The sequence below is a fragment of the Allobosea lathyri genome (assembly GCF_900108245.1).
In the GTDB taxonomy this organism is placed as follows: Bacteria; Pseudomonadota; Alphaproteobacteria; order Rhizobiales; family Beijerinckiaceae; genus Allobosea; species Allobosea lathyri.
Map to the genome: position 1 here is coordinate 1 of NZ_FNUY01000014.1, position 100,764 is coordinate 100,764.

Here is a 100,764-nt window from a genome sequence, read left to right on the forward strand (position 1 = left end):
ATCGGCCAGAACCAGGGCATCCAGTTCCCGATCGCCAGGGCCTACGCCAATATGCGCGCAGCGGAGTTGATGGTGCGCGAGGCGGTGAGACTCTACGAGAAGGCCGAGAACTGCGGCGCGGAGGCCAACATGGCCAAGATGCTGGCGGCGGATGCCTCGTTCGAGGCGGCCAATGCCTGCATCCAGACCCATGGCGGCTTCGGCTTCGCCGAGGAATACGACATAGAGCGCAAGTTCAGGGAGACGCGGCTCTACCAGGTCGCGCCGATCTCGACCAACCTGATCCTGTCCTATCTCGCCGAGCATGTCCTGGGCATGCCGAGGTCGTACTGATGTCTGGCGAGGATTCAGCCATCGACATCGAACATCTTCGCGGCTGGGTCGGCCGCGAGGATATCGGCACCGACGTTCTGAGCGAGGATCACGCAAAGGAGGACGGTCACGGCTTGAGGCTGTGGACCGCGAAGCAGAACGGCTCTGTCTGCATGGCTGCGATCGACGACGACGCCAACCAGTCCGGCCAGGTGCTGGCGGCGCTGCTGGGCTGGTCGCAGGGCACCTGCGGCCATGGGCGCCTCGCGCGCCGCGGTCGATGCCGGCTATGCGCCCAATGACTGGCAGGTCGGCCAGACCGGCAAGGTCGTGGCACCCGATCTCTACATCGCGGTCGGCATCTCCGGCGCGATCCAGCATCTCGCCGGGATGAAGGATTCGAAGGTCATCGTCGCCATCAACAAGGACGAGGAGGCGCCGATCTTCCAGGTCGCCGATTACGGCCTCGTCGGCGATCTCTTCACCATCCTCCCTGAGCTCGACGCCGAACTCGCAAAAAGGGGGCGGTAATCGAAGAGACCCGATCTTTCCGCTCTCGAATTTGGGATGCCAAGCACATGAAAGCGCGTCGAAGCCATGTCGAAATGGAAAAGCTCGATTTCCAGTCCGGATGGGAGCCCCTTGCAGGGTTTCCCGGGGGGCTGGACGTCAAGATGTTGGCCGACGACCTGAACGAGGCCGAGAAGACCGGGGGCCGAACCCGGCTGGTGCGATTCGCTCCGGGAACCGCCACCACAACGCCCCTGACGCATGATTACTGGGAGGAAGTGTTCCTGATCGAGGGGCGTCTCGGCACGGTCGCAAGTGACAACGCCCATGCTGCACCGGCCTATTCCTGTCGACCGCCAGGCACTCCCCACGGGCCGTTTGTGTCGGATACCGGCTGCATTCTTCTCGAACTGCAATACTATTCGGCGGCTGGGGCGACGGTCACATAATCTGACGGCGGGCGGGCGGCCCTGACGCGGATCTCGTCAATTGCGATCGGAAGCTTCCACGCACCGGCCTGCGGCTTGACGCCGCCTTGGGCCCCTCTATGGTCGGGCGCGATCAAGGTTCTTCGGGCTCCGGCCCGAGGCTAAGAGGGAATTCGGTGAGGTGCTTTGCGCCAAATCCGAGGCTGCCCCCGCAACTGTGAGCGGCGAGCTCTTCACCCATCGTCCACTGGCGCTTCGGCGCCGGGAAGGCCGGGCGAAGTCAGCGTTGACCCGCGAGCCAGGAGACCTGCCCTGATCGCAGAAGCGTCTTTCGGGCGGGGTGTCCGGGGGGATTTGCGTCGGCGGCAGGTCGCAGACCACCCCCGAACCTATCCGCTCAAGCTCCCGGCTCATCATCTCGGGGAGCGATGAATTCCATGTTCACGATGACAGACCGCGGCGGCGCAGCCGCGAATGGACTCTTGACGGCGCTATCGCGCGCGTCCTATTCAAAATGTAACATAGTTACATTTAAGGCTGGGCTTCGCGAGGTCTCCGGACCTGGCAACGGCCGCCGCCACCCGTCAGAGATCCCGATGCGCAACCCAACACGCCTCCTCTACCATTCTCTGGCCGTTGCCGTCGGCATGTCGCTATGCGGGGCAGCCTCGGCGGCGCCGACGCAATATCCGCTGACGCTGGAGAATTGCCGGGAGACCGTCACCTTCGCCGGGCCGCCCAAACGCGTCGTCGCGATCGGCCAGACGCAGACGGAAATCCTTTACGCGCTCGGTCTCGGCGATCGGGTGGTGGGCACCGCCGTCTGGTTCAGCCCGGTGGCCAAGCGCTACGAAGCGGTCAATGCCGGTGTGAAGCGGCTCGCCGACAACGATCCGAGCTTCGAGGCCGTCGTTGCCCGCGAGCCTGATCTCGTCACAGCGATGTTCGAGTGGCACGTCGGGCCCAACGGCATCGTCGGGAAGCGCGACCAGTTCGCCAGATTGAAGGTGCCGACCTATGTCTCGCCGGCCGATTGCGTCGGCAAGGACAATTCCGGCCCCGGCGATGGCGTGCGCACGCAGATGTTCTCGATGGAGCTGGTCTATCGCAACATCCGCGAATACGGCCAGATCTTCGACGTCGCTGATCGCGCGGACAAGCTGGTTGCCGAACTCCGGGAACGGGAAGAGCAGGCGGTCAAATCGGTGGCCACGCTCAAGGCGCGCGATGTGCCGGTGGTGGTCTGGTTCTCCAGCCGCGACATCAAGGGCGACGGGTTCATGGCCGGCAAGACCGGCGTTCCCGCCTATATCCTGTCCAAGCTGGGCGCCCGCAACATCATCACCAGCAATGAGGAATGGCCGCTGGTCGGCTGGGAGAGCATCGCTGCCGCCGACCCGGCGGTGATCGTCGTGGTCAGGATGGACCGTCGGCGCTTCCCGGCCGACGATATCGATCTCAAGCTGAACTTCCTGAAGACCGATCCCGTCGCGAGCAAGCTCGGTGCCATCAGCGAAAACCGGATCGTCGTCATGGATGTCGGCGCGACCCGGGCCGGGCTCGACACGATCGACGGCGTCGAGGCGCTGGCCAAAGCGATTGCCGGTTTCGGCATAGCGCCTTGAGCCACGCCGTCCACGGACCGAACTGGCCGGCGCGATTTGGCATCGCGCTCCTCGCCGTGATTGCGCTTGCTGTCGCAGTTGCTCTCGCCGTCACCATCGGCGAGATGGCGATCCCGCTCGACACCGCGCTGAAGGCGCTCGGAAACGGGCTTTTCGATCTCGATTTGCCCGTCAGCGCGATCCAGCAGGGCGTGATCTTCGATTATCGCCTGAGCCGGGCCGTGATGGCCGGGCTCTGCGGCGGCTCGCTTGCGCTTTCGGGCGCGATCCTGCAGGCGCTGCTGCGTAATCCGCTGGCCGAACCTTACATCCTCGGCATCTCGGCCGGCGCTTCCACCGGCGCGGTCGCGGTAATGATCCTCGGCGTCGGCGGCACGGCGATGACCGTGTCCGCCGGGGCCTTCATCGGCTCTTGCGCGGCGCTGGCGGTGGTCGCCCTGCTCGCAGCGGGGGCCGGCGGGGCGAGCGATCGCGTCATCCTGGCGGGTGTCGCGGCCTCCCAGCTCTTCAATGCGGCGACCGCGACCATCGTGACGACCCTCGCCAGCGCCGAGCAGGCGCGCGGCGTCATGTTCTGGCTGCTCGGCAATTTCGGCGGCGTGCGCTGGCCCGATTTATGGGTCGCGACGCCCGTCGCCCTCCTCGGCTTCGGGATCTGCATGCTCCACGCCAAGGCTCTCGATGCCTTCGCCTTCGGCGCCGATGCGGCCGCCTCGCTTGGAGTGGCCGTGATGCGCGTGCGCATCGTGCTGTTCGCCACGACTGCGGTTCTGACCGCGGTGATGGTCAGCATCGTCGGCACGATCGGCTTCGTCGGCCTCGTCATCCCCCATGCCGCCCGTTTCCTCGTCGGCGCGGGTCATGCGCGGTTGCTGCCGGCCTGTCTCGTCATCGGCGCCATCTTCATGATCCTTGCCGATATTCTCTCGCGAGTGCTCGTGCCCCAACAGATCCTGCCGATCGGCGTCGTGACGGCACTGTTCGGCGCCCCGGCCTTCGCGTTCATTCTCTATCGTGCGCGAACCCCCGCATGACGCTTGCGAGCCGGGATATCCGCTGGAGCGCCGGGGGACGGATGATCGTCGATGGCGTGACGCTCGAAGCGGCGCCCGGGCGAATGCTTGGGCTGATCGGTCCGAATGGCTCCGGCAAATCGAGCCTGCTGAGACTACTTTGCCGCCTGCGCAACGCGGCGAGCGGCGTGGTGATGCTCGATGGGCGCGACATTGCCCGCGTGCCACGGCGCGATCTGGCGCGCCGGCTGGCCTTCGTCGAGCAACAGGCGACCACCGAGATCCAGCTCTCCGTCTGCGACGTGGTCCGGCTCGGCCGGACACCGCATCGCGCGGCCCTGGCATCATGGTCCGAGGCGGATGAAGCGGCCGTTACTGCCGCGCTGTCACGGGTCGGTCTCGAAGATCGGCACGACCAACTCTGGCATACGCTCTCGGGCGGGGAGCGGCAGCGCGTTCACATCGCCCGCGCACTCGCGCAGGAGCCGAGCGAACTCATTCTGGACGAGCCGACCAATCATCTCGACATCCAGCACCAGCTCTCGATCCTCTCATTGATCCAGCGGCTCGGCATCACCTGCATCGTGGCTCTGCATGATCTGAACCTTGCCGCGCTGTTCTGCGACGAGATCGCGCTGCTCCATGAAGGCCGGCTTCTGGCGGCCGGCTCGCCCGAAACGGTGCTGACGGAGGAGATGATCCGGACCGTGTTCGGGGTGACCGTCGCGATCCGGCCCGGCGCCACGGGACGCAGGCATATCGAGTACCTGATCGACACCGGTCGCGATGCAGCCAGGGCTCTCGAGGGTGCCAAGGGCTGAGCGCGCGCAAGGTTCAACGGCGATATCAGTTTACCGTAGCCACCGAATTGGCCTTAAACGTCGTGGCATCCCATATCGCTTGGTCCGAGCGCTGACGCAATGTCCTGGGCGGCGTCAGCGGGTGTCCGACAGCGACATCTCCCTGCAATCCCTGGAAAATCAGGCAAGCCCGGACAGGGTCCCGGCGTGATCGGCAAAGCCGCCCGCATCGAGCGCATTGCGACAGGTGAGATTGACGGTGCCAGCAATGACGATGGCCGGAGGGCGTGTTTGCTTCATATGGTTGATGGTTATCGTGCATTGGTTGTCTAGTATACTTTTATACAACTAAATTACGCATCTATGACGAATAACTACATGCGTTTTGTCATATAATCCATCAAAAATATCATAGCCAGATAATGTTTCACTGCAAAGAAGGATGTGATCCTTCATTGATCTGTCACCTTCGCTTCCTATTGACTTGTTTACGAACGGTTAACCCTCCGTCAGGCGGCCGCGCGAACGCGTAGCATCATCCGGTGCGACGTCGGTCTCGTCGTTTGCCTGGCATTTCCAATGACGTCGAAGAGGAAGATTCAACCATGGCGCTCGGTACAGGTTCGATTGCGTTTGTCGGGTTCAATGCGGACGGCAATGACAACATCGCCTTCGTCGCACTCACCGGTATTTCGGCCGGCGAGACCATTGTCTTCGAGGACAATGAGTGGAACGGCACTGCTTTCGCGAACACTGACGAGGGCGCCTTCAGCTGGACCGCGACGGCCGGTGTCGCCGCCGGCAGCATCGTCAAGATCGACAATATCGGTACCGGTACCATCAGCGCGAATGTCGGAACGGCCAGCAGCTCGGTCTCGGGCCGTGGCGGCAACCGCGGCATCAGCTCTTCCGGTGAGACGATCTACGCCTATCAGGGCTCGGCCTCTGCCCCGGTCTTCCTGACGGCGGTCACCAATGGTGGCTTCAACGCGTCAAACGGCGTGCTGACCGGTACGGGCCTGACAGCCGGCGTCAACGCGCTGGATCTGAGCACGCTCGATGCCGACGCCGATGTCGCCGCCTTCACCGGCGCCCGCTCGGGAGCCGCCACCTTCGCCGACTATCGCGCCAGCATCAACACCGCGTCGAACTGGATCGCCGAGGACGGTACCGGCGATCAGAGCACGAACGGAACGGCGCCCGACATGCCGTTCTCGTCGACGACCTTCACCGTCACCGGCACCGGCGGCACATCCGCCAGCGCCGTCGCATCGTTGACCGTCGATGCCGGATCGAAGCCCGAAGGCGAGACCTTCCAGTTCACCGTGACGCTCAGCGGCACCGTCACCACCGACACGGTCGTCACGCTGCAGGCCTCGGGCGCCACCGCCGATCTCCTCTCTGTTCCCACGGCCGTCACCGTCCTGGCGGGCCAGAGCACTGCGAGCTTTACCATCGATTCCGTCGAAGACACGATCACTGAGGCTGACGAGAGCTTCACCGTCACGGCGACCCTGGGCGCCTCGTCGCAGCAGGCGGCGGCTACGATCGTCAATGACGATGGGACGAACCTCACCTTGATCAGCGCGATCCAGGGCACGGGTGCGGCGAGCGCCAGGGTCGGCCAGACCGTCACGGTCGAAGCGATCGTCGTCGGCGACTTCCAGAACGGCGATGCCGATGGCGGGCGCAATCTCGCTGGCTTCTGGCTGCAGGAGGAACTGGTCGATCAGGACGGCAATGCGCTGACTTCGGAGGGCATCTTCATCGCGCAGGGCAGCCTGGGCACCGACGTCCAGCTTGGCGACCGTGTGCGTGTCACCGGCTCGGTGGCTGAAACCTACGGCAACACCGAGATCAATGCGACAGCGATCTCGGTCGTCGGCGCGAAGGCGGTCGCCGACGTCAACACCATGGCTGTCGCGATCGACCTGCCCGCGGCAGGGGTGCAGGGCTCGAGCGGCGTCTACACCGCCAATCTCGAAGCCAATGAAGGCATGCTCGTGAAGTTCAACGAGAAGCTCACCATCACCGAGCAGTATAATTTCGATCAGTTCGGCGAGACCCGGCTGATCGAGGGCAGCCGCCCGAGCTCCTACACCATGAACAACGAGCCGAGCACCACCGGTTTTGACGCGCATCTGCGCGAAATCGCCTCGCGCTCGATCATCTTCGACGATGGCCGCAGCGTGTCGAACCCCAATCTCGACAATGTCCTCACCGATGGCGCCTACAACTCCGCCACCGCACCCCGGATGGGCGACACCGTGACCGGCCTCACCGGCGTGCTCGACTATGATTTCAACCAGTTCCGCGTGCATGCGGTCGAAAATGGCGCCGGTATCAATGATTTCGTCTCGGCGAATCCGCGCCCGGCCACTCCTCCGGGCGTCGGCGGGACGCTGAAGCTCGCCAGCTTCAATGTGCTCAACTACTTCACCACCCTCGACAATGGCCAGATGACCGCCAACGGCTTCGAGCCGCGCGGCGCCGAGACGACCGCTGAGTTCCAGCGCCAGACCAGCAAGCTGGTCAACACCATCCTCGCGCTGGATGCCGATGTGCTCGGGCTCATGGAGATCGAGAACAACTTCACCCTGGGTGCGAGCGGCAACGCGATCCAGTATTTGGTCAATCAGCTGAACTCGACAGCCGGCTCCTACAAATTCGACTGGGTCCGCCCCGGCCAGAACTTCGTCGGCGGCGACGCCATCGCGGTCGGCTTTATCTATGACGTTACCTCCGTGCGCGTCTCCTTCGACACGCAGGTCTCGATCCTCGATGACAGCGACGTCGCGCCCTCGCTTCTGGCCCAGAGCACGATCGGCCATATCTTCAACGGCGCCAACACCAGCCGCGCCGCGCTCGCCGTGACCTTCGAGGAGATTGCCACCGGTGGCGAATTCACCGCCGTGGTCAATCACTTCAAGTCGAAGGGCGGCACCGGAACCGGTGGCGATGCCGACGTCAAGGACGGCAATGGCAGCTGGAACGATCAGCGCACCCTGGCCGCGGAAGCGCTGCTCGACTGGCTCGACACGAAGCCGACCGGCACGACCGACACGGACATCGTCATCCTCGGCGACCTCAATGCTTACGCGAAGGAAGACCCGATCGATGTGCTGGTAAACGCCGGCTATCGCGACCAGGGCGCCGGCGATTACGGCTATGTCTTCGATGCCCAGAAGGGTTCGCTCGACCACGTCATGACCAATGGCAGCCTGACGACGCAGGTCACCGGCGTTGCCAACTGGCACATCAATGCCGACGAGGCCGATGCCCTCGACTACCAGCAAAACTTCAACAGCGATCTCACGACCAATGAGCGCAACCCGGCGATCTTCGACGCCAGCGCCATCGCGCGCGTCTCCGATCACGATCCGATCGTCATTGGTCTCGACCTCAAGGAGGCTTCCATTTTCACGCTTCAGCTCCTGCATTTCTCCGATGGCGAGGCCGGCCTGCTTGCTGGCTCGACCGCCAAGAACATGGCAGCCCTGGTCGACGCCTTCGACGGCGCCTACGCCAACACGCTGATCCTCTCGGGCGGCGACAACTTCCTGCCGGGTCCGTTCATCGCGGCCGGCACGGACCTCTCGGTTCGCGGGGCGCTCAATGCCGCCAGCGGCTCGACCATTGCCGCCGGCGCCAACCTGCCGGTTGCCGGCGCCGATATCGCCATCATGAATGCGATCGGCGTCGATGCCTCGACGATCGGCAACCATGACTTCGACCTCGGGTCGCGCGTCCTGCGCGATGCGATCACGCCCGGCTCCGTCTCCGGCTGGTCAGGCGCCAACTTCACCTATCTCTCGTCGAACCTCGATTTCTCAGCCGATGCGGACCTGAAGCCCCGCTTCACCGAAACGATGGGCAACGGCGCGACGCCGACGCCGGAGCTCAGCACGCTCAAGGGGCGCATCGCGCCTGCCGCGATCATCACCAAGGGTGGTGAGAAGATCGGCCTGATCGGCGCGACGACGCAGATCCTGGAGCGCATCTCCTCGCCGACCGGGACCGAGGTGAAGGGCTTCGTGGGTGACGGCGCCGAGGTCGACGACATGGACCTGCTGGCGAGCCAGCTGCAGCCGATCATCGACGAACTGATCGCCGAGGGCGTCAACAAGATCATCCTGCAGACCCATCTGCAGCAGATCTCCAACGAAAAGCTCCTGGCGAGCAAGCTGCGCGGCGTCGACATCATCCTCGCCGGCGGCTCCAATACGCGCCTCGGTGACGCCGATGATCAGGCGGCCTCCTTCCCCGGCCACGACGCCTCCTTCGAAGGCAGCTATCCGGTCGTCACCGCCGGTGCCGACGGCAAGACCACGCTGATCGTCAACACGGACGGCGAATACAGCTATCTCGGCCGCCTCAAGGTCGATTTCGACAGCGAGGGCAACATCATCGTCGGCAATCTCGCCACTGACGTCGCGATCAACGGCGCCTATGCCTCGACGGCCGACAACGTCGCCAAGGCCTGGAACACCACGGTCGCCAATCTCGAGACGACCGCTTTCGCCGAAGGAACCAAGGGCGACAAGGTTCGTGACCTCACCGACGCGGTGCAGAACGTCATCAACGTCAAGGACGGCACTGTCTACGGCTTCTCCGAGGTCTATCTCGAAGGCGAGCGGGCGATCATCCGCAACGAGGAAACCAATCTCGGCAGCCTCTCGGCCGACGCCAATGCCGAAGCGCTGCGCGATGCGCTGGGAACGGCGCGCCCCGACTTCGTCGTCTCCCTCAAGAATGGCGGCGGCGTCCGGTCCCCGATCGGCACGGTCTCGGATCCCGACCCGGTCACCGGCCGCGTCGACAAGCTGCCTCCGCCCGCCAATGCCGTCACCGGCAAGCTCGAAGGCGGCGTCTCGCAGCTCGACATCGAGAACTCGCTGCGCTTCGACAACAAGCTGATGGCCTTCGACACCACGGCCAGCGGGCTCAAGGCGATCCTCGAACATGGCGTCGCCTCGCTCGGGAACCAGGGCCGCTTCCCGCAGATCGGCGGTGTCTCCTTCTCCTATGACCCGGACCTGCCGGCCGGCAGCCGCGTCTCCGACATCGCGCTGACCGACGCCTCCGGGCGCACCGTGGCGCTCTACGACAATGGCGCGCTCGTGACCGGCGCGCCGGCTGTGATCACCGTGGTGACGCTGAGCTTCCTCGCCAATGGCGGCGACAGCTACCCGATGAAGGCGAACGGCTCGAACTTCCGTTACCTGCTCGCCGATGGCGGGCTCTCAGGCTCGGTCGACGAGGCGCTCGACTTCACGGCGGCCGCAGTCGTCGCGGCAAACACGCCCGCGGGCTCGACGTTGCTTGGCGAGCAGCAGGCTTTCGCCCAGTACATGCGGGACTATCACGGCACGCAGGCGACGGCCTACGATGTTGCCGATACGACCGCGAAGCTGGACGAGCGCATCCAGAACCTGAATGTCCGCGCGGACACGGTGCTGGAAAATGCCGGGAAGATCTTCGGCACGGATGGCGACGACATGCTCGTCGGCAGCGCTGGCGCTGACGTCATCACCGCGCGTCTCGGCGACGACAAAGTCCATGCCGGCGCCGGCAACGATATCGTCGATGGCGGCGAGGGTGACGACGTGCTCGCCGGCGAAGATGGCGACGACCTGTTGAAGGGCGGTGCGGGTGACAACGACCTGTTCGGCGGAGTTGGCAACGACATCCTCGTGGGCGGCGCCAATGACGATCTGCTTGATGGCGGTGATGGCATCGACACGGCCGACTACTCTGGCGATACCGCCGGCATCATGGTCAACCTCGCAACCGGCAAGGCCGAGGGCAGCGCCATCGCCGAGGACAGGCTCGTCTCGATCGAAACCGTCATCGGCGGCTCGGGCAACGACATCCTAATCGGCGACGGCAACGCCAACCACTTCGTCGGCGGCGCGGGCAACGATACCATCGACGGTGGCGCGGGCTTCGACACGCTCGATCTCTCGGCGGCGACGGGGGTGGTCTCTGTCGACTTCACCCGAGGCCTTGTTTCGGGAGCCGGCATCGGCAGCGACAGCTTCGTCAATATCGAGAAGCTGCTCTTCGGCGCGGGCAACGACATCGTCACCGGCGGCAACGGCGACGACGCCTTCGACGGCGGCGCGGGCAACGACACGCTGAAGGGCGGTGCCGGCGACGACGCGCTCACCGGCGGGGACGGCGCCGACCTTCTCGAAGGCGGTTCGGGCAACGATGGTCTCCTCGGCGGGCTCGGCAACGACACGCTCAAGGCGGGCTCGGGCAATGACCGGGTCGAGGCGGGCGAGGGCGATGACACGGTCGACGCCGGTTCGGGCGACGATATCGTGCTGGCGGGCGCCGGCAACGATGTGGTCGATGCCGGCTCGGGCGACGACCGGATCGAGGGCGGCGCGGGCAACGACACGCTCACGGGCGGCTCCGGCCATGATAGCTTCGTCTTCGCGGCGGGCTTCGGCAAGGACATGATCACAGACTTCAGGACGACCGGCTCGAGCTCGGATGTGCTGGAGTTCTCGAGCGCGATCTTCGCCGATTTCAACACGGCGTTCTCCGCCGCCCAGCAGGTCAGTTCCGACACGGTTTTCACCATCGACGTCGATACCAGCCTCATCCTCAAGGGTGTCCAGCTCTCGACCCTCGCCCAGGACGACTTCCGCTTCGTCTGACGGGTCGACCTGTCGACTGAATGAGAAGGGCGCCGAAAGGCGCCCTTTTCTGTTTTGTCTCCCGTCAGGACAGAGGGGCCCTTCGCCATCTCCCCAACTGTCCTCGCCTGGCGGAACCCAAACCAGATCGACGCGCATGTGAACGCGTTGCTTGCGAAGAACCAGATGTATCTCCGATGGAAGCGCCGTTGAGCCCCCGCGCCAGGGGGAGGCCGCGAGCGCAACCGTTACCGATGAGCGATGGAGCGACGCAGGAGATCGGCGAAAGGCCCGCGGCCGAAGAAGGGCAGAAAATGAAACGGATGAATCTTATTGCGTAAGTGAAATATTTGTTTCGAATCCCATATGATCGCTGTTAGGCTCGCGCCTATGGACCGATCTGCCCTACAGAACGCGCTCACGGAGCGTTTTGCGACGCTGCCGACGCAACTGCGGGCCGTCGCCCGCTGGGTGCTCGATCATCCCGCCGATGTGGCGCTGCTGACGACGCGCGAGCAGGCCAAGCGTGCCGGTCTGTCCCCGGCGACCTTCACGCGGCTGGCACAGCGCATGGGCCTGCCTGGATATGATGCCCTGCGCGCGGCCTATGCCGCTTCGCTGCGCCAACGGCCCGATGGCTTCGTCAATCGCGCCACGGAGTTGCTGGAGCGCCACGGCGACGAGGGCGATGGCGCCCTGGCGCAGGATATGTTCGCCGCGCTGGCCGAGCATATCCGAGCTCTTCGCGAGCCGGAGTCGATCGCGCGGCTGGAACGCGCTGCCACCATGCTGGCGGATGCGCGGAGCGTCTTCTGTTTCGGACTGCGCTCGGCCTTTCCTGCCGTCTACATGCTCGATTACATCCGTGCGATGATCGGTGCCGGTTCCGTGCTCTGCGATGGCGCAGGCGGACGCGGTGTCGATGCTCTGCGCCGCATCGGCCCCGGCGACGTGCTCTTCGTCGCCTCGGTCTCGCCCTATACGCGCTTGACCGTCGAGGCGGCTGTCTATGCTCGCGACAAGGGCGCGGCGATCGTCGCGCTGACAGACAGTCTCCATTCGCCGCTGGCGGCGCTCGCCGACGAGACCGTCCTGGTGCGGACCGAGACGCCCTCCTTTTTCCACACGATGACGCCGGCTTTCGCGGTCGTGGAATGCCTGGCTGCACTGATGACTGCGAAACAGGGCAAGCCGGCGCTGGATGCCATCGCGGCCAGCGAAGCGCATCTCGACGTTTTCTCCACCTATGAGACCGCGCATCGGACCAGTCGGAGACGTAAATGAGCCAGATCCTGCATCGCAGTATCGCCGGCGGTTATCCCACCGCAGTGTCGGGCGAGGGCGTCTGGCTGATCGATTCCGACGGCAAGCGTTATCTCGACGGCAGCGGCGGTGCGGCCGTCTCCTGCCTTGGCCATGGTCATCCCGACATCCGGGCCGCGATGCATGCCCAGATCGACAAGCTGGCCTATGCGCATACGAGCTTCTTCACCTCGCAGCCGGCGGAGGAACTGGCCGAGCATCTGATCGCCCGGGCGCCGAACGGCTTGAGCCACGTCTTCATCTGCAGCAGCGGTTCGGAGGCGGTCGAGGCCTGCCTGAAACTGGCGCGGCACTATTTCGTCGAGAGGGGTGAGCCCAAGCGCATCCAGTTCATCTCGCGGCGGCAGAGTTATCACGGCATCACCGTCGGCGCGCTTTCGGTCGGCGGGCGGATGAAGGATCGCGCGCCTTTCAAGGAGATGCTGCTGCAGGGCCACCATATCGCGCCCTGCTACGCCTATCGCGATCAACGCGCCGATGAGACGCTGGAGCAGTATGGTCTGCGTGTCGCCGACGAGCTTGAGGCCAAAATCCTTGAATTGGGGCCCGAGACGGTCGCGGCCTTCGTCGCCGAGACGGTTGTCGGCGCGACGCTGGGCTGCGTGCCGCCGGTGCCGGGTTATTTCAAGCGCATCCGCGAGATCTGCGACCGGCATGGCGTGCTGTTGATTCTCGACGAGGTGATGAGCGGCATGGGCCGGACGGGAACGCTGCATGCCTGCGAGCAGGAAGGCATCGCCCCGGACCTGATGGCGATCGCGAAGGGCCTCGGCGCCGGCTATGTGCCGATCGGCGCGATGCTGGCCTCGAGCCAGATCATCGCGGCGGTCCGGCAGGGCTCGGGCGCCTTCCCGCACAGCCAGACCTATAACGGCCATCCGCTCGCCTGCGCGACGGCGCTCGCCGTGCAGCAGGTAATCGAGCGCGACGATCTGCTCGCCAATGTCCGCCGCCAGGGTGCGCATCTGGAGCGCCGCCTGAAGGAACGCTTCGGCAATCATCACCATGTCGGCGACGTGCGCGGCCGGGGGCACTTCTGGGGGATTGAGCTCGTCGCCGACCGCGCCAGCAAGACACCTTTCGATCCCGCGCTGAAGCTCCATGCCCGCGTCAAGCAGGCGGCGATGGCGCACGGGCTGATGGTCTATCCGATGGGCGGCACCGCCGACGGCAATGCCGGCGACCATGTCCTGCTGGCGCCGCCCTTCATCGCCGATGCCGCCATCATGGATACGCTCGTCGAACGGCTCGGAGAAGCCGTCGACGCCGCGATCGCGGGCGCCTTCTAGCGCCCGCTCCACGACAAACACAGCAAAACAGGGGATTGACGATGACAGTGAAGACCTGGGTTCTCAGGGCCGGCCTGGCACTGGCTGGTGCGTTGAGCGCGACTGCGGGCCATGCCCAGACGACCACGCTTGAACGCGTCAAGGCGCGTGGCGAGTTGATCTGCGGCAACCACGTCGCCTTGCCCGGCTTCGGCCTTCAGGGCCCGGACGGGCGCTGGGAGGGGCTCGACATCGACATGTGCCGCGCCGTCGCGGCGGCGATCTTCAACGACGCCAACAAGGTCAAATTCGTACCGACGACGCCTCAGATGCGCTTTCTCGTCGTGCAGAGCGGCGAGGTCGACATGCTCGCCCGCAACGCCACCTACACGATGTCGCGCGATACCTCGCAGGGCATGTCCTGGCCGATCATCAATTATTTCGACGGCCAGGGCTTCATGGTGAAGAAGGCGCTCGGCGTGACCGAAGCGAAAGGGCTGGACGGCGCCTCGATCTGCGTCACGCAGGGCACCACGACGGAACTGAACCTTGCCGACTTTTTCCGGGCCAATAAGCTCAAATACGAGGTCATCGGCTTTGCCACCAATGAGGAGGGCGTCAAGGCGCTCGAGGCCGGCCGTTGCGACGCCTTTACTACCGACTCCTCGGGCCTTGCCGCCGAGCGGCTGAAATTCTCCAAGCCGGACGATTTCGTCATCCTGCCGACGCTGATCTCGCGCGAGCCGCTGGGACCCGCCGTCAAACGCGGCGACGAGAGCTGGGTCGCACTGGTGAAATGGGTGCATTACGCCATGCTCAATGCCGAGGAGTTCGGATTGACCAAGGCGAATGTCGACGAAATGCTGAAATCGCCGAACCCCGAGATCAAGCGCCTGCTCGGCGTCGAGGGCAAGTTCGGCGAAGGCCTCGGCCTGACCGCCGACTGGGCCTATCGGATCGTCAAGCATGTCGGCAATTACGGCGAGAGCTTCGAGCGAAATGTCGGCATGGGCTCGCGGCTCCAGCTCAAGCGCGGGCTGAACGCTTTGGCCTCGCAGGGCGGCCTGCAATACCCGCATCCGATCAGGTGAGAACGGGCAAGAGGATACGACGATGCGCATCGCCCTGATCCATGCTCTCCGGCATTCGCCGCCTCCCATCGAGGCGGCGTTTGCCGAACTCTGGCCGCAGGCGACGCTGATGAACCTGCTCGACGACAGCCTCTCGTCGGATCTGGCCCGCGACGGCGAGATCACGGCGGCGATAACGCAGCGGTTCCTGGATCTCGCGCAATACGCCAGGAGGGCCGGAGCAGAAGCGATACTGTTCAGCTGCTCTGCCTTTGGTCCCTGCATCGAGACCGTGAAGCGCGAGCTGGCGCCGATGCCGGTGCTGAAGCCCAACGAGGCCATGATCGAGGAGGCCCAGGCTTTCGGGGGCAAGGTTGGATTGCTGGCGAGCTTCGCGCCGACGCTGGTGTCGATGCCGCCGGAATTTCCAGCCGGGCTAACGGTCGTGCCCAAGCTCGCGGAAGGTGCCCTGGCGGCGCTCGATCGCGGCGATGGGCCGGAGCATGATCGCCTGGCCGTTCGGGCGGCCGCCAAGCTCGGCGAATGCACCGTCATCGCGCTGGGGCAGTTCAGCCTGGCGCGTGCAGCTGCCGCTATCGCTGCTGCGACAGGGCGTCCAGTACTGACAACGCCGGCGAGCGCGGTGCGGAAATTGCGGACAATGATGAGGCTCCCCATCAAAAGCACTGTGTAAACCGGGCCTGATCCAGGACCGGCACCGCATCGTGCCGCGGCGAAGTCGAAGTCATTTCCGTTCGCGGCGACGCTGCCGCTGGCCATCGACTCCAGGTTCGCCGCGCCACCAGCAAAGCTCTGTGCAAACGCTCGGAAGTTTGCCACGATGACGCGGATCCTCGGATCGGTCATATGGGGCATGCGGATGAAATTCCGGTTGTTTCTCTCGGTCGCTGCTATCACGCTGCTGCTGGCGGCCTGTAATGACCGCCAGGCCGCGCAGACTGCCCCTCCGCCCCCGCCCGCCGTCGGCGTGCAGGCGGCTGCCAAGAAGGGCGTCACCTGGTCCTATTCCTTCGTCGGCCGCGTCAAGGCTCCAGAAAGCGTGGCGCTGATGGCCCGCGTGCAGGGCTTCCTCGAAAAGGTCCAGTTCACCGAGGGGCAGGACGTCAAGGCCGGCGACATTCTCTACCAGATCGAGAAGGTCCAGTATCAGGCGCAGGTCGATCAGGCGCAGGCCAATCTCGCCGCCGCCAAGGCCCAGGAGCTCAATGCCCAGCTCACCTTCGCCCGCTCACAGGATCTGGTGAAGACGCAAGCTGTCTCGCAGGCGACGCTGGACACCAACCGCGCCAGTCTCGACATCGCCCATGCCTCGGTCCTGCAGAACCAGGCGGCTCTGACCCAGGCCAAGGAGAATCTCGGTTACACCGACATCGTCGCTCCGATCAACGGCCGCATCGGCCGTACGGCCTATACCCACGGCAATCTCGTCGGTCCCAGCAGCAGCACGCTCGCGACCATCGTCAGCCAGGACCCGATGTATGTCCTGTTCCAGGTCAGCGTGCGGCAGCTCGAGGAAATCCGCGAGGCGCGCAAACAGGAGGACGGCAGCCAGATCAAGATTGCGATCACCGTGCGCCTGCCCACCGGGAAGGAATACGCCCATGCCGGCGTCTGGAACTATACCGACCCGCAGGTCGACCAGCAGACCGACACGGTGACCATGCGAGCGTCGCTGCCGAACCCCGAGCGCCAGCTCATCGACGGCGAGTTCGTCTCGGTCGAGCTGCGCGAACGGCGCGAGCAGCCCCGCCTCGTCGTGCCCCAGGCGGCGATCCAGGTCGACCAGGCCGGCAGCTACGTGCTGGTCGTCGATAAGGACAACAAGGTCCAGCAGCGCCGCATCAAGCTAGGCGCGCAGCAGGATGCCGATGTCGTCGTCGAATCCGGCCTTACTGAGGGTGAGAATGTCATTATCGAGGGCCTGCTCAAGGTGCGCCCCGGCCTGACCGTGACCGCCACGCCCGTTGCTCCGGCAAGCGGGAGCTAGCGCGTGATCTCCTCCGTCTTCGTCGACCGGCCGCGCCTCGCCTTCGTCATCTCGATCGTGATCACGCTGGCGGGCATCATCGCCATCTTCTCCATTCCCGTCGCGCAGTTCCCGGACATTGTGCCGCCGCAGGTCAGCTTGACCGCGAGCTATCCCGGCGCTGACGCCGAGGTCGTCGAGACCACGGTCGCGCAGCCGATCGAGCAGCAGATCAATGGCGTCGATAATGCGCTCTACTATCAGTCGACCAGCGGCGCCGACGGCAGCTACAGCCTTACCGTCACCTTCGCGCTGGGCACCAACCCCGACATCAACACCGTCAACGTTCAGAACCGCGCCGCGCTGGCGCAGCCGCAGCTCCCGACCGAGGTCACGCGCCAGGGCCTGACCATCCGCAAGAAATCGGCGGCGCTGTTGCAGGTGGTCGAAATCCACTCGCCCAAGCACAGCTTTGACTCGCTCTATCTGAGCAATTACGCGACCATCAATCTGATCGACGCGCTCGCCCGGATCAACGGCGTCGGCCAGGTCAGCCTGTTTGGCCCGCTCGACTATTCGCTCAGGGTCTGGCTCGACCCGAACCGGCTGACAGCGCTCAGCCTGACGCCAAACGACGTCATCAATGCCGTGCAGGGTCAGAATGTGCAGGCCGCCATTGGCCGCATCGGCGCCGCCCCTGTCAGCAGCGACCAGCAATACCAGCTCACGGTCAAAACGCAGGGCCGGCTCACCAAGCCCGAGGAATTCGCCAATATCATACTGCGCACCAATCCCGGCGGCTCGGTCGTGCGCGTCAAGGACGTGGCGCGCGTCGAGATGGGCGCCCGCACGTCCGATCGCTACAGCCGTTTCAACGGCGCGCCCGGAGCGGCGATGGGCATCTACCAGTCCCCCGGCGCCAATGCGATCGATGTCGCCAAGAAGGTGCGGGCGACGATGGAGGAACTCTCCAAGCGCTTCCCGGACGATCTCTCCTACGGCATCTTCTTCGACACGACGGTGTTCGTCAGCGCGACGATCGACGAGGTCATCCGCACCCTGCTCGAAGCCTTCGTCCTGGTCGGCATCGTCGTCTTCCTCTTCCTCGGCAAGCTGCGCACCACCATCATCCCGCTGATCGCGGTGCCGGTCTCGATCATCGGCACCTTCGCGGTCATGCTGGTGATCGGCTTCACCGCCAACACCGTCTCGCTGCTCGCGCTCGTGCTCGCTATCGGCATCGTCGTCGACGACGCCATCGTGGTGATCGAGAATGTCGAGCGCGTCGTCGAGGAGGAACCCGAGCTTTCGATCGCGGACGCGACCAAGAAGGCGATGGCCGAGATCACAGGGCCGATCATCGCGATCACCTTCGTGCTGCTCGCCGTCTTCGTGCCTGTCGCCTTCATTCCCGGCATCAGCGGCCAATTGTTCCGGCAATTCGCCGTGGCGGTTTCGGCCGCCATGCTGATCTCGGCGGTCAATGCCCTGACGCTGAGCCCGGCGCTGTGCTCGATCCTGATCAAGCGCGGCCATAGCAGCCGCGGGCCGATGCGCTATGTCATGAACGGCATCGACAGCGTCCGCGACGGCTATGCCTCGATCGTGAAGCGTCTGGTCAGGGTAGCCATCGTCGGCATCGTGGTTCTCGTCGGCATCATCGCCGCGACGGGCGGACTGTTCGTGACGACGCCGCAGAGCTTCCTGCCCGAGGAGGACCAGGGCGCCTTCTTCATCGCCATGCGCCTGCCTGAGGGCGCTTCGGTGAACCGGACTGCGGCAGTGGTCGAGCAGGTCGAGAGTATCGTGCGTCCCGTCGCCGGTGTCGAAGGCGTGCTCTCCGTCGTCGGCTTCAACTTCATCGACGGCCTCGCCTCGTCCAACCAGGCCTTCTTCGTCGTCCGCCTGAAATCCTTCGAGGAGCGCAAGGATCCGGCGCAGGCCGTGAATGCGATCATCAGGCAAATCTCGCCGCAGCTAGCCGCCGTGGAACGGGCAACAGTCTTCCCCTTCAACCTGCCGCCGATCATCGGTCTCGGCAGCACCGGCGGTTTCCAGTACGTGCTTGAAGCCCTGCAGGGCCAGTCGCCCACCGATATCGCCGCGACGATGCGCGGTCTTCTGATCGCCGCGAACCAGCAACCCGAGCTGGGCGCGGTCTTCAGCACCTTCGCCGCCAATACGCCGCAGATCTATCTCGATATCGATCGTGACAAGGCGCAGGTGCTCGGCGTCCAGATCTCCGATATCTTCAGCGCGTTGCAGGCGACGCTGGGCGGGTACTACGTCAACGACTTCAACGTTTTCGGCCGGACCTGGCAGGTCAATGTCCAGGCCGAAACGCCCTTCCGGCGTGCTGTGACCGACATCGGCAAGATCTATGTCCGCAACAATGCCGGCACCATGGTGCCGCTCAATGCGCTGGCGCAGGCGCGTCTGGTCACGGGACCCCAGGCCCTGACACGCTACAACGGCTATAGGGCGGTGATCATCAACGGCTCGCAGAAGCCCAATGTCAGCTCGGGTCAGGCACTCCAGGCCATGGAGCGGATCTCCGCGACGACCCTGCCGGCGGGCTACGGCTTCGAATGGACCGGCACGGCGTTGCAGGAGAAGGCGGCGAGTGGCGGCACGACGATCGTGCTCGCGCTCGCGGTGCTCTTCGCCTACCTCTTCCTCGTCGCGCTCTATGAGAGCTGGAACGTGCCGATCGCGGTGCTGCTCTCCGTCACGGTTGCGATTCTCGGGGCGGTCGCCTCGATTGCTCTCACCGGCGTCAGCCTCGGCGTCTACGCCCAGATCGGCCTCGTCGTGCTGATCGCGCTCGCGGCGAAGAACGGCATCCTGATAGTCGAATTTGCGCTGGAACAGCGTGCCAAAGGCGAATCGATCGTCGATTCCGCCATTTCCGGTGCCCGGCTGCGTTTCCGCCCGGTGATGATGACGAGCTTCGCCTTCATCCTCGGCCTGTTGCCGCTGGTCATTGCCACCGGTGCGGGCGCGCTCAGCCGGCGCGCAGTCGGAACCCCGGTCTTCGGCGGCATGCTCTTCGCCTCGATCTTCGGCATCTTCCTGATCCCGATGCTCTATGTCGTCTTCCAGCAGATGCGCGAGCGCACCAAGCCCAAGCCCAAGGACTCCGCTCCGGCAGCGGAACCGGCCCCTAACGCCGGCTGAGGAAGCCGCATTCCGCTCCATCCGCTCGGATGTTGAGCTCCGGAAAATCCCGTCGCAGATCGGCAATGGCGGGAGACAGGCGAGTTTGGTCTCCAGTCGGCGTGCTCTCGACACGGACAAGCCGCGCAGGCAGTTCTTTGATCGCGGTCAGGCGATGCGTGTCGGTGATGATGTTGACGAGCAAGCGGCGTCCGCAGGATCGTCGCGATCGGTCATCAAATTGCATAGGCTCGGCCCGTCCGCCAGATAGTAGCGGACAAGATGCCGGAGACTGGCGGTACGCCGACCGTATCTGAAAATTTACGACGAAATCCGGGACGAAAGCCAGAATTCCAGTTTATGGCACCTTCGCGCTCACTGTCGTGATATCCATCCTGCTGGCAAAGCTCCATCGGGAGCCCGGCGGCGGCAGGACCAGCCCGGTGACAGACGAGAAGGCGGGAATGGACTGGGCGACTGGACTAGATGATCGGCGCGGGAAATCGACCCTTTCAACGACCCTGATCGCAGGCTTCGCGCTCGTCGCGATGATTGCGCTGATCCTGCCTCTCCACCTGCCCATCGGTCCGAACAACTGGGACACCCTCGTCTACTACGACGCGATAAATCGCATCCGCGCAGGCCAGGTGCCGAATGTCGACTTCTTCGCCCCGGTCGGCCCGCTCGGTTATTATCTCGCGACACTACTGGATGGCGTTTTTCCGCGCGCCCAACCGATGTTGCTGGTCAATTGGGCGCTTTTGCCAGTGCTGCTGCCGTCGATGGCGCTGCTCGCGGGCCATGTCGCAGGCCGCTCACGCGGCCAGGCGCTCGCGTTGCTGCTGCCCTTCCTGCTGTTCGCATCGCTGCCGATCAACCTCCACGCGATTTATCCGATCTCGGGCTTCGACGGTTACGGGCATTACAACCGCCACATCGCCTTGCTGCTCTACGTGCTGGTCGCGACGCTGATCTTCGCGCGCGACCGGCGGCTTCTTGTGGGGCTGGTGGCGCTGCTGATGCTGACATTGTTCCTCGTGAAGATCACGGGGGCCGTGAGTGGCGCGCTGCTGGTCGGATATGCTGTGCTCGTGGGCCGTTTGCGGGTGATGGATGCCGTCCTGGCCGCAGTGCTGGTGCTGGCGTCGCTGGGCGCGCTCGATCTGGCGACGGGCATGGTCTGGGCCTATATCGAGGACATCCTGACGCTGCTTCTCCTCAATAGCGGCTCGTTGTCGAGCCGTTTCGTCACGGTGGCCTCGCTCAATCTGAATGTCGTCGCGCCCTGCGTCCTGCTTTTGGGCGCATTGGCGCTGGCGGGCTGGCGTGAGAGCGCTGGCCTGTCCTGGGTTCGCATGCGATCGCTGGCGGCGTCCCCGGCTGGTTGGCTCGCAGCCGTTCTGATCGCGGAGTTCCTGTTCGAGACGCAGAATACCGGCTCTCTGGAATTCATCGGGCTCTGGCCGGTCATCCTGCTTGTGCTGGTCGATTGGCAGGCGCGGCGGGATTGGCTGGGCGTCCTCGTGCTGGTGCTGTGCATGGCCGTGGTGCTGCCGGGCCTGTCCGCCTTCGTCCAGCGCAGCGCCAGGGCGGTGTTCGCCACCCCGTTCTATCACGCACTGGATCTCCCCGATCTCGGCACCCTCGGGCATGTCAGCGTCAAGGCCGAGATTGCCGAGCGTGCGCCGATCATGCTGGAGCATTACGCCACGCACCAGGAGAGCTATCGCGATCTCGCAGCGCGCGGGCAGATGCCTTCCTACATCCTGTCGTCGGAGACCGATTATCAGGCGACATGGCTCCTCGAGGTGCAGCAGGGGCTGGTCGCGATCCGCGCCTGGGAGGCCACGGCGGGACGTCAGCTGAACGGCGTCTTCACGCTGGATTTCGTGGATCCGTTCAACCGCCTGCTCGGGCGCGAGCCGGCGCGCCATGTCCCGATCGGCGTTGATCCGGCGCGCTCGAATCCCCCGCTGACCGAGCAGACGCTCGCGGCGCTGGAGGGCATCGATGCGATCCTCCAACCCAAATGTCCGTTGACGGTCAACCGGGCGACGATCGCGACGCATTTCGCTCGCGCCTTGCAGGGACGCAGGCGCGTCGCGCTCTCGAACTGCTGGGACATGTACCTGAAGAACTGACGCACGCTCCCGCCGGCTGTCGGACGCTCGGCGGTCTTCGGCCTAGGCACCGACATCCGCAGGCGCATAGAGCGCGCGGTCCACGGCGTTCACGGCACGAACCTCGCCCCGCGGCGCGGCCAACGACCCTCCACGGGGCCGCAACGGAATTCGCCGGGTGTCTCCAGGCGCGAGATGAAACCAGTTCTGCATCGGCCGCCAGCCGTCATCCACGATATGGACGGATTGTGCGAGGCGCCGACAGGAGAGGTCGAGAGCCCAGCCGTCGCCGTCGCGTACGGGCTCGGCGCGCAGACCCAGATCGTGGCGCGCATGCCCGCGCCCGAGAGGAAAATGGAACGCCTCTGCCAGCACAGGGCCGGCTTGCGCGGCTCGCAGCACGACGGAGGTCGCGTCATGGCCGGGCGGCCCGAAGCGATAGGCATAGGAGATGTCGAAGAAGCGGCCCAGCAGATCGAAGGCGGAGACGGACATGCTGCCATAGGCTGCGAGTGCGATCGTCCGAGACGCGTTCGCCACTGCCACCGCACCGTCGCGCCAGCATGTCAGTTCGAGATGAGCCGTGAGAGGCGCCGGGCGCTCGTTGATCAGATGGATCATCAGCCCGTTCACGCCTTCGTCGGTCATGGTGACCTGAACCGACCGGAAGGCCCGTGCGAGCCCATGCCAAGCCGCTTTCGGTTCGCCGTCGCTGGCGATGACACCCCATCCCGCGCCGGGCGCGAGGTCCTGCAGCAACCAGACCAGCGCGCCGCGGGTCGGGGACCCCGGCCGGCGCCATTCCGCGAAGGTCGCCTCCATCACTTCCGCGGAGGTCGCGCGTGACAGGGCCAGATAGCGCTCGCAATCCTCCCGCCGCAGCAGCACGGGGTCGACCCCGTAGAGCAGGCCCAGATAATGGTCGCGCACGTCCTCGAAATCCCAGGACGCGCCGAGGTCGCGCGGCACGCCGCGTTTCCAGTCCGGGTGATGCGTCAGCGCCGGCGGATGGCCCGATGCCAGCGATATCTCTTCGGGAACATTGGCGAAGGCGAGGCTTTCTGCTGCGAAACGGACATGTGCGCGACGGGCGTCGTCGAGGCCGCGCAGATAGGCGCCCACGCCATAGTAATGCGTCACGCCCTTGTCGGCGACGAAGGGCAGCGGTCCTCCTGAGGGCGAGTTCGGTACATAGGCGATGTCCGGCCGCAGCCGCGTCACGACCTCGGGCAGGATGTCGTCGAAGACCGGGCCGGACCAGGCCTGGGGCGGCGCACCCAGCATCGCCGCCTGCTGGAAGACCTCGCTGCCGCCGCAGAGCACCACCAGGCTGGGCGAGCCCTGCGTCCGGTCGAGCAGGGCCTCGGCCTCCGCCCGGATGGCATCGCAAAAGCCGGCATCGCCTTGCGGATAGTCGAAATTGGCCAGCATCATCTCCTGCCAGACCATGATGCCGAGCTCATCGCAGAGCGCGAAGAACGCGTCGTCCTCATATGTCATGACGCCGGCCACACGGATCATGTTCATGTTCGCATCGCGCGCGAGGCGCAGCCATGGCTCGTAGGCGGCCCGGCCTCCGCCAAGCGTGACCACGTCGGCGCTGCTCCAGCACGCGCCACGGCAGAAAATGGGCACGCCGTTGACGACGAGGCCGAAACCCTCGCCATCGGCACCACGATCGACAGCGATCGACCGGAATCCGATGCGGCCGAGGTCGATGGTCTCGTCACCCAGCACGAGCGTCAGCCCGTGCAAGGCGGGCTCGCCATGCGTATGCGGAAACCAGGGCGCGATACCGGGCAGGCTGAGCGTGCCCGACAGCGCGCCGGGCCCGGTCATATCCAGCGCAGCCTCTCGTCCCGCACATCGTATCTGGGCAGGAGGGGAGATACCCCCGGCATCATCCGACAACGATACCTTAAGACTGACCGTTCCGGCCGCGCCGTCATAGCTCGTGCGCAGATCGATGCTCGCGATAACGGGCGCCGCCGTGCCGGTCTCGACCCGCTGCACCGGCCGAAACGGCCCGGTCGGCAGCCCCGCAGGGCACCAGCCCGGCATCGAGCCCAGTGCGGTCGTTCGGAACCACCGCAGCCCGTTTGGCTGGATCATCGCCGGGCGCCAGCGCGAGCGGCGCGGCGCGGAGGCGAGCCTGGGTGCCAATGCGCGGAAACAGAGCGCTATTTCCGCTCTCGCGGGCAGATCGACCGCCAGTGCGAGCGGCTGGAACATCGAGCGGCTCTCGGCGGCCAGCGTTCCGTCGATCCAGATTTCGGTCCAGCTCGCCAGCCCCTCGAAGCGCAGGGCACCGCTCAGAGGCTGGTCGAGCCGAGTCCTGTACCAGTGGTCCTGCTGGCCGATGGCCTCGGCTGTATCGTCGGCCAGACATCCGAGCACACGCAAGGTGCCTGCGACTGTGCCCGGGACAGCCGCCTCCTGCCAGGCGCCGTCATGCGGCAGCTCGGCTGGAGCCAAGACGGCGTCAGCCGCCGTCGCAAGCCAGCTCCAGTTCTGGACCGCCTCGACGCTTTCGCCGGTGCGCGCGACAATGCGGGCCATCCGCGTTCAAGCCGGAAAGCGGCGGGCGAGCACGTCGCTTACGAGATCATGCTGCGTGGCGAGGTCGGCGAGGCTCGCGTCGAAACGCTCGAAGCGCTTCTGCTTCATCGCCCGCGCCAGATGGAACTGGGCGATCTTGGCGCCCTCGGCAATGCGAAGTGCGGCCTCTCGCGCATCGTCCAGCCCGTCCACGCTGGTGCCGAGCCAGCCGAGATGGCTCGCCAGCAGCTCGAAATTGGCGCCGAGCTGGCGCAGCGTGTTGAAGGCGTAGTGATGGAAAATCTCGCTCGGCCGCTCCGCGAGAGCTTGCGCCTGCGCGGTCGCGACCTCGCGGAAGGCCGAGACCGGGTTGGCGTCCGGCCGCCTTGCGACATGACGCGCCAGCAGCCGCAGCGCGGTCGAGCGCAACTCCCCGTCGCCCGGCAGGTGTTGGGGCAGGCGAACCATCTCCGCATAGGGAAACAGCGTATCGTCACGCATCTGGCCCGGCAGCAGCCGCAGGAGGCCGTCGAAATCCTCGCCCGAGGCGCGGTGGAGCCCGTCATTGTGGAAGTAGTCGAGCTGGCGGGCCGCGCGGTCGAGCCGGTTGACGGCGATCGTGGTCTTGCCGTGGCTGGTCCGGTACGAGATGCCCTGCGTATCCGGCATGTAGAACGAATCGAGCTCGATCAGAACGAGGCGGCGGCGCGCGATCTGCTGTTCGAGATGACCGATCAAATCGTCATAGAGCGCAAGCTCCGTGACGTGCAGCCCATACAGCGCCTCGAGATCGTCGAGCGGCGGCTTGAAGAACGTGAACTGATCGCCTTCGAAATCCTGCGCGACGGTGAAGCCGAAGGCGGCCGCAGGCTCGGTCCCCAGCATGTGCAGGATTTCGATCCAGAGATCGGCATAGCAATTTGTCTGCGGCCAGCGCCGCTCGCCGGAATGCATCTGATGACGGCGATAGGCGAGAGGGTCGCCCGGCAGCAGCGGCTTCGCGACTGCCGCTGCGACGGGGCGCTCGATCGGCGCGTGGACGGTCATGGCGCTTACGGCCAGAGCACGTCGCGCACGGCGGCCGGCCATTTCTGGACGTCGAAACCGTGATGCTTGAACAGCGCCAGCGCCACGCGCTCCATGCCGAAGCCGACACAGGCCGTATGCGCGGTCTCTCCGTCTTCCGTCTTGATGCCCCAGGTCGTGCCGAAATGGTCCTGATGGTAGTTGAAGGAGAGGCAGGCTGTGGGCTTCTCGACGCTTTCGATGGGGATCAGGAGCTCGAACTTCAGGCGCTGGTCGCGCTGGTTGTTGGCGAGCATGCGTCCGGCGCGGCCGAAGAAGGGGTCGTTCGCGACATCGACCTCCAGCGGCATGCCCAGAGACGCCATCATGGTCTGGCCGCGCTCAAGCCAGATCGCGCGGAACTCGGTGACCTGGTCGGGCGTGCCGAAGCGCACATATTCGCGCATCCGGAACAGCTGCATGCGGGCCGGATCCTTGGAAGGCTCGTGCCGGAAGCAGTAGGACTGCAGATCGAACAGCGCGCCGCCCTTGCCGACCGGGCCGCGCTTGGCGACGACGGGGTATAGCACATAGCAGGCAGCGGGGGTGAGCACGATGTCGGTGCTCTTCTGGCCCGCAGTCCAGTCCACGCCGTCGGCGACGTCGTGCAGCAGCTGGGCATGCGCCCGCTCGTCGCCGTCGAAGGCATGCACTGTGCCGGCGAGCTGCGGGAAGCTTTTCAGATAGCCGCTGCGCTCGAAATGCTGGCGGTTCATCGCGGGCGGGAAGCGCGCCACCTCGGCGCCATCCTGGCCGCCATAACGGGTGATCAGATCGTCGAAACGGGCGACAACCTCCTCGAACAGGCCGCTGCGGCCATAGAGGCCGTCGACGCCGGTGTCGATCAGCAGGCCGCTGTCGATGAGTTCAGCAAGGAAACCCTGCTGCTGCTGGCAGTTCTGGCACATGAAATCACCGGGACAGGCTGGAATCGTGCTTGTACACGGCCAGCAGATTGGAAGTGTTACCGAGGATTCGGTCGTTGTTGATCATGATCGGCGCCGAGAGCGCGTCGCGCATGAGGCGGGTCAGGCTCGAAGGGCTGTCGTTGCGATAGCCCTGGATGCCGCAGATCAGGAAGGCCTGGGAGACGATCTCGACGACGCTCTGCGAAGCCGCGATCTTGATGCTGTTCATAGCCACGACGAAGCCCATCGAGGAGAGTTCGTCGGCATCGTCGCGGGCCCGTTCGTAGCGGTCGAGCCCGGCCACGATCAGCGCCTTGAACTGCTGCAGCCGGGCGAGCAATTCGGCCAGACGCAGGGCGCTTGGCGGCGTCGTGCCGGGGCGCTTGCGCGCCTCGCTGCGCACGAAGCCCTCTGCGCGGGCGACGGCTTCGGCCGCGATCCCGTACCAGACGCCGGCCCAAAGCAGATGCGCATGCGCCAGCATCGACTGCGCGGCGATCTCGGCAAAGGGCGTGGGGATGATCTGCTGCGCCGGAGCGCGGCCGGCAAAGGAGAAATTGTCCGAGCAGGTGCCACGCATCCCCATGGTGTCCCAGACGCCGCTTCGCTCGAGCCGGTACTGGTCGCGCATCAGCACGGACATGACCTGGTCCGAGGGGGGCGCTTCGAGCGTGCGGCGCGCGGTGATCAGGATCGCGTCGGCCTGTGCACCATAGGAGATCAGGCAGCCCTCTTTTTCGAGGGTGAAGTCCTCGCCGTCGCGCACGACGCCGCAGACGCTGCTGCGCAGGTCGCCACCGACGCCGCCGCCTTCGGTCGTGGCGGAGGCCAGAAGCAGCTGCTCTTCGGCGATCCGCGCCATGAAGCCGCGATGCCAGGCGTCATCGCCGCAATGCACCACAAGGCTCGACACCTTGATCTGATGCATCGCGTAGATCATCCCGGTCGAGGAGCAACCCTGGGCCAGCACGGAGCCGATCTCGGCGATGGTGGCAAGGCTTGCCTGCTCGCCGCCATGAGCGGCCGGGATCATGATGCCCAGCAGGCGTTCCGTCCGCAGCGCCTCGAAGGCCTCCTGCGGGAAGCGCGAATGCGCGTCGACATCGGCAGCATGCTCGGCCGCGATCCTGGCGACCGCATGGGCCTTGGCGATCATGGTCTTCTCGCTATCGGCGCGTGCGCCGAGATCGACCAGGACGGGGCGTTTCCTGCCTGCAGCCGACATGTCGGGCTGCGGCTCTGTCGCGGGACGGCCGGCGAGCGACGCCATCAGACCCGCTCGCTCAGAATGCTCTGGATCGCGTTTTCGATTGCCGCGACGGAGGCGAAGTTGCGCCGGTTCATCATCTTGTCGGGAAATTCGACCTCGAAGGCTTCCTCGAGCGCCATCATCAACTCGACGGTGCCGAACGAAGTCAGCCCGGCATTGTAGAGATCGGCGTCGTCGGCGAGGGTGGCGACGTCAACCGGCAGCCGCGCCGTCGTCTTGAGAATGTCCCTGATCTTGCTCTTCATTGCTTGGTCCTGCCCATTTCGTCTGCTGGCGACCTCGGGTCGGAAGATGACGCCCGCACGCAAAGTCAAGACGAGCGTTCCATGCGCTCGCCGAGTCTCCCTGCCGATCTCATCTCTCGGGAAGTCCGTGTTTGTTATGTTCGACGCGACGTTTTCTTATGACGTCGGCATACCCCGGAAAATTTAATGGCGAGTTGCAGATTTCGTCGAAACCTGCATTCGAACATCTCGGCGGCGGCATCTTCCAAACTGTGGTAAACGGCAATCACCCTGCCGTGTCATCTGGCGCGCCGCCTTCCAGCCGGTCGTAAGCTCGATCCGGCCGGAGTTTGTCGGTCTTGTCGCCAGCCTGAGAGCTACGCTCGCATCGCCCGCAGCAGCATGTGAGGGCGAAAACGAGGGAAGAGGGTTTCAAACGTTCGGAAAGGCATTTTTTTCAGCTTTTCCTTTGGCGACTGCCAAAGCATTTCAAATTCGACAAGCTTCAATCCCGCCTTATTCAAGCAAGATTCCAATTCTGGCCTCGTATATTCGCGCCTATGAACATATTCATGTTCGAAATCGACATTCGAAAAAAGATCGTGAGGCAAGGCGACGATCGATCTGTTGAATGACAATTTCAATATATTTCTTAGTCTAGCAAAATTGTCTGTCGTAATGAAAATTTGGCCGTTTGACGAAAGGGAGGTGCTTAGTTTTCGGAATATAGTTGTCGGATCCGCTTGGAGGTGTTCGATATTGTCGAACCAGAATACGGCGTCAATTTCGTCCAACGGAGAATGCCAATCCGGGTCGGAAATATCGCCCGCAAACATTCCCGAAAAATTCTTGTATAGATCATTCTCGATAGCGAGAGTTTCAGCGAAATCGACGACATAAACCGAAGCATCGAGACGTTTTTGGATGACTTCTTCGACGAACGCGCCGCCAGCGCCTAAGGAAAGTATGCGCGATTTCGGCGCAATTCGGTTCAAGGCCATATTCGTCGAGCGATATTGTCGGTAGAAACTGCTTTCGAAATAGGAATTCATGTGGAATTTGCGCTTCTCAAGGTCGATGGAGGCGCGAAATTCAGATTGAGTTAGAGAGCCCATAATTACGATCCTCGGCAGATGACGCCGATCGATTATCAAACGATTGTTAATATGACGGGTTGGATGAAGCGGTGATTTCGGAGCTTTTGATAGCGTTTCGTAAAGTTACCTTGCCGCAGATCTATGGCGAAGCGCCGCCGGCCTGCGGCGCAGCGCTGCCGCCAGCTCAAGCTCAGACTGTTCCGGCGGCCAAGTGACCCGGGCGCGGGCTCGCAGGCTCAGTGGCTGACTCCGCTGCGGCGTCGTCGGGTGCGGCATCGCTGGTACCCGTCATGAACCACAGCAGTGCTGCGGTCTTGATCGAGTAGACGGAATCGCTGACGAGCATCAGCAGGCAGATATAAGCGGCGACGCTGGCCTTGAATCGCCAGGCCCGGGGCGTGCGCTCGGGCGTAAAGATGAAAAGGCTCCAGAAGCCGATCACGCCGATCAGGCCGATCTGGTTGAGCGAATAGGCGTAGCCCGAATCCGACAGGAAGGGCTTGTCCGGCGAAAGACCCCAGACCGCCGAAGGCGACAGCGAGGTCAGGAGACGTGCCGTCCAGAGGAGGCGGCCGCCGAAGTTGTTCTGCCAGTTCACCTCCGCGCTGGTGAAGCCGTATATGGTCAGCCCCACCAGCACGAAGAAGGGCGCTGCCAGCCAGACGAAGCGTGGTGTGCGCGGTGCGAAGAACCAGGCGATCGTCGCGACGATGCAGACATTGGCGCCGAAGCGGGAGTCGCTGAGAATGATCGCGCCGATGCCGGTCGCCATCGTCAGCCAGCGCTTGCTCATCTCTTTCCGGTTCAGGCACCAGATATAGATGATCGCGCCGAAGTTTCCGGTCGAGATCGGCTCCAGGAAGACGGATGAGGCGCGGTGCGGGCCCAGGAAGGGCAGCAGCGTGCGTGAATCAGGCCGTATCCCCGAGGCAAAGAGCGCGCCGGTATCGGGTTTGACGTCGGAGGGCGCGACCGTGCCGCGCGCGACGTAGTATTTGATGATGTTGAAATATTTGACGTAGACGTCGAGCGCCAGGAATTCAAAAAGGCCGAAGACGACGACGATGAGGCCGCAGGTCAGGGCTGCGCGATCGGCAAGGCGCGGATCCCTGCAACTGCGCCCCAGCATATAGAAGGCGATCGGGATCAGGAAATCACGCACCGCCTTTGGGTCGAGCAGCGGGCGCATCGCCATCAGCATGGCGGCATAGGAGATGAAGACGGCCAGCACGACATAGGGCGCCGCGCTGCGGCCAAGCCCGAGATAGAGCGCGGTGGTCACAAGCAGGACCTCGGAGCCCATCACCATGGTATCGTTGATGCCCATGACGTTGGTGTTCACGAAGCATAGAGCGGTGTTGAATGTCAGCGCGCCCACAAGCAGCGCGAGCGTCAGGGGAGCCGGCGGTGCCGGGGCCTCTGCTCCCGCAAGCCCGTGGCCCGAGCCGGTCACGCTGTCGCCCGTGCCGGCCTCCGCAGCAGCCGGTCGACCAGACCGCTCGCTGCGGGAGCGCTCTCACCGGGCGACACAAGCGCCATGATCAGCTTGCCTGTCGGGTCGATCTCCGAGGCCGCTTTGATGATATCGGGCGCTTTCATGCCCTTCAGGTCAGCTGCCAGCACGATCGCATCGGGAGAGACCGCGCGAATGCCGTCTCCTGCGGCGGAGCGCAGGACGAGCACGAAATTGCGACGTCGGGCCGAACCTCCCGAGGCCGCCGCGCCCGCGTCGATGCGACGGATGCTGATATCGTTGCGTCCCGCGTTTTCCCTGCAGATCAGGACGCTTTCGCCGATCGCGGCCAGGGCGCGTGCAAGGTTCTGTGCGATGTCGGCCTGCGTCGTGTCGTCGAGCGGGCCGCCGATCAGGATGGACGCCGGCAGATGCCGTCCGAATTCGTTCTGAAGCAGCCTCGCGGTTGCATCGAGCGCGGTCGCACGCTCGGCCGCGCCTTTGGGGTAGCGCGCGACATTGGCCAGGCTCAGGATCTCGCCGGCTTGCTCGAGCGTCAGGGCGCTCGGAGACAGCGGGCGGCCGGTCTTCGCAGGCAGCAGCTCAAGCAGATAGGCGATGCCTAGTCCGGCGCAGGCGCCAAACAACAGTGCTGCGGCGAGCACGATGGCCGCCGGAGGCTTGGAGGCGGTTGCAGGCGCCACAGCCTCGGAAAGCAGGCGGGAATTGCTCGTCTCGATCTTTTTCTGCTGGTCGAGTTCGCGGGCGCGGGTCAGCGATGCATTGTAGACGGCGCGGATGGCCTCCGCCTCGCTTTCGAGCTGACGGAGGCGGATTTCGGCCACGCCGCTGCTTTCCTGTGAGCGGGTCAGTTCGGCGGCGCGCTTCTGCAGATTGGCGAGATTGGCCTCGGCCTGGCGATAGGCCTGCTGCACGGACGAGCGCACGCGTCCGAGTTCCGCGGCGAGCAGCTTGCGCGTTTCGGCCAGTTCAGCCCTGATCTCGATCAGCCGCGGGTGCTGGGGCATCAGGGTTTGAGCCATGCTCGCCGCTTCGCGCGCGGTCTGCGCATACTGGGTGCGTAGCGACGCGATGCTGGACGAGCTCAGGGCCTCCGGAATCGAATCGGAAAGAAGGGCGTTCTCGCGCAGGTTGGCAACGCCGTCGCGCCGCGCCGTCTGGCGGGCAAGCTCGGCGCTGGCCTGGCTGATCTGGGTATAGAGGTCGCGCAGTTGCTGCGTGACGACAAGCCCGCTCTCGCCGGTGCTGACAAGGTTGTTCTTGATGCGGAAACTCTGGATGGAGGCTTCCGCGTCGTTCAGCTGTGTCCGCAAGCCGGCGATCTGGCCTATCAGGGACTCGTTGGCGCGCTCGACCGCACCGCGGCGTCCGTCATTGCCCTGCCGAAAATAGGCCCTGGCCAGCGCGTTCGCGATATCCGCCGATTTCTCGGCATCCGGATGCGACACGATAATGCGAAAGACGAGCGAGTTCTCCACGCGCTGGATGACGATGGAACGGCGCAACGTGTCCATCGTCTGCGCGAGCAGTTGTTGCGGGGTCGGCATCAGCAACTTGCCGAACTGGCGCGCCAGGAATCCAGCCTTCGGTGCAAAGGCGCTGTCCTGCTCCAGGTCGAGATCGCTTATCACCTGGCGCAGAACGCCCGACGACGTCATGACCAGTGCCTGGCTGTCGACATTTGCGAAGTCGATCGAGGCCGAACTGTCAGAGCGTACGATATCCTTGCCGACGATCTGCAGGGCTTGGGGGTCGACCAGCAATTCGGCTGTCGCCCGATAAATCGGCGTCTGGACGGCAAGATAGGCGAGAGCGAACAGCAACGTCACGCACGCGCTGGCAATCACCATGCGGCGCCGTCGCTTCAGAAGGCCCAGCAACTCCGACAGGCTGAATGCCGAGGCTGGCGATGGCGCGTCGCGTCGTCCGCCGACCTCCAACGCAGTGACCACCCAACGCCTCCCGCAACCCGGCCTATGCCTTCACCCGGCACTGCGCTCCCGAAGGCATGCGGCGAGGGCTTTGCAAACTCAGCGGACATGCTGGCCGTGTGTGGTTAAAATTCCCTGAAGCAAATAGCTAAAATTTGATTGATCTATCAAGATTCATCGAAAAACGGATTTAACCACGATTGATACCGATCAAGCTCGGATGTTTATTATCGTTCGCCCTGATGATAGATAGATATTTAGAGAAATCGTCCCAATTTACACCGGCCGACGCTGCTGTCGCCTAGAGATCGATCCTGGGTGGAACCTCAGCCGTGCAGACCCGTTTTCGATCCCCGGCGATGGCCCGTGCATCATCGCATGCGATGATGCTGGAGCAGCGTAAGACATCATGAACGTGCCCTGCAGCACAAAGGCTGACCCGGCAGGGACGTCCTCCCATGGCCCGAGCCCGCAGGAACGGAGCGGCATGCGTATTCTGATGGCCTGCGCAGCTTTCCCGCCGTTCATCGATGGCGGCGGACCGATCTCGGCGATGATCGTGGCGAAGCTGCTGCTGGCCGCCGGTCACGACGTCCAGGTGGTCAACGTCGCCGGCGAAGACAAGCATGAAACCTTCGACGGCGTGCCGGTCCACAGGCTGCGTTCGCTCAATGTCGACTGGAATTATCGGCTGCCGCGCCCGGCCTGGAAAAAGCTCGCCTGGCACGCGCTGGAGAATTTCAACCCGCGCGCCTTCTTCGCCATGCGCCGCGAGATCAGGCGCACCCGGCCCGACATCGTGCTCACCGACTCGATCGAAAACGTGAATGTCGCGACCTGGGCCGCCGCCAAAAGCCTCGGCGTGCCCGTCTGCCATATCCTGCGCAGCACCTTCCTGCTCTGCTGGAAGGGCAGCATGTGGCGCAATGGTGACAATTGCGCCCGCGCCTGCGGTTCCTGCCGGGCAACGTCCTATGGCAAGAAGCTGACGTCGCGCTTTGTCGATGCCGTCGTGGGCGAGACCGATTTCATCGTCGCGCGCCATCTCGACGAGGGCTATTTTCCCAATGCGACCTCGCATCGCATTCCCGGCGCGATCGCGCCGCTCGACGCAACCCCGCCGCGCGACGGGAGCCTTCGGGGCCGGCCGCTGCGCCTGGGCTTCATCGGCGTGCACGCTGCGATCAAGGGACTTGATACGTTGGCGGCCGCCGCCCACCGCCTGAAAGGACAGCCGGTCGAGTTTCTGATCGCCGGGACCGGGCAGGGCGATTATGCGGCCTCGCTGCCCGAGCGCTTTCCGAAGGACAACACCCGCTTCCTCGGCTGGGTGCAGCCCGACGTGTTCTTTCCCCAGATCGACGTGCTCGTCGTACCCTCGCTGTTCCGGGAACCTTTCGGACGCGTCGTGATCGAGGCCTTCGTCCATGGCGTGCCGGTCATCGGAGCACGTTCGGGCGGAATCCCCGAGACGATCGAGCCCGGCGTCAATGGTGCCCTTTTCGCACCCGGAGACGATGCCGAACTGGCGGAGCGGATCGCAGAATTCGTGGAGAACCCCCAGCGCATCGCGACTCTCTCCTCAGGGGCCATCGAAGCGGCGCGACGCTATGCGCCCGAGTCGATCGCTTCATCCTATGAGGCTGTGTTCGGCGCTTTGCTGCGCGGACCCCAGGCGGAGCGCGCACTTGAGATGCAGGACGCACGCCCGTGAAGGCCTTGTGGGGATTGTCCGGGCGTGTGGAGGCCAGGCGGTTCGTGTCCGCCTTCTCGTCGCGCTTCAGCAGCACCCTGCTCAGCTTCCTCGTGTTGCTCACGGCAAGCCATTTCCTGTCCACGCAGGAATACGGCCTCTATGTCTTCCTGTTTTCGATCGGTAGCGCGCTGGGTCTGATCGCGGTGCTGGGCCAGCAGATTCTCGTCGTGAAACGCTATGAGCGCAATGAGGGGGTCGGCCACAGGCTCAATCAGGCGCTGGTCGGCGTCAATGCGCGCTGGCTTGCGCTGGGCTGCGGGTTGCTGGTCGTCGCGGCTGTCGTGTTCTTCGTGCTGGCTGACCGTCTGCCGGAGCCTTACCGCCATCTCTGGGTCGCCCTGGCTTTTGGGGCCGTCTTCGCGATCAGCGAGTATCTGCAGAACTATTTTCGCATCCATGGGCAGATAAACCTGTCGCTGGTGCCGCGCGAAATCATCTGGCGGGGGGCGTCCGTCCTGTGCATCGCCGCCGCCGGCATCGTCGGCTTTCGCGCCGATGGCGAGGTGGTGATGGCGATCGTCACCATGCTCCTGGGGGCCACGACGCTCTACCAGTCCGTGGCCTTCATCCGGGGCGAGGGCTGGGGCTGGCTGGCGCGTCACGACGATGTGCCGCGGGAGACCCGGAAGATCTGGCGCAGGGAGAGCCTGTATTTCATCGCCAACAACGTCCTGAACTCATCGTCGGCCTATCTGGAAACGATCCTGATCGGTGCGGTGCTGGGCCTGGACAAGGCCGGCTTCTATTTCGTGGCGCTGCGGATCGCGATGCTGTTGATCCTGCCCGTCGCGGCGATCGACACCGTCGGCATCCCCATGATCGCCGCGCGCTTCCAGAAATCGGACAATGCCGGCGCCCAGCTGCTGATCGGGCGCCTGTCCTTCGCCAGCTTCTGCATTTCTCTTTTGGGGGCGGCGGTCCTGGCGATGGTCGCTCCGTTCGTCCTCTCGCTCTTCAACGCGGATTTCGCCCAGCATGCCGATGTGCTGACCGCGTTATGCGTGCTCTCGGTTTCTCAGGCGTTTTTCGGGCCTGGCTCCTGGCTGTTGATGATTGGAGGCGGCGAGCGCTTCTTCCTCATCGCGCGGGCCGTGATCTTCGTTTTCTATCTTGGATTGCTCTATGGCCTGGCCCAGATCGGCGGGCTGATGGGCATCGCGATCGCCAGCCTTATCATGACCCTGGCCACCAACTTGGCCGCCTGGCACTGGATCAAGCGCAAATATGCGATCGACAACATGGCGACGGCCTTCTTCAGGCCGTTCGTCTTCACGGGCTCGGCGAGATCTGCGCCGGCACACCCACCTCCGGACGATCAATCGACCGGCCCTGCGGCCAAGACGATTGCACATTGAACAAGACAGTTGCGCGTTGAAGAGCGATGGTGGGGCGGGACATGGGTGTAGCAGCTGCTGAGCGAACGCTGGCGATGGCGCAATCGCAGGGCGCCGAATGCGACGCTGCGGTTCCCCCCGACAAGCGGACGATCGCGGCGCTGTCGCATCAAGGAATGCCGATCGCCTTTTCCGGCACTATCGGCATGCTTTATCCCGGAGCCGCATCGGCCGCGGTGCTGATGCTGGGCCCTGTCGGATATGAGGAACTCTGCCTGCGCAGCACGTGGCGGACGCTGGCCGAGGCGCTTTCCCAGGCCGGCATCGCCTGCCTGCGCTTCGACTACCCCGATCTCGGCGATGCGCTGGATGCCACCGAACCTGCAGGCCTCGACGACTGGTATCGGACCGCGCATGCCGCCGCCGATCTGCTGCGGCAGGCGAGCGGCTGTTCGCGGCTGATCCTGCTCGGGCAAGGATTGGGCGGCACGCTCGCGCTGCACCTCGCGAAGGAGCTTGCTCCCGTCGCCGGATGCGTGGCGATGGCGCCGGTTGGAAACGGCCGACGCTACCTGCGCGAACTCGCGGTTTGGACGCGCATCGTCGCCGATCGCATTGGCATCGGCATGGATGCGGACGACGATACGGGTTGCGCCGTCGCTGGCCTGCGTCTGGCGCCTGCGCGGTTGTCGGCCATCGGGGGGCTGAACCTTCTCGACCTCGACGGCCCTTATTGCGACAAGGTCCTGCTGCTCGCCCGTCCCGGCCATGCCGGCGACGCAGCGCTTGAGCGTCATCTGGCGGAACGTGGCGCGTCGATGACGACGCTGGCCTATGAAGGCTACGAGATGCTGACGACGGATCCTACCGCCGCCAGGCCACCTTTGCCGACGATCGCAACCGTCGTGGAGTGGGTCGCGCAATGCGCGCGCGCGTCTCAAATGCCGGTCCATGCGCTGGCGGCGGCACGTTCGCATGACCTTCAGCCTGCGGCGCTCCACGGCGAAGGCTTCATCGAGCGTCCCATCCGCTTCGGCCCGGGCGGACGGCTGTTCGGCGTCTTCTGCGAGCCTGCCGGCGAGGCATCCCGCTCGGCGATCGTCTTCGTCAATGCGGGGCGCGACTATCATATTGGCTGGGCTCGCGTCACCGTAGCCCAGGCGCGGGCCTTCGCTGCAAACGGAATAGCGTCGCTTCGCTTCGATACCAGCGGCATCGGCGACAGCCTGGCCGACCCGGAGGGACCCGACGAGGTCCTTTATTCCGAAGAGCAGATCGACGATGTCCGCCTCGCCCTCGACGTCCTGGAGACGCGCGGTTTCCGCGACTCGATCCTGATCGGGCGTTGCAGCGGGGCTTATGCCGCCTTCAACGCCGCAGTCGCGGATGCGCGCGTCCGGCAACTCGTCATGGTCAACAACGAACGCTTCGTCTGGGATCCGGACGAATGCGTGGAGGATGCGATCCGCTATGCTCACCGCAGCGTCGGCGATTTCGGGGCGACCTTGAAGCGTAAGGGTGGTCTGCGCCGGCTGCTCACCGGGCAGCTGCGCGTTGGCCCGGCCGGCCGCTATCTCGTCTTCCGCTTTCTGAAGCATGTCTCGATCCGGCTTGCGCCTGTGCTGGGGCGCTTGACCAAGCATGGCCGGCTGCGTCGCGAATGCCACCGGCGCTTCGGCGTGCTGGCGGCTCGCAAGGTCAACGTTGCCCTGATCTATGCGCAGGGCGATATCGGCATGGCCGAGTTCGAGACCTATTTCGGCAGGACGGGCGAGGGGATTTCGGCCTATCGCAACGTGTCGCTCGCGACCATCCCCGACGCCGACCACAACTTCACTCATCTTGGCGCCGCGCGGCGGCTGCGGGACATGCTGCTGGAGACCGTGAAGCCATGAAAGCCTCGATCGGCAGGCGGGGGGCGGGCATCCTGCTCGGGGCGGCCGGCCTCCTGGGGGCGACTTTGTCAGCGGCGGGCGCCGAGATCTGCCTGCGTGGCGTCAACCTCTCCGGCGCCGAATTCGGCACGGTGCCAGGGCGAGCGAACACCGACTATACATACCCCACTGAGGCTGCGATCCGCCGGCTGGCCGGGTTGGGCATGACGTCCTTTCGACTGCCGTTCCGCTGGGAGCGCATTCAGCCCAGGCTCGGCGCAGAACTCGACCCAGCCGAGCTTGCCCGCCTGGACGAGAGCATCGCCACGGCCAGGGCCGCTGGTCTGCGCGTGATCCTCGACCTCCACAATTTCGGCTATTACGCCGGAAAAAAGCTGGGCTCCCCGGCGTTGCCGGCTTCCACGCTGGGCGATGTCTGGCGGAGGCTCGCAACGCATTATCGCGACCGGGCGGACGTGGTCTTCTCGATCATGAACGAGCCCTACGACATCCACAGCGCCGAATGGGCTAAGATCCAGAACGTCGCCATCGCCGCGATCCGCAAGGCCGGCGCGAAGCAGATGCTGCTGGTCACCGGAACAGCCTATGGCGGCGCCCATAGCTGGACGTCGGATCTTCCGGTCGGGAACAACAGCCGCGACCTGCTGGCGATCGAAGACCCGCTGAAGCGTTTTGCCTATGACTTCCACCAATATCTCGACGCCGACTATTCCGGCCGCCAGCCGGAATGCTCGGCAGCGCAAAGTGCGCTCAAGGCCATCGACGATGTCAGCGCCTGGCTGAAGGCCCATGGCCGCCAAGGCTTCCTGGGTGAATTCGCAGCCTCCGATCGGCCCGAATGCGTCGCGGCGTTCAAGGAGATGACCGCGCGGCTCGATTCGCGTCCCGAGCAATGGATCGGCTGGGCTGCGTGGGGGGCCGGGCCGTGGTGGCCGCCCGATTACGTCTTCAACCTTGAGCCGACGGCGGCGGGAGAGCGCCCGCAGATGAAGGCGCTGATCGAACAATTGAAAAGCGGGCCGGCTCGACACGCCATGTGTGGACGGGAGCGTCGACCATGAGCATGCAGCCGCAGCGCTCGACGGCGTCGACGATGGGCGGGGGAATGCGCATCGTCCATGTGGTGCGTCAGTTCCTGCCCAATCGCGGGGGCCTGGAAGACGTCGTCGCCAACCTCTGCAAAGAGCAATTGCGCATGGGGCTGGCTCCCTCGGTGGTGACGCTGGATCGGCTTTTCGGCCGGCCGGATGTCCGGTTGCCTCGCGAGGAGGTGATCAACGGCATCCCGATCCGGCGCATCCCGTATTTCGGCTCGTCGCGCTACCCGCTCGCGCCGTCGATCTTTACTTGCCTGGGGGATGCCGAGGTCGTTCACGTGCATGCCGTCGACTTCTTCTTCGACGCCCTGGCGATCGGCTGGATGCTCCATCGAAAGCCCCTGGTCGCGACGACCCATGGTGGCTTCTTTCATACGGCTGATTTCGCCGGTCTCAAGAAAATCTGGTTCAACGGCGCGACGCGACTATCATCCCGCGCCTATCGCGCGATCGCAGCTTGCAGCGCCAACGACGCCCGGATGTTTGAAAGCGTTGCCGCCGGAAACGTCCGTCTGATCGAGAACGGCGTGGATCTCGACAAATTTGCCGGGGCGTCCAGCCCTGTCCCGGTACGACGGATCGTCAGTATCGGGCGTTTCTCCAAGAACAAGCGGCCGGACCACCTTATCGCGACGATGGCCGAACTGCTGCGCTCGGGAGAAAACTGGCATCTCGATATGATCGGCGTGGCATCCGATTGGTCTGAATCCGAGCTTCGCGACGCGGTCGCTCAAGCCGGGCTGGCAGATCACATCGATCTGCATTTCGAGCTCGACGACGCAGCCGTGCGAACTCTGATGAGCCGAGCGTCGCTATTCGTTTCGGCCTCGGAGTTCGAGGGTTTCGGCTTGGCGGTGATAGAGGCGATGAGCGCTGGACTCCTGCCGATCGTTCAGCCGAATGCAGCGTTTGCGGCCTTGGCCAGAAAGCATCCGGCGATCCGGCTCGCAAACTTCGCCGACCCGATCGAGGCAGCGCAGACGATCGCCCTTGCATTCGACACGCTATCGAAGGCCGATGCATCGTCGGCGAGCAACGAGGCGGAACTATCCGTCTATTCGTGGCGCCATGTCGCCCAGAGCTATCAATCAATGTACGATACGGTGCTGGCTCGGGAAAATGTGATGAATTTGTCGGTTGGTGACGTGGAAGCCGACCCTAAGACATGATCAATAGCTGTGTTTTCTTCGCTGTTATGACGTAACAGAAGAGGCACGTTGCTGCTGCAACGGACCGTGTGAGCCGGCAGGCAGCGAGCGGAGACGCTCCGGCTCGACGGAGCACTGCCTGCAAAAGCGCCCGACCCGATCATCGAACGCCCGATCGACATCAAACACGTACATCGTGCCATCGTTCGATACAGGGCACAGCCCCGAAACGGATCTTCGACAATAACGGCAGCAGCGTCGTGCGAATTCGAATTCGCACCCTGCAGCCAATCGTACCCCATTCATGCGAGTGTTAGATTGGAAGTCATCTAAACTATTGATATTGAAAGATATTTTTCATTCGCGTATGGCCTGATGCGTCGGTGCAATCGAGATTGATTGCGAGGCGAGTGGCTCCTTGCTGGGTCGCGCACGTTTGGGAACATGCGATGATCGCAAGCCTTGTTCGGGATCTGCATCGCCAGCAGGAAAGCAGGCTTCGCCGCTTCTTCATGCGTCGCCTGCGCAACGCGGCCGATGCCGCCGACGCGACGCAGGAGACCTTCCTGCGGCTGCTCTGCGTTCAGCAGAAGACGGTTATCGAGAACCCGCAGGCCTATCTCTTCCAGATCGCAAAATCCGTCGCCAGCAGGGCTGCGCAGGAGCGCGCTGCGAATGCGGCGCTCTTCTCAGCGGAGGCGGATGGTGGCGATTTGGCGACTGACGCTCCAGACCAGGAGAGGATCGTCTACGGACGTCAGGCCCTGCTGCTGATGGCGAAGGCCATCGAAGAGTTGCCGCCGCGCTGCCAGGAGGTCTTCATTCTCAGCCGTTTGCACGGCTTGGCGAATGGCGAGATCGCTGTTGCGCTCGGCATCTCCCGCAACATGGTCGAGAAGCACATCATTCGCGCATTACTGCACTGCAGGGCGGTACGCGCCGAAATTTTCGTCTAAAGAGTCCTGAAACGTCAGGAGTTGCGCCTGTCACTGCTCTTCACGAAGGAGCGACAAGAGCAGCCCGTTCATGAGCGGCAGGAATGTTTGAACGACCATGACAGGCAAGTCCCCGACGAACGTCGACGGTCATGTCCTGGAGGAGGCGGCAGGCTGGGTCGCACGCCTGCAGTCTCGCGACGCGACCGATAGCGACCGGCACGATTTCCAGAATTGGCTCGCGCGCGATCCGGCTCACAGGACGGCCTATGACGAGTTGCGCCAGCTCTGGGGCGAATTGAGGGAAGTGCCACTCGGTTCGGAGCGGTTCAAGGCGAAGACGAGGCGTGTTGCCCTCGGCAATCTCCTGACCCTGATCGTCGTTTTCGGGCTATCCTTCGCTCTCTACCGCTTGGGCCTGATCGACCGTTTCCGCGCTGATCACTACACGGTCGTCGGCGAAGTCCGCAGCGTCGCGCTCGACGACGGCACACGCGTCGACCTGAACACGGACAGCGCCATTGCCGTTTTCTATTCCGCCGGCGAGCGCCGGATCGAGCTCCTGCGTGGTGAGGCTTTCTTCGATGTGGCGAAGAACCCGGCCAGACCTTTCATCGTCGCAGAGGGCTCCTGGCGAGCCACAGCACTGGGGACGCGCTATGGCGTGCGAGCCGCAGGTCCCTCGGAAGGCGACGTCCGGGTCGAAGAGGGGCGCGTCGAGGTCTCGAATGGTGGGGACCGGGTCGTTCTCGGTGCCGGCGAGGCCGTCAGCCTGAGCGGCGCAAAGCGTTTGTCGGTCACGCAGACGGATGTCGCCAATGAGACCGCCTGGCGCTCCGGCAAGCTCGTCTTCTCCGGCCGCCCTTTGCGCGAGGTGCTGACGGCGCTCGAGCGCTACCGTCTTGGACGGATCGTGGTGCTCGACGAAGGCGCTGCCAATCAGACGGTTTCCGGCATTTTCGACCTGAGGGATACCGATCAGGCGCTCGACGTGCTCGAGAGCAGCCTTCCGCTCAGCGTGCACAGGCTGAGCAGCATGATCGTGGTCGTGCGTTCGCGATAGCTCCAGCGCCGGACATTTTTTCGAGCATCGACGTCAGGAGGTGAGCCGTTTTCCGACTCTCATCAAGCAGGGACACGCGAAGTGCCCCGCATTGGCGAGAGGCGTGGGGGTCGGGATGGAATTTGTGGTTGATCGTATGGCAGGCCGGCGCCGCGCGTTGCTTGCGGTCCTGGCGGGCGTTTCGCTGATCGCCTGCAGCACGGCGCTACAAGCACAGGCGCCGGCGACGCAGCGCGCCGCGGCGGCCGTCAACGTCTCCGTTCCAGCGGGATCGCTTGAAAGCGGTATGCTCAGCCTCGGACGGCAGCTCAATCTGCACCTGCTCTATCCCAGCTCGCTGACACGCGCGAAGCGCACACCGGGCGTCAGCGGAGCGCTCTCTCCGGCTGCAGCGGTCTCTGCGCTGCTGGTCGGCACGGGGCTGGGCCATCGCTTCACAGGGGCCAATACGGTTCAGATCTTCGACCCGGCAGCGCCCGCCACAACGGGAGCGAGCGGGCCGGCCGGCGCGATTGCGCTCGACACCATCGAGGTGCAGGGACAGAACCTGACGGCGACGTTGCAGAACGACGGCCTCGCGAAAGACGGCTATCGTGTCAGCACGATCTCGTCGCTCGGTCCCTTGGGGCCGGTAGCGCTCAAGGACACGCCGTTTTCCGTCAGCGTCGCGCCGCGCGAATTGATTCAGAACATCCAGGCGCAGTCCCCGGACGACGTCTTCAAGGTCAATCCCTATACGCGCACGCAGACGCCGCAAGCCTCCGGCTGGGCTCCGATGGTGAACATGCGCGGCTTCACGACCTACGACACCGCAGAGGACGGGCTGCGCCGTTCCTACAGCCACGCGACGAGCCTGGAGGACAAGGAGCGCGTCGAGGTCATGACCGGCCTGTCGGGCTTTCTCTATGGCGCGGCCGCGCCGGCCGGCATGATCAACTATGTCTACAAGCGGCCGACCTTCGAGCGTCTGAACAGCGTCACGCTCGGCACCTACGGCGCCGGCCAGGCCTATGTTCACGGCGATTTCGGCGGGCGCATCGACGATGCCGGCACTGCGGGTTATCGCCTCAACGTGGTCAAGCAGGGGGGCGGAACCGCTGTCGATGACCAGAAGATCGACCGCCTGCTCGTCAGCGGTGCACTCGACTGGAAGATCACCGACAGGCTCAAGCTTGAGTTCAACGCGTCGCACAGCAAGTACGACATGGACGTGCCCTCTTCATACTGGTTCTTCCGCGCCGGCGTGCCGCATGGCCGCGCGCCCGATGCGAGCAAAAACTGGAGCCAGCCCTGGATCCGGGACGAGATCGAGAAGACGCGGATCGCGGCCCGTCTGACCTATGAGCTCAACGACAACATAACTCTGCGGGCCGGCTATGCCCGGGAATGGCTCGACCGCCCGGTGCAGGACCACACCATGAACTCGGTCCGGACTCCAGGAAAGTACTACCAGGTCGCGATCCGCTCCGGGCAGACGAAGAACGAGTTCGATGCGGTCCAGGCCTTCGCCGATGTCAAGTTCGACATGTTCTCGATCCGGCATAAGCTGACATTCGGCTATCACATGTATTCGGATATGGGCTGGGGCACTCCCTACAGTCCGAATACCGGCTATGTCGGCCCCTTCCCGATGACGCGCCCGCTGCATGTGCGGGAGCCGGCATTCCCTCTCAACACCACCTCGCCCTACAAATCCGGCTATGTCCGCAACCACAACGTCGTCATCGGCGACCAGATCGAGTTCAACGACCAGTGGTCCGCGCTGGCCGGCGTCACCTACAGCCGCATCAACACCCACTCGCTCGGCCAGAACGGCCTCAGGGCGCAGCCGGACTACAATCAGGGCCGCTGGTCGCCTTCGGCCTCGCTGCTGTTCAAGCCCGCCCCCTGGCTGACGCTCTACGGCAGTTATATCGAAGGTCTTGAACAGGGCGGCGTCGCGCCGGACACATCGATCAACTACGGCACCGTCATGGCCCCGATGGTCAGCCGGCAATACGAGGTCGGCGCCAAGGCCCAGCTCGGCGGGGTCCTCGTGACCACGGCGCTGTTCGATATCGAGAAGGCCTACGAATTCGAGGATCTGACCCGGCTCTATACGCAGGACGGACGCCAGCGGCACCGCGGCTTCGAGTTTACCGCGACCGGCAAGGTCACCGAGGACCTGACCGTCATTGGCGGCCTGACACTGCTCGACGCCAAGGTCGAGGGCGGCACCTATGACGGCAAGACGCCGATGAATGTCGCCCGGGTGCTGGCCAAGCTCTATGCCGAATACGAGTTGCCCTGGATGCGTAGCCTGTTTCTGACGGGCGGCGTCTATCACACGGGCCGTCAATGGGCGAACAACCTCAATGACGATCGGCTGAAATCCTATACCACGCTCGATCTCGGCCTGCGCTACGCCACGCAGGTTTACGGAAAACCTCTCACGCTGCGTGCAAACGTCAGCAATGTGACCGACAAGAATTATTGGCAGAACAGCTACTATCTTGGCGCGCCGAGAACGGTGGCGGTCTCGGCTCAGATCACGTTCTGATGCGGCCTCGGCCAGGCCTCCTGTCCCGGCGAGCCCTGCTCGCCGGGCTAGCTTTCGCAGCCGCGCCAGCTTTTGCAGGCGCGGATGTGCCGGGCCCGCGCGTGGCCGTGCTTGACTGGGTCAGCGGGCAGAATCTGCTGGCGCTCGGCATCGCTCCGGTCGCGATGCCGGAGCTGGAACGCTATGCACGCCTCGTCGTCGAGCCGGCCGTGCCAACGCAGATGCACGAGCTCGGCCTGCGCTCGGAGCCCAATCTGGAACTGGTCGACCGGCTGAAGCCCGACCTCGTCCTGCTAGCCCCCGAGCTGGAGCCGCTACGTGAGCGCGTCGCCCGGATCGCTCCGGTCGAGAGCTTCGATCCGAACGGCTTCGGCCGGGTTGATCTGCTCGACCACGCTCGGCGGGCTTCAAAAGCGCTCGCTGTCCGGCTCGATGCGGACCAGGCCTTCGAAGCCCTTGCCCGCTCGGTCGACGATACCCTCTCCATGGCGGCGGAACGACTTCACGCCTATGACGGGCGCCCGCTCTATGTCGCGACGATCATCGACGGGCGCCGCCTTCTCGTCTTCGGCCGCAACAGCCTGTTCCAGACGGTGCTCGACAGGTTCGGCATCGAGAATGCCTGGATTGGGGCTACCTCGCGCTTCGGCCATGTCACTCTGACCGCGGACAGGCTGGCGCAGCGGCCGGAAGCCCGCCTGCTCTGCGTCGGCGACAGCAGTCGTGCTTCGATCGGTGCCTTGCTCGCTTCCCCCGTGGTCACGAGCCTCTCCTTCGTCCGCGAGCGGCGGATCGCGCTGATTCCCGATGTGCTGTTCTACGGCGGTCTGCCGCCTGCGCGGCGCTTCGCCCGCCTCGTCTCGCACGCGCTGGTGCCGGGGGCTGGCTGATGCGGCTCTCCACGCCGTTTTGGCCAGCGTTCGCGCTGGCGGTTGTCGCCGCTCTCGCAGCGCTGCGCAACATCGCCGCCCTGCTGCCGGCCGGAACGGGCCTTGCCGCCGTACTCGTTCCCGATCCGGGCATCACCAGCGAGATGCTGCTGCACTATACGGTCCTGCCGCGGATCGCCGTTGCGCTGATGGCGGGCGGCGCGCTCGGCCTGTCGGGCACCATCCTGCAGCGCATTCTGCGCAACCCGCTGGCCGAGCCGGCGACGCTCGGCATCTCGTCTGGCGCCTATCTCGCGATGGCCGTCGCGACGCTGTGGTTTCCCGCTGTGCTGGCGCAGCGCGAATGGGTCGCCTTCACTGGCGCCGGCGCGGCGCTTGCCGTCATTCTCGCGCTGTCCTGGCGGCGCGGGCTTTCGCCGGTCACGGTGACGCTCGCCGGCATGATCGTCAGCCTCTATTGCGGTGCGGTCAGCGCGGTTCTGACGCTGTTCAACCATGATTTCCTGATCGGGCTTTTCCTCTGGGGCGCGGGTCATCTCGACCAGCAGGATTGGGGGGATGCCCGCTTCCTCGCGCCGCGAATTCTCGTCACCACCGGCATCGCTCTCCTGCTCCTGCGCCCGCTGACGCTGCTGGTCCTCAATGATGAGAGCGCGCGCAGCCTGGGTCTGCCCCTGGCGGCCTATCGGCTCGCCGCCCTGGTCGCCGCCGCCGCGCTCACCGCGACGGTTACGGCTGCCATCGGCATCATCGGCTTCGTCGGCCTCGCCGCGCCGACGCTGGCGCGAGCTTGTGGCGCTCGGCAAACCGGGCCTCTCCTGCTCTGGTCGGGCGTCATCGGGGCGCTCCTTCTGCTGGCGACCGACCAGCTCGTGCTCGGCCTGCCAGTCACCTATCGCCTGTTCCCGACGGGGGCGATCACCGCATTGCTCGGCGCCCCTCTGCTTTTCCTGCTGATCCGCAGACTCAAGCTGTTGGCGCTCCCGGAACCCGTCGAAGCCGCCTCGATCTTCCGGCTCGACCATCCGCTCGCCGTCATCATGCTGCTGGCGCTGCTCGTACCGGTAGCGGCCTGGCTGGCGACGGCTCTCGGACAGGGGCCGGAGGGTTGGGCCTTCGCCATGGGCGACGACTATGCGCATCTGCTGGGCTGGCGCGGGCCGCGCGTTCTCGCCGCCTTCGCGGGCGGGGCCATGCTGGCGCTGGCGGGGGCGGTTCTCCAGCGGATGAGTGGCAATCCGATGGCCTCGCCGGAAGTGCTCGGCGTGTCGTCAGGCGCGATGCTCGGCATCGTCGCCCTGCTCCTCTCCGCGCCGGCCCCGACGCGGACCGGCCAGATCCTGGCCGGCTCCGGCGGGGCCATGGCCGTGCTGCTGGTCATGCTCGCCCTGTCGAGGCGCCCGGGCTTCAGCGGCGAAAGGCTTCTGCTGATCGGCATAACCCTCGGCTCCGTCTCGGGCTTCGTCATGGCCGTGCTGATGGCGGCGCAGGACCCGCGTCTCGGCCAGGTCCTCGCTTGGATGTCGGGCTCGACCTATGCAGTGCGACCGGCCGAGGCCGTGGCGAGCATCGCACTTACGCTTGCCGCCCTGCTGCTTGTGCCCATGCTGCGGCGCTGGCTCGACCTTCTGCCCCTGGGGTCGACGGCGGCGAGAGCGGCTGGTGTCTCGCTGACGCTGTCCCGCGGCGTTCTCTACGGGCTCGCGGCCATCCTGACCGCAGCGGCCACCATCCTGGTGGGACCGCTGAGCTTCGCCGGGCTGATGGGGCCGCACCTGGCACGCCTTGCCGGCTTTCAGCGCGCGGGCACGCATCTCGTAGCCTCGGCTCTGAGCGGCGGGCTTATCCTGCTCGTGGCCGATTGGCTCGGGCGCAACCTGATCTTCCCATTCCAGGTCCCGGCCGGCCTGTTCGCCACCGTCGTCGGCGGACCTTTTCTTCTCGTCCTGATCGCGAGGGGCCGATGAGCGCGGCAGATGATGGCTTCCGCTGGATGCGGGTTATCGATTCACAGAGGATCGCGCCGCGCATGCAGCGCCTGCGCCTCGCGGGCGGCGATTTGCATCGCTTCGACACCGACGCCAACCTGCATGTCAGGCTCCATGTACCGGTTTCGCAGGAGGCGAAGCTGTTGCGATCTGCACCTGCAGGCGACGGACGCTCGCTAGAGGTTCCCGCCTTCGCGGCAGTGGCGACCCGCTACTATACGATCCGGCGGATCGATGCCGCCGCTGGATGGGTCGATATCGACTTTGTGCTTCACGAAACGCCCGGCCCCGCCGGGGATTTTGCTCGCCTCGCCGGTATTGGCGATGTCTGCGGCATGTCCGGCCCATGCGGGCTCGGGGTCAAGCCGGCACGCCATTACCTGCTCGCCGGCGACGAAACCGCGCTGCCCGCGATCGCACGGATCGCGGAAACGCTGTCTGGCACCGCGACAGGCGAGATCATGCTCGAGGTGGACGGGCCGGAAGACAGGCTGCCGCTGACGATCCCCGAGGGCATGGCCTGCCGATGGTTTTTCCGGCGCGGCGCCGCAATGCCGAGCGAGCAGCGCTTCATCGCTGAAGTCACGAATGCGGTGCGCGCGATAGCAGCTGGGCCGGATCACTTCGTCTGGATCGCCGCGGAGTTCGCGGCTTACGAAGCGCTGCGTACGCCTTTGAAGGCGATCGCCAAACCGCGCAGCATCAACGTGCCCTATTGGAGAGCGGGATAGGATGAGCCGGCAGCAGTTCGCCCTCTCTTGTTTCCGCGATCGCACTGAAAGGTTCCGTCGATGACGCCGTGGCGCAGGACGACCTTTGCCGTGCCCGATGAGGCGTCGCCGGAGAGTTTCGGTGCCGGGCCCGTCTCCGCCGCAAGCCCGCCCCTCTTCGCGCTGGATGCTGTCTCCTTCGCCGTTCCGGGACGGGTGCTTCTGGAGCCGCTGACACTGACCTTGCCGGCGCGGCGTGTCGTTGGGCTGATCGGCCATAACGGCTCGGGCAAGTCGACCCTGCTGAAGATCCTCGCGCGCCAGCACCCTGCCAGTGCCGGTCTGGTACGCTTCGAGGGCAGGGCGCTCGGGGCCTGGGGCGACCGTGCATTCGCCCGCAAGGTCGCCTATCTGCCTCAGCAGACACCGCCGGCCTCGGGCATGCTGGTCAGGGAACTCGTCGCACTTGGACGCTATCCCTGGCACGGTGCTCTCGGCCGCTTCGGCAGGACCGATCAAGCCAAGGTCACCGAGGCGATGTCGCTGACCGATGTCGAGGTGTTCGCCGACCGGCTCGTGGACACCCTGTCAGGCGGCGAGCGCCAGCGCGTCTGGCTCGCGATGCTGGTCGCCCAGGATGCCGAGTGCCTGTTGCTGGATGAACCGATTTCGGCGCTCGACGTTTCTCATCAGGTCGAAGTCCTGTCTCTGGTGCATCGGCTCGCCAGCGAGCGCGGGCTCGGCGTGGTCGTGGTTCTGCACGACGTCAACATGGCGGCCCGCTTCTGCGACGAGATCATCGCGCTGCATTCGGGGCGGTTGATCGCTCGCGGCACCCCCGACGACCTGATGACGCCCGAGCGGCTTGAAGCTGTCTACGGCGTCAGCATGGGCGTGATTCCGCACCCGGATACGGCGCGTCCGCTCGCGTTCGTCCGATGAAGAGCCGGTCTCCGACAATGCCGCTTTAACAGACTGGCCAATCTCGCAAATTCCGAGCCGGGAGATTCGCCGCCCTCCCGAGACATGAGCATTATCTCGCGGTTCAGCAGAGCTGCGCGTACTATCTACGCGGTGAGAAAGACGTGAGGGTCCGTCCGCTCGCATCGCATCGGCCAGCACACGCTTGAGCTTGGCGTTCTCATCCTCCGGCGTCCGAAGGCGCCGGGCCTCGAACACGTCCATCCCACCAAGCTTCGCGTTCCACTTGTAGATTCCAGCGAAGCTCGGAAGGCAAAAACAAAAATCAGATACCGGCCAAGACCATTTCATATTCCAGCGATATGGGATCGCGTTGATCCTCGGGCAAAGCCAGATAGCGAGCCAGAAGAGCGGGTTTGGCTTCGCCTGGAGTGCTGCTCACTGCCGACTGGAATGATGGCAGCGCTTCCCGCAAACGGGCTTTGCGGTCGTCGAAGAAATATTTCAGAGCGGTTTTGACAACTTGAGAGTCCTGGTGGGCACTCCAGCGCTGTTTGAAGGCTACTAGCCACCCAGCCCCATACTGAAGGCCGACAGGGTCGCGCGGTGAAGCGAATGCGCGGGCGAGTTCTTGGCCGACGGCCTCTTTTTGCTTCTCGTCACGATGCGTGTTCCAGGCGGCCTGTAGGGGATCACGGACCGGCGCCGACAAGAGGACGAAGAGCTTCACTGCCTCAAGCGCGTCCATGTCATGAAGGCCTTCGGCGCTGGCGGGCAATGCCTTCGCCTTGGCGAACATCGGCTCGAACGCTTCCGCAGCCGCCGCGCCTTCCGGAACCGCGAGCCGCGCAAGAGCCTTCTGCCTGGCTTCCTCGTTCAGATGCACGGTGGCAGGCGATGAGAACAGACGAAGCGAGCGCAGGCTGTCCAGCTTGACCCAGGTCGCTTCGTTCTCAATTCTGCGCTGTTCGTCTTCGACAATGCGCTCGGCGCTCTTCGACAGAATGTCCTTGATCGATGCGTTGATCTCGGCCTTTTGCGACGGGATCATCGTGATCGATGCGCTGTCGAATCGCACCCTGGCGGATGCAAGGTGGATTATGGCCTCTGAAAGGTCGTTCATGCGCGTCGCTTCAAGGCGTGCGACGTTGAGTTGATTCAAGGCAACGCGCGTCAGGCCGACATTTTTCACAATGAAGGTGGTCGCGGACCAGTCAAAGCCATCGGGTTGAACAACGTTCCTGTCAATATTCGTTGCAAGGAAGGCCATCCGCGGCTTTGTCAGCGGGTCTTTGGAACATTCCCGGATCGTGTTGGAAATGTCCGAGCCGACACTCGTTCCGCGTGCGGCTTCGATGGTTCGACCAAACACCGGTACGAACTCAGGATCGATGAAAAGGATCGAAGTATCGATTCGCTGGTTTCGCTGAACCGATGCCGGATATTCCTTGTCCGCTCGCGCGCCCCACTTGATCAACGCGTCGCAGCGCGCTCCAATATCACGCGCGGCATAAAATGTTCCGCCGTTCGCAGGAAGACGGACCGAGGGCATTTCCGGACTTCCCAGGGGATCGGGCCGCGCGCCCTTCAGCTCAGTGCACGGCTCGCCGCTGATAGTACCCTCGATGCCGCTTGCAGTCTGGCGGAGCACGAGGTTGGCGATGGAAGAATCCCCACCTCCTCCGGAAACAGCGGCAAACCGATAGCTTTTGTCCTCTTCCGAATACTCGCCGACCAATCTCGTCCAGATGGAACCGCCGCCTGCATTGCCGGCGACGGCCTGTGTGATCAGCGCGGCTACCCGTCCAGCCCGATTGGCGGCCATAAGACTTTGATCGACGCGTTGCGATCCGGATTGCGCGATTTCAGGAACCGTCCCAAACCGCATGAATAGCTGGCGATTGCCTCCGCGCGTGCATTTCAGTTCGCCGTCCCATTGCCCGAAGATGCCGTTCGCGGGCGTCCCGCTCGCCTGTGCGCCACCGGCCGCACCCGTCAGGCTTGCTTGAACCGCGCCAAGACCGACGCTCTGCGGCAGTTGCCGCTTCGGCACGGTTTCAGGGGTGCGCGTAAGCGGTAGTTCACCACTACAGGGAGCCGAGCGAAAGACGGGTCGATTTTCGCTACCTTCTCGCAGAGTAAGGCTCTTGAACGGATGATCTTGTTCGCCAGAGAGAACCGATGTCGCCTCGAAGCCACGTCGATTCGTACCCAGCTCGACGGCGCCAGCTCCATTGAGCGGCTTTCCGGATGGCTTGGTTGATCGGAGATCCGCACGCCAACTATATTCTATGCGGGTTTTGGCCCCTTCGGTTGCCACCGGCACGACCATTTTTATGTCGTAGATGCGTTGCCAGCATCTGGTCGATCCGGTCCACGTTCCCGATGCCCAAGCCGCGTCATTCGGCCCGACGGGGAGCTCGCGCGGACCACTGGCAAGCTCCGTTTCCGTCGCTACAAGGAGCGGCGACTGCTGGAGGGGCTGTTGCGGAGGGGCCGCCAACGCAGTTCCATCAGTGAGAACACCGCTAGCCACGGCACCAGCGCCCACTGCCCCGGCGGCGCCAACCAGAGCCGTCATCTGCGCGGGATGGAGCTTCCCCGTGGCGGGCAGGCCGTTGTCTCGCTGATAGGCGGAGATCGCCGCGCGGGTTTTTGGGCCTGACTTTCCATTGGGAGTCCCGACATCATATCCTCGCGCGACAAGCGCTTTCTGGACGGCCTCCATGTCGACGCCTTGCGCGGCCGGCGCACGTTGCTGCACCGGGCGACTGGCCCGGCGCGGCATTGGCTCAGCGCGGGCACGTGGCTGGGACAGGAGCAGGCCCAGGACGCCAAGCCCGGCAGCAATACCAAGGGCTGGGCCCACGCGACGGGGCTGCGCCTGGGCGGAAGGAGCGACGAGTGTCGCGACTAGGGCTGCAGAAATGAGCAGGACGACAGGTTTGCCGACGTTGGGCATCATGATTCCCGCACGCAAGAACGGATGGATTGAGCGACTTCGAGCTTTTTCGAGGCGACCTTCACGACGGCCGAGAACTGCTGGCCCATCGCCTCCCAGTCGTCCTCACTGAGATCGTTGGACTTCAGCTTCCCAAAGAGGCATCCGCAGAAGGAAGAGGAATCGTATTTGACGGAACAGAGCTGCCGAGCCTGGGCGGTTGCCTTCTCGATCTTCCGCTTCCTGAGCGTTACGGCCGGGTCCTCGATGCCGTGCTGATTGCGAAAGGCAGGGCTCATCAGCGTGGCGAAGACAACCTGGTCGGCTTGTTTTGGGTTGGTGCCGGTCTTCGCTTGCATCAGCCGTTCGATCACGCCGACGAAGGTGACGTATTCAGTCGTGCGACAGCCGAGCCGCGAGGCGATGGTCACACCGTCAGCCTCGCCTTCCGCCACCCTGGGCGCATCCGCAGTGAGGGACTTCGCGAAGGCATTGATATCCCCGCTCTTATGCATCTGCGCGAGGTTCATCAGAAACTGCATGCCCTTTTGCATGCCGACCTCTGCCACATCCCGACCTGGCCCGAGCCCCGGTTCGACATATCCCATGGCGTTGAGGCTCGCCGAATCCGTGTGCGGCCCGCATACCCCAGCCATGCCGGCATAGACCGAGAATATGTACCGCCGCACATCCCGGAAGTCCGGCAGGCTCCCCGCATTGTTCGCCAGCAGCGCGGCAACGACACCGGGCAAATTGAGACCGCTCAGCACCGGAGATTGCTCGGGCGCTGCGACCTGAGGCAAAGCCTCTATCGTGGCCGGCTTCTGCACCACGGCGGGCGCCTCTGGCTGAGACGCGGTCGCCGGCTGAGATGAAGACGGCAATGGCGGCAAGGGGGCTGCCTTCAGCACGCTGGTGCTGGGGCTCGATGGCGCCGGTGGAAGCGGAAGGGACACCTGGGCGCCTGCCCATGTCGAGACGGAAACGAGTATAGCCACGCTGGTAGCCAGAACTATCTTCATGGCGGGTCTCATGTTTCCTTGAATTCTGCCAGAAAGCTGTCGATCGAGGAGAATACGTGTTTGGCAATGACGCCATCGCATCCATGCCGCTTCAGAAAAAGACGTGCATCGTGCTCGCCGACAGCCGAAAAAATGCCCACCGAGGTTTGTGCGTCGGTTTCGCCGGACCACCCTCCGCCATACCGAAACGTGTAGAGTGCAACGATGCGCGTGGGTGCGATCACTTCGTCGCATTCACCGACCAGTTTCTGAACGAGCGAAAAGACATAAGCGCGGGTCAGCCATTTTCGATTTGATTCTCTGGCAATCGTCGCGATTGCCGAAAAATCCCGGCTGTAGAGCTGCGCCATGATCCCGATAGCGTACATGTCCGGCAGAAAATTGAGCTGGCTGACGAGTTCGGCTGCTCGCTCAAACCCGCCATCGCGTGCTTTGCCATAGGCTTCGCGAGCCTTCTCATAGTCAATTGGCTGGCCATGCCCGAACTGGAGCGCGTCGCCAAGATAAGCCCAGCCAGCCGCGTGACCGGCTTGCGCAGATTTCCGAAACTCGGTCGCTGCTTCAGTTTTCTTGCCTGCCGCTAGCAAAGCACGGCCAAGCTGGAAGGAGAAGCGCGGATCCTTGCTATCTTCCTTGATGGCCTGCTCGCACGCACGGACCGCCAAGCGCGGCACAATCCGGTCATCCGACACCCCTTCAGCCATGCGCTTGGGGTCGGAGGGATGAGCGGCCAGGATGTCGCATTCCTTGACGAGATCGAGAAGGTCGGCGTCCTCAGCTTTGACCTCGGCACCTAGCCCAAACACAATGGCCAACGCCATGCACGCATGAGTCGCATGGCGCAAATGAAACGACATCCGGCAAGACCCTTTCCCCAGCGTTTATTGCCTGTCAGATTAGAAGTAACTGGTGGTGCGATACAAGAGGGGGTTGCAATGACAAGGGCATGGCGGCGCGTTGTTTCTGCTCTTTGTATCGCGCTGATGACCGTGCAGCAGGCAACAGCCTTCGCGAGCCCGCACGGCGCAGCAGCTCGCGCCGTGGTGAGCCACGCCGGCGACGCAGATATTCACCTGACGCAAGGGCGCGGCAACAGCTATACGCCACCGCCAGCCTATCGAGCGCCTTCCTACAGCCCCCCGGCCTATAGAGCGCCCACACCGGCTCCGGCCTTCCGGCAGCCAACAGTACCAACTTATCGCCCCGCCCAGCCGGTTCAGCGCCCGGCGACAACGCAACCGCGCATTGCTCCCGTTGCGCCGTCCGGTCCGTCTCCCTATGCGCGCCCGTTCGTCCCGCCGCTTCGTGCCGGAAATCCCGTCGCGGGACCAAATTCCCGTTTCGGAATCGGAGCTGTACAGGTCGGCGCTCGCTCAACGGGAGGCTACATCTCTCGCTTCGGGGCGTCCTCAGCGCTGACCGCGCCCGCGTTAGCGATACGGCGGAATGCAAATGTCACGAATGTGGTGGCATCAAGGATCGCCTCTGTTGGCATCGCAGGGCGCACGACGTCCGCCTTCAACCGAGCAGCAAGCGCAAGCCCGACAGCGGCGTCATCTCAGGCAGCGCGCCGCATCGCTGCGATTGGCGCAGGCGCTGCGGCGGTCGCGCTCGTTGCCCGCGCGCCAACGAAAGCCGCGAACGACAACAGCTACTCTTCCAATGGCGGTGGGGGCTCAAAGCCCCCACCCAACGCCAAATCGCCGCCGAGGGCGCAACCCGAGTACCTGGTTCTGGCAACCGGCAACCGCACACTGGTCGGTCAGTTTCTGGGGAGCGGGAATCCTCGCGGTAATTTGGGCGGTGGAACTGTGGGGTTGCGGCAAAGACAAGAATTTCTGAGCCAAACTGCAGTTCATAAAAGCATGAAGCTCCTTCAGGAGCGCATCGCTGGCATGAAACATTTAGTAGCGAATGATAAGGAGCATACAGCCTCTAAGACATCCCAATCTGACGATTGGCATTTACTAAGTGGAATGCTTCGAACCGCGGCGGCAGGCAAGGGCGACCACACCGTGGGTTTTGCCAAACGAGAGCAGGCGAAGGCGGCTGGAGAAGCATGGGTAGGGCCTAACGCCAAGACTGCCAGCGACGGGCGCACATTGGTGAGCGAAGATGGATTGCGGCAATTTCGCCCTCCGTCCGGAAAGCCGCGCGCTGGCTTGCTTGCCCCTACTAGAATTCAGGCTAATTTGCAAAGTCGATCGCGAATAAACGATAGTTGGACCAACAATGCCCACATAGACATCGCTGATTGAAATGAAGCATGAAGTAAGATACATAAATTACCCTGATATTCGTCTAGATAATTTCTACAAATACAACAATTATTCTATTTACATATATATGTATGTCTGGGCGTAAGCGTAATTCGCCGACCGAAGCGACAAGGTCTGGTGGGATCGGCTAGGTTCTGTCCGGGGCGAACCCGAGCTGTTCCGCCGAAATGTTGACATTCGAAATGTCCAGCTTGCAAGTTCGGGGGTGCCCTTAACGCTAAGGCCGTGAGCCTGACTGGCCGGCGTGACATTGGTTGGAGGTTTTGTGGGGAACGCTTTTCCGAATGGCACAGTCCATGAGGCACGTGAGGACTTTCAAGCAGCCGTGCGTTCAGATCCAAAGGTCTTTGCGCTTTGGGAGAACCTGACGCCGCTTGGTCGAAACGAGTTCATCTGCTGGGTCGATGACGCGAAGCAGCCAGCGACGCGTCAACGCCGGATCGAGCGAACTTGTGAGGAAATTTTGGAAGGAAAAAAGCGGCCATGCTGTTGGGCGGGTTGTATTCACCGTGCCGACAAAGCGCCAAGCCGGTGGCAGCAGGCCGTCCTGATTGATAAGAAGGGGAAGAGCGGCCCATAAGCCGGTCAACAAGCGGACACTCGATTGCGTCGTTGCCGGGCGAAAGCGGCCGGGTCGCATTTCACCAGGACCGGTCGTTCCCAAAGCAGTGCAAGACCTCGAGCGAGGGCGGGCCCGGCGCCTAAAGCCATTATCGCCAAGGTCTGCTTCCAGGGAAACGCCAACGGCAGCTGCTGGCGCAATGACCACAACAAGAAAGGGGGCGCTGCCGCCTGGAGGCATCAAAACTATCCGTTCTTGGTCAATCACATCGGTCGTATCTGTGATCTCTGTGATACCGGAGCCCGATAAAAGCCATGATGCGACAGCGACGGCGTTCCGATCAGTATTGATCGACACCCGCGCAATCAGCGGTAAGGTCGGCGGGCATGATCTTCTTTGAATCGATCCTCGCCATCATGTTCGGGGCCGTGATCCTCGCTGCAGCAGCGCGGCGGGCGGGAATCCCCTATCCCGTGGTGCTCGCCATCGGCGGGACGGCCCTTGCCTTCATCCCCCATGCGCCGCGCATAGCGCTCGATCCGGAGCTGGTGCTGGCCCTGTTTGTCGCGCCGATCCTGCTTGATGCGGCCTTCGACAGCTCCCCGCGCGATCTACGCCGGAACTGGCTGCCGGTGGGTAGCCTGGTCTTCGTCGCGGTCGGCGTCACGACGGTCGTCGTCGCCATCGTGGCGCGGTGGTTCGTGCCTGACCTGCCCTGGGCTGCCGCGATCGCGCTTGGTGCGATCGTCGCGCCGCCCGACGCTGTCGCGGCTACGGCGATCCTGAGAAAGGTGCGGCCACCGCATCGTATCGTCGTGATCCTCGAGGGTGAGAGCCTGCTGAACGACGCGACCGCGCTGCTGATCTACCGCCTCGCGCTGGGAGCGGTCGCGGCCGGCAGTTTCAGCGTGACGAGTGCGCTGCCAGCCTTTGCGCTCGTCACGTTCGGCAGTCTCGTCCTCGGCGCTCTCCTCGGCCTGGTTGCAGTGCGGCTGCTCGCGCTGTTCCGGGACCCGCCGAGCGCCATCATCCTGCAATTCATCTCGACCTTCGGTGTCTGGATCCTGGCTGAGCGGCTGCATCTATCGGGGATCATCACCATCGTCGTCTATGGCATCACCCTTGCCAGGACGGCGCCGGAACGGACCAGCGCGCGGTTGCGCATCCCATCCTATGCGGTCTGGGAAACCACCGTCTTCGTGCTCCAGGTGCTGGCCTTCGTGCTCGTCGGCCTGCAATTGCGGCCCATCCTCGACAGCCTCGATGCGGCGCAGCGCGTCCAATATACCTGGATCGCGCTCGCGGTCCTCGCAACCGTCATTCTGGTGCGGCTGACCTGGGTGATGACCTACAGGGCGCTGGCCGCCCTGCGCCCCGGCGGCGCCGCCAACGCGAGCGAAAAAGCGGCATCGCTGCAGACCGCAAAGGGCAGCGTGATCGTCGCCTGGAGCGGGATGCGCGGCATCGTCACACTCGCCGCCGCCTACGCCCTTCCCGCCGACTTTCCCTACCGGGACATGATCCTCGTCTGTGCCTTCACGGTCGTGGTCGGCACACTCCTGATCCAAGGGCTGACTTTGGCGCCGCTGCTGCGCTATCTCGCCATCAGCGACGACCGCCCGGTCGACCGCGAGTTCGCCATCGCGCGCAAGGCCGCGCTGGAGGCCGCGATCGGATCCCTCGAAGGCGCGCTGCCGCCGGCAGCTGTGGCGATCCGGCAAGAGTATCGCGACATGCTGGAGCAGACCGGGCGCAACGCGCGGCTCGACACCGACCATAACGCCCTGCGGCGGACGGCCATCGCGGCGGCGCGCCGCACCGCCTTCGATCTGAGGCAGCGCGGAATCGTCGGCGATGACGCTTTCCACCGGCTCGAGGAGGAACTCGACTGGCTGGAACTGGGGGCCGCGCCACGGGAGGGGACGGCATGAAGACGCTCGACGTCGCCATCGTAGGAGCCGGCGCGGCCGGGGTTGCGGCGGGCCGGCTCCTCGCGGCGTCCGGGCTCGACGTGCTGCTGATCGAGGCGACCGACAGGATCGGCGGCCGGGCTCATACCGCCGTCAGTGACGGCCTGCACTTCGATCTCGGCTGCGGCTGGCTGCATTCGGCGGACCGGAACCCCTGGGCTTCGCTGGCGCCGGAGCTCGGCTTCCATGTCGATCGCACTACGCCGCCATGGCGCAGCCAGTTTCGCGATCTCGGATTTCCCGCCGCCGAGCAGCGCGCGGCCAGTGCAGCCTTCGGGCGTTTCGAGCAGCGCCTGCGTGAGACGCCTCTCGCCAGCGACCGCGCCTCGGACCTGCTGGAGCCTGGTGACCGCTGGACACCCTATCTCGAAGCCCTCAGCGGCTACATCAACGGCACCGAACTGGAGCATCTCTCGGTTCGCGACTATCTCGCCTATGCCGATGCGGAGACCGGCGTGAACTGGCGCGTCGTCGAGGGCTACGGCACGCTCGTGGCCGCCGCGGCCAGGGGCGTCCCGGTCACGCTCGACACGCCGGTCTCGACGATCGACGCATCGCGCCGGGCACTGCGGCTGACCACACCGAGGGGCACGCTCGATGCCACGAGCGTCATCGTTACGATCCCGACGGATGTCCTTGCATCCGGCGCGCTGCGTCTGCCCCCACGGGCCGTGGATCACATCGATGCCGCCACGCGGCTTCCGCTTGGTCTGGCGGACAAGATCATCTTCAGGCTCGCGGATTGCGAGGGATTCGAGCCCGATACCCAGGTGCTTGGTAATCCGCATTCGGTGCGAACTGCGAGCTATCATCTACGGCCTTTCGGCCGTCCACTGATCGAAGGCTTCGTGGGGGGCGCGGCCGCGCGCGAATTTGAAGCCGACGGCGACGCAATGGCCGCCTTCGCGCTTGATGAGCTGGCCGGGCTTTTCGGCTCGGGGATCAGGAACCGGCTGACGCCGATCGCCCAATCGCGCTGGGGCCGCCTGCCTTTCTCGCAGGGCTCTTACAGCCATGCCCTTCCAGGCCATGCCGACGCCCGCGCGGTCCTCGCCAGCGATATCGACGGGCGGATCTACTTCGCCGGCGAGGCCTGCTCGGCGCTCGATTTCTCGACCGCGCACGGAGCCTATCAGACCGGGCTTTCCTCCGCACAGGGCATTCTGCAAAATCGCGGCATCGCTTTCGCTGGCGCAAAGTTCAAATCTTGATTTGACCTCACGTGAGACAGAGCGGCTCAGCGTGAGCAAGGACTGTGCGGTTTCGAGTTCGTCAATGAGTGCATTCTCGGTGATCTCCAGCAGGATACGCGAAAAGGGAAATCGGGTTCGTTGAACAACCGCCTCGATTTGGGACGGAAGTGCGACGTCCCGAAATTGAAGCGGTGAAATATTGAAGGCGAGCTGGAATGTGCACCCCACTGAAGCGCCAGATTCAGCCAAGTGAACCTCCAAGACGAACGAGGGGCGTGGCGAATTCGCGTGATCGGTGCTAACGAAAGAGATTATCCGGTTTGACCGAGTTTGATGCAGCTGAATCCGCTTCTTCACGCTGAACTCGTTACAGGGCGAAGGCAATCGGCTCTGATCGACCTTTGGTCGACAACAGGCTTCGCCGCGGCTGTCAGCGACGTCACGGGCCCGCATGTCTACGAGTTCGGGGCACTTCCGGTTCCGACGGTCGCGATCACGCTCTATGACGTTCGCCGGCATGTACTGATCGAAAACGGCAGGGTCCGGCGGGACGCTCCCGTTCACGCGGGGCGTTTCCGTATCGGGCAACCCGGGCGCAGCGTGGTCGTGGATGCCGTACCTGAGGTCGGGTCCGGAAAGCTGCTGCTGCTTTACCTTGGCGAAGCGCTGCTACGGGAGGTGGCCGCGGCGCGCGGATCGGCGGGCCCGATCGCTCTGATGGACCTTGCATGGGACACCGCAGATCCGCTGCTTGAGATGTCGGCTCAACGGCTGGTCGAGGCCAGCGACAGCGGGCACCGGCCTAATGCACTGTTGGCTGAGCAGGTCGCCTACACGCTCGCGCTGCACCTGTCGGACCGCTACGCGGCGCCGGGCACACTGAAATCCGAGCGTCTGCCGAGCCTGGACGAGACGATGCGCGCGCGCGTCGCCGAGTTCGTGCGAGCCGATCCCGGCGCTCCGGTCACTTTGGCGGCGATGGCGCAGGTCGCGGGCATGAGCCCTTCCAACTTTATCCGAAGCTTCAAGCGCTCGACCGGCCTCACGCCGCATCGCTTCGTGGTGGAGCAACGGGTTCTCGTCGCCCGGCGGCTGCTCGCGACATCCGACCTGCCGATCGTCGAGATCGCCCTGGCGGTCGGCTTCTCCTCACAATCGCATTTCGGCGTCGCCTTTCGAGCCGTGACCGGCGAGAGCCCGGCGCGCTATCGCCGCCTGCAACGCGGGTATGGGTAATTTTTCGACAAAACGCCGGATATCAGGGTGCCGCTGGAGAATTTTCCGGCAGACGTCTTTGGGCGTTTTGGGAGACCTGTCCTCTTGAGCGAATCGCCCATGGAAGGCGATGCGAGGGAGGTTACGAATGGCAACATCTTCAAGCACGGTCGCGCCGATCGAGGATACCAGCCTGACCGGCTTCTACAGGGACATGACCGTCCCCGAGAAGCGCACGTTCTGGGCCTGCGCCACGGGCTGGGCGCTCGACGGGATGGATTTCATGATCTACCCGCTGGTGATCGGCACGATCATCATGCTGTGGCAGGTAGATGCTGGCACCGCCGGCCTTGCCGGTACCGTGACATTGCTGGCTTCGGCGCTCGGCGGATGGGGCGCGGGCTATCTCGCCGACCGCATCGGCCGGGTCCGCACGCTCCAACTGACCATCATCTGGTTCTCTTTCTTTTCGCTGCTCTGTGCATTCGCGCAGAATTTCGAGCAGCTCCTGATCTTCCGTGCCTTGCTGGGGCTTGGCTTCGGTGGCGAATGGGCGGCTGGCGCCGTGCTGATGGGAGAAACGATCCGCGCACAGTACCGGGGACGTGCGGTTGGCTCGGTCCAGTCGGGGTGGGCGGTCGGCTGGGGGCTCGCCGTGCTGGCGCAGGCGGCGCTGTTCTCGCTGCTACCGGCGGAGCAGGCCTGGCGCTGGATGTTCGCGATCGGAGCGCTGCCGGCGCTGCTGGTCCTGTATCTGCGCGCCTATGTGAAGGAGCCGGAGGTCTCGGTCGAAGCCCGCGCCAAGCTTGCAGCCACCGGCGACCGCCCGTCGATCCTCGAGATCTTCCAAGGCCCGATTCTGAAGACGACCATCCTGGCTTCGCTCGTTACCACCGGCTGCCAGGGCGGTTACTACGCCATCACCTTCTGGGTGCCACGCTTCCTGACGACGGAACGGAAGCTCTCGATCGTGAGCTCGACCGGTTATCTTTCGGCTGTGATCATCGGTTCCTTCGTCGGCTATCTCGTCGGTGCCTGGTTCGCCGACAAATATGGCCGCCGCAGCCTGTTCCTTTCCTTTTCGCTCGGGGCCATGGTGGTCGTACTCGCCTATACGCAGCTTCCGCTGTCGAACGAACTGCTCTGGGTTCTCGGTTTTCCGCTCGGCTTCTTCGCCTCCGGCTATTTCTCGGGCATGGGCGCCTTCCTGACAGAACTCTATCCGACCAGGCTGCGCGGCTCCGGCCAGGGCTTCTGCTATAATTTCGGACGGGGTGTCGGCGCGCTCTTTCCCTTCCTCGTGGGGTACTTGTCGCAAGTAACGTCGCTGGCCAACGCGATCTGCCTCTTCGCCCTCGTCGCCTATGTCCTGTTCTTCCTGGCGGCTTATGCGCTGCCAGAGACGCGCGGCAAGGTGCTGCACGCCGATGCGTGAGACGGCTTCTCCAACCGATCGGGCCCCGGCCTGCCCAGGGCCCGATCCCCATCCTCGCCGGCCGATGCGCTTCGCCGTGCCGAAAGGGGCGGTCGATACCCACGCTCATGTCATCGGGCAACCTCCGGCTCACCCGTTCGTGGCCGGCAGGAGCTACACGCCCGCACCAGCCACGCCCGAGAGCTATTTCGCGATGCTGGACGCAACGGGTATGACCTATGGTGTCCTGGTTCAAGTCAGCGTCCACGGCACGCACAACAGCCTGATGGTCGAGACCCTGAAGGCGAACCGCGACCGGCTGCGCGGCATCGCCGTCATCCCGCTCGGCCTGCCCGATAAAGAGCTGTTGGCGCTCAAGGAAGCAGGGGTCGTCGGCTTGCGCCTCAATATCCTGTATGGCGGCGGGATCGGCTTCGACCAGTTGAACGACTATGCGGCTCTGGCCAAAGAGATGGGTTGGCATCTGCAGTTCCTGATCGACGCCAGGGATCTGTCTCCGCTGGCCCCGAAGCTCGCCCGCCTGCCCGTGCCCTTCGTCGTCGATCATTGGGGGCATTTTCCCGTCGCGCGGGGAATCCACGATCCCGGCTTCCAGACGCTTGTCTCGCTCGTGCGCGATGGCGCCTGGGTCAAGCTCTCGGGCGCCTACCGCAACACGGTCGAGGGCCCACCCTATGCGGACACGGTTCCCTTTGCCCGCCTGCTTCATGAGGCCGCGCCCGAGCGCTGCGTCTGGGGGTCGGATTGGCCGCATGTCGCGCATTGGCAGCACATGATGAATGTCGGCGATCTGCTCGACCTGCTCGTCGACTGGGTGCCAAATCCGGCTGCCCGCGACCGGGTTCTCACCGGCAACGCACACCGCCTCTACGGCTTTGGGCAGCAAGGCTCATGAAAACACCTGCCGGCGCGGACGGCGCGTTCCTGGAGGCGCTGCACTCTATCCTGAGCGATGCCGGTCTCGTCCTGGGCGATGAAGCGATGTCGCCCTACTGCGTGGATTGGCGCGGCGAGTTCGGCGCGCCCGCCCTCGCAGTGGCTCGGCCGAAAACCGTCGATCAGGTCTCCGCCGTGGTGCGGCTCTGCGCCGAACGGGGTATCGCGATCGTGCCGCAGGGCGGCAATACCAGCCTCGCCGGCGGCGCGGTGCCGATCACCGGACCGGCCCAGATCGTGATGAATTTATCGAGGATGAACGCGATCCGTTCTATCGATCCGGTCGGCATGACCTTGACGGTCGAAGCCGGCGCCGTGCTCGCGGGGTCCGCTGAGAGACGGACTTGGCCAGCAGAATTTCGATCAACACCGCGCGCCGAGTGATGTCGGGTTTGCGCATCGCCGAGCCCCAGCACGCAAACAGCATAATTCATGCGGTAAATTCGGTCCTGACCGCCAGTCGGCAGGTCAACATGTCCGGTGACCCAGACAAGGACTGGGGTCGCGATCCGCGCGGCCTTGCTCAACGGCCCCTGCTCCCGCCTGCGGGAAGTCGCCAACGATGCTCGTAACATCCGCCTGCTCGAACGTAGCAAGCTTCTCCGCGACACGCTCCAGCAGAATTGGCGGGACCGAGGCCGCTAATGCCGACGCGTTGAACATTACCCGCTTAGCCTTCGTCCAAGAGACCAAGCACGATCAATTCTGACCGCATTGCGGCGGCAGCAGATCAGCGCCGCTTCCCAGATTCCGCCTCGGCAACAAGATGTCTGTCGCATATCAGGGGAGAAGCGCCAACTCCGGCCGCGCGGCCAACCGTTGAACTAAACCGCCCGAGAGCCGACATTCCAGAGGTCGGGAATCGGGCCAGGAGCGGACTCTGGCTGATTGCCGAAAAGCAGACCTACGGAGCGCCGTGCATGACGGCCGGCGTCCCGTCCCTGGCGGGCTGGAATTTCCGCTTCCGGGTCTGGTCCTGCGGCCCCGCTTACCACCTGTATCGGATCGCGCCCTTGCCGCCGAGGCTCCTGCTGTTCTCGCCGAACTCGCTGTCGAAGGTGGCGGCGATGGAGAGTCCGTTCCTGAGGTCGAGCTCGGCGGTGGCGCTGGTGCGCAGAGCGTTGCGGTCGAGCGCCGCGCCGCTGACCAGGAAGGTCGCGCCCGGCAGCGATTGGAAGCTGGCGATGGCCGTGGTGGCGGTGTCGAAGTTGTGGACCCAGGCGAGCGCGCCGCGCAGCGCCAACGGTAGCCCGACGAGGCTGAAGCTGGCATCCGCCCGCAGGCCGAGCTCGCTGCGTGTCGAGGTGACGTCGCGGGACGCGTAGGACAGCGCGAAGAGGCTGGTGCCGGCCGGCGCCGTCTCGGCATAGTTCGGCAGCGCGATCATGGTGAACTGCGCCGCGGCGTAAGGGGTCAGCGCCGTGGGGCCGAGCGCGAAGCGATGTCCGGTCTCGAGCCGGCCCGACCAGCTGTTGACGTCGAACTTGGCCTCGAGACGATCGCCGCCAACGCTGCGATCGGTAGTAACGTCCTGCCAGCCATAGGCCAGAGCAGCCGAGAGATAGCCCTGCCCGAAATGCTGGCGCAGGAAAAGGCCGGCCTGGAACAGGTCGGATTTGCCGGAGCCGAGCCCATAGGTGTTGAAGCTGGTGGCGCCGCCGGCCAGCGCGAAGCCGGCGATGGTCGAGGGCGTCAGCTTGTAGTCGGCGCCGACGGCGGCGCCATAGACGCGGTTGGTGTTGGCGGCGGTGCCGGCGCTGGCATCGGCGCCGGTGAACTGGGCGCCGCCGAAGCCGCTGCCCCAGACGCTCCAGCGCCAGGCATCGGGATCGGCGGTCAGCGCGAGCTTGCGCGTCGGCAGATCAACATCCTTGCTTGAGGCAGCCTTGCCCGAGCCATAGGCGGCATAGGAGGCGAAGCTGCCGGGCGCGGGCGCGATCGAGACGCCGCGGCCTTCCGGCGACGCATCGACCAGCGTGCCCATGAACTGGGTCATGGCGCCATTCGTGGCAGTCTGCGTTCCGGTCGCCGGCTCGCCTGCCGCGTGCGTCAGGCCGGCAGGCGTCAGCCCGCCGAGTTCCAGCGGGATACTGCCGTTGCTGTCAAAATAGCTCGTGACTGCGTTGGCGACACCACTTTGGTTGGAAGTGAAGCTGGTGCCGGGAGGTGGCGCCATGGCCAACGTCAGATCGAGATAGACGTTACGAGAGCCATAGCTCAGGGCTGCCTTGAAGCCGGCGGGCAGGTTAGTGTCAGTCTCGCTGACGAATTGGCCATAGATGCCGCCGCTCGACTGGAGGATGGTGTACTGCTTCGAGACATAGGTGCCGGGAGCGAAGCGCGCGCTGACCTTGCCGCCGTCGAGATGGGCCGAGCTGGAAACATTGACCCGGCTCGCGTCAGATGACGAGACTTCCACCGCATAGGTCGAGCGCAAGCCGAGCCTCAGGACCCCGTTGACGTTGAACGTGCCCATCGGGTTGCCGGGCGCGAGCGTGCCGCCGCTGATGATGGTCTGGCCGACTGAGCCGGTGCCTCCAAGCTCCCCGCCTGACACGATCACCGCATTGGCGAGCGAGCCGTTTACCTCCAGCCTGCCGCCGTAGACCCCCGTTCCGCCCGAGTAGGTGTTGGTGCCCGACAGCATCAGCGTGCCGCTGCCGGTCTTCACCAGGTCGCCGGTGCCTGAGATGACGCCCGCGTAGCTGGTGTTGGTCGACTGGTCGACGGTCAGCCTGCCGTAGTTGCTCAGAGCAATAGTGCCGCCGGTGCCGGAGAGCGAGGAGGCTGTCAGGTCATGGCTGCCGAGATCGAGCGTACCGCCGTTCACCGTATAGGCCGTGGATTGGACGGGGGCGGCGGATCCGCTCCATCGCAACGTGCCGGCCTCGACCGTCGTGCCGCCGGTATAGGTGTTGGCGCCGGTCAGCGTGAGTACGGACGTACCGATCTTGGAGACGCTGGCTGAGCCCTTGATGACATTGGATAGGGTGACATCAGTGGGGCTGTCGAGGACAAGCGAGCCCGCGACCTCGATATCGCCTCTCAACGTCGTTGAGCTGTTCAGGGTCAGCGCGTTTGCGCCGCCGGTGAAGGTGATGGCGTTGGCGCGCACGGTGCCGGAACCATTGAGGCCGCCACTGACATTAGAATTGGAGCCAAGGATGATGGACAGATTGCTGCCGATGATGGCGGCGCCGCCCACGCCGTGCGAGCCATTAGCCGTTCCCCCAAGGCCGCCAATCCCGCCATTGCCTCCGGTCACCTCGGCAGAGGAGCCAATGGAAATGGTTTTGGCGCCGGTGGATGTGAAGTAAAGCCCCACGCCGCCGCTGCCTCCAGCGCCGCCGTACCCATTCGTAGCCGAACCTCCCGCACCGCCATCGCCGCCTTTGAGAGTGCCGGTGTTGGATTGGGTCCACGTTCCGCTGCCGGTGACGATTGCGGCCGTGCCGCCCGCGCCGCCGCCGCCACCGCCGTAGGCCCAGGGCGAAGCCTGACCTTGCCCGCCCTGGACGCCCCAGCTTGAGCTAGTCAGGCCCGGGCCAAGATACCCATGGGTGCCGCCGCGGCCACCAACGCCGCCGAAGGCAGAACTGCCGCCTGCGCCACCGGTCGTCAGGCCGGCCCCACCGCCACCGCCGCCCCCACCGTGGCCACTATTGCTATCGCCGCCGGCTCCGCCGGCGCTGGTGAGAGAGTCCGTGCCGCCCGCACCACCGACGCCACCAGCGCCACCGTCGGCCCAGCCGGGCCCGGCCGCCAGCGTCAAGGCGAGAGAGGAGACCGCAATGAGAACGGTGGAGCGTGTCAAAGCGCAGAGAAGGGTCGACGGGCTCGGCGTCGGGACAGTCAGGTCGGCAAGCATAGAGATAGTCAGCCCCATAGTCCGTATTGATGCGGATGACCCAGAGTAAGCCATCGCGGCTGACGATTCGGCAATAGAGTTGTCTGTTGACGGTGGGGCGAGGCTGTCAGCGAGAGGGTCCTGGAGACGAGCCCTATCGGGTGTCGGGCGGCCGTGACTGAGGTCCGCCCCCGTCGCAGGGCGTCTGGTTCGCTTGCTGCCCGGCTACAGCATCAAGTAGGCAGAAGCTTTCCTGGTCTATCCATCAGCACGGTACATGTAGCCCGTGATCAGAGCCTTCACGGATTTTGCCATCGCTCGCCTCCGCGCCGCCGGCTTGCGTCTGGAACAAGAGCAATGGCGGCATGGGCAGCTTCTACCGCTCGAAGCATGAGCTCGTCTTCGTCTTCAAGGTCGGGACAGCTCCGCACACCAACAGCTTCGGCCTGGGCGATACCGGTCGCTATCGCACCAATGTCTGGGACTATGCCGGCATCAGCAGCATTGGCAGTCAGCGCATGGACGAACTCACCATGCACCCCACCGTCAAGCCGACTGCGCTGGTGGCGGATGCGATTAAGGACTGCTCGAAGCGCGGCGAGATCGTGCTCGATATCTTCGGCGGCTCTGGCACGACACTGCTCGCCTCCGAGACCTGCGGCCGCCAGGCACGCCTGCTCGAATACGACCCGGCCTATTGCGATACCATCATCGCACGCTGGGAGAAGCTGACCGGCAAGCATGCTGTCCTGGCCGGTACGAACGCGCGATTCGAGGATGTCGCTGAAGTCATGGCTGAGGCGGAGCGTAGAGGCGAACCGGTACCTCAGCCACTGCCCCATCCAGACGATGTCATTATCGAGCCTGGCAAGCGGGTGCGTTTTACGGGGCCGTCCAACCCGGAACAGGCAGCGGAATACGAGACGCGATGCCGTTTCCGCGACATTTTGATCATGCAACACGTGCTCGATGAAAAGCTTCTGGGCGAAGGGGCCTCGACAGGCGCAATGCTAGCCGCCTGGGTTCTCAATAATTGCCTGCCGCAGCGCATGCGATTGTGCGAGACGAATATACTCATGCGCGTATTGCGGCATCAGAGCACATCCAAGCGCGAGCTCTTGAAGCTGGTCCACCAGGCTTGGCGAGCCGTTGGCATTGACAAACCTCGCGGTTGGGTGTTTGCGCCCCAAACGGTCGTCCAAAAGCGCCTGTAATTCGCTGCGGATTTGATTGCCGGTTTTGCAAAAGGCCAACTTGATCCTGCCGCCATCGGGCGTGGGGAATTCAATGACGCAGCACTCGAACTTATGGAAAAGCACGGCATCGCGGCATGAGGATTGAGACGTCAGCCGTACGTGCCGTCGTACGAACGACGCAATTGCAGGTGTGTGTCGTGGTCGTAAAGCAAGTTTGGTGACCAGCGATGTCCGCTACTTTGATTGGCTCTCTTTTGGACGCCGCCTTGGACTATCCCAGGCGCCAAAGTCCCGCGAGCGCGCTTATCGACCTGAAGGCGATGGGCGAGCTCAACGCGGGGAAGGCAGTGTCCAAACAGGCCGCCGCTCAGATGTTACTGGTCAATCATCTGCGCCGGTTTCGCCAGCCGCCAGCGGATTTTACTTTCAGTGAAGATGATGATGCCGGGGACAAATATGAGATCGAGGACATTCCGACGTATCGAGAACTCGCGCGTTCGCTCATCCGATCAAAGCTCCCGGCGCCCCTGACGCAGTTTGCCGAGAGCGCAAAGCCGGATCTCGTCGTTGGAGACGAACAAAATCGCCCACAGGCGGTTTTTGAGATTGGCTACGGTTTTTCGCTGACGTCGGCTGTTCCAGCCGTCGATCGGCTGCTGCACTTCGCTTGGTCAAGCCGCTCGATCAATCGTTGCGATCGGTCCATCGAGACCGTCGGTTATCTCTTTGTTCATGAGTTGAGCTTTGGCGAGACAATTCGCGACACTGAACGCTCGATCGTTGACTGGATCGGGGAAACCTATGGTCCATTCAAAGGCATCGAGCGGATCGGTCTGCCCATGATGCCCAGATTGACGAGAACCGCTCAACTCTCGGCGCATGGCTCGCGCCTGTCCGCGATCAATTCGTCACATCGGCCCACAAGCTATGTCGCGTTTTGCATTTCGCACGAGCAAATGGATGGCTGATTCGCCGAACAGGGGCGGTTGCTTTGAAATCGGTTATGCTTGGGATTGCAAATGTAGGTTTTCGGAGAATTCGTCGTGCGCGCGGGAAAGCAACGGTTGATAATATTTCCGACCGGAACGACCACGGCAATTTTCTTGGATCGAATTGATGCCGGTCTTTGGTGGGACCAGCACTCCTTGGCAGCGCTCCAGCTCGGGAGCGACTCGCTGGTCGCGCATGTCGTTGCCTTTATTATCGTTCGGCCCAGGTTTCGCCTGACAAGGAGCTGTAGAGCGGGGGGCAGGCCCACCTGTCGTCTGTGCCGCCACGGGGATCGTTGCAACCAGACTCAATATCAGCGCAGCCAAAACAGAAAACCGATTGCAGAAGTAGGGTCGCGGGTGGCCTCTTGCGACCGAGACCGGTGAATTTGCCGAAACAAGCTGCATCGCTTTCAGCCGCCAATCCGTGCCGGCCGAAGCCGTCTCTCTTTAAACCGCCCGCGGAGTTGAGGACGATTGTACTTCGCCGGTTCTGGACCGAAGTTGATCGGGGTCGGCAGATCGCCAGGATCAGCTGCGAATAAAATTGCCATCACAAGCCCAGCTGTGTCTTAAGCAGCCCGCATCAGAACTGCTCGATGTCCTAACTCGCCTTACGAGCCCGCAAGGCAAGCCGTGCTCCCTGGTGAACATAAGGCCGGGTCGATTGTTCCAGCCTGCTGACGGGCGGATAGGAGCAGGAGCGATATGCCCGTGGAACCCGATCGGCGTCGCCACGTTCCATCGGCTTGCCCCTAAGGTCCCGCGCTTATCGAAAGCACGGCGGGGAACCTCGGCGACCAGACGAGCCAGCCTAATTCTTGCGATCAATGGAGAAGGTGACGATGTCGGCTCCCTTCGATGCCCTTATTGTCGGCGGAGGGCCCGCCGGCCTTTCCGCGGCTCTGATGTTGGGCCGAGCGCGTCGGCGCGTCCTCCTTCTCGACTCCGGCGAACAGCGGAACCGCTCTTCCCACCGGATCGGTGGCTTCCTGACGCGAGACGGCTGCCCGCCGCGCGCCTTGCTGCGCGTTGCGAGACAGCAACTGCGCGCCTATCCGACACTGGAATTGCGTGATGCTGTCGAGATCGTGTCGGCAACACCCGGTACGCCCGGCTTTCAGCTTTGCAGCCGAACAGGTGAAATCTTTCTCGGTCGAAAGCTTCTTATCGCGAGCGGCGTAACCGATTCTTTGCCTCCGATTCCCGATGCGGAACGCTTCTATGGATGTGGAGTGCTTCATTGCCCTTATTGCGACGCCTACGAGCAGCGCGACAAGGCCATCGCCGTCTATGGAAGTTCGAAGGAGGCGCTAGCGCTCGCCCTCGAGCTGACAGGGTGGACGTCTCGCCTCTGTCTCCTCAGCAACGGGGTGACTCAGCTTCGGCCCGCCCAACGGCGCCGGCTCGCCGCAAGCGGTATTGCCTTGCGAGAGGAACGCATCATCGCGTTGAAAGGCCGGGGCCGGCAGCTTGAACGTATCATATTCGCCGAAGGCGAAGAACTGGCCGTAGGTGCTCTCTTCTTCCATTCCGAGGGGCAAGCGCGCCTGGAACTCGCGCGCGGGCTGGGCCTCAACATCGATCATCGAAAACCGCTCAAGACGGCAGGTTATGGAAAAACGAAGGTGCCAGGCCTCTATGTCGCCGGCGACGCTTCCAACCATGTGCAGTTCGCGATCGTCGCCGCTGCCGAAGGGGCCTCCGCTGCCTTCGCGATCAACACAGAGCTGCTCAAGGAAGATATCGCAGGTTTACCGCGGCGCCGCCGAACAGCTCGGCCGGAAGCGCTTCCGGCTGGCAACACCCGATAGCGCCAAATGCTGACGTTGACGGCCTGCCAGGAAGCGGGCATTCGAAATCGTAGGTGCTGCCGGGTTCGGCTTCGGCCCATTGCAGCCCACGGCGATTACGTCGACAGTGCTCCCTCCAAATTGGCCATCGGGGCAGGGCCTTCGAACGGAAGATGACTAGACAGTCATGCATGAGCTTGCGGTCCTGATTTCGATCCTCGGCGTGTTCCTGCTCGGCGCGATCAGCCCGGGTCCAAGCTTCGTCGTGGTCTCACGCATTGCCATCTCACGATCGCGCACCGATGGTGTGATGGCCGCCATCGGCATGGGAATCGGCGGCTTCGTCTTCGCAACCATCGCGGTCGCGGGACTGACGGCGATGCTGCTGCAGGTCGAATGGCTCAACATGGTGCTCAGGCTGGCTGGCGGCGTCTATCTTCTGTGGCTCGGCATCAACATCTGGCGCGCTGCTCCCGAACCGTTGGAGGTCGCCGACACGGCAAGCGAGCGGCGGCAAAGCACGCTGTGGACCTCGTTGCTGCGGGCGCTCTTCGTCCAGCTCTCCAACCCCAAGACCGCAATCTTCTATGCGTCCATGTTCGCCGCGCTGTTGCCGTCCCCGACACCGTCCTGGATGTTTTTTGCTCTGCCGCCAATGCTCTTTCTGATCGAGTTCGGCTGGTACACGGTCGTGGCAGTCGGGTTCTCGTCCCGCACGCCACGTGCAGCCTATCTTCGCTACAAGGTCTGGATCGACCGAACCGCCGGAGCGGTGGTCGGAGCCCTGGGCGCCAAGCTAATGGTGGACAGCGCGCGCTCGTCTGCTTGAGCCTCAGTCGCGCGTCGGCTTTCGACCCAAGTTAGTTTGTGGAGCGATCGAGACGCTCGCGGCCGTCGTGCGCCACGAGCGGACATTGGCCTGCTGCCGGAAAGCGAACCTTCCAGCCAGCATGCTGCACGAAGCTTGCCATGCTTGTTGTGGACGCCGCCATCCGGTGTTTGGAGCCCTCGGCTCGCCTATCCCACGTGGCAACTTCGGTGAACGATCTTGTAGCGGTCGAAGCTGTCCAAGGTTTGGAGAGTATATGCGCACCAAATTCCTCTCCAGCCTGTTCCATGTTTTGATTTGCAACAGCCCGAGAGATGTCCTTGGCTGCGACCGTTAGGAGTGCGCAATGTGGATCGAGATCGGCGAGCGGCAGTCCATCGCACTCCGCTGCCGCGCTTCGTCCTGCTCTATGCGTTGATGTATGGGGCGTTCGGGGTGGCATCGCCATTCTGGCCACGATTTTTCGAAGAGCGTGGGGCCACCGCGGAAGAGCTGGGCGTGCTACTCGCGGCTGGAACGGCGGCGCGGCTCGTTTCCGGTCCACTGGCTGGTCGAATGGCGGATCTGCTCGCAGCGCGGCGCGCAGTGCTCGGCGCCTGCATCGGCACGGCCGGAGTGGTCGCGCTCGCCCTGCTGCCGGCACAGGGCCTATGGCTGTTGCTGCTGGTGAGCTTGTGCCATGCGGCTGCACTCGCGCCGGTCACCACGCTGGCGGATGCGCTGGCCTCGCGCGCGGCAGCCACCTCGGGGCGCGCTGGAGGCAGGCGGTTCGAATATGGCTGGGTGCGCGGCGCCGGATCGGCCGTTTTCATCATCGGAACGCTCGTCGCCGGGCAGGTCGTGGGCGCGACCGGGCTCCCCTCCATCGTCCTGATGCATGGGGCACTGCTCGCCGCCGCCGCTGTGGTCGCGCTGTTTGTCCCCGAGGTGATATCCGACCATGAGACAACCCTACGGGCGGGCTCGCCCGCAGGAGGCTTCGCAGCGCTGCTGCGCATCGCGTTGTTCCGGCGGCTGCTGCTGGTCGTTGCGCTGGTGCTCGGCAGTCACGCGATGCACGATGCCTTCGCGGTCATCCGCTGGAACGCGGCCGGCATCGGCCCGGGAGCGGCCAGCGTGTTGTGGTCGACATCGGTGGCCGCAGAGGTGCTCGTGTTCTTCCTGATTGGCCCGCCGCTGGTCGCGCGCGCTGGTCCGGCGGCGGCAGCCGCCATCGCCGCGGCCGCGGGTGCGCTGCGTTGGATCGTCATGGCACTGACAGCCGATCCCCTAGTGCTCATGCTGACGCAGCCGCTGCACGGGCTGACTTTCGCGCTGCTGCATCTGGCCTGCATGCGGCTGTTGACGCAAACCGTGCCACCTCAGCTCGCCGCGACCGGTCAGGCGATCTATGCGCTCGCAGCCGGCACGGCGACGGCGCTGCTGACGCTGGCGGCGGGGGCGCTCTATGCTCGTTTCGGCGCTGCCGCGTTCTTTGCGATGGCGGCGCTATGCGTCGGCGCTCTGCCGTTGACGCTGGGATTGCGCGCTCAGTCGCGGTAACTCGACGACGGAGAACGTCATGCCGCGCTTCGCCCTTCAGGTTGTCACAAGGACGCGGACCGGCCCGGTCCGTTCGAGGACCTGCACGACCACTTGCGAGCCGGAGCGCCGCAGTGCCACGGCGGCCGCGCTGCCGGCGACAGTGAGGTTGCGCAGCACGACCTCGTCCAGAAAATTGGGCATCACAGGCTGCTCGAAAATGATCTGGGCATGTTCCGTATCGAAGCTAAGGCCGACGCAGGATTGCAGCATGAACAGGGGCGCTGTCGCCGCCCAGGCTTGCGGTGCGCAGGCGACAGGATAGAAGGTCGGCCCTTGGGCGCGCTGCCGCCGAAAGCCGCAGAACAGCTCCGGCAATCGGCGCAGATCGATATAGGTCGAGGCGGCAAACAGCCCTTCGAAGATGCGAGCGGCCTCGCGGCGGAAGCCGTAGCGGACGAGGCCTGCCGCGATCAGTGCATTGTCATGCGGCCAGACCGAGCCGTTGTGGTAGCTCATCGGGTTGTACCGGGCCTCGTCTGAAGCCACGGTGCGCACGCCCCAGCCGCAGAACGAGTTTCCGGCCATCAGGGCTTGCGCGATTGCGGGCGCACGTTCCGGATAGGCTATGCCGGTCGCGAGCGCGTGGCCGGCATTGGACGTGCGGACCCGACATGGCCGCTTGTCGCCGTCAAGCGCCAGCACATAGGTGCCGAGCGCCTCGTCGAAGAAGGCGCTGTCGAATGCCTTCCGCAAGAACTCGGCCCGGCTTTCGTAACGCGTCGCGCGGGCGACATGACCCAGGCGGCCCGCGATCTCGGCGGCAGCATGCCAGGCCCCATAGACATAGGCCTGGACTTCGGCGAGGGCGATCGGGCCGCGGGCCAGCCGGCCGTCCATGTGGAAGACCGAGTCGTGGCTGTCTTTCCAGCCCTGGTTGATCAGGCCTTCGACGGTTTGACGGCCATATTCGACGAAACCGTCGCCATCCCGATCTCCGTGGTGATCAATCCACGCGAGTGCCGCCTCGAGGTTCGGCCAGAGCTGGCGCATCGTGGCGAGATCGCGCGTCCGGCGCAGATAGGCGCCGGCGAGCATGACGAAGAGCGGAGTCGAATCGACGCTGCCGTAGTAGCGGCGGAACGGCACCTCGCCGAGCTCGGCCATTTCGCCGTGGCGGACCTCATGAAGGATCTTGCCCGGTTCGGCATCGGAGGCGGGGTCGAGCGTCTTGGCCTGGTTCGCTGCGAGATGAAGAAGCACGCCACGCGCGATGGCGGGATCGAACCACAGCGTCTGAAGCGCCGTAATCAGCGCATCGCGGCCGAACACCGTGCTGAACCAGGGAATGCCGGCATAGGGATAGGGGCCCTCCGGCGTGTCCGTGATGAGCATGTAGAGGTCGGAGACGCTTCGGCGCACGCCCTCGTTGAAGATCTCATTCGACGTCGCGATCGAGGCGGCGCTGGACGCCGAGGACCGCCGCGCGCGCCGCGCGTCCCGCAAGGCGATGAAAAACGCACGGCGGGATGGATGATCCATGCCGTGCGTGCCGCAATTGATTTCAGCGAAGAGAGATCGCGCTTCTCCCGGCCCAAGGTCGAAGGTGAACACAGCCAGGTTGCCCGAGAGCTGTGTCGGTGCCGGGTCGAAAGTCAGGGTCGTCGTCCGGCGCCTCTTGTCGAGACCGGTATAGCCGAGGACGACCCGGTCGGAGCTCAACTCTGGGAGGCGCATTTCGCCGCGACGCTCGCGCCGCGTGCCACGCACCTCGAAAAGATCCGCAAAATCGGCCTCGAAGGCGATCTCGATCGAAATCCGCCGATGACGTTCGTCGAAGTTGCGCATGACGAGGCGCTCGAAACAGGTCGCGTTCCAGAGAAAGCGGGAGCGCCGCAAATGCACGAGGTCGTGCTCGAGCACGAGCCTGTCGCCCTCGTCGTACACATCCGGATTGGTGAGATCGCAGGTGAGCGTGGCGTTGTCGTCGCGCAGCGTTGAGGACAAGAGCATGGGTCGCCGGCCCTCTATCGTCAGATAAAGATGCGACAGATGCCGTGTGTCACGGTGGAAGACGCCCTCCGGACTGCCGGGTCCGGAGAGCGCATCGCCATTGTGATCGAACACGGCAAAGGTATCGCCGTGCTTCAGCGTGCGCGGCCTGCGCTCCTGCAACGAGGCGGTGGCCGGAATGAAAAACTGAACCAAAGGCGCCGCTTCAGGCCCCGCCGGGGCGGGGGCATGCGGCACAGCCTCAACACGGATCGATGGCATCTCCAGATCGGCCCCTACGCCACCACCTGCAGGTGAAGCCCGTCGCTACGGCGTCGCGCAGCTTCGGTTCGGACACCTGGCAAGCCGCGATAGATCGCGAGATAGTCTTGCGCCATGCGCTCGACGCTGAAACGCTTCTCGAAGGTCGCACGGACTTTAGCACGGTCGAGCTGATCCAGACCAGAGACTGCATCGACAGCCTCTGCGACGGAAGTCACGATGAAGCCCGACACGCCGTCATCGATCACCTCCGGCACCGAACCGCTGCGGAAGGCGATCACCGGCGTGCCGCAGGCCATGGCCTCGATCATGACCAGCCCGAAGGGCTCGGGCCAATCGATCGGGAACAGCAAGGCGCGGGCATTGCCGAGGAAATCGGCTTTCTGCTGTTCATTGATCTCGCCGATGAACTCGACATTGGGATGAGAGGCGATGAGCGGCGCGATGGTATCGTCCCAATAGCTCTGGTCGACCCTGTCGATCTTGGCGGCGATCTTGAGCTTCATCGCGGCATGCGCCGCGATCTCGATAGCCCGGTCCGGGCGCTTTTCCGGCGAGATGCGCCCGAGGAAGGCGAGATAGACGCCTTCAGGCTTGGCTGTGAAGGGCAAAAGGTCGCGCGGCAGGCCGTGAAGGACATTGCCTGCCCAGTTGAGATGCCGAAGAAGCGGGCGGCGTTGGTCGTTAGAGATCGAGACCAGCGGAATCTCCGGGAACGCCGCGTGGAGGGGCTTCAGGTCGGGAAGGTCGAGCCGCCCGTGCAGGGTTGTCACGGTGCGATCGGCAATGTCGCGGATGAGCGGGTAATGCAGGAGATCGGTGTGGAAATGCAGAATGTCGAACTCTTCGGCCCGCTGGCGGACCTCGTCGAGCATCATGATGTGGAAGGGCAGGTGGTCCTTCACCGCCGGGTTCAGCCTGAGGGCCGTGTCGGAACAGCGGACGAGCGTTGCTGCGGTCCGCGAGTCGCCGCTGGCGAAAAGCGTGACGTCGTGGCCCTGTCGGACAAGTTCCTCGGTGAGATAGGAAACGATCCGCTCGGTGCCGCCATAGAACCTGGGCGGGCAGCGTTCGGCGAGCGGGGCAATCTGGGCGATCTTCATCGGCTAGACCTCCGAGACGAGAGAACTGAGCGATCGACCGGCGTGACCGCGACATCGCATGGCAAAATCGCCCCGCCGGGAACCGGGACGAGACCAAAACGGAAAGAGGCCCGGTGCGGTTCCGGGCCTCGGCAATGTCTGGTCAGTAATCCATGGCATGGCCGGCGCGACCTCCTTCTTCGGCAGCTCAGGACCACCGCCTCGGTGGTGATCAGCAGGCCGGCCACCGAAGCCGCATCCTGGATCGCCGTGCGCACGACCTTGGTCGGGTCGACGATGCCAGCCTTGACGAGATCGCCATAGGTTCCGGTCTGCTGTACTCGCCCGCTTCGAGCAGTTTGCCGATCACGACGCGCCGTCATCGCCGGCATTGTCGACGATCTGGCGGGCCGGAGCGGCGATCGCCTTGCGGACGATCTCGATGCCGGTCTTCTGATCATCGTTGGCGGGTGCCAGGCCTCCAGTGCCTTGACCGCACGCAGAAGGGCGACGCCGCCTCCCGGCAGAATGCCCTCTTCCACCGCAGCGCGGGTGGCGTTCAGGGCATCGTCGACGCGGTCCTTCTTCTCCTTGACCTCGACCTCGGTCGCGCACCGACGCGGATGACCGCGACGCCGCCAGCGAGCTTGGCCAGACGCTCCTGGAGCTTCTCGCGGGCGAATTCCGACTACAGTGAAGAGGAGATTGGCTGGGCGCTCGAACCTCTTGAAGCTCTCCCTGCGGGAACCAAATTCGTCCCGCGCCCTTCGCGCACTAACTGAAAGGAGCTTTTTGGAGGACCGCCGATGATCCAGCCATTGACCGCGATCGTGCCGCCGGCTCGTCCGGACACAGACGACACAGCCCTTGACCGGCTATTGCACCCGAGCCGGTTCTATGAGCGGCCGCGTGATGTCCTGCGCGACAGTTCGCTTCCAAACTCGGAAAAGCGGGCGATCCTGTCGTCCTGGGCATCCGACGCCTGTGCCGTGGAATCATGTCCCGCGCTGCGACACCCACCCTTTGCCCCTCAACCGGTCGGCTTCGACGAGGTCATGGACGCGCTCGCGTCCCTCGATCAGCCGTCCCGAAGCCTTCGGTGAAACGGCCGTACACCGCCGCCAAAGATCGCCGCGCCTCTTCTAACCGGCCAGTTTTGCGCGCTCACAAGCTGCGCTCTGCCTTGACCATGCTCGGCATCGTCATTGGTATCGCCTCGGTCGTCAGCGTCGTCGCGCTGGGCGAAGGTTCACGCCAGCAGGTTCTCGCCAACATCGCCGGGCTCGGCACCAACATGCTCGAGATCTTCCCCGGCACAGGTTACGGCGACCGGCGCTCGAACCTGATCAAGACGCTGACAGTGGCCGACGCGCAGATCGTCGCGAGCCAGCCCTATGCCGACGGCGTTACGCCAACCGTCTCGACCAGCGCGACCCTGCGCTTTGGCTCGGCCGAGGCGAGCGGGCTGGTCAATGGCGTCGGCGAGCAGTATTTCGCTGTCAGGGGCAGCACCTTGGTTCAAGGCAGGTTCTTCGACGAGGACGATGTCCGCCGGCTTTCGCAGGACGTCGTGATCGACGAGAACACGGCCGGCGTGCTGTTCGGTCCGTCCGGGCAGAACCCGATCGGCAGCATCATACTGATCGGCTCGGTGCCAAGCCGGGTGATCGGCGTGATGCGCCGGCAGCAGGGCGGCTTCGGCGCCAGCCAGAACCCACAGGTCTTCCTGCCCTACACCACGGTTCAGGGACGCTTCCTCGGCGACCTTTCGCTGCGCGCATTACGCTGCGCGTCAGCGACGACACGCCGATGGAGGCGGCGCAGGCTGCCGTAACCGAACTTTTGACGCATCGGCATCGCACCCAGGACTTCTTCATCCAGAACCTCGATGACATCCGGCAGGCCATCACCAGCAACAACGCCACCTTCGCGCTGCTCATCGCCTCGATCGCGGTGATCTCGCTGCTGGTCGGGGGCATCGGCGTGATGAACATCATGCTGGTCTCGGTGATCGAGCGCACGGGCGAGACCGGCCTGCGCATGGCAGTCGGAGCGCGGCGTGGCGACATTCTCCAGCAATTCCTGATCGAGGCCTCGCTGGTCTGCTTCATCGGCGGCGTGCTCGGCATCGGCCTGGCGCTCTCCGTCGGCTGGGGCTTCGGCCTGGCGGGTTCGCCGGTGCGCTTCGTCTATTCGGTCGAGGCGTTTGCGGCAGCCATCGCCTGCTCGACGCTGATCGGGCTCAGTTTCGGCTTCCTGCCCGCGCGTAACGCTGCCCAGCTCGACCCCGTCGAGGCGCTGGCTCGCGGAGCCTGAGCTACTGGAAGCCGGCGGCCCCGCTGTCGAGCCAGTCGGAGATTTCCGGCCCCGGTGCGGGCGTGGCAGTCTGCAGGACGATCTCGTCAATGATCAACTTGCCGATGAACAGGACAAGCGGCGGCTGGACCGCCCGCAGCAGCCGCAGCACGACGATCAGCGCGGCCAGTGCGGGGCTCGCGTTCCAGAGCGAGCGCAGCAATCGAGGCAGGTGAGCCCAGGTGCGGAAGCGCTGGCGCAGCGCGGTGCCCCACCCTCGAAACACGGAGGCGACATTCATCTGGGGGCCTCTGGCGAGTGGGGGGACGCGGGGCTTACACGATCTGCTCTGCGCTTGTCAGCAACGCCGTCGCACCATTGTCGCCGCTGTCGAGCTTGATCGCCCGGTAATCGCCGACGCCGAGCGGCGGCCGGTGCGCGATCAGCACGAAGGTCGCGCGCGGCAGGAGTTGACGCAACGCGCCGAGCAAATGCTGCTCGGCGCGCGGATCGAGCGCGCTGGTCGCCTCGTCGAGAACGATCCACTCCGGTCGGCGCAAATGAATGCGCGCCAACGCTAACCGCTGACGTTCGCCGCCGGAGAGGCCACGGCGCGCATCGTTCCAGGCCGCTTCCTGAAGCCTCCAAAGATGAGCCATACCGACGGCTGCAAGCGCCTGCTGAAAATCCTCGACCTCATGATCCTCCGGTGGAGCCGGATAGGCCAGCGCCGTTCGCAGATCGCCGAGCGGCAAATAGGCGTGTTGAGGCAAAAACAACATCCTCGCATCCGGCCGCTCGACGCGACCGGCGCCGTGGCGCCAGAGCCCGGCCAAAGCCTTCACCAGGGCGCTCTTGCCATGACCGGAGGGGGCGGCGATCCAATAGGTCCCGCCCGCTTCGAAGCTCAGATCGGGAACCGCAGCGAGTTCACGCCCGCCTGGCGTCGCGAGCCTGACCTCCCGTAGCAATAGGCGGTCGCTGCGACCCATGGCGAGGGCTGGCCGGGGCGGGCCTGCCGTCTTTTCGGCAGCCTCGAGAAAATGGCTCAGCCGACTGGCTGAGGCGGCGAGTTCGGCGAGGTCGCGATAGGAGAAGATGAACCAGGACAGGGTCGTGACCACGTTCTGGAACGCCGAGCCGATCTGCATCAGGCCGCCGAAGGTAACGCGCCCGGCGAGAAAGGCTGGCAGCGCGAGGAAGAGCGGGATGCGCAGCACGGTCTGAAAATAGGGCCGCGTGAAACAGCCAAGAATGAGCTCTCGATTTGCCAAGCCGCGCCAGTTCTGCGCGATCGCACCGAAGCGCTGTGACAGCAGGCGTCGCTCGGCCGACTCCCCGCCAGCCAGCGCCACGGCCTCGACGTGCTCGCGCAGGCGGGTCAGGGCGAAGCGGAAATCGGCCTCGCGGCGCTGCTGCTCGAAGGCCAGGGCTTTCAAGGGCTTGCCCAGCCAATGGGTGACGCCACTGGAAATCGCGACATAAAGCGGCGCGGCCCAGACCATGTAGCGGGGGATCTCGATGGCGACACCGGCAATGGTGAAGGCGAGCGGGAAGGTCGAGAGCGACCACAGGATGGTCACGAAGGAGACGAGCGCGACGATGTTGGTGATCAGCTCGATCGCCTCGCCCGTCAACTTGTCGACGAAGATGCGGCAATCCTCCGCGATGCGCTGGTCTGGATTGTCGAGACCGTTTTCAGTGCGGTCCCGCAAATGCCAATAGGCCTTGTTCGAGAGCCAGCGATCGAGCGCGGCTTCCGTCAGGGAGCGTCGCCAGCGGATCTGCAGCATCTTGCGGAGATAGCTGCCGGTCAGGAACAGGGTCACGCTGATCGCGATCAGGCCGAAGAAGCTGGCGATCTGGCGCAGCGTCGCGTCGATGTCGAGCTTCTGGAGCGCGTTGTAGAAATCCGCCGTCCAGGCGATCAGCCGGACCGAGACCTGCACGCCGGCCAGTCCAAGGGCGAGCACGAGCGCGAAATAGATCAGCCCCGCCCTCCCTCCCGGACCGTTGATGCACAGCCGGGTCAGCAGTGCGATGTGCGAGACGACGCGCCTCACGATGAGGCCTTGGTGGAATTGCGCCGCGGCGATGGCGGTTCGGGCGTATCCAGCCGGAAGATCGCGTCGGCTATGCCCTTGAGGCTGGCGCCATCGTGGTCAGCCCGGTCCGTCGGCAGCAATACGGCGAACTCGTCGATGCCAAGATCGCGCAGCTGGTAGGGCGTGCCGTGGCCGTATTCGAGATGACCGCGCCCGATGATCCCGACTACCAGCGTGTCGTCGGGAGCCGTTGCCAGGTAATCGGCTATCCCGCAGGCGAAGGCGCGATCCCAGGCCTGCTGAGCCCGGATGAAACGATTGAACCGCTCCGGCTCCATGGCGGCCGGGCGAACGGAGCCGGCAAACCCGCCCATGAGAGTGGCGAGATAGCGTCGATATCCCTCGGTTGCGGGCGCCGATGGCGTCACGCCGTCACGGTCTTCCACCGGAATAGCATCCCAGCCGACCTGTCCGACGCGGGTGACGAGTGGGCGATGGCAATTGAGCGCCAGCATCGGCACGCGCTGCTGCCGGCAGAAATGGAACAGCGGCAAATAGAGTTCCGCATCGAAGCCCCAGACCAGCGCCCATTCCGATTTTTCGAGGAAAGTCGCGGTGTCCATCTCGCCGGCGACCCAGGCGTCGAGCACCGGCTGGATGCGGCGCGGGAACATCTCGAAACCGACAGCCATCTGCGGTCGCAACAGATGCAGATAGGCCGTCACATGCAGTTGCCAGCGATGGATCTCGGCAATGTCATGGCTCTCGCCGAGCAGCACGACGCGCTCCCCGGCGATGACGCGCATGAGATCAGGCTGCGCGATCGCTTCTCCGCTCTGGGGCAGAAGCCAGGTTCCGCGCAGGTGCGCCAGGAGCTTCGAAGCGCTGGTGTGGATTGCCTCAGCCATGATCGCCGCTACGCTCTGATGGCACGCCCTCGAAGGCCGCAGCCGATCCACGTAGCACGAGGCCGATCAGGACGCCGTCAGCGTCCCGTCCGTGCAGCTCGACCTGATCGCCCTCACCTTCTCGCTGCCAGCCCGCAATGGCGCCGGCGCGCAGGTGCAGATGGAAATCGGGCTGCATCAGATTGACGAACCCCATCGCCGGCTTCGGCTCGGGCAGAGCGCCGCTCCAGATTTGATGCAGGCCAGGCCGGCGCAGTTCGATGGCGATCGGCGCGCCGTTGCGCAGGATCGCGGCGAAGGTCACGGCTCCGAGATCGCCTTCCGGCACCTCCTGCGAGCCGCCCATGCCGGCTTCGCGCGCGACGGGCTCCAGCGCTTCGCCGGAGCCGAACCCGGCAAGCGCCTGATCAAACGGCTCAAGTCCGTCGAGACCGATGAGGCTGAACAACACCTCGCCCTCGGCATTCTGGCATTCGAGGCGCGGCAGCACGCGCTCACGCATCTTGCTGGTGCGGTCGGCAATGAGGCGCGTGATCACCGTGAGGTCGAGCGCGCTGTCATGCATCTCGCCGGACAGGCGGACGAGATCGCCTTCGACGGCGATCTTCTCGACCACGCCCATTCGCTCATGCGTGGCTCCCCCGGCGCGGGCGCTGAGCATGATGCGGCCCATGCCTGGGAGCTTGGCGAGAATCTCGGCCGGGGTCTGTTTCAGCAATTCGCGGGGCTGGGTGGTGTCGGTCATTGTTGTCTCCAGAAATGGGTTGCGACGCTCCGGGTCTCGGTCGGAGCGTCGCCGAACAGCTCTGCCCTGTCGGGTCAGGCCGTCGAACAGGTGAACGGGGGTGCGCGTCAGAACTCGACCGAGGCGGCGAGCTTGAACGTGCGGCCCGGCGCGGTCTGCAGTTCCAGCGGATTGGTCGCGGCGACCGCGGCGGATGCGGGCACCTTGTCGAAATTGTAGACGTTAGAGAAATAGCGCTTGTCGAAGATATTCTGGACGCCGCCGCGCACGGTGATGAAGGAGGTCGGCTTCCAGTTCAGGAAGGCATCGAACACGGAATAGCCGCCAGGCTTGAAGACAGTCGGCGCGCTGGCGCGGGTGACGACCGACGCGAAGGTGCCGATGAACTCGGCCTCGAGCGCGTATTCCGGCATCAGGTATTTGAGGCCGGTCACCGCCGTCAGCGGGCTGACCGAGTTGTATGGCGTTGTCAGAGCGCCGACTTCGGCCTGCTGCTTGCCGTACTGGTAGCTGAGCGCGACATTAGCGATCCAGCGCTCCTGGAACTTCCACTCGGCCGAGGCCTCGATGCCGGAGATCTTCACGCTCGCCAGGTTGCGATAGGTTATGTCGGTGGTGCCGGGGATCGTGACGAAATTCTGGATGAAGTCCTTGTAGTCGGCGTGGAAGACGCCGACCGAGAACCAGCCATTATCGAAGCGGCCGCGCAGGCCGGCCTCGTAGGACTTGACGGTCTCGGGCTTGAGATCCGGGTTCGGGATCAGGTTCTGGTTGCCGAAGGGCAGCGAGGTGTAGAGCTGCTGTGCCGTCGGCATCTTGAAGCCCTGCGCGTAGCGCGCGTAGAGCGAATAGGTGTCGTCGAGCTTGAAGATGGTGCCGACCTGCGGGATCAGCTTGTGGGAGTCGATGTCACGCGGCTCCTTGCCGGGCACGATGACGTAGCCTGGCCCGATGCTTGGATCGATCTTGTAATTGGCGTAGCGAACGCCCGGCGTGATCGTCCAGCGGCCATTCAGCAGTTCGATTTCATCCTGCAGGAAGAAGTCGTAGCGCGTGGTCGTGGCATTGGCGAAGTTGAAGCCACCCGCCACCGTCGTGGTGGTGACGCCGGTCGTCATGTTGCGGACATCGTCGCGGCGCTCGTAATCGGTCTTGGTGATGTCGCCCTGGAAGCCGTAGGTCAGCCTGTGGAAGCTCGAACCCAGCGCGAAGCTCGACTTCGCCTGGATGTCGAGCTGTGAGAACTGCTCGGAATAGTCGAGGAAGCCGCGGGTGAAGCGCTGCTGGCCGTTGGAAAGTGTCTGCAGCCGGTTGTTGGTGACCTCGCGCTTCTGCGGCGAGAAGGACGCCTGCCAGCGGATCGAATCGAGGAAGCTTGTGCCGACATCCCACTGATGTTCCAGCGCGATGCGTTGGCGCGACTTCACCTCGTCGCGGATATAGGGGCCATTGCGGGTGCCCGCGCTGACGACGTTGTAGTCCCAGAGCTGGTTGACCGTCGAAGAATTGTCGAAATATTCGCCCGTCAGCTTGAACGTGTGATCGGTCGTGGGCTTGAATACGAGCTTGCCGAAGGCGTTCCACACCGTGCTGTTGAGCGGATTCAGCGTGTCGCAGCCGATATAGCGTAAGCTTGGCACCGGGCAGCCCCAGCGGCCGCCATCGGCGCGGGCGCGGCTGAGCTTGCCTTCCTGCGCCGTCTTCTGGCTCAGGCCGACGATGGCCTCCAGCGCCGGGGTGAGCCGGAATGCGGCGATGCCGGTCTTGGTGAAGGAGCGATCGAAGCTGTCATAGCCCGCATCGAGCCTGACCGCGTAGGGCTTGTCCTTGCCCTCCAGCAGATCGCGCGGATCGAGCGTGCGATAGGCGACGATACCGCCGAGGGCATCGGCGCCCCAGAGCACCGAGCCCGGCCCCCGTACGATCTCGACGCTCTTCAGGAAAGGCAGATCGACGAAATTGCGATTGCCGTCGGTGATACGCTCGATCACGCGCGATCCGTCGACCTGCATCTGCACGCGGTTGCCGCCGACGCCGCGGATGGTGAAACCCTCGTAATTGCCGAAGGGGTCGGTACCGCTGGTGATGCGGTTGACGCTGACGCCGGGCTGGTAACGCACCAGGTCCTGCATGTCGCGCGTCATGCGCTCGTCAAGTTCCGCGCGGGGAATCACGGTGACCGTGCCCGGAACCTCCAGAACCTGTTTCTCGCCGCGCGTCGCGGTCACGGTGATCTGATCGAGGGAAATCGGTGCGCCGGTAGTGCCGGCGCCGGCAGTGTCGCTCACGCTTTGGGCATAAGACATCGCCGCAGGCGATACTGAAAAAAGCAATGTTGCCACTACACATAGATTGTAATTGTTCTTCATAGCAATGATCCAGCCCAAAGGTGAGGCTGTTTAATATGTACATGTAAGATTCTGCAATTGAGTTTAGCAGTAATTTTTAAGTAAATTATTGAACTAATTAAAATGTAGTGCCCTTATTTCTAGATCTTAGTTTTATAATTTCGCGAATAAGAATCCTAGAGTATTTTTACGTCATTTAAAATCTACGAAGTTCGAGGTCGCGCTTTCTATCGCAAGCCGGTCCCGCAGGCCGCTTAGAAATCAGGCGAACCGTGCCGAAGAACTTGGGAAGGGCATACGAACGTAACGCAACCAGCCGGTCGAACCGAAGAACGGGAAAACCACTTGCGCCACAGCGCCTTCAAGCGCGTGCTTTTGGTCGGGACCCGTCCTCGCGGAAGGCATTATGGCCAGCGGCCATGCGCGCCGCATCAACAGGGCGAACACATGGCCGCACCGACCAGCCCTGCAGAGCGCTCAAAAGCCCTTGCCAAGGGAGAGCCGTCCACACATGGCGCGAGGCGGTATCGGGTCAACAGGTAGGCTTTGTCGCGTTGTGGGTTGCGAAAGGTTGATCGTACGATCCGCTTTAGCGAGAATTTAACCGTAACGGCAATCTTGAGGCCATCCTGAGAGCGGCTAACGTAGGCCCGATCCGCAAGGGATGTTCGTCTCAGCAGGAGTTCAGACTCGCGAGTGCAAGGCCGATAGTGTTTGTAGGCTGGTGTGTGGGTCGACGGTTGCGTAAAAAATATTCTTCAACGAATTCAATTGGTTGTTTGATAATATGGCGGACAGGGCGGGATTCGAACCCGCGATACGGTTTCCCGTATACACACTTTCCAGGCGTGCGCCTTCAACCACTCGGCCACCTGTCCGGCGGGCTGCTTATGACCGCGAGACGATGTTCTTTCAAGGGGTGATGCGCTGGCTTTACACATTCATTCGATTGCCGGCCCGGCGCGGGAGCTTTCGCCCGGTTGCAAACGGCTGTGGGAATGGGCACATCCAGTGCCGGTCTTGACCGGGAGCTGAGCGCGGACGTGATTCAGGATGCGTCCACAACCCGGCATGGATGAGGGATGAGGATGCTGAGATATCTCGTGCGGCTGATCGGTTATGTCCTGATCGCGGCCGGATTTGTGTCCCTCGTCATCGATGGTGCCCGGTCGATCGCCAACTCGGCACTGCAATTCACCGCGCTGGGGCAAAGCTTCACCGCTGTTCTGCATGAGCGATACCTGCTGATCCAGCCCGCGATCGAGCGCAATATCCACCCCTTCCTCTGGGATCCGATAGTCGTGAACCTGATGCGCGCGCCGACCGCCCTGGTCGCACTCGCGCTCGGCTTCCTGCTGCTGCGCCTGGGTGCGCCGCCCAAGGCCCGGATCGGCATCGTCACGCGGCGGTAAAGGGCGGGCACGCGGCGCCCCGCCTGTGCGAACGGCCGGCTCGTGCTTATCTACGCCTGCGATTGACAGTGACGGAGTCGAGGATGTTCTTCCAGCGCAAGAAGACCGAAATGCCGCAGGCCGTGCAGGCCTTGCCGGGCCGCCAGGAGCCGATCCTGATGGCCGGATCGCATTTTCTCAATAGGCGGTCGCTGATCGGGCCATATCCTGAAGGATTGGAGACGGCCGTCTTTGGGTTGGGCTGCTTCTGGGGTGTCGGCATACAGGCTTGAAGGGGAACCCCGGCAGTGAAACTTCGCGGCGCGTTGCAAGCTGTTCTGTCTGCCGTTGGGATTTTTCGATTGATCGGCTGCCTAAAGCTTCCGACACTCGATCTGTGCACGAGAGGTTGATGGCATGGCCTTGCCTTTTCGATTGAAATTCGCTGCCGCGATCCTCGCCTTTGGCGTGGCGGCGGGAGCGACCGGTCTAGCCTTCGCTCAGGCCCGCGCCTTTGTTCGGATCGCCACCGGCGGCCCGGCCGGCACTTATCACGCGATCGGCGCGCTGATCGCGAGTGCGATCTCGGCTCCGCCGCAATTCGTCGTGACCCCCATTACCAGCAGCGGCTCGGTCGCCAACATCAACGCGATCGTTGGCGGCACGACCGAAACTGGCTTCGTGCAGGCCGACGTCGCTTATTGGGCCTATTCCGGGACGGGCGTCTATCACGGCAGGCCGAAGGTTGAGGAACTGCGCTCGATCGCCAATCTCTATCCCGAAAGTGTCCATCTCGTCGTCCGCAAGGCCTTGAACGTGAAGAGCATTGCTGAGCTCAAGGGCAAGAAGGTCTCGCTCGACGAGCCGGGCTCCGGCACCTTGCTCAATGCCAAGACGATCCTCGCGGCTTTCGGGGTCGGCGAGCGGGATATCCTGGCTGAGTATTTCAAGCCGGAGCAGGCGGCCGAGAAGATGAAGGACGGCTTGATCGACGCATTCTTCTTCACTGGTGGCTTCCCGGCCGCAGCGATCTCGGAACTGGCCTCGACCGGTGCAGGTATCGACATTCTGCCGATCGCTGGCGCACCCGTGGAGAAACTCGCCAGGGAATTCCCCTTTTTCGCTGCCGACGAGATTCCGGACGGAACCTATAAGGGAGTCGGCGCGGTCAAGACGGTCGTCGTAGGCGCACATTGGCTGACGTCGTCGAAGGTGTCCGAGGACACTATCTACGCCCTGACCAAGGCCTTGTGGAGCGACAAGACACGCGTTGCGCTCGATTCAGGCCACGCCAAAGGCGCTTCGATCCAGAAGGAGACGGCTCTTTCGGGCCTGCTTGGCGTGCCGCTGCATCCCGGTGCCGAAAAGTTCTACAGGGAAACTGGACTGCTCAAATAGCGTAAAGCGGAAGCCACTCCGCGCACGCTGCTCCCAGTGGACAAGCGGGGCAGGTCTGCGCAGGATGGAGGCCGGCATCGTCCGTAAAAGTTCACTATCTGTTCTTGCGCTGGCGTTGAAGCTCCGCTAGCTTCCCCTTGGGAATGGGGTGGTGCGGATGGTGACGCGGGTCGCGACGGTGGCGTTCGAGGGTATCGAGGCGCGCGCCGTGGATGTTCAGGTCCAGGTCACGCCCGGCGGTGTCGCCTTCCTCCTCGTGGGGCTGCCGGACAAAGCCGTGGCGGAAAGCCGGGAGCGGGTCCGTGCGGCCCTGATCGCATCGGGCTTGGCCCTCCCCGCCAAGCGCATCACCGTCAACCTGGCTCCGGCCGATCTGCCGAAGGAGGGCAGTCACTACGATCTGCCGATCGCGCTCGCCGTCATGGCGGCGATCGGCGCGATCCCGGCGGATGCTCTGGCCGGTTATACCGTGCTGGGCGAACTTGCACTCGACGGCTCCATCACGGCCGTTGCCGGTGTGTTGCCCACAGCAATCGCGGCTTATGGCAGGGGGCAGGGGCTGATCTGCCCGGCAGCGTCGGGGCCGGAAGCCGCCTGGGCGGCGGCGGATATGGACATCCTCGCGCCTCGCTCGCTGATACAACTCGCCAATCATTTCAAGGGGACGCAGGTGATGGCGCGGCCGGAGCCTGCGGTGGCGCGGCAGGCGGGGCCCTTGCCCGATCTTGCCGACATCAAGGGCCAGGAAAGTGCCAGGCGTGTGCTGGAGATCGCGGCGGCCGGCGGCCACAACCTTCTGATGAACGGGCCCCCGGGGGCTGGAAAATCCATGCTGGCGAGCCGCCTGCCTTCGATCCTGCCGCCCCTGACTCCGCGCGAATTGCTGGAAGTTTCCATGGTGCTTTCGGTGGCCGGCCATCTCGCCGATGGGGCACTGACCGACCGGCGTCCGTTTCGCGCCCCGCATCATTCGGCCTCGATGGCGGCGCTGGTCGGCGGCGGGTTTCAGGCCAAGCCGGGCGAGGTGTCGCTTGCCCATCATGGCGTGCTCTTTCTCGATGAATTGCCGGAATTCCAGGCGCAGGCGCTCGATGCGCTGCGCCAGCCGATGGAGACCGGCGATGTGCTGATTTCGCGCGCCAACCACCGGGCCGTCTATCCCGCCCGCTTCCAGCTTGTCGCAGCCATGAATCCCTGTCGTTGCGGCAAGGCGACCGAGCCCGGCTTCGCCTGTCGCCGCCAGATGAACGAGCGCTGCATGGCGCAGTATCAGTCCCGCATTTCCGGGCCGATGCTGGACCGGATCGACATCACCATCGATGTTCCGGCCGTCACGGCATCCGACCTGATCCTGCCGGCGGCGAGCGAAGGCTCGGCGCAGGTCGCGGCGCGGGTTGCCAGGGCGCGGCGCCTCCAGACGGCGCGTTTCGAGGCATTGGGGCTGGGTCACGTCACCACCAACGCCGCATGCCGGCGAAGGTGCTGGATGAGATCGCACGGCCCGACAATGCGGGCATCGCGCTGCTGCGCGATGCGGCCGAGGCCATGCGCCTGACCGCGCGCGCATATCACCGCGTGCTCAAGGTGGCGCGGACGCTGGCCGATCTCGATGGCGAGCAGAAGGTCGGCCGGATCCATCTGGCGGAGGCCTTGTCATACCGCTCTCGCAGCGAACAGGTGGCTCAGGCAGCTTGAGGCGGTCGGCAGCGAGTATCTGGCAGGGTTAACGAATCTTGCCGGATAACCCTTAGACCTTGATGTTCTGACCAACGCTTTTTTCAAGAGCGCGGTGCTAGCGTCCGCGCATGGGATTTCCTGCATCGATCTGGCCGTTCGTGGCCGCGACCGTCTTCGCGCTGATGGCGAGCCTTGCCGCGCTTGGCCTGCTTCGGCAGCGCAACCGCATCATCAGGCAGGCGACCGAACTGACGCAGGATCTTGAGAAGCTGAACGACCGGCTCTGGGCGCTGGCCGACAGCGAGGAGCGCTATCGCAGCCTGATCGAAGCGCAGGGCGATCTGATCGTGCGCCGCGACGGAGCCCGTATCGTCTATGCCAACGCCGCCTATGCCGCCTTGCTCGGCCTGAGCGAGGCGCAGGTCATCGGCAATGAAGCCGAGCCGCGACGCATCGCCCTGCGCCCGGCCCAGGCGCTCGACGATGGCGCACGTGTCTTCGATGAATGCGTTGCGACCCCCGATGGCGAGCGCTGGATCTCCTGGGTCGAGACCGCCGTGCCGGTCGCGCTCGGCAAGACCGTGCTGCAGCGCGTCGGCCGCGATATTTCGGCCCGTATCGCGGGCGAACAGGCGCTGGACGAGGCGCGCGCCCGTGCCGAAAGCGCCAATGACGCGAAATCGCGCTTCCTCGCCACCGTCAGCCATGAGTTCCGCACGCCGCTCAATGGCATTCTCGGCATGGGCGACCTGCTCACCGATACCGGGCTCGATCCCGAGCAGACGACCTATGTGCGGGCGCTGCGAACGTCCGGGCAGGCCCTGCTTGGCCTCGTCGATGATATCCTCGATTTCGCCAAGGTCGAGGCAGGCAAGCTGGAACTCGTGAACGAGCGCTTCGATCTCGGACTGCTGATCGAGACCGTGTCGGAGTTGATGGCGCCGCGCGCGCAGGCCAAGGGGATCGAACTCGCCGCATATCTCGCGCCTGATCTGCCGAGCCATCTCATCGGCGATCAGGATCGGTTGCGCCAGATTCTGCTCAATCTTGTCGGCAACGCGGTCAAGTTCACTGAGCATGGCGGTGTCGGAATCCGTTTGACCCGTGCTGGAAGCGCAATCGAGATCGTGGTTTCGGATACGGGCCCAGGTATTCCCGAAGATCGCCTCAAGGCAATTTTCGAGGAATTCGAGCAGGCGGACAATTCCTCCGCACAGCGACATGGCGGCACCGGGCTTGGCCTTGCGATCGTGCGCCGGCTCGTGACGCTGATGAATGGCGACATCGAGTTGGAGAGCAGGCAGGGCGAGGGCGCGACCTTCCGGGTCAAGCTGCCGCTCGCGGCCGCTGCCGACGCGGTCCAGCCGCCGCCGCCCGACTGGCAGGGCAAGCACGTGCTGGTTGTTTCGGCCACGCCCTTCGGAGCACGTTTTCTCGTCGAGACGATCGAGGCCACAGGCGCAGTCGTCACGCTCGCGGTGAGCGATGACGAAGCTCGTGCGCAACTGTCTAACGAGCCGGCTTTGACGGCCGTGCTGATAGACCAGTCCATCGGTCACGCCCCTGCCAAGGCCCTCGCATCGGCCGTTCGCGCTGCGGGGATCGAGAATTGCCTGAGCGTCCTTTCACCCTTCGAGCGTCATCAGTTCGGCTCGCCGCGCGAGGCGGGCTTTACCGGCTTTCTCGTCAAACCGGTGCGGGCGCGCTCGCTTTACGAGCGTCTCTCATCGAGCCCGCCGCAAGTTCAAGTGGGAAACATTCTGCAGATCGAGGCGACACCCGTGAAACCACCGGCCGCTCCGCGGCTGACGGTTCTGGTTGCCGAAGATAACGATATCAATGCGTTGTTGGTGGTGCGAACATTGGAGCGCCTCGGTTGCGCCGCGACTCGGGCGCGTGACGGGCAGGAGGCCCTCTCCCATGTCGAGGCCGGCCTGAACGGTTCGGGCCCGCATTTCGACCTCGTCCTGCTCGACATCCGCATGCCCGGCATGGACGGGTTGGCTGCCGCGCGCGCCATTCGTGCGATGGAAAAGACGCGCCGCCAGTCCGCCCCGATGCCGCTGGTTGCGGTCAGCGCCAATGTCGCGGCGGGGGACCGTGCCGAAGCGCTCGCCGCGGGCATGAATGATTGCCTGGCGAAACCTTTGGAGCGCGCCGCCCTGCAGCGCTGGCTCGATCGTGTCGAGCGGCGCGAGCCTTTGACGCTGTCGGCCTGACTTGACGTCACAGCTTCGACGCAGTTCTGTCGCGATCTCGTAAGATCATTGAGGCAAACGTCTTCTGATGCCGAAATTGACGGCGTAGGGACAAGACAGGCAATGGCACTTGACCCGGTCAACCGTGCGAGCGAGCCGGCTAGGCAGTTTCCAGCCGGCAACCCGCTGCTGTCGCGGTTCTCGCCGTTGATGCTCATAACCGGCGGAGCGATGCGCCGTTTCGGCAATATTCCCGGCGAGGCGGCGCCACTGTCCGGCACGCTTGGCCGTGCGGGTTCGCTCGAGGTACGGCTGGCGCGGGGCCCCCGTGAAATCTGGCGGGCGCAGCGCCTGCGCTATCGCGTGTTCTATCAGGAGATGTCGGCGAAGCCCGACGTCGTGTCGCGCATGTTCCGTCGCGATGCCGATCGTTTCGACGGCGCCTGTGACCATCTGCTCGTCATCGACCATGCCGCGCGTGGCCGCTTCGGCGGCATCAAGCCCAAGGTCGTCGGCACCTATCGCCTGATGCGCCAGAGCGCGGCGACGCGGCTTGGCGGCTTCTACACGCAGGGCGAGTTCGATCTCGGCCCGATGATCGCGCGGCACCCGGATCAGCGTTTCCTCGAACTCGGCCGATCCTGCGTGCTCAAGCCCTATCGTACGAAGAAGACGGTCGAACTGCTCTGGCACGGCATCTGGGCCTATCTCCGCCATCACCGGATCGACGCGATGTTCGGCTGCGCCAGCTTCGACGGGACCGATCCCGACGCGCTCGCCCTGCCGCTGAGCTTCCTGCACCATCATGCCCGTTCCGAGGGGGATTGGAGCGCGGCGGCGCGCCCCGAGCGCTATGTCGGCATGGATCGCCTGCCGGCGGGGATGGTGGACGCGAAGTTGGCGCTGAAGCAGATGCCGCCGCTGATCAAGGGCTATCTCAGACTGGGCGCCCGGTTCGGCACGGGAGCGGTCATCGACCGCCAGTTCGGCACCACCGATGTGCTGGTGATCCTGCCTGTGGCGGCGATCGACCGCCGTTATGTCGAATATTACGGCGACGAGGGCCAGCGCTACGCGGCGTGAGCCGTGCCGGTCAGGTCTCGCTCTTGACCAGCACCCGCAGCGCCTCGCGATAGGTCGGATAGCGGAAGGCATAGCCGAGCTCGCGCTTCACCAGCGCATTCGAGACGCGCTTGTTCTCGCCATAGAAGCTCGCCGCCATCGGCGAAAGCTGGGCCGGGTCGAACGGCACCTCGGGCGGCGGCGCGATACCGATGAGGTCGGCGGCGAAGCTGACGACATCCTGCGGCGGAGCCGGTTCGTCATCGGTGACATTATAAACCGCTCCGGCGCGCGGCCGGGCGATCGAGGCCATCAGGACTCCCGCGATGTCGTCGACATGGATTCGGTTGAAGACCTGTCCCGGCTTGATCAGGCGCGTGGCCTTGCCCTCGCGCAACTTGACGATCGTATTGCGGCCGGGCCCATAGATGCCCGAGAGCCGGAAAATCTGGACGGGCTTGCCGGAGCTTTCGCCCAGCGTAAGCCAGGCATTCTCGATCGCGATCCTCACCTTGGCGCGCGCACTGGCAGAACTGGGTTTTACGCTTTCATCGATCCAGGCCCCGCCATGGTCGCCATAAACCCCGATGGTCGAGAGATAGCCGATCCAGCGCAGGTTCGGCGCGGCCGCCAATTCCCCGCTGAGGCGCTCAAGCACGGGGTCGCCGTTCTCCCCCGGCTGGACGGAAACCAGGACGGCATCGGCTTCCGCCACAGCGGCAGCCAGCGCCGATGAGACGGCAAAGCCGTTGAAGACCAGCGTGCGGATGCCGTCGCGGCTCAGCCGGCCGGCCTTTTCGGCCGAGCGGACGGTGCCGGTCACCTCCCAGCCGCGTGCGAGGGCTGCGCGGGCGAAAAAGCCGGCGGAATAGCCGAGGCCGAGGACAAGCAGTTTCATGCGGCACGGTCCGTTTCAGGCGGGAGAGTCAGCCATTCACGGCGGACAGCGGGATCGGTTTCTGCTGCCAGCGCAGAGTGAACCACATGGCGCGCCGCGCAGGGATCGAGCCGGATCAGCGCCCATGCAGCCATGGCACGTATCAGGGGCGAGGCGTCGCTGACCAGCCCGGCAGCGCTCGCCGCGAGATCGGGGCGGCCGCTATTGCCGATCGCGATCAGCACATTGCGGATGAAGCGGTCGCGCCCCGTGCGCTTGACCGGCGTACCCGCGAAAAGCGCCCGGAAGGCAGCGTCGTCGAGCCGGGCGAGATCGGCCAGCGGCAGGGCCTCAAGTTCGCCCTTGAGCGCCAACCGGGTTTCCTGAGCGGCTTCGGCGAACTTGTTCCAGGGGCAGACGGCCAGGCAATCGTCACAGCCGAAGACGCGATTGCCGATGCCCGGTCGGAGTTCCACGTCGATATGGCTGCGGTGCTCGATCGTCAGATAGGCGATGCAGCGGCGCGCATCGAGCTGGTAGGGCTGCGGGAAGGCGTTGGTCGGGCAGATATCGAGGCAGCGCGTGCAGGAGCCGCAATGGTCGCTCTCGGGCACATCGGCGGGCAGGGTGGCAGTCGTATAGATCGCGCCGAGCAGCAGCCAGGAGCCGTGCTCGCGCGAGACCAGCACGGTGTGCTTGCCCTGCCAGCCAAGCCCCGCCGCTTGCGCCAATGGTTTTTCCATCACGGGCGCGGTATCGACGAAAACCTTGACGTCCGCTCCGCCGCGCGCTGCCAGCAGACCGGCGACGCTCTTGAGCTTGCCCTTGATGACATCGTGATAATCGCGGCGGCGGGCATAGAGCGAAATCGCTGCCTTCTCCCTCTCGGCGAGCATGGCGAGGGGATCACCCTCGCCGGCATAGTTCATGCCGAGCATCACGACCGAGCGCACCTCGCTCCAGAGCTTGCGCGGGTCGGCGCGCTGGTCGCGGCGCTCCTCCAGCCAGTCCATGTCGCCATGATGGCCTTCAGCGAGCCAGGCCTCGAGCTGATCGGCCGCCTGCGGGATCGCATCGCTCCCCGCCACGCGAATGACGGCGAAACCTTCCGCAAGCGCGCGTTCGACGACCGCACGCTTCAGGCGCTCGCCGGACATCAAATTCCTGGCGATGGAGCCCTCATCTCCGGATGGACCGGCCTTCGGCTCCCCGGGGCGAGAGATGGTCGGGCGCGCGCTGTTCAAAAATCCAGATTGTCGTAATGCGCGCTCGGAGCCATTCCCGGCACCCGGTCGCTCAGCAGTGGCCTGAAGCTCGGCCGGGATTTGATCCTCGCATACCATGCGCGGGCCGCCTCATCCTCTTCCCAGGGCACATCGCCGAGATAGTCGACGCAGGACAGATGCGCCGCCGCGGCGAGATCGGCATAGCTCAGCTTTTCCCCCGCCAGCCAGTTCCGTTTGGCCGTGAGCCAGGCGATATAGCGCAGATGATAGCGCACATTGGCGCGCGCGGCACGGATTGCACTCATTTCCGGCGGGCCGCCGCCTTCGTCGCGGCCCATGAAGCGCTTCATCACCTTTTCCACCACGAGCGGCTGGGTGATCTCGTCATTGAATTTGAGGTTGAACCAGTCGAGCAGGCGGCGCACCTCGACGCGTTCCTTGGGGCCTTCCGGCAGCAGCCGACGCTCGGCCAGCGCAAGGCCGCGCGTTTCGTCGAGATATTCCGCGATCGGCCCCGAGCCGGGGACGGCGAACCCGTTCTCCTCGGAGAAGACCGGCGTGGTGCCCGCCGTGTTGATTTCCAGGAACTCGCGCCGGCGCTCCCAGACACGTTCCTCGATCAATTCGGCCTCCATGCCGAACTCGCCGAGGACGAGGCGGATGAAGCGCGAATGCGGACATAGCGGATAGTGATGAAGGGTCGCCATGGCACTCTTGAAACAGGAAGGTGCGGCTGAAGCAGGGCCGCAACGGGATGCGCATCCCGACATGCGCTGGGCGCCTGCTATAGTCCTGTGAGGAAACCGTCACAACCCGCAGGCCTTCTGAAAGGGTGATTCCCGAGCGTTGCGTTGGTGAAGTGGTAACCAATTTGCAAAGAGCTGGGCTTATGCAAGCGCGCGGCTTAATGCGTGCCGCGCCCGAGATCCCTTGCGGCCAAGGAAATGCCGGACATGCAAAATCTGATCGAAGCCGTCATCCTTGGCATCGTCGAGGGGTTGACCGAATTCCTGCCGGTCTCGTCGACCGGACATCTGCTGTTGCTCGGCCATTTCCTCGGCTTCGAGTCCAATGGCAAATCCTTCGAGGTGCTGGTGCAGCTGGGCGCGATCCTGGCGATCACGCTGGTCTATTTCCGCCGCCTGCTCGACATCGCCCTGCGGCTGCGCACCGATCCCGCGGCGCGGCGTTTCGTCATCGGGGTGCTCGTCGCCTTCCTGCCGGCGGCGCTGATCGGCGCTGTGCTGCACGGGTTCATCAAGGGCGTACTGTTCAACCCCTTCCTGGTCTGTTGCACGTTGATCGCCGGTGGACTGGTGCTGCTCGTCGTCGACGAGCTGGAACTGGAAGAAAAATACACCGACGCCACGGCCTTCTCGCTGCCGATGTATCTGAAAATCGGTTTGATCCAGTGTCTGGCGATGATTCCCGGCGTATCGCGCTCGGGCTCCACCATCGTCGGCGCCATGCTGCTGGGCGCGAGCAAGCGCGCGGCGGCCGAGTTCTCCTTCTTCCTGGCCATGCCGACCATGGCAGGCGCCTTCGCCTATGATCTGCTGAAGAGCTACAAGACGCTGACCGTCGATGACACGACGCTGATCGTGGTCGGCTTCATCGCAGCCTTCTTCTCGGCGCTGCTCGTGGTCAGGACGTTCCTCGACTATGTCTCCAAGCGCGGCTTCGCGCTCTTCGCCTGGTGGCGGATCACCGTTGGCCTGGTCGGTCTCGCCGGTCTCTGGATATTCGGCTGAAGGTGGCGGCTCAGGGCGCCCGCAGCGGGTCGACCAACGGGTCCGACAGGGTGCCCGCGGCGGCTGCCTGAACCGAGGGTAGCGAGCCGGTCTGCCGTTCGATCATGCGGTGCACGACGGGCGGGTTGGGGCCGCTGTGCAAGGCGCGCACGCGCTCGCCGATTTCCGCATCGGCCTGCGTCACCCGCTGGTTCTGGCGGACATATTCGACCCAGGTCGGGCTGTCATAGCGTTCCATCCAGAGCATCGGGTCGGTCAGGTCGCGCAGCAGGGTCCAGTGACGGGCTCCGTCGCGGCGCCGAATGCGGCGGCGCTCGGCCATGGCGTTGAGGAAGGCGACGACGTCCTCCTCGCGAATGATATACTCGATGGTGACGATCACCGGCCCGCTGCGCGGTTCGATGTCGACCGCGACCTTGGGTTCGCGCCAGCTGCTCAGCGGATCGAGATTGAGCTCCTCCAGCGGCGGCAGCTTGTAACGCAGGCCGATCGCGGCGCCGACGAGCAGCGCGATGGCCGAGATCAGCAGTGCCTTTTCCGGCCCCAGATGCAGCGTCGCCTGGCCCCAGGCCCAGCTGCCCGTCGCCATGCCCCCAAAAGCCGCCATCTGATAGAGCGCCAGCGCCCTGCCCACGACCCAGCGTGGCGCGGAAAGCTGCACGGTGGCATTGAACGTGGAGAGCGTCAGCACCCAGCTTGCGCCCGCGACGCACAGGGCCGGCATCGTCAGCCACATCGACGTGCTCAGGGCGATGATTGCGGCAGCGGCGGCATAACCGGCGAAGGTCAGGCGCACCAATGCCTCGGTGCTGAGCATCCGGCGCAGGCGCGCGCTCATGAAAGCGCCCGCGACCGCGCCGGCACCGAAGGCCCCGAGCAGCACACCGAAGGTGAGGGGGCCGCCATGCACAAGGTCGCGCGCGATGAGCGGCAGCAGGGCCAGCACCACGATGCCGCCAAAGCCGAAGGCGAAGCTGCGCAGGATCACGCTGCGGATATTCGGCGACATCGCGATGTAGCGTACGCCGGCGCTCATCGCGATCCAGAGCGTCTCGCGCGGCAGCAGCCGCTCGACGCGCGGCGGCTGCCAGCGCGCCAGCACTACGATCAGGGCGATATAGCTGAAGGCGTTGATTGTGAAGGCTGCGACCGCGCCCGCAGCCGCGACGATGGCGCCGCCGATGGCCGGGCCGACGCTGCGGGCGATGTTGAAGGCGACGCTGTTCAGCGTGACGGCGGCCGGCACGTCGCGACGCGGCACCATGTCGCCGACCGAAGATTGCCAGGCTGGGTTGTTCAGGGCCGTGCCGCAGCCGATCAGAAAGGTGAAGGTCAGCAGCAGCCAGGGCGTGATCAGGCCAAACCAGGCCGACAGGGCCAGCATGACCGAAACCGTCAGCATGAAGCCCTGCGCGGTCAGCATGATCGAGCGGCGGTCGTAATTGTCGGAGATGGCACCCGCTGCGAGCGAGAACAGCATGACCGGCAGCGTCGTCGAGGCCTGAACGAGAGCGACCATGTCCGGCGACGCCGCAATCGAGGTCATCATCCAGGAGGCGCCGACGGCCTGGACCAGGCCGCCGAAATTCGAGGCCAGGCTGGCGAACCAGACCGCCCTGAACACAGGCTGGCGCAAGGGCACGAAGGGCGAAACGCGTTCCGGCACCGGCCCGAGCCCATCCGCGACAAGATCGGCGGCGGCGACGTCGGCTATCGGCTGGGCGTTCGGATCGTCAGGCATGCCATAGGGTTAGAGGCTTGCGCACGCACTGCCAACCGCGATTGAGCCGCAAACGTGATCCTGATGTTCGTCAGGAGCCGGCCCGGACTGGCACGGGCTGGCCGTCCTGCCGCGACCGCCTTGGCTTGGGCGCGCGGAAGGCATGGCCGAGCGCGACGACCAAACCGGCAAAAGCGACCCAATGGCCCGGCCGCAATGAGGCGATGTCCTGATAAACCACGATATCGGCATTGGCCTGGAACACGAGCCAGGGCGAAACGCCGGTGGCGAAGGCATACCAGCCCGTCTCACACAGCGCGGTGACGAGACCGGTCAGAAGGGCCGCCCCGACAAGCACCGGAGTAGTCACCGCGATCTTGAAGCGGTTCAGCCCGCGATACAGCATCAGCAGCGCGAACAATCCCGTCATCAGCACAGGCTGTGTGACGTCGATCTTGGACTGCAGAGCGAAATGCAGCAGCCCCAACCCCGTGATGACGTAGATAAGATTATGCAGGCGCTGCCAGCGCTTGGCGCCCATCCTCCGGATCATCCCATCGGTCGAGGTGACACCAAGTGCGATCAGGCCGATCAGCGCGGTGATGCCGACGAGCAGATAGAAGCGCTTGATGATCTCGGAAACGATCAGGCCCCAGTCGAAGGCGAGGTCGATGCAATAGAGCGAAAAATGGCCGATCGCATAGGCGAGTACCGAAAGCCCGAGCATGCGGCGGATGCCGATCAGCTTGCCCCAGTCCAGAATGCGCCGGAGCGGCGAGACGGCCAGCGTGACGAGCAGCAGCCGCACCGCCCAGGTGCCGGTGTCGTGCACGGCCTGTGTCCAGGGCTTTGAGCCGAGCTGGCCGTTCCAGGCTTCATAGGCGAGGATCAGGGCAGGGATGAGCACGAGCGCGAAGGTCGCTCCACGCAGGAGAGAAAAGCGTCCCTGCCGGTCAAGCCATGGCAACCATGCCGTCACGGTGTTCTCCTTGCCGCAGCGTATTCGCCCTTCGAGATAGCCGAGAGCTCTTGCCTCTGTCTTGCACGTCTGCACACAAGGGCGTGAACACCTCGTCTTGTCCCCTCTCTCGTTGAACGGACGGTTCCATGCCTGCCAAAGCTCCTACGGTCGTCTTCGATGTCGGCAATGTCCTGGTTCGCTGGGACCCGCGTGTGCTCTATCGCGAACTCATCCCCGACGAGGCGAAGCTCGACTGGTTCATGCAGAATGTCTGCACGGCCGCCTGGAACATCGAGCAGGATCGCGGCCGGTCCTGGGAGGATGCGGTGGCTTTGCTGGTTGCCGCCCACCCCGAATGGGAAGCCGAGATCAAGGCCTATGACGAGCGCTGGCACGAGACCATCCCCGGCGTAGTCGAGGACAGCGTCGCGGTGCTCAGGGAGTTGAAAGCGCGCGGCGACAAGGTCTACGCGATCACCAATTTCTCGCGCGAGAAATGGGCGGAATGCCTGATCCGCTTTCCCTTCCTGCAGAGCTTCGACGGCGTCGTCGTCTCCGCCCATGAGCGTCTGATCAAGCCGGATCCGGCGATTTATCATGTGCTGCTGGAGCGCTATGGCCTGTCGGCGCATGACTGCGTCTTCATCGATGACAGCGCCAGGAACATCGAAAGCGCGAGGGCGGTCGGCATGCAGGGCGTCCACTTCGTCGAGCCGATCGACCTGCGGGCGCAGTTGCGGGCGGCCGGCGTCGATATCTGAGATTTTCAAGCGATGAGCGCTGCGCGTTTCAAGTCGATAGCCGCCGAGCGGTTGATCTGGGAAAAGGACTTGCCTTGATTGCCGAATGGGAGTGGCATGCGCATCGCAACAATAGCCTTGCGATGGAGAAGACCATGCTGAGGAACGTCATTCTTGCATCCGTATCCGCCTTTGCGTTCGCGGCGATTGCCGCGACGCCGGCGGCCGCGCTCACGATGAAGGAGTGCAGCGTCAAGTATCAGGACGCCAAGAAGGCCAATAGCCTGAAGGGCCAGAAGTGGAACGACTTCCGCAAGGCGCAATGCGGCGACGACGACGCGGCCGATGACGAGGCGGCTGCTGCCATCCCGGCCGAACCGGCTGCGCCTGCCGCAACGCCCGCCGGCACGCCTGCCAAGCCTGCCACAGCGCCGGCACGTGCCAAGGCGGCCGTGTTCCCCAAGGCCGTCTCGCAGAAATACTCCGACGAAACGGCCGGCAAGGCGCGGTTGAAGACCTGTGTCGACCAGTACAATGCCAACAAGACCGCCAACGCCAACGGCACGCTGAAATGGATCGAAAAGGGCGGCGGCTACTGGAGCCAGTGCAACGCCAAGCTGAAGAGCTGATCCAGGCGGACCTTATAACGCGGTCTCGTCATAGATGACGTCAGTCCGTGCCGCGCTCATCGTCATGGTCGCCCTTGTGGCGACCATCCACGTCTATCGACGCTGATGTAAGGTCATTACTTTCGCAAACTGCGCTCTGCCGGTGCAGTCGAAGACGTGGATGGTCGGGACAAGCCCGACCATGACGGGGAGAGGCGATGCCCCTTTCCCCTTCCAGGCGAAGGAAAACGGTTCAGGCGGCAACCGCCTCGATCACCTTCTTTTCCCACTCCTCGCCCCAGATCATGACGGCGTGGCCTGGCGAGACCTCGCGGAACTGGCGGATCGGCGGGACGAAGTCGGCGTCGCGCACCGGGCTCTTGATCTCGTCGTTGGAGACCGGGCTCTTCTCGTGGCGCCGCATCGGATCGGCGATCGGCACGGCGGCCAGCAGGCGCTTGGTATAGGGGTGCTGCGGGTTGCCGAAGATCGCCTCGCGCGGGCCGATCTCGACGATCTCGCCGAGATACATCACCGCGACGCGATGGCTGACGCGCTCGACCACCGCCATGTCATGCGAGATGAACAGATAGGCGAGCTTCATCCTGGCCTGCAATTCGAGCATCAGGTTGACCACCTGCGCCTTGACCGAGACGTCGAGCGCCGAGACCGCCTCGTCGGCGACGAT

Annotated in this window: 73 protein-coding genes, 1 tRNA gene, 5 pseudogenes and 1 riboswitch; of the genes and pseudogenes, 51 read left to right on the plus strand and 28 right to left on the minus strand. The window is 64.3% G+C overall.

Going from position 1 to position 100,764, the window contains the following annotated elements:
- From C4S73_RS24355 to C4S73_RS24430, 15 genes and pseudogenes are all read left to right on the plus strand, one after another.
- Positions 1 to 333, plus strand: a 333-nt coding sequence (locus C4S73_RS24355) for an acyl-CoA dehydrogenase family protein (RefSeq protein WP_146071482.1), incomplete at its 5' end; no start/stop codon positions are given.
- Positions 333 to 614, plus strand: coding sequence for a hypothetical protein (locus C4S73_RS29115; protein ID WP_103875195.1), 282 nt, complete (start codon positions 333 to 335; stop codon positions 612 to 614). The genes C4S73_RS24355 and C4S73_RS29115, both read left to right, overlap by 1 nt.
- Positions 562 to 843, plus strand: a pseudogene (locus C4S73_RS24365) (electron transfer flavoprotein subunit alpha/FixB family protein); the annotation flags it as partial. The gene C4S73_RS29115 and the pseudogene C4S73_RS24365, both read left to right, overlap by 53 nt.
- Positions 844 to 890: 47 nt before the next feature.
- Complete coding sequence (locus tag C4S73_RS24370) at positions 891 to 1,271, plus strand: cupin domain-containing protein (RefSeq protein WP_103875196.1); 381 nt, start codon at positions 891 to 893, stop codon at positions 1,269 to 1,271.
- Between the two features lie 98 nt (positions 1,272 to 1,369).
- Positions 1,370 to 1,579: riboswitch (cobalamin riboswitch) on the plus strand.
- A gap of 267 nt (positions 1,580 to 1,846) precedes the next feature.
- On the plus strand, positions 1,847 to 2,875 hold the full coding sequence (locus tag C4S73_RS24375; RefSeq protein WP_244595763.1) for an ABC transporter substrate-binding protein: 1,029 nt from the start codon (positions 1,847 to 1,849) through the stop codon (positions 2,873 to 2,875).
- On the plus strand, positions 2,872 to 3,909 hold the full coding sequence (locus C4S73_RS24380; protein ID WP_103875197.1) for a FecCD family ABC transporter permease: 1,038 nt from the start codon (positions 2,872 to 2,874) through the stop codon (positions 3,907 to 3,909). The genes C4S73_RS24375 and C4S73_RS24380 overlap by 4 nt, the downstream gene beginning before the upstream one ends.
- On the plus strand, positions 3,906 to 4,709 hold the full coding sequence (locus tag C4S73_RS24385) for an ABC transporter ATP-binding protein (protein ID WP_103875198.1): 804 nt from the start codon (positions 3,906 to 3,908) through the stop codon (positions 4,707 to 4,709). The genes C4S73_RS24380 and C4S73_RS24385 overlap by 4 nt, the downstream gene beginning before the upstream one ends.
- A 584-nt stretch (positions 4,710 to 5,293) precedes the next feature.
- The gene (locus C4S73_RS28045; protein WP_146071483.1) at positions 5,294 to 11,356 is read left to right on the plus strand and encodes an ExeM/NucH family extracellular endonuclease; all 6,063 of its coding nucleotides are present in this window, start codon (positions 5,294 to 5,296) and stop codon (positions 11,354 to 11,356) included.
- A 369-nt stretch (positions 11,357 to 11,725) separates the two neighbouring features.
- On the plus strand, positions 11,726 to 12,619 hold the full coding sequence (locus tag C4S73_RS24395; RefSeq protein WP_160115898.1) for a MurR/RpiR family transcriptional regulator: 894 nt from the start codon (positions 11,726 to 11,728) through the stop codon (positions 12,617 to 12,619).
- Positions 12,616 to 13,947, plus strand: coding sequence for an aspartate aminotransferase family protein (locus C4S73_RS24400; protein ID WP_103875200.1), 1,332 nt, complete (start codon positions 12,616 to 12,618; stop codon positions 13,945 to 13,947). The genes C4S73_RS24395 and C4S73_RS24400 overlap by 4 nt, the downstream gene beginning before the upstream one ends.
- 47 nt (positions 13,948 to 13,994) lie before the next feature.
- Positions 13,995 to 15,017, plus strand: a complete 1,023-nt coding sequence (locus C4S73_RS24405) for an amino acid ABC transporter substrate-binding protein (protein ID WP_425290372.1) — start codon at positions 13,995 to 13,997, stop codon at positions 15,015 to 15,017.
- Between the two features lie 22 nt (positions 15,018 to 15,039).
- Positions 15,040 to 15,690 carry an aspartate/glutamate racemase family protein gene (locus C4S73_RS24410; RefSeq protein WP_103875202.1) on the plus strand — a complete coding sequence of 217 codons (651 nt, stop codon included), beginning with the start codon at positions 15,040 to 15,042 and terminating at the stop codon, positions 15,688 to 15,690.
- Between the two features lie 186 nt (positions 15,691 to 15,876).
- The gene (locus tag C4S73_RS24415) at positions 15,877 to 17,004 is read left to right on the plus strand and encodes an efflux RND transporter periplasmic adaptor subunit (protein ID WP_160115899.1); all 1,128 of its coding nucleotides are present in this window, start codon (positions 15,877 to 15,879) and stop codon (positions 17,002 to 17,004) included.
- Between the two features lie 3 nt (positions 17,005 to 17,007).
- Positions 17,008 to 20,160 carry an efflux RND transporter permease subunit gene (locus C4S73_RS24420; protein WP_103875204.1) on the plus strand — a complete coding sequence of 1,051 codons (3,153 nt, stop codon included), beginning with the start codon at positions 17,008 to 17,010 and terminating at the stop codon, positions 20,158 to 20,160.
- A gap of 422 nt (positions 20,161 to 20,582) precedes the next feature.
- On the plus strand, positions 20,583 to 22,280 hold the full coding sequence (locus C4S73_RS24430; RefSeq protein ID WP_146071484.1) for a hypothetical protein: 1,698 nt from the start codon (positions 20,583 to 20,585) through the stop codon (positions 22,278 to 22,280).
- A 42-nt stretch (positions 22,281 to 22,322) separates the two neighbouring features.
- Here C4S73_RS24430 and C4S73_RS24435 read toward each other — a convergent pair whose 3' ends face one another.
- The 8 genes from C4S73_RS24435 to C4S73_RS24470 form a co-directional block, all read right to left on the minus strand.
- Positions 22,323 to 24,818, minus strand: coding sequence for a glycoside hydrolase family 2 protein (locus C4S73_RS24435; protein ID WP_103875207.1), 2,496 nt, complete (start codon positions 24,816 to 24,818; stop codon positions 22,323 to 22,325).
- Positions 24,819 to 24,824: 6 nt separating this feature from the next.
- Positions 24,825 to 25,844 (minus strand): DUF1839 family protein, encoded by a 1,020-nt coding sequence (locus tag C4S73_RS24440; RefSeq protein WP_103875258.1) that lies wholly within the window; start codon positions 25,842 to 25,844, stop codon positions 24,825 to 24,827.
- A gap of 5 nt (positions 25,845 to 25,849) precedes the next feature.
- Entirely contained in the window at positions 25,850 to 26,770 is a 921-nt protein-coding gene (locus C4S73_RS24445; protein WP_103875208.1) for an amino acid--[acyl-carrier-protein] ligase, read from the minus strand.
- A gap of 4 nt (positions 26,771 to 26,774) precedes the next feature.
- The gene (locus C4S73_RS24450; protein ID WP_244595773.1) at positions 26,775 to 27,926 is read right to left on the minus strand and encodes an acyl-CoA dehydrogenase family protein; all 1,152 of its coding nucleotides are present in this window, start codon (positions 27,924 to 27,926) and stop codon (positions 26,775 to 26,777) included.
- 113 nt (positions 27,927 to 28,039) lie between these two features.
- The gene (locus C4S73_RS24455; RefSeq protein ID WP_092175131.1) at positions 28,040 to 28,285 is read right to left on the minus strand and encodes an acyl carrier protein; all 246 of its coding nucleotides are present in this window, start codon (positions 28,283 to 28,285) and stop codon (positions 28,040 to 28,042) included.
- A 356-nt stretch (positions 28,286 to 28,641) separates the two neighbouring features.
- Positions 28,642 to 29,379, minus strand: a complete 738-nt coding sequence (locus tag C4S73_RS24460) for a class I SAM-dependent methyltransferase (protein ID WP_103875209.1) — start codon at positions 29,377 to 29,379, stop codon at positions 28,642 to 28,644.
- Between the two features lie 172 nt (positions 29,380 to 29,551).
- Positions 29,552 to 30,814 carry a UDP-phosphate alpha N-acetylglucosaminyltransferase gene (locus C4S73_RS24465; RefSeq protein ID WP_103875210.1) on the minus strand — a complete coding sequence of 421 codons (1,263 nt, stop codon included), beginning with the start codon at positions 30,812 to 30,814 and terminating at the stop codon, positions 29,552 to 29,554.
- Positions 30,811 to 32,787 carry a GumC family protein gene (locus C4S73_RS24470; protein ID WP_146071485.1) on the minus strand — a complete coding sequence of 659 codons (1,977 nt, stop codon included), beginning with the start codon at positions 32,785 to 32,787 and terminating at the stop codon, positions 30,811 to 30,813. The genes C4S73_RS24465 and C4S73_RS24470 overlap by 4 nt, the downstream gene beginning before the upstream one ends.
- A gap of 466 nt (positions 32,788 to 33,253) precedes the next feature.
- Here C4S73_RS24470 and C4S73_RS24475 point away from each other — a divergent pair, with 466 nt between their 5' ends.
- The 12 genes from C4S73_RS24475 to C4S73_RS24525 all read left to right on the plus strand — a co-directional run bounded on the left by C4S73_RS24475 (position 33,254) and on the right by C4S73_RS24525 (position 49,063).
- Entirely contained in the window at positions 33,254 to 34,480 is a 1,227-nt protein-coding gene (locus C4S73_RS24475; RefSeq protein WP_103875212.1) for a glycosyltransferase family 4 protein, read from the plus strand.
- 44 nt (positions 34,481 to 34,524) lie between these two features.
- On the plus strand, positions 34,525 to 35,877 hold the full coding sequence (locus tag C4S73_RS24480) for a lipopolysaccharide biosynthesis protein (protein ID WP_244595764.1): 1,353 nt from the start codon (positions 34,525 to 34,527) through the stop codon (positions 35,875 to 35,877).
- 41 nt (positions 35,878 to 35,918) lie between these two features.
- The gene (locus C4S73_RS28050) at positions 35,919 to 37,751 is read left to right on the plus strand and encodes an alpha/beta fold hydrolase (RefSeq protein WP_160115900.1); all 1,833 of its coding nucleotides are present in this window, start codon (positions 35,919 to 35,921) and stop codon (positions 37,749 to 37,751) included.
- Positions 37,748 to 38,812: a glycoside hydrolase family 5 protein gene (locus tag C4S73_RS24485; RefSeq protein WP_160115901.1), complete on the plus strand. Its 1,065-nt coding sequence runs from the start codon at positions 37,748 to 37,750 to the stop codon at positions 38,810 to 38,812. Before C4S73_RS28050 ends, C4S73_RS24485 begins: the two co-directional genes overlap by 4 nt.
- A gap of 44 nt (positions 38,813 to 38,856) precedes the next feature.
- Positions 38,857 to 40,017 (plus strand): glycosyltransferase family 4 protein, encoded by a 1,161-nt coding sequence (locus C4S73_RS24490; RefSeq protein WP_244595774.1) that lies wholly within the window; start codon positions 38,857 to 38,859, stop codon positions 40,015 to 40,017.
- 428 nt (positions 40,018 to 40,445) lie between these two features.
- A complete protein-coding gene (locus tag C4S73_RS24495; RefSeq protein WP_103875216.1) occupies positions 40,446 to 40,952 on the plus strand; it encodes an RNA polymerase sigma factor in 507 nt (168 codons plus the stop codon).
- Between the two features lie 97 nt (positions 40,953 to 41,049).
- Entirely contained in the window at positions 41,050 to 41,994 is a 945-nt protein-coding gene (locus tag C4S73_RS24500; protein WP_103875217.1) for a FecR family protein, read from the plus strand.
- Between the two features lie 124 nt (positions 41,995 to 42,118).
- Positions 42,119 to 44,533: a TonB-dependent receptor gene (locus C4S73_RS24505; RefSeq protein WP_244595765.1), complete on the plus strand. Its 2,415-nt coding sequence runs from the start codon at positions 42,119 to 42,121 to the stop codon at positions 44,531 to 44,533.
- Positions 44,533 to 45,423 (plus strand): ABC transporter substrate-binding protein, encoded by an 891-nt coding sequence (locus C4S73_RS24510; protein WP_103875219.1) that lies wholly within the window; start codon positions 44,533 to 44,535, stop codon positions 45,421 to 45,423. The genes C4S73_RS24505 and C4S73_RS24510 overlap by 1 nt, the downstream gene beginning before the upstream one ends.
- Positions 45,423 to 47,390 (plus strand): Fe(3+)-hydroxamate ABC transporter permease FhuB, encoded by a 1,968-nt coding sequence (fhuB, locus tag C4S73_RS24515; RefSeq protein WP_103875220.1) that lies wholly within the window; start codon positions 45,423 to 45,425, stop codon positions 47,388 to 47,390. Before C4S73_RS24510 ends, fhuB begins: the two co-directional genes overlap by 1 nt.
- A 26-nt stretch (positions 47,391 to 47,416) precedes the next feature.
- Positions 47,417 to 48,142, plus strand: a complete 726-nt coding sequence (locus C4S73_RS24520) for a siderophore-interacting protein (RefSeq protein WP_280177620.1) — start codon at positions 47,417 to 47,419, stop codon at positions 48,140 to 48,142.
- A 60-nt stretch (positions 48,143 to 48,202) separates the two neighbouring features.
- On the plus strand, positions 48,203 to 49,063 hold the full coding sequence (locus C4S73_RS24525; RefSeq protein WP_103875222.1) for an ATP-binding cassette domain-containing protein: 861 nt from the start codon (positions 48,203 to 48,205) through the stop codon (positions 49,061 to 49,063).
- 162 nt (positions 49,064 to 49,225) lie between these two features.
- Here C4S73_RS24525 and C4S73_RS29010 read toward each other — a convergent pair.
- From C4S73_RS29010 to C4S73_RS24545, 4 genes and pseudogenes are all read right to left on the minus strand, one after another.
- A pseudogene (locus tag C4S73_RS29010) lies at positions 49,226 to 49,348 on the minus strand (transposase); the annotation flags it as partial.
- Positions 49,349 to 49,367: 19 nt separating this feature from the next.
- Positions 49,368 to 52,004 carry a peptidoglycan-binding domain-containing protein gene (locus C4S73_RS24535; protein ID WP_244595766.1) on the minus strand — a complete coding sequence of 879 codons (2,637 nt, stop codon included), beginning with the start codon at positions 52,002 to 52,004 and terminating at the stop codon, positions 49,368 to 49,370.
- On the minus strand, positions 52,004 to 52,816 hold the full coding sequence (locus C4S73_RS24540) for a hypothetical protein (RefSeq protein WP_146071487.1): 813 nt from the start codon (positions 52,814 to 52,816) through the stop codon (positions 52,004 to 52,006). The genes C4S73_RS24535 and C4S73_RS24540 overlap by 1 nt, the downstream gene beginning before the upstream one ends.
- Positions 52,817 to 53,013: 197 nt before the next feature.
- Positions 53,014 to 53,862, minus strand: coding sequence for an SEL1-like repeat protein (locus tag C4S73_RS24545; RefSeq protein WP_146071488.1), 849 nt, complete (start codon positions 53,860 to 53,862; stop codon positions 53,014 to 53,016).
- Positions 53,863 to 55,609: 1,747 nt separating this feature from the next.
- Between C4S73_RS24545 and C4S73_RS24550 the strand changes: the two genes are divergently transcribed.
- The 7 genes from C4S73_RS24550 (at position 55,610) to C4S73_RS24580 (ending at position 62,979) form a co-directional block, all read left to right on the plus strand.
- Complete coding sequence (locus tag C4S73_RS24550; RefSeq protein WP_244595775.1) at positions 55,610 to 55,864, plus strand: YdeI/OmpD-associated family protein; 255 nt, start codon at positions 55,610 to 55,612, stop codon at positions 55,862 to 55,864.
- Between the two features lie 368 nt (positions 55,865 to 56,232).
- The gene (locus C4S73_RS24555) at positions 56,233 to 57,777 is read left to right on the plus strand and encodes a cation:proton antiporter (protein WP_103875227.1); all 1,545 of its coding nucleotides are present in this window, start codon (positions 56,233 to 56,235) and stop codon (positions 57,775 to 57,777) included.
- Positions 57,774 to 59,027 (plus strand): flavin monoamine oxidase family protein, encoded by a 1,254-nt coding sequence (locus tag C4S73_RS24560; protein WP_103875228.1) that lies wholly within the window; start codon positions 57,774 to 57,776, stop codon positions 59,025 to 59,027. The genes C4S73_RS24555 and C4S73_RS24560 overlap by 4 nt, the downstream gene beginning before the upstream one ends.
- A 582-nt stretch (positions 59,028 to 59,609) precedes the next feature.
- Entirely contained in the window at positions 59,610 to 60,245 is a 636-nt protein-coding gene (locus C4S73_RS24565) for a helix-turn-helix domain-containing protein (RefSeq protein WP_244595767.1), read from the plus strand.
- A gap of 127 nt (positions 60,246 to 60,372) precedes the next feature.
- Positions 60,373 to 61,659: an MFS transporter gene (locus C4S73_RS24570; protein WP_103875230.1), complete on the plus strand. Its 1,287-nt coding sequence runs from the start codon at positions 60,373 to 60,375 to the stop codon at positions 61,657 to 61,659.
- Positions 61,652 to 62,554, plus strand: coding sequence for an amidohydrolase family protein (locus C4S73_RS24575; protein WP_103875231.1), 903 nt, complete (start codon positions 61,652 to 61,654; stop codon positions 62,552 to 62,554). The genes C4S73_RS24570 and C4S73_RS24575 overlap by 8 nt, the downstream gene beginning before the upstream one ends.
- Positions 62,551 to 62,979 (plus strand): FAD-binding oxidoreductase, encoded by a 429-nt coding sequence (locus tag C4S73_RS24580; protein WP_103875232.1) that lies wholly within the window; start codon positions 62,551 to 62,553, stop codon positions 62,977 to 62,979. The genes C4S73_RS24575 and C4S73_RS24580 overlap by 4 nt, the downstream gene beginning before the upstream one ends.
- A gap of 604 nt (positions 62,980 to 63,583) precedes the next feature.
- Here the strand turns inward: C4S73_RS24580 and C4S73_RS24585 are convergent.
- Positions 63,584 to 66,463, minus strand: a complete 2,880-nt coding sequence (locus C4S73_RS24585; RefSeq protein WP_160115902.1) for an autotransporter outer membrane beta-barrel domain-containing protein — start codon at positions 66,461 to 66,463, stop codon at positions 63,584 to 63,586.
- A gap of 287 nt (positions 66,464 to 66,750) precedes the next feature.
- On the opposite strand from C4S73_RS24585, the gene C4S73_RS29015 reads away from it, so the two are divergent.
- From C4S73_RS29015 to C4S73_RS24615, 5 genes are all read left to right on the plus strand, one after another.
- Positions 66,751 to 67,656, plus strand: a complete 906-nt coding sequence (locus C4S73_RS29015; protein WP_342210591.1) for a DNA-methyltransferase — start codon at positions 66,751 to 66,753, stop codon at positions 67,654 to 67,656.
- Positions 67,657 to 67,865: 209 nt separating this feature from the next.
- Entirely contained in the window at positions 67,866 to 68,606 is a 741-nt protein-coding gene (locus C4S73_RS24600) for a hypothetical protein (protein ID WP_146071489.1), read from the plus strand.
- An 866-nt stretch (positions 68,607 to 69,472) separates the two neighbouring features.
- Positions 69,473 to 70,441, plus strand: a complete 969-nt coding sequence (locus C4S73_RS24605) for an NAD(P)/FAD-dependent oxidoreductase (protein WP_160115903.1) — start codon at positions 69,473 to 69,475, stop codon at positions 70,439 to 70,441.
- A 166-nt stretch (positions 70,442 to 70,607) separates the two neighbouring features.
- Complete coding sequence (locus C4S73_RS24610; protein WP_103875237.1) at positions 70,608 to 71,249, plus strand: LysE family translocator; 642 nt, start codon at positions 70,608 to 70,610, stop codon at positions 71,247 to 71,249.
- A 348-nt stretch (positions 71,250 to 71,597) separates the two neighbouring features.
- On the plus strand, positions 71,598 to 72,791 hold the full coding sequence (locus C4S73_RS24615) for an MFS transporter (RefSeq protein WP_280177619.1): 1,194 nt from the start codon (positions 71,598 to 71,600) through the stop codon (positions 72,789 to 72,791).
- Positions 72,792 to 72,827: 36 nt separating this feature from the next.
- Here the strand turns inward: C4S73_RS24615 and C4S73_RS24620 are convergent, their stop codons facing one another.
- The 3 genes and pseudogenes from C4S73_RS24620 to C4S73_RS28380 all read right to left on the minus strand — a co-directional run.
- On the minus strand, positions 72,828 to 75,044 hold the full coding sequence (locus tag C4S73_RS24620; RefSeq protein WP_103875238.1) for an amylo-alpha-1,6-glucosidase: 2,217 nt from the start codon (positions 75,042 to 75,044) through the stop codon (positions 72,828 to 72,830).
- A gap of 14 nt (positions 75,045 to 75,058) precedes the next feature.
- Positions 75,059 to 76,147: a glycosyltransferase family 4 protein gene (locus C4S73_RS24625; protein ID WP_103875239.1), complete on the minus strand. Its 1,089-nt coding sequence runs from the start codon at positions 76,145 to 76,147 to the stop codon at positions 75,059 to 75,061.
- 153 nt (positions 76,148 to 76,300) lie between these two features.
- A pseudogene (locus C4S73_RS28380) lies at positions 76,301 to 76,814 on the minus strand (TCP-1/cpn60 chaperonin family protein); the annotation flags it as partial.
- A gap of 118 nt (positions 76,815 to 76,932) precedes the next feature.
- Here C4S73_RS28380 and C4S73_RS24635 point away from each other — a divergent pair.
- The 3 genes from C4S73_RS24635 to C4S73_RS29125 all read left to right on the plus strand — a co-directional run bounded on the left by C4S73_RS24635 (position 76,933) and on the right by C4S73_RS29125 (position 78,442).
- Positions 76,933 to 77,229: a hypothetical protein gene (locus C4S73_RS24635; protein ID WP_103875240.1), complete on the plus strand. Its 297-nt coding sequence runs from the start codon at positions 76,933 to 76,935 to the stop codon at positions 77,227 to 77,229.
- 86 nt (positions 77,230 to 77,315) lie between these two features.
- Complete coding sequence (locus tag C4S73_RS29120) at positions 77,316 to 77,960, plus strand: ABC transporter permease (RefSeq protein ID WP_425290373.1); 645 nt, start codon at positions 77,316 to 77,318, stop codon at positions 77,958 to 77,960.
- Entirely contained in the window at positions 77,936 to 78,442 is a 507-nt protein-coding gene (locus C4S73_RS29125; RefSeq protein WP_425290371.1) for an FtsX-like permease family protein, read from the plus strand. The genes C4S73_RS29120 and C4S73_RS29125 overlap by 25 nt, the downstream gene beginning before the upstream one ends.
- A 1-nt stretch (position 78,443) precedes the next feature.
- Here the strand turns inward: C4S73_RS29125 and C4S73_RS24645 are convergent, their stop codons facing one another.
- The 6 genes from C4S73_RS24645 to C4S73_RS24670 all read right to left on the minus strand — a co-directional run bounded on the left by C4S73_RS24645 (position 78,444) and on the right by C4S73_RS24670 (position 85,345).
- The gene (locus C4S73_RS24645) at positions 78,444 to 78,722 is read right to left on the minus strand and encodes a hypothetical protein (RefSeq protein ID WP_146071490.1); all 279 of its coding nucleotides are present in this window, start codon (positions 78,720 to 78,722) and stop codon (positions 78,444 to 78,446) included.
- Positions 78,723 to 78,756: 34 nt separating this feature from the next.
- The gene (locus C4S73_RS24650) at positions 78,757 to 80,484 is read right to left on the minus strand and encodes an ABC transporter ATP-binding protein/permease (protein WP_103875242.1); all 1,728 of its coding nucleotides are present in this window, start codon (positions 80,482 to 80,484) and stop codon (positions 78,757 to 78,759) included.
- Positions 80,481 to 81,374: a ChaN family lipoprotein gene (locus C4S73_RS24655; protein WP_103875243.1), complete on the minus strand. Its 894-nt coding sequence runs from the start codon at positions 81,372 to 81,374 to the stop codon at positions 80,481 to 80,483. Before C4S73_RS24655 ends, C4S73_RS24650 begins: the two co-directional genes overlap by 4 nt.
- Complete coding sequence (locus C4S73_RS24660) at positions 81,367 to 82,119, minus strand: hypothetical protein (RefSeq protein ID WP_103875244.1); 753 nt, start codon at positions 82,117 to 82,119, stop codon at positions 81,367 to 81,369. Before C4S73_RS24660 ends, C4S73_RS24655 begins: the two co-directional genes overlap by 8 nt.
- Positions 82,120 to 82,226: 107 nt before the next feature.
- Positions 82,227 to 84,407, minus strand: a complete 2,181-nt coding sequence (locus C4S73_RS24665; RefSeq protein ID WP_160115904.1) for a TonB-dependent hemoglobin/transferrin/lactoferrin family receptor — start codon at positions 84,405 to 84,407, stop codon at positions 82,227 to 82,229.
- Between the two features lie 848 nt (positions 84,408 to 85,255).
- Positions 85,256 to 85,345: transfer RNA gene (locus tag C4S73_RS24670), tRNA-Ser, on the minus strand.
- 210 nt (positions 85,346 to 85,555) lie between these two features.
- Between C4S73_RS24670 and C4S73_RS24675 the strand changes: the two genes are divergently transcribed.
- The 6 genes and pseudogenes from C4S73_RS24675 to olsB all read left to right on the plus strand — a co-directional run bounded on the left by C4S73_RS24675 (position 85,556) and on the right by olsB (position 92,214).
- Positions 85,556 to 85,879 carry a hypothetical protein gene (locus tag C4S73_RS24675; RefSeq protein ID WP_146071491.1) on the plus strand — a complete coding sequence of 108 codons (324 nt, stop codon included), beginning with the start codon at positions 85,556 to 85,558 and terminating at the stop codon, positions 85,877 to 85,879.
- A gap of 83 nt (positions 85,880 to 85,962) precedes the next feature.
- Positions 85,963 to 86,133 (plus strand): annotated as a pseudogene (locus C4S73_RS24680) (peptide-methionine (S)-S-oxide reductase MsrA); the annotation flags it as partial.
- A gap of 160 nt (positions 86,134 to 86,293) precedes the next feature.
- Positions 86,294 to 87,256 carry a TAXI family TRAP transporter solute-binding subunit gene (locus C4S73_RS24685; RefSeq protein ID WP_425290374.1) on the plus strand — a complete coding sequence of 321 codons (963 nt, stop codon included), beginning with the start codon at positions 86,294 to 86,296 and terminating at the stop codon, positions 87,254 to 87,256.
- Positions 87,257 to 87,413: 157 nt separating this feature from the next.
- Positions 87,414 to 88,951: pseudogene (locus tag C4S73_RS24690) on the plus strand (YifB family Mg chelatase-like AAA ATPase).
- Between the two features lie 110 nt (positions 88,952 to 89,061).
- The gene (locus C4S73_RS24695; RefSeq protein WP_244595768.1) at positions 89,062 to 91,152 is read left to right on the plus strand and encodes an ATP-binding protein; all 2,091 of its coding nucleotides are present in this window, start codon (positions 89,062 to 89,064) and stop codon (positions 91,150 to 91,152) included.
- Between the two features lie 102 nt (positions 91,153 to 91,254).
- Positions 91,255 to 92,214, plus strand: coding sequence for a l-ornithine N(alpha)-acyltransferase (gene olsB / locus C4S73_RS24700; RefSeq protein WP_103875249.1), 960 nt, complete (start codon positions 91,255 to 91,257; stop codon positions 92,212 to 92,214).
- A 10-nt stretch (positions 92,215 to 92,224) separates the two neighbouring features.
- On the opposite strand, the gene C4S73_RS24705 is transcribed toward olsB, so the two are convergent.
- The 3 genes from C4S73_RS24705 to C4S73_RS24715 form a co-directional block, all read right to left on the minus strand.
- Entirely contained in the window at positions 92,225 to 93,091 is an 867-nt protein-coding gene (locus C4S73_RS24705; RefSeq protein ID WP_103875250.1) for an SDR family oxidoreductase, read from the minus strand.
- Entirely contained in the window at positions 93,088 to 94,227 is a 1,140-nt protein-coding gene (queG, locus tag C4S73_RS24710; protein WP_244595769.1) for a tRNA epoxyqueuosine(34) reductase QueG, read from the minus strand. Before queG ends, C4S73_RS24705 begins: the two co-directional genes overlap by 4 nt.
- An 83-nt stretch (positions 94,228 to 94,310) precedes the next feature.
- A complete protein-coding gene (locus C4S73_RS24715) occupies positions 94,311 to 95,003 on the minus strand; it encodes a glutathione S-transferase family protein (RefSeq protein ID WP_103875252.1) in 693 nt (230 codons plus the stop codon).
- 246 nt (positions 95,004 to 95,249) lie between these two features.
- On the opposite strand from C4S73_RS24715, the gene C4S73_RS24720 reads away from it, so the two are divergent.
- Complete coding sequence (locus C4S73_RS24720) at positions 95,250 to 96,047, plus strand: undecaprenyl-diphosphate phosphatase (RefSeq protein WP_103875263.1); 798 nt, start codon at positions 95,250 to 95,252, stop codon at positions 96,045 to 96,047.
- A 10-nt stretch (positions 96,048 to 96,057) separates the two neighbouring features.
- On the opposite strand, the gene C4S73_RS24725 is transcribed toward C4S73_RS24720, so the two are convergent.
- Positions 96,058 to 97,713, minus strand: a complete 1,656-nt coding sequence (locus C4S73_RS24725) for an MFS transporter (RefSeq protein WP_425290375.1) — start codon at positions 97,711 to 97,713, stop codon at positions 96,058 to 96,060.
- A gap of 145 nt (positions 97,714 to 97,858) precedes the next feature.
- Positions 97,859 to 98,746, minus strand: a complete 888-nt coding sequence (locus tag C4S73_RS24730; protein WP_244595770.1) for a protein-methionine-sulfoxide reductase heme-binding subunit MsrQ — start codon at positions 98,744 to 98,746, stop codon at positions 97,859 to 97,861.
- 128 nt (positions 98,747 to 98,874) lie between these two features.
- On the opposite strand from C4S73_RS24730, the gene C4S73_RS24735 reads away from it, so the two are divergent.
- Together C4S73_RS24735 and C4S73_RS24740 are read left to right on the plus strand one after the other, a co-directional pair.
- A complete protein-coding gene (locus C4S73_RS24735; RefSeq protein WP_103875255.1) occupies positions 98,875 to 99,489 on the plus strand; it encodes an HAD family hydrolase in 615 nt (204 codons plus the stop codon).
- A 134-nt stretch (positions 99,490 to 99,623) separates the two neighbouring features.
- The gene (locus C4S73_RS24740) at positions 99,624 to 100,097 is read left to right on the plus strand and encodes a hypothetical protein (protein WP_244595771.1); all 474 of its coding nucleotides are present in this window, start codon (positions 99,624 to 99,626) and stop codon (positions 100,095 to 100,097) included.
- 232 nt (positions 100,098 to 100,329) lie between these two features.
- On the opposite strand, the gene C4S73_RS24745 is transcribed toward C4S73_RS24740, so the two are convergent.
- Positions 100,330 to 100,764: ABC transporter ATP-binding protein (locus C4S73_RS24745; protein ID WP_146071492.1), on the minus strand; the 435-nt coding region annotated here is incomplete at its 5' end.

Coding starts and splice junctions, on each gene's coding strand:
- C4S73_RS29115 (WP_103875195.1), top strand. CDS start 333: ATGTCTGGCGAGGATTCAGCCATCGACATCGAACATCTTCGCGGCTGG.
- C4S73_RS24370 (WP_103875196.1), top strand. CDS start 891: ATGAAAGCGCGTCGAAGCCATGTCGAAATGGAAAAGCTCGATTTCCAG.
- C4S73_RS24375 (WP_244595763.1), top strand. CDS start 1,847: ATGCGCAACCCAACACGCCTCCTCTACCATTCTCTGGCCGTTGCCGTC.
- C4S73_RS24385 (WP_103875198.1), top strand. CDS start 3,906: ATGACGCTTGCGAGCCGGGATATCCGCTGGAGCGCCGGGGGACGGATG.
- C4S73_RS28045 (WP_146071483.1), top strand. CDS start 5,294: ATGGCGCTCGGTACAGGTTCGATTGCGTTTGTCGGGTTCAATGCGGAC.
- C4S73_RS24395 (WP_160115898.1), top strand. CDS start 11,726: ATGGACCGATCTGCCCTACAGAACGCGCTCACGGAGCGTTTTGCGACG.
- C4S73_RS24400 (WP_103875200.1), top strand. CDS start 12,616: ATGAGCCAGATCCTGCATCGCAGTATCGCCGGCGGTTATCCCACCGCA.
- C4S73_RS24410 (WP_103875202.1), top strand. CDS start 15,040: ATGCGCATCGCCCTGATCCATGCTCTCCGGCATTCGCCGCCTCCCATC.
- C4S73_RS24415 (WP_160115899.1), top strand. CDS start 15,877: ATGAAATTCCGGTTGTTTCTCTCGGTCGCTGCTATCACGCTGCTGCTG.
- C4S73_RS24435 (WP_103875207.1), bottom strand. CDS start 24,818: ATGGCCCGCATTGTCGCGCGCACCGGCGAAAGCGTCGAGGCGGTCCAG.
- C4S73_RS24440 (WP_103875258.1), bottom strand. CDS start 25,844: ATGACCGTCCACGCGCCGATCGAGCGCCCCGTCGCAGCGGCAGTCGCG.
- C4S73_RS24445 (WP_103875208.1), bottom strand. CDS start 26,770: ATGTGCCAGAACTGCCAGCAGCAGCAGGGTTTCCTTGCTGAACTCATC.
- C4S73_RS24450 (WP_244595773.1), bottom strand. CDS start 27,926: ATGATCGCCAAGGCCCATGCGGTCGCCAGGATCGCGGCCGAGCATGCT.
- C4S73_RS24455 (WP_092175131.1), bottom strand. CDS start 28,285: ATGAAGAGCAAGATCAGGGACATTCTCAAGACGACGGCGCGGCTGCCG.
- C4S73_RS24460 (WP_103875209.1), bottom strand. CDS start 29,379: ATGGGCTCTCTAACTCAATCTGAATTTCGCGCCTCCATCGACCTTGAG.
- C4S73_RS24475 (WP_103875212.1), top strand. CDS start 33,254: ATGCGTATTCTGATGGCCTGCGCAGCTTTCCCGCCGTTCATCGATGGC.
- C4S73_RS28050 (WP_160115900.1), top strand. CDS start 35,919: ATGGGTGTAGCAGCTGCTGAGCGAACGCTGGCGATGGCGCAATCGCAG.
- C4S73_RS24485 (WP_160115901.1), top strand. CDS start 37,748: ATGAAAGCCTCGATCGGCAGGCGGGGGGCGGGCATCCTGCTCGGGGCG.
- C4S73_RS24490 (WP_244595774.1), top strand. CDS start 38,857: ATGCGCATCGTCCATGTGGTGCGTCAGTTCCTGCCCAATCGCGGGGGC.
- C4S73_RS24495 (WP_103875216.1), top strand. CDS start 40,446: ATGATCGCAAGCCTTGTTCGGGATCTGCATCGCCAGCAGGAAAGCAGG.
- C4S73_RS24500 (WP_103875217.1), top strand. CDS start 41,050: ATGACAGGCAAGTCCCCGACGAACGTCGACGGTCATGTCCTGGAGGAG.
- C4S73_RS24510 (WP_103875219.1), top strand. CDS start 44,533: ATGCGGCCTCGGCCAGGCCTCCTGTCCCGGCGAGCCCTGCTCGCCGGG.
- fhuB (WP_103875220.1), top strand. CDS start 45,423: ATGCGGCTCTCCACGCCGTTTTGGCCAGCGTTCGCGCTGGCGGTTGTC.
- C4S73_RS24520 (WP_280177620.1), top strand. CDS start 47,417: ATGCGGGTTATCGATTCACAGAGGATCGCGCCGCGCATGCAGCGCCTG.
- C4S73_RS24525 (WP_103875222.1), top strand. CDS start 48,203: ATGACGCCGTGGCGCAGGACGACCTTTGCCGTGCCCGATGAGGCGTCG.
- C4S73_RS24535 (WP_244595766.1), bottom strand. CDS start 52,004: ATGCCCAACGTCGGCAAACCTGTCGTCCTGCTCATTTCTGCAGCCCTA.
- C4S73_RS24545 (WP_146071488.1), bottom strand. CDS start 53,862: ATGTCGTTTCATTTGCGCCATGCGACTCATGCGTGCATGGCGTTGGCC.
- C4S73_RS24555 (WP_103875227.1), top strand. CDS start 56,233: ATGATCTTCTTTGAATCGATCCTCGCCATCATGTTCGGGGCCGTGATC.
- C4S73_RS24560 (WP_103875228.1), top strand. CDS start 57,774: ATGAAGACGCTCGACGTCGCCATCGTAGGAGCCGGCGCGGCCGGGGTT.
- C4S73_RS24570 (WP_103875230.1), top strand. CDS start 60,373: ATGGCAACATCTTCAAGCACGGTCGCGCCGATCGAGGATACCAGCCTG.
- C4S73_RS24575 (WP_103875231.1), top strand. CDS start 61,652: ATGCGTGAGACGGCTTCTCCAACCGATCGGGCCCCGGCCTGCCCAGGG.
- C4S73_RS24580 (WP_103875232.1), top strand. CDS start 62,551: ATGAAAACACCTGCCGGCGCGGACGGCGCGTTCCTGGAGGCGCTGCAC.
- C4S73_RS24585 (WP_160115902.1), bottom strand. CDS start 66,463: ATGCTTGCCGACCTGACTGTCCCGACGCCGAGCCCGTCGACCCTTCTC.
- C4S73_RS24600 (WP_146071489.1), top strand. CDS start 67,866: ATGTCCGCTACTTTGATTGGCTCTCTTTTGGACGCCGCCTTGGACTAT.
- C4S73_RS24605 (WP_160115903.1), top strand. CDS start 69,473: ATGTCGGCTCCCTTCGATGCCCTTATTGTCGGCGGAGGGCCCGCCGGC.
- C4S73_RS24610 (WP_103875237.1), top strand. CDS start 70,608: ATGCATGAGCTTGCGGTCCTGATTTCGATCCTCGGCGTGTTCCTGCTC.
- C4S73_RS24620 (WP_103875238.1), bottom strand. CDS start 75,044: ATGCCATCGATCCGTGTTGAGGCTGTGCCGCATGCCCCCGCCCCGGCG.
- C4S73_RS24625 (WP_103875239.1), bottom strand. CDS start 76,147: ATGAAGATCGCCCAGATTGCCCCGCTCGCCGAACGCTGCCCGCCCAGG.
- C4S73_RS24635 (WP_103875240.1), top strand. CDS start 76,933: ATGATCCAGCCATTGACCGCGATCGTGCCGCCGGCTCGTCCGGACACA.
- C4S73_RS29120 (WP_425290373.1), top strand. CDS start 77,316: ATGCTCGGCATCGTCATTGGTATCGCCTCGGTCGTCAGCGTCGTCGCG.
- C4S73_RS29125 (WP_425290371.1), top strand. CDS start 77,936: ATGGAGGCGGCGCAGGCTGCCGTAACCGAACTTTTGACGCATCGGCAT.
- C4S73_RS24645 (WP_146071490.1), bottom strand. CDS start 78,722: ATGAATGTCGCCTCCGTGTTTCGAGGGTGGGGCACCGCGCTGCGCCAG.
- C4S73_RS24655 (WP_103875243.1), bottom strand. CDS start 81,374: ATGGCTGAGGCAATCCACACCAGCGCTTCGAAGCTCCTGGCGCACCTG.
- C4S73_RS24660 (WP_103875244.1), bottom strand. CDS start 82,119: ATGACCGACACCACCCAGCCCCGCGAATTGCTGAAACAGACCCCGGCC.
- C4S73_RS24675 (WP_146071491.1), top strand. CDS start 85,556: ATGCTGAGATATCTCGTGCGGCTGATCGGTTATGTCCTGATCGCGGCC.
- C4S73_RS24695 (WP_244595768.1), top strand. CDS start 89,062: ATGGGATTTCCTGCATCGATCTGGCCGTTCGTGGCCGCGACCGTCTTC.
- olsB (WP_103875249.1), top strand. CDS start 91,255: ATGGCACTTGACCCGGTCAACCGTGCGAGCGAGCCGGCTAGGCAGTTT.
- C4S73_RS24705 (WP_103875250.1), bottom strand. CDS start 93,091: ATGAAACTGCTTGTCCTCGGCCTCGGCTATTCCGCCGGCTTTTTCGCC.
- queG (WP_244595769.1), bottom strand. CDS start 94,227: ATGTCCGGCGAGCGCCTGAAGCGTGCGGTCGTCGAACGCGCGCTTGCG.
- C4S73_RS24715 (WP_103875252.1), bottom strand. CDS start 95,003: ATGGCGACCCTTCATCACTATCCGCTATGTCCGCATTCGCGCTTCATC.
- C4S73_RS24720 (WP_103875263.1), top strand. CDS start 95,250: ATGCAAAATCTGATCGAAGCCGTCATCCTTGGCATCGTCGAGGGGTTG.
- C4S73_RS24735 (WP_103875255.1), top strand. CDS start 98,875: ATGCCTGCCAAAGCTCCTACGGTCGTCTTCGATGTCGGCAATGTCCTG.
- C4S73_RS24740 (WP_244595771.1), top strand. CDS start 99,624: ATGCTGAGGAACGTCATTCTTGCATCCGTATCCGCCTTTGCGTTCGCG.